The organism is Enterobacter cloacae complex sp. P14RS (assembly GCF_014895895.1).
Classification (GTDB): domain Bacteria; phylum Pseudomonadota; class Gammaproteobacteria; order Enterobacterales; family Enterobacteriaceae; genus Enterobacter; species Enterobacter bugandensis.
Genome location: NZ_JADBQM010000006.1, coordinates 174054 through 287387 on the forward strand (window position 1 = coordinate 174054; position 113334 = coordinate 287387).

Here is a 113334-nt window from a genome sequence, read left to right on the forward strand (position 1 = left end):
ACCAACTGAGCTAATCACCCCCGCTGTGTGGAGTCGCATTATAGGGAGAGTTGAAAATGAGTCAACGCATTTTCTAAAGTTTTTATTCGTTCGTCGTAAAATTAAACAAAACGATCGCAAAACGGGCGGTGGCGCATGATTTCTAAACAAAAACAGCAAACTCCGCCACGATAAAAGGATCGACATTGAGGAATCCCCCCACAGTGATAGAATATTGCCCATCGTTTTTTCCCCGGGATTTGCCGATCGCCGGCATCTTTATAACGTAAGGCCATTTCATGAAAATCAAAACTCGCTTCGCGCCGAGCCCGACAGGCTATCTGCACGTCGGTGGTGCTCGTACTGCTCTCTATTCCTGGCTTTTTGCACGCCACAACCAAGGTGAGTTCGTGCTGCGTATAGAAGATACCGATCTTGAGCGCTCCACGCCGGAAGCAATTGAAGCCATTATGGATGGTATGAACTGGCTGAACCTGCAGTGGGACGAAGGCCCGTATTTCCAGACCAAACGTTTTGACCGCTATAACGCTGTTATTGATGAGATGCTGGTCGCGGGCACGGCGTATAAGTGCTACTGCTCCAAAGAGCGTCTGGATGCGCTGCGTGAAGAGCAGATGGCGAACGGTGAAAAACCGCGCTATGACGGCCGCTGCCGCCACGACCACAGCGAGCATGCCGCTGATGAGCCATGCGTGGTGCGTTTTGCTAACCCGCAGGATGGCTCGGTGATTTTCGACGACCAGATCCGTGGCCCGATCGAATTCAGCAACCAGGAGCTGGACGATCTGATCATACGCCGTACCGACGGTTCCCCAACCTATAACTTCTGCGTCGTGGTTGATGACTGGGATATGGAAATTACCCACGTTATCCGTGGTGAAGACCATATCAACAATACCCCACGCCAGATCAACATCCTGAAAGCGCTGAATGCACCTGTTCCGGTCTATGCGCACGTCTCCATGATCAACGGCGACGACGGTAAAAAGCTGTCTAAACGTCACGGTGCGGTCAGCGTCATGCAGTATCGCGACGACGGCTATCTGCCGGAAGCGCTGCTGAACTATCTGGTGCGTCTGGGCTGGGCTCACGGCGACCAGGAGATCTTCAGCCGCGAAGAGATGATTGAACTGTTCTCTCTGAGCTCAGTGAGCAAATCTGCCAGCGCATTCAACACCGACAAGCTGCTGTGGCTCAACCATCACTACATCAATACCATGCCGCCGGAATATGTGGCGACTTACCTGCAGTGGCACATTGAGCAGGCAAACATTGATACCCGCACTGGCCCTGAGCTGGCGGACCTGGTAAAACTGCTCGGCGAGCGCTGCAAAACGCTGAAAGAAATTGCCGAAAGCTGCCGCTACTTCTATGAAGAGTTTGATGAGTTCGACGCTGACGCCGCGAAGAAGCACCTCCGCGCGGTTGCGCGTCAGCCGCTGGAAGTGGTGCGCGACAAGCTGGCTGCGCTCACCGAGTGGACCGCTGAGAATGTGCATCACGCCATTCAGGCGACCGCAGACGAACTGGAAGTGGGCATGGGCAAAGTCGGTATGCCGCTGCGCGTTGCGGTGACCGGCGCGGGTCAGTCTCCGGCGCTGGACGTGACTGTCCATGCCATCGGCAAGTCACGCAGCGTGGCACGCATCAACAAGGCGCTGGATTTTATTGCAGAACGTGAAAATCAGCAGTAATTAAGCCATCTATAAGAAAAACGGCAGGGTATCCTGCCGTTTTTTTTGCCTTTTATTCGGCAATATCCAGACGAGCAAGAAAACCGCGTATGCCTTCGCGCTTCAGTAAGGTATCCAGACGCTGCTGTTCAAGCTCAGTCATACTCTCCAGCGTTTCGATAATGCCCGGACGCAGACGTGAAGGCTGTTCATTGTAGGATGAGGCCACCTCAGCCAGATGATAAACCGCCTGGCGGTTACGGATAGCCGGGAGGCTCATAATATGCTCCTTCACGCGTGCATCAACGTGAATGAGCCGCGCCCGACCGCCTTTTACGCCATTGAGTCCTTCGGTTTTCCACCCCTGCTGCCGTATCCAGCGATTTACCGTTTGTCTGGCAACACCCAAATTCTCCGCCAGCTCTTCCGTGGTCATTTTGCTACGTAGTCTTTTCATATTAATTCTGGTCGCGAATCCCTAAACGTTGCAACAAACCGGTAATCCCTTCCCGCAATAGCAGCGATGTCATCTGCTTCTGCTCTTCCGGCGTCATTTCATTGGCCAGCGTCAGGAGTAGGGTATGCAGCGAACCGTCAGTGCTAATGCCCTCAGGCATAGCGGATGTTTCCGTTGCCCGGCGTGCGCTGCGGATAAAGTCACGCACCTTTTCGTTCACATGCACCAGGCGCGCTTTACCCCCCTGGACACCGGGCTTAGGCGACGTTATCCAACCCTCTTTGCGTACCCATTTATTGATGGTCTGTCGGCTATAGCCAGTGAGCAGGGCTAACTCTTCCGGCGTCATTCGTTCCTTGATCATGCAATTTCCTGAATATTCGTGGGGTTAATTAACGGCTCATTTTATAGCACCGTTTTACGTGAAAACGTGACAGGCTTAACTCATGACTGCGAGCAGGCTCGCAAAGTGATTCATTTGCATGATTTTTCGGCGATTGAACCACGGCTATTGATTTTGCCGTTGACACTCCGCGGCGGAATTCATATTATGCCGCCCGTCAACATGACAGCTTTACGATGGGGCTATAGCTCAGCTGGGAGAGCGCCTGCATGGCATGCAGGAGGTCAGCGGTTCGATCCCGCTTAGCTCCACCAAACTCTGAACCCAACAGAGTGTGGTTAGTAAAGTTACATGTGGGGCTATAGCTCAGCTGGGAGAGCGCTTGCATGGCATGCAAGAGGTCAGCGGTTCGATCCCGCTTAGCTCCACCAAAATTTGTAAACCCTCGTCGAAAGACGAGGGTTTTTTTTATCTGTTTGTAACGCCCGCCACCGGTTTTTGTTATCAAAAAGAAGGTGTTCCCATACCTCACCTCAATCGGCATCAATAAACCAGTCTATAAATAGACTTGAACTTGATTCGTGCAATTAATAAACCTATTATCCATCCGGTCAATGATTCAGACGGATAATATACTCATCAACTTAATGAATAGAAAAACGTACAATAATGTAAAGATATTTATAATTGCCCTGACACTTTGTCTGATTGCGGTACCTGTCTCCCGTTATCTCTCTCCACGCGCAATTGTTAATGGTCATGACGTTTATTTAGCATGGTTGCCGCTCAGCGTGATGCTGGCGGTAATTCTGCTATTTGGGCGCAGGGCTATTCTTCCCATTTTGTTAGGTTTTACTGTCACTAATTTATTTTATGTTGATTTAGCACCGCTACAATATTCAGTTTTACTGTTCTGTCAGACCTTTGCATTGTTCGCGGCGTGCGGCCTGCTACGCCTCATGCTGGGCAAGCGCTGGCGCCACAGCATCCCTAACAAGCACATCGGGTTACGTATATTCTGGCTCGGCTTTATTGTGCCAATTGGTATTAAGCTGTCGATGTATTTGGCAGGCTATTTCTTTGATTTTCCGGTGACTATTTCAACCTTTTTCGGCGAAGGAACGGTAATTTATAACGTTGTGGATATTCAAAGCCTGATATGCGCGGGGCTGATTTTTACCATGATGTTCTATTACCCGTTAAGAATGATAATTAATCCTCGTTATGCCGTCACCTTCTGGCGGCGAAGCGTAAAGCCCGTGTTTTCTCACAAGAATCCATTATATATTTTTGTCTGGCTAATGCTTTTAGGCTTCATTCTCGTCATTTTATGTGGTCCTTTTGAATCACCGGTTATTGCGGGCTATTTAATGCCGCTGATTTTTATTCTCTTTACCTTAGCGATCAGCCGCCTGACCTATGCGTTGATTTCTCTGCTGTGGGCCACCTCAGCGCTCCTGCTGCTGACCTACAACTATAACTTCCTTAACGGAGTGGAATCGGGCCATTCGCTCTCCTTTATCCTCTCCGTGCTGATCTCTTTCGCTATCTGCCTGCTTTATATGTCGCGAATTTACCAGCGCAGCGAGTGGCTGAAGCGGGGCTGGCAGGGCAGGGCGCTGACCGATCCCCTTACCGGTTTACCCAATATTCGTGCGCTGGAGGAGTACCTTGAGATTCATCCGGATGCCAAAGTGTGCATTCTGCGCATGGATAATCTCGAGTTTTTGAGCCGCCACTATGGGATTATCATGCGGGTCCACTGCAAGAGGACGATCGCCGCGTCGCTTCAGCCGCTCCTGCAAAAAGATGAGATGCTCTTCCAGTTGCCCGGAAGCGAGCTGGTGCTGGTATTGCTCGGCCCTGAAATTGCTGAACGTCTCCAGCATATGGTCGATCGGCTCAACAGCAATAAGATTTTCTGGAATAACACCGGGCTGGATATTGAGTTTGGCGCGTCCTGGGGAATGGTCGAAAACGGTGAAAAGCTGCATCACACGCTGGGGCAGCTGAGCTGGCTGGCAGAGCAGGCCTGCGGAGAGCAAAACGTTCTCGCGCTCACGAATAGCCTTGAGGTGGCATCTGGACAAACGACAGACCGTGTTCTGATGCTGGCGCGGATTAAGCACGCCCTGGAGGCGGGGCAGTTCCATTTGTATGCGCAGCCGATCCAGAAGGCGGACGGTAGCGGGTACTACGAAATTCTGGCGCGTATGGAGAGCGAGGGCGAGATCATCACCCCTGACCGCTTTATTCCCCTGATTGCCCAGTTCAACCTCAGCCACCGGTTTGATATGTGCGTCATGGAAAAATTACTGCTGTGGCTGCGCGATCACCCAGCCACGCAGGCTGGCGCCCGTTTCTCTGTCAATCTGATGCCGCTTACGCTGATGCAAAATGAGGTGGCGACTGAGATTTGTGCGCTCTTTGAACGGTACGGCGTTGCGCCTCAGGCTGTCGTGATTGAGATCACCGAAGAGCAGGCCTTCTCCAATTCCGGCTGCAGCATCCACAATATTCAGCAGCTGCGGGATTACGGTTTCAGGATTGCCATCGATGATTTTGGTACCGGCTACGCCAACTACGAGCGTCTGAGACGCCTGCAGGCAGACATCATTAAAATTGACGGCTGCTTCGTGAAAGATATTTGTACTGATGATATGGACGCAATGATCGTCCAGTCGATATGTAATCTGGCGAAGACGAAATCACTGTGCGTGGTGGCAGAATATGTTGAGACACCAGCGCAGCGGGAGATGCTGCTACGCTTCGGCGTGGACTACCTGCAGGGCTACCTGATAGGCAAACCCAAACCGCTGGAAGAATTGCGGGCATAAAAAAACCGGGAGCAAGTCTCCCGGTTTTTTTTTACGGTAAACGTTACAGAACCAGCGCAGCGATAGAAGCAGACAGGACGCTCACCAGGGTGGAGCCGTAAACCAGTTTCAGGCCAAAGCGAGAAACCACGTTACCCTGTTCTTCGTTCAGGCCTTTAATCGCACCGGCGATAATACCGATGGACGAGAAGTTCGCGAAGGAGACCAGGAATACGGACAGAATGCCTTCCGCACGTGGAGAGAGCGTGCTGGCGATTTTCTGCAGATCCATCATCGCAACGAATTCGTTAGAAACCAGCTTGGTCGCCATGATACTGCCTACCTGCAGCGCTTCATGAGCCGGAACACCCATCACCCATGCGACAGGGTAGAAGATGTAGCCCAGGATGCCCTGGAAGGAGATGCCCAGCACAGCGGCGAACAGGGCGTTCAGTGCGGAGATCAGAGCGATAAAGCCGATCAGCATCGCGGCAACGATAATCGCCACTTTGAAACCGGCCAGAATGTACTCACCCAGCATTTCGAAGAAGCTCTGACCTTCGTGCAGGTTAGACATCTGGATGTTCTCTTCGCTGGCGTCAACGCGATACGGGTTGATCAGCGACAGAACGATAAAGGTGCTGAACATATTCAGAACCAGCGCTGCAACCACATATTTTGGCTCCAGCATGGTCATGTACGCGCCCACGATAGACATGGAAACGGTAGACATTGCGGTTGCCGCCATGGTGTACATGCGGTTACGGGACATTTTGCCGAGGATATCTTTATACGCGATGAAGTTCTCAGACTGACCGAGGATCAGGGAACTTACGGCGTTGAAAGATTCCAGCTTGCCCATGCCGTTTACTTTGGATAAAAGGAAACCAATGCCACGAATAACGAACGGCAGAACGCGGATGTGCTGCAGAATACCGATCAGCGCGGAGATGAAGACGATTGGGCATAGTACCTTCAGGAAGAAGAATGCCAGACCTTCGTCGTTCATTTTACCGAAGACAAAGTTTGTCCCTTCGTTGGCGAATCCGAGCAGTTTTTCGAACATTTCGGAGAAGCCTTTCACGAAGCCGAGGCCTACGTTGGAGTTCAGGAAGAACCACGCAAGTAAAACTTCAATGACCAGCAGCTGGACAACATAACGAATACGAATTTTTTTGCGGTCTGTGCTGACCAGCAATGCGAGTGCAGTAACGACAACAAGTGCCAGGACAAAATGAAGGACGCGGTCCATATTTGCTCCAAATATGAGGCAGGTTTAATTTTCGTGCACATTCTATGTAACAACCGAAAAGAAAACGAGATCAGGGACACACTATAGTTACATCCTGTGACGAGTCTCAAAATTAGTGATCCACAATACATTTTTGTTATGTTAGGTAAATGAGTGAAAAGTTAAGTTTGTGTGCTACGCTTCACAAATAACCGCGCATTTTCACATTCTGTGATGTCGCGCCCCCTGCCCATCTATTGTTCTTAGCTATCAGAGAAATCATTTTAAACTCTCTAGATGATCTTGATAATCATTCTCATTTTGATAGCATTAAACATAGCAAAGGCTATATTTCCAGAGGCAGATAATGACAAACAGTCGCGTAGAGGGTAGCAGTGGTAGAGCCGCGCGCAAGTTGCGGTTCGCATTAATGGGACCTGCTTTTATTGCTGCCATCGGCTATATCGATCCGGGTAATTTTGCGACCAATATTCAGGCCGGGGCCAGTTTCGGCTATAAGCTGCTGTGGGTGGTCGTCTGGGCAAACCTGATGGCGATGCTGATTCAGATGCTCTCTGCAAAACTGGGGATTGCCACGGGTAAAAACCTGGCGGAGCAAATTCGCGACCATTATCCTCGTCCGGCGGTGTGGCTCTACTGGGTTCAGGCGGAAATTATCGCCATGGCAACCGATCTCGCTGAATTTATCGGGGCAGCGATCGGCTTTAAGCTGATTCTGGGCGTGTCGCTGTTACAGGGAGCGGTGCTGACCGGGATTGCCACATTCCTGATCCTGATGTTACAGCGTCGGGGGCAAAAACCGCTGGAGAAGGTCATTGGTGGCCTGCTGCTGTTTGTTGCTGCGGCGTACATCGTCGAGCTGATTTTCTCACAGCCGAATCTGGCGCAGCTCGCAAAAGGCATGGTGATCCCAAGCCTGCCAACCTCGGAAGCGGTTTTCCTGGCCGCCGGGGTACTTGGGGCGACCATTATGCCGCATGTCATTTATTTGCACTCCTCGTTAACCCAGCATCTGCACGGCGGGACGCGTAAAGAACGCTACTCGGCAACCAAATGGGATGTGGCAATCGCCATGACCATCGCGGGTTTTGTGAATCTGGCGATGATGGCCACCGCAGCCGCCGCTTTCCACTTTAACGGTCATACTGGCGTCGCCGATCTCGACCAGGCTTACCTCACGCTGGAGCCGTTACTGAGCCATGCTGCTGCCACGATATTTGGTCTGAGCCTGGTCGCAGCCGGCCTCTCTTCCACGGTAGTAGGGACGCTGGCAGGGCAGGTGGTGATGCAGGGATTTGTTCGCTTCCATATTCCATTGTGGGTGCGTCGTTTTATCACCATGCTTCCGTCGTTTATCGTGATTCTGATGGGGCTCGATCCAACGCGAATTCTGGTGATGAGCCAGGTGCTGCTGAGCTTTGGTATCGCCCTGGCGCTGGTGCCGCTGCTGATCTTTACCAGCAACAAAACCCTGATGGGGGAACTGGTCAACTCGACGCTGGTGAAACGGACCGGGTGGGCCATCGTGCTGGTCGTCGTGGCGCTGAACTTGTGGTTGTTGGTGGGAACCGCGCTGGGTCTTTAACAAAAAAGGAGCCGTAGGGGCTCCTTTTGGATTAGTGATGATGGCCGTGACCATGACCTTTGCCGCGACCCCAGCCGCGACGGTCGTCACGATCCCGCCAGCCTTCACGGTAACCGCGCTCATAGGCGTTGTCTTTATACCAGCCGCGGTGTCTGCCGTTGTCATGTTTCCACCAGCGATCGCCGCGCCACTCATAGTGACGATGCCAGTAATCACGGTCGCGCCAGTAGCCACCGTCCCAGTATCTGCCGTAGTCGTCACGATCGCCAATTTGTAATTTTACTGATGGCAACAGGGTGATTTCGCCCGCATTGGCGACCAGCGGGGCTGAAGCCAGTAATACCGCTGCAAGAATCAGTGACCTGAACATACTCTTTCTCCTTCACGATCGGGGCCTTCGTGGGGCCTGTTAACGCAATATTACGAGTTGGTAAAGGCTCGTTTCATCGCCTCAACTCCGAATTCCCGAGGGAGAGCACTTTTTGCTAAAAGTGGTTTTATTTTGAACTGCTCAGGATCTGGTCAATTAGAGAAAGTTCTTCTGCGGTAAACTGGCGGTTTTCCAGCATCCCCACGGCATCATCAATCTGAGCCGTTTTGCTGGCCCCAATCAGCACCGACGTGACCTCCTCATGGCGTAACACCCAGGCAAGCGCCATCTGCGAGAGTTTCTGGCCGCGGCTTTCTGCCAGGGCGTTTAGCTGGCGCACCTTCTCAAGCTTCTCTTCGGTGATCTGTTCAGGGTTAAGGAATTGACTGCCGCTTGCCGCACGGGAATCGGCGGGAATACCGTTAAGATACCGGTTGGTCAACTGTCCCCCTGCCAGCGGCGAGAAGGGAATACAGCCGACCCCTTTTTCCTGCAGAACATCCAGCAAACCCTCTTCCGGCGCACGTTCGAACATCGAGTATTTCGGCTGGTGGATCAGGCAGGGCGTGCCCAGGTCATTAAGGATATCAATCGCTTTTCGCGCCAGCTCGGCAGGATAGTTGGATAACCCGACATACAGGGCTTTGCCCTGGCGCACCAGATGGTCAAGCGCTTTCATGGTTTCCTGCAGCGGCGTTTCCGGGTCAGGACGGTGATGATAGAAGATATCGACATATTCCAGCCCCATGCGCTTCAGGCTTTGATCGAGGCTTGCCAGCAGATATTTACGCGATCCCCAGTCGCCGTAAGGGCCGTCCCACATGGTATATCCCGCTTTCGTGGAGACGATCAGTTCGTCGCGCCAGGGCAGGAAATCCTCCTGCAAAATACGGCCGAAATTACGCTCGGCGGACCCCGGCGGGGGACCATAGTTATTGGCAAGGTCGAAATGCGTAATACCCAGATCGAACGCGCGCTGTAAAAGTTGACGGCTATTTTCGATAAGCGTAGCGTCACCAAAGTTATGCCACAGCCCCAGCGAGACCGCGGGCAACCTGAGTCCGCTTCGCCCACAGCGGCGATACTCCATTGTCTGATAACGATTTTTGTCCGGCTGATAACCCATTCGTATGACCTCTCGTGCTGAAGAGAAAAATCAGTGTATACGTTTACATTAACGTGAAAAAAAGCAGCATAACCCAGCATTTTTTGTAAAGCATTCTTTCCATAGCCTTCTTATCGCCAATTCTGGACAGCCATCACGCTTATTTAATACTCAAAGTGAGGTCAACGTCAGAAGGATACCTGTTTATGCGTACCCCGTACTGCGTCGCCGATTACCTGCTGGACCGTCTTACAGATTGTGGAGCCGATCATCTGTTTGGCGTGCCGGGCGACTATAACCTGCAGTTTCTCGACCACGTAATAGACAGCCCGGACATCTGCTGGGTGGGCTGTGCCAACGAGTTAAACGCCTCTTATGCCGCTGACGGATATGCCCGCTGTAAGGGCTTCGCCGCGCTGCTGACGACGTTTGGCGTCGGCGAATTAAGTGCCATGAACGGCATTGCGGGCAGCTATGCCGAGCACGTTCCGGTGCTGCATATTGTTGGCGCGCCGGGGATGGCGTCTCAGCAAAGAGGGGAACTGCTGCACCATACGCTGGGCGATGGTGAGTTCCGTCATTTTTACCATATGAGCGAGCCGATCACCGTTGCACAGGCGATCCTGACCGAACAAAACGCCTGTTATGAAATCGACCGGGTACTGACGACGATGCTCCGGGAACGTCGCCCCGGCTATTTGATGTTACCTGCCGATGTGGCAAAAAAAGCCGCTACGCCGCCTGTAAACGCTCTCACGCTTCGGCATGCCCATGCCGATAGCGCCTGCCTGAAAGCGTTCCGGGATGCTGCGGAGCGTCAACTGGCAGCGAGTAAGCGTACCGCGCTGTTAGCGGATTTTCTTGTCCTGCGCCATGGGCTGAAGCACGCGCTGCAGAAGTGGGTGAAGGATGTGCCGATGGCGCATGCCACGATGCTGATGGGCAAAGGCATATTCGACGAACGTAACGCCGGTTTTTACGGCACCTACAGCGGTTCGGCCAGTGCCGGTCCGGTAAAAGAGGCGATAGAGGGGGCGGATACGGTGCTGTGCATCGGCACGCGTTTTACCGATACTCTGACGGCCGGGTTTACCCATCAGTTAACGCCTGCACAGACGATAGAAGTGCAGCCTCATGCCGCCCGCGTCGGCGATATCTGGTTTACCGGCATCCCGATGGCCCAGGCCATTGAAGCGCTGCTGGAGCTGTGCAAACAGCATATTCACGATAAGCCTGTTCCGGCATCGCACAGCGCGATGAATTTCCCTCAGCCGGACGGCTCACTTACGCAGGAGAATTTCTGGCAAACGCTGCAAACGTTTATTCGCCCGGGAGACATCATCCTGGCCGATCAGGGCACCTCGGCCTTCGGCGCGATTGATCTGCGTTTGCCTGCCGACGTGAATTTTATCGTCCAGCCGCTGTGGGGCTCGATCGGCTACACCCTGGCCGCGGCGTTCGGGGCGCAAACGGCATGCCCGAACCGGCGCGTGATTGTGCTGACGGGGGATGGCGCGGCACAGCTGACCATTCAGGAGCTCGGGTCAATGTTGCGTGATAAACAACATCCCATCATTCTGGTGCTCAACAACGAAGGATACACGGTTGAAAGGGCAATTCACGGGCCGGAACAGCGTTACAATGACATTGCGCTATGGAACTGGACGCAAATCCCGCAGGCCCTGAGCCTCGATCCTCAGGCCCAGTGCTGGCAAGTCAGTGAAGCGGAGCAGCTGGCGGACGTGCTGGAAAAAGTGGCGCATCACGAGTGGCTCTCGCTAATTGAGGTGATGCTGCCAAAAGCGGATATTCCGCCGCTGCTGGGGGCGATTACCAAAGCGCTGGAAGCGCGCAATAGCGCCTGATTATTTGTCGTTTCGCCAGGCCATCATCATCGGTTTGCCCGCCAGCAGGAGCCAGGCGGGCAACATCACGATGCAGAGCAGCGGGAACAGCGTCGAATCCGGCACCACCACCGCCGCCATAAACAGGCTCAGCCATGCATCGCGCGTCACCACCAGTACCAGCCCCAGAATAGAGCAGGATACGGTAATCGCCGCCGGAACCGCGTCGACATGCTCGTGCAGCATCAGCCCCAGCGCCACGCCGACAAACACCGCCGGGAAGATACGCCCGCCGCGGAAACCGCACGCTGCAGCAACGACAAGCGCCGCCAGCTTGATGACGGCAAACAACAGGTAATCGGACACGCTAAACACCTGGCTGAAGGCCAGCTGCTGCATTTCGTCCAGACCTTTGAACAGGGTCACCGTTCCGCCAATTGCCCCTAAAACACCGAGGATTAGCCCCCCTGTTCCCAGAATCAATACCGGATGTTTGAGTTTATGCACCAGCCGGTGCAGGCGCGGAAGACACCATACCGCCACCATGCCCAGCGCGATGGCGATCGCGACGACGATGGCGCCGCTGAATATATCTGCAATCCGCATCTCTCCGTAGTGCGGCAGAGAGAGGGAAAAATGGGGATGGAAAAACAGGCTTGTCGTCAGCGCGCCGGCAGCCGCGGCCATCAGTGGAGCGAACAGCTTATCCCAGAGCGGGACGTCGTTATCACTGGCCAACGTCTGAGAAAAGATCAGGGCAGCAGCGACAGGCGTGCCAAAAAGCGCCCCGATGGTGCCTGCGGAGGCGAGGATGGTCCAGTCCAGCGCGCCGACGCGAGGCAGAATGCGTGCGCCGAGGAACACCGCCAGGCCAATATTCACCGCCATAATCGGATGCTCGGGACCCAGGCTGACGCCGCCCGCCAGGCCCACGATCAACGCGACGATCAGCCCCGGCAGTGCAGAGGGGGGAACCGGAGCGCCAATCAGGGGTTCCAGCGCCGGGTCCGGTCCGGCGTGGCCGGGACTGAAACGGATCGCCAGACCCACCGCAATACCGGTTAACGTCAGCATCAGGATGATCCACGCCGAAGAATCCGCGGTGACCCCCAGTTTTGCCGGAAGCGCTGTCCATAAGAGAGTTTGCAGCACCGACGCGATTTTCATCACGACGATAAGGACCAGGCTTGAGGCCACGCCAATGATCAGCGCCGGAATTGCCAGCAACAGCATGGTTCTGGCTCGCGGGTGGAGCATGATGATTTCCTTGTACAAAATGCAATGACGTTACTTTGCATATTAAGCCTTATGGCAATAGTGCAAAAGGTGCTGAAACGGTAAAGTTATTCTGTGACGAAGATCGATAATCCACGGGCATTCACCTTCCGGTCGTTGTTGTTATCACGCCTTGAATTTACAGTGTCCCAAAGATTTATTCTGACTTTAGCGGAGCAGTAGAAGAATGACAAAGTATGCTTTGGTAGGCGATGTGGGCGGCACGAACGCGCGTCTCGCATTATGCGATGTAAGTAGCGGTGAAATTTCCCGGGCGAAAACCTACTCAGGGCTGGATTATCCAAGCCTTGAGGCCGTTGTTCGCGTCTATCTGGAAGAGCATCAGGTGAGCGTCGAAGACGGCTGCATCGCCATTGCCTGCCCGATAACCGGCGACTGGGTCGCAATGACCAACCATACCTGGGCATTCTCCATCGCAGAGATGAAAAAGAATCTCGGTTTTGCGCATCTGGAAATCATCAACGACTTCACCGCGGTGTCCATGGCGATCCCGATGCTGAAGCCGGAGCACCTGATTCAGTTTGGCGGCGCTGAACCGGTCGAGGGCAAGCCGATTGCGGTTTACGGGGCCGGTACCGGCCTGGGCGTGTCGCACCTGGTGCATGTTGCTCAGCGCTGGGTGAGCCTGCCGGGTGAAGGCGGCCATGTGGACTTTGCGCCAAACAGCGAAGAAGAGGGCATTATCCTCGAAGAGTTACGCGCGGAAATCGGCCACGTTTCCGCCGAGCGCGTCCTGTCAGGGCCGGGGCTGGTAAACCTGTATCGTGCGATTGTGAAATCGGACGGTCGTCTGCCGGAAAACCTGCAGCCGAAAGACGTCACTGAACGCGCGCTGGCGGACAGCTGCATCGACTGCCGTCGCGCTCTTTCGCTGTTCTGCGTCATTATGGGACGGTTCGGCGGCAACCTGGCGCTGGCGCTGGGCACCTTTGGCGGGGTCTATATTGCGGGCGGGATCGTGCCGCGCTTCCTCGACTTCTTTAAAGCCTCCGGTTTCCGCGGCGGGTTTGAAGATAAAGGGCGTTTCAGAAGCTACGTACAGGACATTCCCGTTTATCTCATCGTGCATGATAACCCAGGCCTGCTGGGTTCGGGTGCCCATCTGCGTCAGGTTCTCGGTCAAATCCTCTGATGCATCATTACCCTCTCCCGAGGGAGAGGGCTCTTTCGTTACAGGTGCATCAGCTGGCGGAACTCTTTCACTTTGCTGCGGCTCACCGGCACCTGAAAATCCAAATCCTTCAGGCGCAAAATATAGGTGTTGTTAAACCACGGCTCGATCTCGCGGATCTTATTTAAATTGACGCAAAACGAACGGTGGCAGCGGAAAAAGTGGGCTGCCGGAAGCTTGCTGCAGAATTCGGTAATGTTCATCGCCATGACATACGATTCCCGCCGCGTATAGACAAACGTCATCTTTTCGTGCGCTTCGGCGTAGTAGATATCGTTGACCGGGGTCACGATGATGCGCTCATCTTTGACCAGATTAATGGTGTCGTTTTCCCGTATCGTCGGGCTGGCGGTAGCCGGAGCGCTTTGTTGCTGCCATGCGGCCTCCAGCTTTTGCAGCATGCTGACAATTCGCGACTCCTGGTAAGGCTTCAGAATATAGTCAAATGCCTCCAGCTCGAAGGCTTCTACGGCATGCTCTTTCCATGCGGTAACGAACACAATAAACGGCTTATGGGCAAACTGATTGATATTTTGCGCCAGCAGCACGCCGTCCAGCGAGGGAATATTGATATCCAGAAAAATCGCGTCAACCCGGTTATGCTGCAGAAACTTCAGCACGTCCAGACCATCATCAAACGTACCCACAATCTCCATCTGGCTGTGGGTTTTGATAAGCCAGGTTAGTTCCTGTTGGGCCAGGAATTCATCTTCAACGATGATGACTTTCATATTACTCACCCTGAGGTAATAAAGATGTCGCCGCATGAACAGGGGAGCGCTCATTCGGGACGTAAAAAGCGATTTCAGTGCCTGGTTCAAGACGATGAATATGCAGCCCGTCGCCGTAGAGAAGCTTGACTCTGTGGTGCACGTTCAGCAGCCCGATTTTATTCCCGGGCATCTCGTTAGACTCCACGCGCTCAATGACTTTTGGGTCAATCCCGTGGCCGGTATCGCGTACCGCAATTCGTACCCGGTTGCCGCTTTCGGTGATGCTGATGGTGACCACACCTTTGCCTTTACAGGGCTGAATACCGTGAACAATCGCGTTTTCAACCAGCGGCTGGATCAGCAGGCTCGGGATCACGCAGTTGACCTCTTCATCAATATCGTAAATCACCGTGAGCTTGTCGCCAAAGCGCGCCTGCTCAATCGCGATATAGTCTTTGATCTGATAAAGCTCTTTTTTAATATCGATCTGCTCGTCATCTTTCAGTTCGATGTTGTAGCGCAGATAGCGCGACAGGTTAAAAATCAGCTGGCGCGCGGTGTCCGGATTCAAACGAATGGAAGAGGAGATAGCGTTCAGCGCGTTAAACAGGAAATGGGGATTAATTTTGCTCTGCAGCGCGCGCAGCTCTGCCTTATTTGCCATCTCACGCAGCTGTTCTGCCCGGGAGACCTCAAGCTGAGTAGAGATAATCTGCGACAGGCCAATGGCCATCTCCTGCAGCGTGGAGGTGATCTGATGCGCGTGGCAGTAATAAATTTTCAGCGTGCCCGTCACAACGCCTTTTTCCCATAGCGGGATCACCAGCATCGAGTGAATTTCCGGCGTTCGGTGAGCTTCATCATTGTTTTTAATGATGATTTTTCCGTAGTTAATCGCCTGTCTGGTGGTCGGACTAATGGTGTCATCACTGTCGCGATAGTTGTGTTCTCCAACGCCTACGTAGGCCAGCACGTGGTCGATATTGGTGATGGCGACGGCGTCAGCGTGAATGTCGTGGCGGATAATCTCGCAGACCTGGCGCAGCGACTCCGCGTTAACGTGGCGAAAGAGCGGCAGCGTTTTGTTGGCAATATCCAGCGCCAGCTTGGCCTGACGGGCGGCGCTGGCCTCTTTTTCCCCTTCAACGCTCTGCACCAGCAGCACGATAAAACCGATGCAGACGCTGCCCAGGATCATAGGAATACCGATTTTCGAGACGATATCCAGCCCCAGCGCGGTGGTGGGGGCCCAGACGACGACCAGGATCATGGTCAGCGTTTCGCACACCATGCCCGCAGCAATCCCGGCGCGCCAGCGCTGTTTTTTGGGGATTTTGCGGCCGATCCAGCCGGAAAGCACCCCGGCGATAATGCTGGTGATAAAGCATGGCACTGCCGTTACGCCACCGATATCAATCAGGTAGCGATGGGTCCCGGCAATCACGCCGGTGATGACACCCACCCACGGGCCAAACAAAATTCCGCCGGACATGACGGCGATAATGCGCACGTTAACCAGCGAACCCTCTACCGGCACCCCGGACCAGGTGCTAAACAGTGCGAACAGAGAAAAGATGGCGGTAACGGCCAGCAGCTCTTTCGGCGAGTGTGCGGATTTATGCAAAAGCTCGCGAAACAGGCGAATGCGAATCAGGAAGAACAGGCAAATCAGCATTAATGCCGCACGGTCAAAAACCGCCAGCAGCATAGTGAATATCTCGTGCACGGAGCAGACCTGGGCAAACGGGAAAGAACCATGATAAAAAACCTGGGGCGTATTGACCAGCTATCCGTCGGGTTTATCAAATGAGGAAAAACCATATTTTACAAAGGGGATTGTCAGGTGAGGATTGATGCTACCCGATTTTTTCTCAGCGCCAAATCACCAGGTAACTGTTTTGATATCATTGTGTTAAATAACTGCTAACGGAAAGCCAATATCAGAACCCTGCTTCCACTTTCAGGCATTGCAGTATTCCGGTTTTCACGCGGGCGCTTTTTTTTCATTTCCCTCTCGACAGGGTGATTTTTTTCAGGTTATTTTCTAAGCACGCCACATCGGTGGCAGCGTCGCTCGGACGGTCCGGGCGCTAACGTTAATCTGAGGAATCTATGGCTGAATTCAGTCCTGAACGCCGTTTTACGCGTATCGATCGTCTCCCCCCTTATGTTTTCAATATCACTGCTGAACTGAAGATGGCTGCGCGTCGGCGCGGCGAAGATATTATCGATTTCAGCATGGGTAACCCTGACGGCCCAACGCCACCGCATATCGTTGAAAAGCTCTGCACGGTTGCCCAGCGCCCGGATACGCACGGCTACTCAACCTCGCGCGGTATTCCCAGGTTACGTCGCGCGATCTCGCGCTGGTATCAGGATCGTTATCAGGTTGATATCGATCCTGAAAGTGAGGCGATTGTCACCATCGGCTCGAAAGAAGGGCTGGCACATCTGATGCTGGCCACGCTGGATCACGGTGATACGGTGCTGGTACCCAATCCAAGTTACCCAATCCATATCTACGGCGCGGTGATTGCCGGGGCGCAGGTGCGCTCTGTTCCGCTGGTGGAAGGCGTCGATTTCTTTAACGAACTGGAACGTGCCATTCGCGAAAGCTACCCGAAACCCAAGATGATGATCCTCGGTTTCCCGTCGAACCCAACGGCCCAGTGCGTGGAGCTTGATTTCTTCGAGAAAGTTGTCGCTCTGGCCAAGCGTTATGACGTGCTGGTGGTTCATGATTTAGCCTACGCCGATATCGTCTATGACGGCTGGAAAGCCCCGTCGATAATGCAGGTTCCGGGCGCGCGTGACGTGGCGGTGGAGTTCTTTACCCTTTCGAAAAGCTACAACATGGCGGGCTGGCGTATTGGCTTTATGGTGGGTAACAAAACGCTGGTAAGTGCACTGGCGCGCATCAAGAGTTATCACGATTACGGTACCTTCACGCCGCTGCAGGTTGCCGCTATTGCCGCTCTGGAGGGCGATCAGCAGTGCGTTCACGACATTGCGGCTCAGTATAAACGCCGCCGCGACGTACTCGTAAAAGGGTTACATGAGGCTGGCTGGATGGTGGAGATGCCGAAAGCGTCCATGTACGTCTGGGCGAAAATTCCGGAACCGTACGCAGCGATGGGTTCGCTGGAGTTCGCTAAAAAGCTGCTGCAGGACGCGAAGGTGTGTGTGTCCCCGGGCATCGGCTTTGGTGATTATGGCGACACCCACGTGCGCTTTGCTTTAATCGAAAACAGCGACCGTATTCGTCAGGCGGTGAGGGGCATCAAGAGTATGTTCCGGGCCGATGGCCTGCTCTCGGCAAAGAGCGTTGCTGAAAACCCCGTGTCCTCATGACAAAAAAACAGGAGCCAAATGGCTCCTGTTTTTTTGACTGCATGTTCTCACTAGATCATCAGGGCAAAGGTTCCGGCCCAGACTAAAACGATCACCGAAATGCCCATAAAGAAATATTTCACGTTTCATCGCTCCGCGTATCTTGTGGTACGCATTTAAAAACAGAGTCCAACTGATTATAGAGAACTGAAATCCCGGCTAAACAGAAATGAGAATTTTCCCGTTACGCCGATGACTCCCGCTCAGAATTCTGTGCTTTCCTGGTGCCAGACGGCGCTAATGTACGCTTAAAAATGAGGGGTGACAAGAGGGATTTTTTTAAATAATTTCCGCCACTTACGAGTGTCGTGGAACGGCGACAGTTTGATTTCACAGCGCAATAAATTCACTTTGGGCGACGCCATCAAAGACGGTTTTGCAGTGAGATGACAGGTGATTGAAAAGGTTAGTTTCTTAGCGAAACTAACCTTCATGCAGGGCTTAAATATAGAGGGAGGCTTCGCCAAGAGGACGCGTTTTGAAACGGCGATGCATCCAGAGATATTGCTCCGGTGCGCGCATGATTTCAGTTTCGATGACCTTATTGATAAACGCTGCCGCTTCACACTCGTTTTCCGGATAGTTAGCCATTTCCGGAGAGATGTGCAGACGGTAGCCCGACTTATCCGCTTTTCTCACCATCGTCACGGTCAGCATGGAGGCACCTGACAAACGCGAGATGACGAAAGTCCCGTTGGTCGTCGCTACATCCTTCACGGCAAAGAAGGGGGCAAAGCTGCTGCCTTTACGTCCGTAATCCTGGTCAGGAGCGAACCAGACGGCCTCACCTTTCTTCAGGGCGCCAACCATACCGCGCAGGTTGTTACGGTTGATCATCGCTTTATTGGAGCGCATGCGGCCTCGCGTCTGAACCCACTCCATCAGTGCACTGTTGTGCGGTCTGTAGGTTGCCATCATTGGCTGACAAAGGCCCATCACGCGCCCGCCAAGCTCCAGGGACATAAAGTGCACGCCAACAACCATCACGCCGCGTTTTTGCAGCTGAGCGCGTTTAAGGTTGTCCAGTCCTTCTACATCAAACCATTTGCGGACGCGTTCATCCGGCCAGAACCAGGCCATGCCGGTTTCAAGCAGCGCCATGCCGATGGATTTAAAGTTTTCAGAGATCAGTTTTTCGCGCTCTTCAGCATTGTACTGAGGAAAGCAAAGCTCGATGTTTTTACGCGCGATAGATTCGCGACGCTTCAGGAAATAGCGGGATGCGCTGCCCAGTTTCGACCCCAGCATACGCAGCACAGGGTAGGGGAGCTGTACCAGCAGCCAGAGAACGCCAAGACCAAACCATGTAAACCAGTAACGCGGGTGTAAAAACGCGCGTTGAAATTTGGATTGAGACAAAATAGAGAAACCTATGTAGAGCCGGTGAAAGTAACGCTTAGTGCGATACCACGTGCCTATTAGACCGTAGTACAAGGTCATGGTTGCAGGCTTTACCGATCTTTACGGCGTTACCTGGCCATAGCTGACGTTGGGTGGGCGGTATAATGTAACACCGTTATACGATATGTGCTATTACTCGTTTTTGATTAAAAAAGCGACGATCCAGGAGGTGTTTGATTTTACAGATTTTATAAACAGCCGCATTGAGAGCATCCCTCCTTCTTGCGCGACGAGCAGAAGCCTCTGTGCAAGGATAAAGTCAATTCACGAGCAAGCACGGTATTAATGATTGACGACTCGTTAAGTATCCGGAAATGAATTTTTTACTACATATAATAAATAAGAATTTTCATAAGGAAAAATCTTATATATTATTCATGCCATCAATAAAATATTCACTTTTCATACTTCTTTCGTCTCTTCTTTTTTGCGTCCCTCAATAGCTTCTTTCAGTTAATTCATGCTTTTTTGACAAAGTGTCGTGATGCAAATCAAAATAAGTTGTTTTTATTAGTATCTCACTGGTTGCGATCCTTTTAACGATATAAATATTTGGTTTGCGCGAAAAGAGTAGTTCCTTTTTCTGCCTTGGCAGGGCATTACACAATAATAGTTTAGCAGAAAATTCTTAAGAAATTTCTCACTGCGTGTTAATGATCTGCGTATTTGATTTTGTGTCGATCATTATTCTATGATTGCGCATCAACGCGATACCGTGAAGTTGGCATAGCAAAACCAAAGAGGGATGATGAGATGGCTGACAGTTTTCAGAATGAAGTGCCTAAGGCACGTATTAACCTAAAGCTTGACCTGCATACTGGCGGAGCAAGCAAGAAAATGGAATTACCATTGAAATTGCTTGTTGCGGGTGATTTTAGTAATGGGCAGGACACGGCGCCAATATTTGAGCGCGAAAAGGTTAATATCACGAAGAACAATTTTGATAGCGTTCTTTCCGAATATTCCCCAAAAGTTAATCTGACCGTTAAAAATACGCTGGCTGATGATGGCGGTGAGGACAACATTCAGCTGACTTTCCAGAGCATGAAAGATTTCACGCCAGAGCAGGTGGCAGCTCAGATACCGCAACTGAAGGCGATGCTGGCGATGCGCAACTTGCTCCGTGATTTGAAAGCCAACCTTTTGGACAACCAGACTTTCCGAAAAGAGCTGGAAAAAATCGTTCTTGACCAGTCGCTTAGCGCTGAGTTGCGAAATGAATTATCCGCACTGGCGTCAAAAAAATCGTAACCATCAGGCTGTTTTAACGGATTAATCAAGGAATGCTCATGTCTGTACAAAATAATATTACTGGCGGTGAAAGCGTGGTGCTGGAGCGCCCAGCAGCGGGTGGGGTTTACGCTTCCCTGTTTGAGAAAATCAATCTGAGCCCGGTCTCTGAGCTGAGCGCGCTGGATATCTGGCAAGATGCGCAGGCGATGTCGGATGCCACCGCCGATGAACGTCTGACTGCAGGTATGCAGGTCTTTCTGGAGTGTCTGACCAAAGCAGGCTCGAAAGTCGAAAAACTGGATAAAAGCCTGATTGATCACCATATCGCTGAGCTTGATTTTCAGATCAGCCGCCAGCTGGACGCTGTAATGCACCATGATGAATTTCAGGCGGTTGAGAGCCTGTGGCGCGGTGTGAAGTCGCTGGTGGATAAAACCGATTTTCGCCAGAATGTGAAAATTGAGCTTCTGAGTATGTCTAAAGAAGACCTGCGCCAGGACTTTGAAGACTGTCCGGAGGTGATCCAGAGTGGTCTGTATAAACACACCTACATCGACGAATATGATACCCCGGGCGGCGAGCCGATTGCGGCGCTGATTTCCGCTTACGAGTTCGACGCTTCAGCGCAGGATGTCGCTCTGCTGCGCAATATCTCTAAAGTCTCTGCTGCGGCACATATGCCGTTTATCGGCTCGGCAGGCCCGAAATTCTTCCTCAAGGAGTCAATGGAAGACGTTGCGGCGATTAAAGATATTGGTAACTATTTTGACCGCGCCGAGTACATCAAGTGGAAATCGTTCCGCGATACGGACGACGCGCGCTACATCGGTCTGGTGATGCCCCGCGTACTGGGTCGTTTGCCGTATGGTCCGGATACCGTTCCGGTTCGCAGCTTCAATTATGTCGAAGAAGTCAAAGGTCCGGATCACGACAAATACCTGTGGACCAACGCATCGTTTGCTTTTGCGTCCAACATGGTGCGCAGCTTTATCAATAATGGCTGGTGTGTACAGATCCGTGGGCCACAGGCTGGTGGTGCGGTTCAGGACCTGCCTATCCATCTGTACGATCTCGGTACTGGCAATCAGGTAAAAATCCCGAGCGAAGTGATGATTCCTGAAACCCGTGAATTCGAATTCGCGAATCTGGGCTTCATTCCTTTGTCCTACTACAAAAACCGCGACTACGCCTGCTTCTTCTCGGCTAACTCCACGCAGAAACCGGCGCTGTATGACACCGCAGATGCAACGGCGAACAGCCGCATCAATGCGCGTCTTCCGTACATCTTCCTGCTGTCGCGTATCGCCCACTACCTGAAGCTGATTCAGCGCGAAAACATCGGAACCACTAAGGATCGCCGACTGCTTGAGCTGGAGCTGAACACCTGGGTCCGCAGTCTGGTGACCGAAATGACCGACCCGGGCGACGAGCTGCAGGCATCTCACCCACTGCGTGACGCGAAGGTAGTGGTGGAAGACATTGAGGACAACCCGGGCTTCTTCCGCGTGAAATTGTACGCTATCCCGCACTTCCAGGTGGAAGGGATGGACGTCAATTTGTCGCTTGTTTCACAGATGCCGAAAGCGAAAGCGTAAAAACAGGCAGGAAGCCGATGAAAACGGAACAACCGTTATGGGGTAGGGGCATTATGGTTTCTCCCCAGCATTTTCAGCAACAGGTCGCGTATGCGGCCTGGTCTGCCGAATGTATTGCCCGGCTGGGACTCATCTCCCCCTGGGGGGTCATTGACGCCACTTTCGAACCGGAATCTCTCAAGCTTGGACGTCTCCAGGCCCGTCATCTGCATGTCCGTTTTCAGGACGGAACGCTGATTGATACAGACAATGCAGATTCTCTGCCGCCTGTGTTGTCGCTTGAAAGTGAATCGCAGGAGGTGACGGTGATGCTGGCGCTTCCGCTACTGCGGGCGAATGGCGGTAACTGCCTTAAACCCGATGAAGTGGCCGAGCGCCCGGTGCGTTATCGCCAGCGCTGGCGGGATGTGCGCAATGCGTATGGAGAAGACACCCGTCAGATTGCGGTAATGCAGCCGGAACTGACCCTGCGTTTTGCGCATCAGAACAACAGCGATTATCTGACTTGTCCGGTCGCCCGGCTGGAGCAAGATTCGCAGGGTGCATGGCAATTAGATGAGACGTTTCTTCCTCCGCTGTTGACCATTCAAGGCAGCCGCTGGCTGGTGACGCAACTGGAACAGTTGATGACCCAGCTGCGGGCTCGTCTCTGTCGTTTGATGGCAATGCGGCGCGAAAGCAATGAGCGTATGGCTGACTTTGCCGTGGCTGATGTCTCTCTGTTCTGGCTGCTCAACGCGCTGAATAGCGCTGAGCCCGTACTGGGTCAGTTCCAGCGTAATCTGCAAAACCCGCCGGAACGTCTGTATCCGGAGCTTTCTCGCCTGGCGGGGAGCTTGCTGACATTTTCTCTGGAGCACCAGGTGAACGCCATTCCGGTCTGGCATCATGAGCAACTCAACGCGGTATTTCCGCCGTTGTTTGATTTACTTGGCGATCTGCTTGAAGCCAGTCTGCCGTCCCGCGTGGTGGCTCTGACGCTCGACTATGACCCACGACTGCACTTCTGGCAGGCTCGCCTGCATGACCCGCGTCTGCGCGAAGGAGCGGATTACTATCTTTCTGTACGGTCGCCGATACCGGTGGCGCAGTTGCAGGAACAGTTCCCGCGCCAGTGTAAGGTCGGCAGTCCTGACCATGTGCGTGGGATCGTCAACTCATCCCGCGTGGGTGTACCGCTGATGCCGCTGCGTCATGTGCCAGCCGCCATTCCGCTGCGCCTGGAAAATCAGTATTTCAGTCTCGACCTCTCGCATCCTTTGGCAGCCGAAATGCTCCAGAGCGGGACATGCATGTTTTACGTCCCGGGCATGCTTGGTGAGCCTGAACTTGAACTCTTTGCGGTACTGAGAACATGAGTGAGCGTAAACGCGGCATTGCCGTGCCTGTTGATATTGACGCACTGCTGCAGGATACCTGGCTTCAGGTCATCAGCCTTCGCCATGGCCCGCTGTTTCAGGAAGGTGAAGGTCGGGTCTTATGGGAACGCTGTATCGCTGATGTAGAGCGCGTTCAGCGTGAACTAAAAGCGAGTGAACTCGATGAAGCCAGCTGTAGGCATATCCTCACTGCACAATGTGCATTGCTTGATGAAGCGGTAAAAGGCCGCGGTGTAGAGGATGATGCCTGTGTGCAGTGGTATGACATTCCTTTGCAGGGACACTTCCTCGGCACGATGGACGCCGGTGACACCTTGTGTGACAGGATGCGCGATGTGCTGCGTGAACCTGCACCAGACAATGCCGTACTGACCTGCTTTCAGCGGGTAATGATGCTCGGTTTTCTGGGTAGTTACCGCTCGCTAAGCGATCCTGAGCGTCAGAAGCTGGTCAGCGCCCTCAATGAACGTGTTACGCCGTTCAGCTATCCGCAGACTCACCCTGTTCTGGCAGAGAATCGCACCGGACGGGGGACGGGAGGCTGGCTGGCGTCATGGCCCGCTCGTATCGGCCTGAGCGTGATTGTTCTTGCCGCGCTCTGGTGGGGACTGGATCAATGGCTCGATCAGATGCTGCTGACCCTGTTGCCGGGAGTCATAAAATGAGTCCTGTACAACAGCGCGGGCTTGCGCTGTGGGCCGCCCTGCTGAGTGCTGTGGTATGCCTGGCTTTTTTGCCGTTATCCCGGCTGGCTTCAGTGCTCGTTCTGCTGGCGATGATCGGGGTTATCGTCGCGTTCTGGTATATCGCCAGACCTCGTGCGGAGCATGACGCCAGCCTGCGTCTGGATGACCTTCCTGAAACCACTTACCGTCAACCTGTGGTGCTGGTTTGTGGTGATATGCCTCTGACCTGGCCGCAACAGTCACCGGTACTGACCGTCACGCAGGGATGCTGGATCCGCGTTGAGGATCATCAGGATCTGGAGCAGGTTGCCCGTCAGGTACTGTTGCAGCGCCCGGACTGGGGGCGTCAGCTGTCGGTGATGGTCAGTGTCTGTCCGCAGAAACACGTCGACAGCGAAGCCCTGACAAGTCGTCTGTTGGCTTTGCGCTGGCAAATTAGTCAGTTGCGTAAAGAAACGGGACATTCTGTGCCATTGATTCTAAATGGTCAGATTGGCAGTGCGATGACGGATGACATGCTCTGGCAGGCCGCTATTCCGGGTGAAGGGTGGACTGTCTGGCGTGAGTCGAATGCGCCTTGTTCAATTGCCGCATGGGTCACCACCGGCGGTGCGCCTGTGATGCAGCAGCAGGTGCTGATGAATAGCCTGATGAGTTGGTTCCATCAGCATGTCCAGGCGGTATTCATCGATGATAATCCTGATGTTCCGGCCATTGCACCTGCAGCAATGCTGTGGGGAATGGGGCCGATTCTTGCCGGAAGCCTTGCGTCATCGGCCTGGACGGCGTGGTTGTCGCGTCATACCGCCATGCAGCAGGTGTCTGGCTGGCACCCGGTGGGAACGGACAGTACGGTGATCTCCCCACTTCCGGATTTCATCCTGCCACAGCTACCGGAAGGGGGGGGACTCACTCCCCGTGCCCGGACCTGGCGCTGCGTCCTTGGCATTTTCACCCTGGCTGCTATCACCGCGCTGCTTTGTAGTGGCTGGAATAATCGCCAGCTATTGCATCGCGTGAGCTTCGATATTGTCCGTTACGATCGCATTTCTATGGATGACTACGGTCCGAAAGCCGACGCCGTTGCCGTCCTGCACAAGGATGCGGCATTGCTGGATGACCAGGCGCGTAACGGCGTACCGGCCCGATTAGGCCTGGGGCTTTATCAGGGGGAGCGACTCCGGATGCCGGTGCTGGAGGCCATCCGTTCGTATGTTCCTCCGCCCCCCAAACCTCAGCCGCAGCCCAAACCAGTACCGAAAATTGTGCGCCTCGACAGCATGTCGCTGTTCGATACCGGCAGATACGACCTTAAACCCGGTTCGACGAAGCTGCTGGTCAATTCCCTGGTCGGTATCAAAGCAAAACCGGGCTGGCTGATTGTTGTGTCAGGGCATACCGATAACACCGGCAATCCACTACTGAACCAGACGCTGTCCCTTAAACGTGCCGAAGCGGTACGCAACTGGATGCGTGACACCGGCGACGTGCCGGAAAGCTGTTTTGCGGTACAGGGCTATGGCGAAAGCCGTCCTGCCGCAACCAACGACACTCCGGAAGGGCGGGCGCTCAACCGTCGTGTCGAAATCAGTCTGGTACCGCAGGCCAATGCCTGTCAGATACCCGGCAAACACCCGGCGTCATCGCAGGATGATGGCGTCTCAGAAAATAAAACGGAGTAATTAACATGGCAATTCCTGTTTATCTTTGGCTGAAGGACGACGGCGGCGCGGACATTAAAGGGTCTGTGGACGTTCAGGATCGTGAAGGCAGCATCGAAGTGGTGGCACAGCAGCACAACCTGTACATCCCGACCGATAACAACACCGGCAAGCTGACCGGGACCCGTATCCACACGCCGTTCCTGTTCACTAAGGAAATCGACTCCTCCAGCCCGTACCTGTACAAGGCGGTGACCACGGGTCAGACCCTGAAATCCGCTGAGTTCAAGTGGTACAAAATCAACGATGCGGGCCAGGAAGTGGAGTACTTCAACACCAAACTTGAAAACGTCAAGGTGGTGAAAGTGAACCCGGTAATGCACGACATCAAGGATCCTTCTTTCGAGAAGCATAACCACCTTGAGCAGATCGAGCTGCGTTACGAAAAAATCACCTGGACCTACAAAGACGGCAACATCATTCATTCCGATTCCTGGAACGAACGCGCCACCGCGTAATCCTGATGCGGGCAGGTTTTTCCTGCCCGCAGTTTTTTGCTGAGCGCCTGCGACGCGGGCGCTCAGCAAAGAAAACACAACCTGCCTGCCTGACCTTATGCGCTTTGGTGAACAGCGAGGGGCGGTAGCGTGTCCAGGAACCGACAAAGAGAGAATCTCATGGAAAATCCAGCCATCCTGTTACGTCGTCTGAACCCTTACTGCGCCCGCGCGATGGAAGGGGCGGCATCGCTCTGCCAGACCCGTGCCCATGCCGAAATTCTGCCGGAGCACTGGCTGCTGAAGCTGCTGGAGCAAGGCGAGGGGGATCTCACTGTGCTGGCACGCCGCTACGAGTGGGATATGGATGGCATCTGGCAGGATCTGCTCGGCTGGCTGGATAAACAACCTCGCTCCGTGCGCCATCGGCCCCAGCTCTCAGAAGACATCCAGACTCTGATGCAGCAAGCCTGGCTACTGGCCTCACTCAATGGTGAAGAGCACATTCGCAGCGTCCATCTGCTGATGGCGCTGGTGGAAAAACCAAAACTGGCTCGATGTGACGGCCTCTGGCCGTTGTTAACGCTTGGCCAGAGCCAGCTGGAGCGCCTGAGACCGTTGCTGGATGCGCAATCGGATGAACGTCCGGAAATGCAGCATGAAGCTGAACTGGCACAGAGCCACGGTGGTGAGGTGGAGTTTGTCGGGCGTCCGGCTGGTGAGGAAATGGAAGAGGGGGAACTGAGTCCTGCGCTGCAGAACGCGCTGGATAAATTCACCCTCGATGTCACCGCCAAAGCGAAGGAAGGGAAGATCGATCCTGTATTTGGCCGTGACACAGAAATACGGCAGATGGTAGACATCCTTTCTCGTCGCCGCAAAAACAACCCGATTCTGGTCGGCGAGCCGGGCGTGGGGAAAACCGCACTGGTTGAAGGTCTGGCATTGCGTATTGCCGAGGGTAATGTGCCTGAATCCCTGAAAACGGTCACTCTGCGTACCCTCGACCTGGGCCTGCTACAGGCCGGCGCGGGCGTGAAAGGTGAGTTCGAACAGCGGCTGAAAAACGTCATCGACGCGGTGCAGCAATCCCCGTCCCCGGTCCTGCTGTTTATTGATGAAGCGCATACCATCATCGGCGCAGGCAACCAGGCAGGCGGCGCCGATGCAGCGAACCTGCTGAAACCAGCGCTGGCGCGTGGTGAACTGCGTACCATTGCGGCCACCACCTGGAGTGAGTACAAGCAGTACTTTGAACGCGATGCCGCACTGGAGCGCCGCTTCCAGATGGTCAAAGTGGACGAGCCGGATGACGACACCGCCTGTCTGATGCTCCGTGGTCTGAAATCCCGCTACGCCGAGCACCATAACGTGCACATTACCGACGATGCGGTGCGCGCGGCAGTTACGCTTTCTCGTCGCTATCTGACGGGCCGCCAGCTGCCGGACAAGGCGGTTGACCTGCTCGACACCGCCGCAGCGCGCGTCCGCATGAGCCTCGACACCGTGCCGGAGCAGCTGACCTGCATTCGCTCGCAGATCACCTCTCTTGAAATGGAGAAGCAGGCACTGCTGGAAGATATTGCTGTAGGCAATCAGAGCCATGGTGAACGCCTGACCGTCATTGAGCAGGAAGAGAACGATCTTATCGTTGCTCTCGACGAGCTTGAAACTCAATACGGGCAGGAACTGAAACTCACCGAACAACTGCTGGAAAGCCGCCAGGACATCTCCCGTCAAAGCGAGACGCACGCGCTGCAGCAGGAACTGCACGGCATGCAGCACAGCAACCCGCTGCTCTCGCTAGATGTGGATGTACGCACCGTTGCCAATGTGATTGCTGACTGGACAGGCGTTCCGCTGTCATCGCTGATGAAAGATGAGCAGACCGAACTGCTTACCCTGGAAGATGAAATTGGCAAACGTGTGGTCGGGCAGGATGTGGCGCTCGCGGCCATCGCGCAGCGCCTGCGTGCGGCAAAAACGGGTCTTACATCTGAGAATGGCCCTCAGGGCGTATTTCTGCTGGTGGGCCCGAGTGGGGTGGGGAAAACCGAAACCGCCCTGGCTCTGGCGGACGTGATGTATGGCGGTGAAAAATCACTGATTACCATCAACTTGTCCGAGTACCAGGAGCCTCATACTGTTTCCCAGCTGAAGGGCTCCCCTCCGGGCTACGTTGGCTACGGTCAGGGCGGCATTCTCACCGAAGCCGTGCGTAAGCGACCGTACAGCGTGGTGCTGCTCGATGAAGTCGAAAAAGCGCACCGCGACGTGATGAACCTGTTCTACCAGGTGTTCGACCGTGGCTTTATGCGCGACGGTGAAGGTCGTGAAGTCGACTTCCGCAACACCGTTATTCTGATGACCTCCAACCTCGGCAGCGACCACCTGATGCAGCTGCTGGACGAACAACCTGAATCCACCGAAGGCGATCTGCACGAACTGCTGCGCCCGATACTGCGTGACCACTTCCAGCCGGCGTTGCTGGCCCGCTTCCAGACCGTGATTTACCGCCCGCTGGCGGAAGCGGCCATGCGTACCATCGTGGAAATGAAGCTGTTACAGGTTAGCAAGCGCTTGTATCGCCACTACGGCCTGATCACGCAGATTAATGAGAGCCTGTATGACGCGCTGACCGCCGCCTGCCTGCTGCCGGATACCGGGGCGCGCAATATCGACAGCCTGCTGAATCAACAAATTCTGCCGGTGCTGAGCCAGCTGTTGCTGACCCGTATGGCCGACAGACAAAAACCACGGTCGTTACACCTGAGCTGGAGCGAAGAAGAGGGCATTGGCCTGGAATTTGACGTTCAGGAGGGAGTGGACGCATGAGTAATAATCCTCCGTTAAATTTCAGCCATAACCACCACCTGCTGGCGGTGAAAGGCTGTGAGTCCGCGCTCGACGTGCTGGCGTTTGAAGGCGATGAAGCCCTGAGCACACCGTTCCGCTACCGTATTGAATTCACCAGCGGTAACCACGCCATCAGCAAAGAGATGATGCTGATGAAAGGGGCTTCCCTGACGCTGCAGGCCCCGGTAGACCAGGGTTACGGCATCAGAGTGCAGCAGGCCGTGCGCACCCTTCAGGGGGTGGTGACCGGCTTTGAACGCCTCAGCACATCAAAAGACGAAACCCGTTATGCCCTGACGCTCCGGCCACGCCTGGCGCTGCTCGACCGCTCGCACCAGAACGCCATTTACCAGGACATGTCGGTCCCGCAAATCGTGGAAAAAATCTTGCGCGAACGTCACGGTATGCGCGGCCAGGATTTTCTGTTCTCGCTCACTAAAGAGTATCCGCGCCGTGAGCAGGTGATGCAGTACGGCGAGAATGACCTGCACTTCATCACCCGCCTGCTGGGTGAGGTCGGTATCTGGTTCCGCTTCACCACCGACACGCGCCTGAACATCGACGTGGTGGAGTTTTACGACAGCCAGCAGGGGTACGAGAAAGGCCTGACCCTGCCGTCGGTGCCGCCGTCAGGCCAGCACTCGCATGGCGTGGATTCGGTGTGGGGGATGGAGAGCCATCACAACGTGGTGCAGAAGCAGGTCAGCACCCGGGACTACAACTACCGTCAGGCTACAGAGGATATGAATACGCTGGTTGACGTCACCCGGGGGGACGCGACCACGTACGGAGAAGCGTATCACTATGCCGACAATTATCTGACGCCGGGTAGCGCGTATGAGCGTAATCCGGCACCCGAGTCCGGGGCGTTTTATGCCCGCATCCGGCACGAGCGCTACCTGAACGGCCAGACGCGGACCCGGGCCATCACCAGCAGTCCGGCGCTCTCTCCGGGGATGCTGCTCAAAGTCACCGGCGGGTATGAAGTGGCGGAGGTGTTTGCGCAGGGCGTGGTCATCACGGCGATGCAGACCCACGCGCGGCGGGATGAAGACTTCAGCCTTCGTTTTGACGGTATTCCGGACAGCCCGGATTTCAGCTTCCGCCCCGAGCCGGGAGAACGTCCGGTGATGGCCGGTACGCTGCCGGCCCGCGTCACCAGTACCACTGAAAATGACACATACGGCCATATCGATAAGGACGGGCGCTACCGCGTCAACATGCTGTTTGATCGTGACAGCTGGGAGACGGGATTCGAAAGCCTGTGGGTGCGCCAGTCACGCCCGTATGCCGGGGACACTTACGGCCTGCACCTGCCGCTGCTGGCGGGCACCGAGGTAGCGGTCGGCTTTGAGGACGGCAATCCGGACCGGCCGTACATTGCCGGCGTGCTGCATGACTCGGCGCACGGCGACCACGTCACTATCCAGAATTACAAACGCAACGTCCTGCGCACCCCGGCGAACAACAAAATCCGCCTCGATGATGAGCGCGGAAAAGAGCATATCAAGGTCAGCACGGAGTACGGTGGCAAGAGCCAGCTGAATCTGGGTCACCTGGTCGACAGCGAAAAACAGCAGCGCGGTGAGGGGTTTGAGCTCCGGACGGACAGCTGGGGTGCCATCCGTGCGCAGAAAGGGATATTCATTTCGGCGGACGGTCAGACGAAGGCGCAGGGCCAGGTGCTGGATATGGCAGCGGTTAAGCGCCAGCTATCCGACGCCCTGTCTTTGGCTGAATCACTCTCCAGTCTCCTGGAAACTGCAAATATCGATTCACTGGATAATGACACACAACAAAGTTTCTTACAGCAAAGTGTGGATACCCTGCAACAGCCTGTGATTGTGGCGGGTGCACCAGCGGGAATTGCACTTTCCACGCCTCAGCATATTCAGTTCAGTGCTAACCAGAATCAGATATTAACTGCAGGTGGGAATACGGAAATATCAGCGCTAGAACGTATTGCCTTAGTTGCTAAAAAAGCAGTGGTGGTGTTTGCACATGAGATGGGAATGAAACTGATTGCGGCGGCAGGGAAAATCGAAATGCAGGCCCAAACTGACGGGGTTGAAATTACAGCAGCGAAAGGATTAACCATTACCAGTACAGAAGATGAAATCCTTATCACGGCGAAAAAGAAAATTACCGTGCAGTGCGGTGGTTCTTATCTGACGATTGAACCGGCCAAAATTGAACACGGCACCAATGGTTGCTTTAAAGTAAAAAGTGCTGATTTTGACTATGCGGGACCAGCGAAACTGGATGTTCCCTATCCGAAATTTACCGCCTGCGAATCCATGGCTTCAGAAGCTTCAGGCAAGGGTGATGCGACCATACCGTTGAGCTAAGGACGACTGATGATTAATTACCTGGAGCAGCCTTTGCAACTGGCGGACCATCAATATGCAGTGATTGACCGTATGCGGGTGCCAGAACTGCCGGAAAGCTGGCCGCTTATCGAACTGGTTTCGCCGATGCTGGCACCACAAGCCCATCTTTACCCGTGGCTGATACCGTTGCATGAGCTTCCATCTGTTGAGTGGAAGACGTTGATGGCTGACCTTTCGCGATGCGCAGATCCAACTTCACCGCCGACGAGTGTCCTTTTACTGTCCAGCCCACGCCCAACAAATATTGTACGTAATCTGCTGGTGAATGCGCTGTTTTTAAAGGATACAAACCAACAGGGACATATCCTGCGTTATTACGATCCACGAGTGTTGTTTCATCTGCACTGGATGTTGAGCCCATGGCAATTGTTTAACCATCTACCCGCCCAGGAAATACCGTACTGGACATTCTGGCTGGAGGGAGAGTGGCACACACTGGCTTTCCCGGCTCGAGTTTCTTGCCAGCCCGGAGACCAAACAGAAATTCCGCTGGCGCAATTACAGCGTTGTGGGCAGATAAACCTTGCCCTGGAAAAATTGCCACCCAATCTCGATATGGCGCAGCGCCAGCAAAGTTGTCGAAAAATAGATGCATTGCTTGTGCAGGCAATGACATGTGGACTGCCCACTCAGGAAGATCGTATTGCATTTGCGCTGCATGGATTAGTGCAGCCAGAAGGTTTCTGGATGGCTCCGAAGATGGCTGCATTCCTGGCACTGTCCCAACAGGCTCCTGACTATTATCGTGATGTAACCAGTAACTGGGATGAAAATCTCTGGCAGGAGATGACCCAAATGCAGCCCTATAATAATGCATGGAACAATTAATATGAGTACACAAAAAGGCTGTAAATTCTGTATTCGCTATGGGTTGCCAATTTTACCCGTTCGCCCGGCGGTTGTGGCAAAGGATGATGCATTACCTCTTTTGCCAGGTAGCGTCACCCTACCTGCAGTAGCAAAGGGCGAAACTGCATGGACGGGACGCTTGCTGCGTGAGGGCTATTTATACATCTGGTCTGAGTCAGGTAACCGCTGGATAAATTATTTTGTCACTTGCGAAGGATATTATTACCCTCTGCCTGAAAATGGAGATGTGCCTCCTGATATTGCAAATGGCAAGTCTAAGCCATGCGTTACTCAGCCAGAAGAACTGGCGAGTGCATCACTGATAACGCTACCGGTAAAGCCCTTAGGTATGAAAAACGGCGTGTTCTGGTTCTGCTGGTCCGAAGTGGAATGGACACCTGCGGTTCGCACAAAGCATGAAGATGTGTCATATCGCATCCAGTATATGCAACGTTTTGACATGGATGCCTGGATTAATAGCGGCAAGGCTGACCAGACTATTGCAATGTCAGCGCTGACAGAAACAGTGGCGGAATACAGTAAATCAGGAGAAAGCTGCAGTGCCAGAATATGGTCCCGCGCCCCCTGGAAAGCGGCCACGACATTTGAAGCCCGTTTAATCAAAAAATCGGCGGACAAGCTTTACCCAAATAAAGGCGCAATGATAGTGCTGCAGGATCCACCTGCAGTGTTGCAGGATCTCTCCGCCCTTATAGACTATGAGCTGCAAAAAAATATCTATAAAAATGCGAAATATCAACGGGAGCTTGCTCTGGCTTCTGCAATTACTGGTTTGAAAGAATCGATGAATCGCCAGTTTGAGCGGGACTCTATAGAGAAGAGTGAGAGCGAAGAGCGTGTGGCGCTTTATGGTCCCTTTGGCTACGCCGGGAATAGCGATGTTCCGGATAATATGTACACTTCGATCGGCGACAAAAAAATGAAGTCTGAAGCAGCCAGGAAGTGGGCGAAGTATGAACAATACTATGAACCATCAAAAGTAGCTGACTTTCAGAAGAAATTTAATAAAATTTTACTGCAGTACAACGACAGTGTCGTAAGTCCACGCACCGAAATGTATCTTGAGTGGATAAAGGGCAGCGTATTGCTCGAATATTTTAAGCATAATTTTGATACCCAGGAATTGAAAAGCGGTATTGAATATGTCCAGACGCTGAATTACTGCATTGCCGGGATGCAGGACAAAGTGGGGGTCATTCGTCATTTTAATGATTTGTTGTCAGGGACACCTACAGATATAACAAATATTCTGGCTCGTGCTTTAACATTAAATCAGGATGTTCTGGCTGAAAAGTTAGCTAAAGCTACTGAAGGATTTTCGGACTGGTTTGCCATTCCCTGGAATGGGATCGCCGATGTCTTTAAAGATGGTATCGAAAAAATGCGTGATAATGCTGCCGGTGTGGCAGGAATATTCATTGGGTTACTTTCAGGTATATTAACAAAACAGATCGCACAGGCATTAGAATCAAACAAAGTCTACGGCTGTTTAGTTGCGATGGGTGCAATAACAAATAAAGCACTGGTTCCTTTAGAAAAAACAGGGAAATATAAAGAGTTTGTTTCTGAAGTGGTCATGCAACTGGCTAAGGAAAGCGGACTGGACAGCAGAGCAAATAAAGACAGCTTACGACATTATGTTAGACGGGAGTTGAGACGACTCAGAATCGACGGGTTGCCAATGGAAGTTGAGGAAACAAAAAAATTTCTGGTCATGGTTGATATTGACAAAGTACACGAGATGGCATCGCTGCCACCCAAAGAGCGTGCTATTGCATTGAGTAAATTACTTCGAACCTCGGCAGATGTTGAAGCTCAGCAATTTAGCCGCTGGCAGGGGGCTGTCCAGCGTGGAGTCACAAAAGCCGGACAGGCTATGCCATTTACATTGGGGGTATGTTCCGGGATTCTTCAGGTTGCAGCACTTTTTATTTCTGCTGATATTCACAATAAAAAAACGCTCACTGCCGATCAGGAAGAAGCGCATTCCCGATTTTGGGCGGGCGTATTAGGTCTTGGAAGCACGACATTAGGCATTATCGAGACCGGTATTAAACAATTTCGGTTATTTGCAAATGCTGCGTCGAGATTACGAGTTTTCAACTCTGAAACCTTTCGTAGATGGGTGTTTGGCTACCTGGGGAAAGCGTTAGGCGTGGTGGCAGGAGTGATTGCTGTGGGATATGACTTATACCATGCCCTTAACGAATTTAATAAGGGACATACAGGCCTGGCTATTGCTTACGGTCTTTCCGCAGCGGCTGGTGTCTGGTTAGCTGTGGCAGTAGTTGCCGCTATACCTGTCGTAGGAACGTTTATTGCAGTTGTGTTTTTAATTGGTACAGCAATTTATCTGGCATTTCAGAATCGCGATAACATTCAAAAATGGCTGGTGCAATGCTTATGGCGAAGAATACCTGTTGATATAGATGATCCGAAGGTGGAACAAGAAAAATATAAGATGATAGAGGCTGCCGAACTGCCTATATGGCCAACCATGAAAATGGAAATGGATGAGCTTAAGTTAGCCCTGGGAGTGGAGGGGTAAATGGATTATTACGGTCTTTTTCCTAAGTTTAAATTAAACCGATCTCTTAATGATGAAGAGAGAGAGCATCAGCTAAAACAACACCAGACAACTGAACTGGATGGGCAATCTTTAGTTCCTGATATGAAAGTGATAACACTAAATTCTCACTATCTGGAGTTGATTGACAAATATTACTCAGCAAAAGGATTTCTTAGTTTAATCGCTGCATTTGCTTTTATGGGATTTTCATTGCTCTATATTACCGTGATAATTAAGAGTGTTCCCTATATTGATTGGAAATTCTCGACGAGTGAAAAAATGTTTCTGTCGATGAGTTTGATTTGTATTCCAACCATAATAATGACATTCAAAGTCCTTAAAACTGAATGGTTTGCCTGGACACATTACCCCATTCGCTTTGACAGAAAGAACAGACTGGTGCACGTATTCCGGTTAAATGGTTCAGCCTACAGCGTTCCCTGGGATAGCGTTTTTTTCACCACAGGACTGAGCCACAGAAAAGATGCGAACAAAGACTACTACATCAGCGGTCATGTGCTGGCGGATGATAATGAAACCGTGATTGACACCTTCTGTCTGCCGGCCACGCATTCGGACAGGAAACAGCTTGAAAGGCACTGGGAGTTTGTCAGGCGTTACATGGAGGAAGGGCCTGAGTCCGTCGTTGGGGTTGTTGACTTTTGCCTGCCCATCACAAAAAAACGCGAAGGCTATCGCTTTGGTCTGCTCTATCTTTTATCCGGCTTTAACGGCGCACCGTTATTTCTGTTTCCGCTCCTTTTTGTGCTGGCCTTTATTTTCAGCGTTCCGCGCTATCTGGCGATGGTGACAAGCAGGGTGCCTGTCTGGCCGGAGAGTATTGAGTCACTGTGCCGGTTTGATAAAGATGACCCTTATCTTGTCGATGCTTCTGGTAATCCTGAGCATCCGTGGCGGAATCTTTTCAGGAAACCATCAGCAAATAACAGGGAATAAAAATGAAAGGTATCATTCGTATCGGTGATAAAACTACCGGGGGCGGTCAGGTTATGGATGGCTCAAAGAAAATGAAATTTGCCGGTATTGGTGTGGCGCGTAAAGGCGATCCTGTCAGTTGCCCGATATTAGGCCACAGCCCTTCTTTTATCGCTGAAGGGCATCCAACTATGAAAGATAATGGCGTACCAGTTGCGTTTCACGGATATAAATGTACCTGTGGATGCACACTGATTACTTCTTTAAGTAATGCGACTACGAGTAAATAATGCCCGTTGATCTTACCTGTATTCCAGCCCGTGCAAAACGACAATCTGCACCTTCTTTTAAGCGCTGGGTGATACTCCTGTTTGTACTTATTGTTGCCGGAGCGGGGATCACAGCCTATTTCTGGCCTACCAGTTCGCCCACTAATACGGCTATGTTCTGGTTTTGTTTTTTTGGAATCCCCTCGACCATCGGTGGGGTTGCATTTGCGTTTCGCTGGCTGATTTATCTTGCCGGAGAATGGTTGGCAGATGGCTGGGATGCGGCCAGGGAGTGGGATCTTGCTCAGGATATTCGGTGCGGTCAGCGTAATCTCGGTATGTTAGGTTACGTAGTTCATCTGCCGCATGTCATTTCGTCTGCATCCATTTCTCAACAGATGCAGATACCTGAAGGTATTACATTGCCTACAAAGGTGGACGAGACTGGCGAGTTGCTTATTCACCACGCCAGTTTTAGCGATATGGGATTGCCTGTACTGGTGAGAGTAAAAGCACGGATAAACTCCTTGCTAAGGGAGACTGCGCTACAAAATGCGTTTCAACGTATACCCCAAAATTCTCCCCTTGCTGTATTATTTCAGTTCAGCCCGGATATATCTTTTTCACGCGAAGAGCTCGCCGCGATACAGCAATTAGTGCAAAACAGCATTGGTTTCCCTTTCAATATTACTTTTATCAGCGGGGAAGGATTACAGACGATTGATGTGTGGCTTGATAGACCAGATGTGATGCAGACGCTGCTTGTTATTACTCTGAATCTTACGGAAAAAATCATAGATGGTACCGGGGAAGCGGCGGCAGCACTTTTGATGAGTTCACCTGAAAGACCCGAGGTAAACCGGAACGTTGTGGCTCAGGTCCATAGACCTGAAAAGATGAAGACTACGCAGGATATGAGTAGCGCGCTTATGCAGTCATTACACTGGGGAGAGTCTGCTCCAGAAGAGATAAAACACATCTGGTTAACGGGCACGGGTGTCAGCAATAAAGCAACAGCCTTGCTCTCAACCTCTGGTGTTCGATTTCCTGTTGCCGGACAACCATGTGATATTGATTTAAAAACAGGACTGACGAGGAATGTTTCACCCTGGCTTGCGATAGCTGTTGCCGCTGACCAGGCTGGACAGTCTGAATCATCACAGCTTGTTATGTACGTTCCGGACGAAAGTAAATATCCCTGGTTTATGATTGTTTGCCCTGTAGCGAAATAACTCACCAGCATTATCCATTGTCTGTGAACCGATGAGTTTACTTTCGGTTCCAGTTTTCCCACGACTGATAAAACTGCCATCAGCTTTTTGATCGGAGTGCACTGAAGTGACGCGTCTTTTGGCAATATTTAAAAATACAACGTTCCAGCTATGGCTGATTCTTTTGTTTCTTTTTGTAGTGGGAACGACAGTTTTCTGGTTACTTGAATTCTCTCCCGAAACGCTGGGAGTGACGGACGGCTCTGTACAGCAAGGATATTGGCTTTTTACTTGTGCGTTGCTGACTGGCGGTTTGGTGTTATTTATTATTCTATTTTTTATTGTCACTCGCCTGTTCGGTGAGAAAAACTATAAAGCTATTAAGGCTGCTTCAACCGGAAAAGAAGTAATGGCTCAGGTTGAAAAGAAAAAGGATAATACATACTGGAATGAGTATTTAACTCTCAGAACCTCCCTCCGCCGTAGATATACCTTCTTCTGGCACCATAAAATCCGTCTCTTGCTAATCTCTGGTGATGATGCCGCGATCGAACAGCTTATTCCAGGCCTGCAACAGCAGCAGTGGCTTGAAGGCAACCGTACCGTGCTGATTTACGGCGGAAGTCTGACCTCTGAGCCTGACCGAGAGAAATACACCGCGCTACGTAAACTGCGCCGCGGACGCCCGCTGGACGGTATTGTACGCGTATTGCCCCAGTCGCTTAATCTGACTCCACAAATCAGCGATAACGATTTACGCGGGCTTGAAAAAATCAGCGAACTGCTGCGCTATTCCGCGCCGGTTTGGTTATGGCAACTGTGCGACAGTAAATGGTCGCAGGCTAAACGCACTGAACAGCCGGTCGGGGCCAGTTTCCCGATCCGTGCCAGAGCCGACGACATTACCCGACAGCTTGAAATGATGCTGCCCGAACTACGGGCGCAGGGCGTGAACCAGATACTGGAGAATAACAACCACGATTTCCTGCTGCGTCTTGGCCAGCATTTCAAAGACGGCGGTATCCCCCGCTGGGCTCAGCAACTGCTGCCATGGCTCTCCGACGCTCAGCAGCGCGTTCCGCTGCGCGGCCTGATGTTCAGCCTGCCGGAGAATAAATCTGCTGATACGTCAGGGGGAAAAGCCGACGCTGAGAAATATGTTCCAGAGTCACAACGCCATGCCCTGACTCTGCCGGTGACATGGCAGGGGATCGTTGACGACTGCACCCGTATCCGCGGCCGCCGGGTCGGTATGGCATGGGAACAGACGCTCGCCTGGACGCTGGCGGCCATCATTGGTCTCTGGGGGGCGGGGCTGTTGGTCTCGTTTATGCTGAACTATGGACAAATTACCTCAGTAGCAGGAAAAGCCCGCAATCTGGTTGAACATCCTTCGGTATCCGACTATCAGCTGACGGCGCTGCATGCACTGCGAAACGACGCCGGGCGCATGTTGCACAATATTCAGGAAGGCACGCCCTGGTATCAGCGCTTCGGTCTTGACCATAATCAGCAACTGCTAAACGCGATGCTGCCCTGGTACGGCGTGGCGAACAACCGCCTTATACGCGAACCGGCGAACGCCGCCCTAGTGCAAAAGCTCACAGCGCTGGTCAGTTCAGCGCCAAACAGCGACCAGCGGGCGCAGCTGGCGAAACCGGGTTATGACCAGCTGAAAGCCTGGCTGATGATGGTTCGTCCGGATAAAGCCGACGGTGCATTTTACGCGCAAGCGATGAAAACCGTGCAGCCGACGCGTATGGGCATCTCAACCGGGCTATGGCAGAGTCTGTCGCCGGATTTATGGGCTTTCTACATTAACGAATTGCCAAAGCAGCCACAGTGGAAAATCACCCCGGACGCGCAGCTGGTCAGCCAGAGCCGTCAGGTGCTGTTGCAGCAAATTGGCCACCGCAATGCAGAAAGTACCCTGTATGAGAACATGCTCAAATCCGTACGCCGTAATTTCGCCGATGTGTCTCTGGAGGACATGACCAGCGGTACCGATGCCCGTCGGCTGTTCACCACCGAAGAAGTGGTGCCGGGTATGTTTACCCGACAGGCCTGGGAAGGCGGTATCCAGCAGGCCATTGAGAAGGCGGCAACCTCGCGCAAGGATGAAATTGACTGGGTATTGAGCGATTCCCGCAAAGCCGTATCGGCGGATCTCTCCCCGGAAGCGCTCAAAGCGCGCCTGACAGAGCGTTACTTTACTGACTTTGCCGGCAGCTGGCTGAACTTCCTCAACAGCCTGCGATTAAATCCAACAAACAATATTGCCGATGTCACCGACCAACTGACGCTGATGAGCGATGTCCGCCAGTCGCCGCTGATTGCCCTGATGAATACCGTCGCCTGGCAGGGGCAGACCGGCCAGAAAAGCGAAGGCCTCTCAGACTCAATCATCAAATCGGCTAAAGACCTCGTAGGCGGGAAAGACAAACCTGCGATTGACCAGTCAGCGTCAGGCCCACAGGGACCTCTGGATGAAACCTTCGGCCCGCTGCTTCAGCTTCTGGGTAAAAACAACGGCAGTAACGTCATGTCGGCTGACAACTCTCTGAGCCTGCAGACCTATCTGACCCGTATCACCCGCGTGCGCCTGCGCCTGCAGCAGGTGGCCAGCGCCTCAGACCCGCAGGAGATGATGCAGACCCTGGCGCAAACCGTATTCCAGGGCAAAAGTGTGGATCTGACCGACACCCAGCAGTACGGCAGCCTCATTTCGGCAAGCCTTGGCGAAGAGTGGAGCGGTTTTGGCAGCACGATGTTTGTGCAGCCTTTGACCCAGGCCTGGGAGACCGTGCTTCAGCCGTCGGCAGCAAGTCTGAATGACAAATGGAGTCGCTCAGTTGTGGCTAACTGGCATACGGCATTTGACGGGCGCTTCCCGTTCGCCGCGAGCAAGAGCGATGCCTCTTTGCCCATGCTGGCCGAATTTATACGTAAGGACAGCGGGCGTATTGAACGCTTCCTGACGACGGAACTCAGCGGTGTGCTGCATAAAGAGGGCAGTCAGTGGGTACCGGATAAGGTTAACAGCCAGGGGCTGAACTTTAACCCAACGTTCCTGCGGGCGATTAATCAACTGAGCGAGCTGTCAGACATTCTGTTTACCGATGGCAGTCAGGGCATTAGCTTCGAGCTGCAGGCGCGCCCGGCACCGCAGGTAGTGGAAACTCAGTTGACCATTGATGGTCAAAAGCTGCACTACTTTAACCAGATGGCCGACTGGCAGTCCTTCCGCTGGCCGGGAGACACATACAAACCAGGAACAATGCTGACCTGGACCTCGGTCAACGCCGGAGCTCGTCTGTTTGGGGATTACAGCGGGACCTGGGGCTTTATTCGCTGGCTGGATCAGGGCAAGCGGCAGCAGCTTGACCGCAGCCAGTGGATGGTAAGTTTCACCGCCCCGGATGGTCGTACTCTGCAATGGGTACTGCGTTCACAGCTGGGCAGCGGGCCGCTGGCATTACTGGCACTGCACGGCTTCACGCTGCCGGATCAGATCTTCAGCGTTGACAGCGCGGCCACGGCTCAGGCGCTGATGGCCAACACGGAAAATAGTGACATGGATGGAATCGAATAATGAGCACTCTTCAGAATCTGGTTGCCGCCTGTCAGGCGGACGAAATTGAACTACGACAGCAGGCGCAGGTACGAACAGAAAGCTGGCGGCCCTGGCTTGTCCCTGTCAGCGACACCAATCCTACAGGGGAAGATCCGGGTTATGACGATGATTTCCAGCGTATCAGAGAGGAGGTGAATAAACTCTCCGGCATCGATACCGGGCTGATTTGTACGCTTGCCGAAAAATTGTTGACCACCACCGCCAAAGATATCCGGATTGCCACCTATTACTGCTGGGCGCGTCTGCACCAGGACGGGGAAATCGGCTTTGCCGAAGGGCTTGAACTGCTGGCAGGATTGCTGCAGCGCTACGGAGTGCAGCTTCATCCGCAGCGGGAGCGAAGCCGTAAACCGGCGCTGGAGTGGCTCGCAGGCTCTCGTCTGCTCGACAGCCTCTCCCTCTGGCCGGAAGTAGTGCGCAGCGATGCTCAGCGCACTGCCGGTGCGCTGTTGCTCATCCGCGACAGTCTGGAGACAGAGCCGGAAACGTCACGGCCAGAACTGAATGCGCTGTTCAGCGCGCTGGAATCCCGCCTGATGAAGGCTGGTGGCGTAGATGCTTTGGTTCCTCAGAACGCCAGTGACTCGTCTCAGCCACAGATCTTATCGCACGTGACAGAATATGATGCGCCCGTCCTGAGCCGCATTTCGTCCGGTCAGGATTTACTGGCCCAGGCCCGGACCCTGACGGGTTATCTGCGTGAGCAGCCCGATGGATGGCTTGCCGCACACCGGCTGATGAAAAGCCTACGTCATGACACGCTGAGCGCTATCCCGGCTCCTGATGCAGAAGGGAAAACGCGCATCGAACCACCGCGGGCTGACCAGCGGGCCATGCTCAAACGTCTGTACCTGCAGCAGAGCTGGCTGGAGATACTGGAGCACGCGGACAGCACTTTCTCCCGTGGCGCCAACCACCTCTGGCTGGATTTGCAGTGGTATATCCACCAGGCCCTGATGAAATTGGGGCAGGATGTACTGGCTGATATCATCGCCGCTGACCTGAAAGGATTGCTACGCCGCCTCACTGGGCTTGAAACGCTGGCCTTTAATGACGGTACGCCGTTTGCTGATGAGGTCACGCTGAACTGGATAAATCAGAGCGTGCTGGACGATATGTCCGGCTGGCGTGATGAGCGAGTCAGTACTGCCGGTGAGACGGACAACGATATTCTGACCCTCGAGCAGGAAGCGCTTGAGAAGGCGGACACGGATGGCCTGGATGCCACACTTCACTGGCTGCAGACTCTCCCGGGCAACGACTCCACGAAAGACAAATGGCTGCTGCGCCTGCTAATGGCCCGCGTGGCGGAACAAAAGGGTAAGAACGAACTGGCTCTGCATCTGCTGGGGGAACTCGATGGCGCTGCACAGTCCATCACCCTCACGCAGTGGACCCCAGCGCTGCTATTTGAAGTCAAATCGCGCCGTCTCAGACTGCTGCGCATGAAAGCCACCCGCAGCGAAACCGATAAATCTCGGCTTCAGCCCGAGATGGATCAGCTTCTGGCCGGTCTGATTGCGCTTGACCCGGCAGGCAGTGCGGTGCTTTGCGGGTAACCAGGACTGAATTCAGCGAAAAGGAAAAACGTATGCCAACAAAAGGCTTTTAACTGGTGCAGGGTGACAAAACAACCTGCGGCGGGAGAATTATCACGGGCGCAGAAGATCACACTCTGTTTGGTAAACCTGTTGCCCGGGAACAGGACGGCGTAACCTGCGGTAAATTTGTAGGAATTTACAAGGTAGCCGGTGACATCGATAACGATATCATTCACGGCAGACGAATGGCCGGGACTCTCGACAGCTACAGTTCATGCCCCTGTAAGGCAAAGTTTATTCCGTCGATGATGAATGATACGTACGAGAAGAGTTCGGCTGGTACAATTTCAACTGCAGGAGGAGCTGGAAAGACATCGTTTCTGGCTGGCTCACGGGCTGATACGATATTTGCTCCTGGCATTGATAGTAGCCAGTCTGGTCAAAATGACCTTGCGGGAGTGTGTATTGCAGAACCGAATGAACTGAGTGATGGCGTTTTCCTCTGGACAGAAACCCAAGGTGCAGGCAGCGGTAATGAAACTGCCGGGGCAATAGGCAAAGGAAGTGGGCTCACAGGAAAAAGGCTCGAGCGGTTATGCCCCCACAACATTCAGCCAATCCCAGGGAATTGAGAATGATTAAGCGTCTACTGCTAGCTTTTGTGCCTGTAGTTTTGTTTTTACTGGTCAGTACAACAATTCTTTCCCTTTCACTCATGGATATCAAATACACTTTTGAAACCGTGTTAATTGGAACAAGTCTGGATTATTTGGTTGACGAAACCTACTCCATGGTTTGGCTGTTTTATGGTTCTTCGAATATTGCTTTTGTTGTTATTTATATTATCTCTCTTATGGTGTTTAAGCGAGTAAGCAAGAAATATTAGTCGATATTATATCAATAAGTTGCAGGCTGTCATGGCTTCCCTTTATTCCTAACACTGTTAAACATTCAATCATATTGGTTATCTATGGACGACTTAACCCTGCGTTACTACGACGCTGAAATGCGCTACTTGCTGGAAGCCGGCGAAGAATTTGCCCGCGCTCACCCCGAGCAGGCAGCAATGCTCAACCTCGATAAAGCTGGCGCGCGCGACCCGTACGTGGAACGCCTTTTTGAGGGCTTTGCCTTCCTGATGGGGCGATTGCGTGAAAAGCTTGATGACGACCTGCCTGAACTGACAGAAGGGCTGGTCAGCCTGCTCTGGCCGCATTACCTGCGCACCATACCGTCGATGTCGGTGGTGGAGTTCACCCCTGACTGGCGTGAGATGAAAGAGCAGATGCGCATCGTCAAAGGCTTTGAAGTGAACTCAAGGCCGATCGGTGAGAAAGGTACGCGCTGTCGGTATACCACAACCAAAGAGATTACTCTCCAGCCGTTGTCGCTTGAGCACGTCCGCCTGTCGACTGACCCTGACGGGCGTTCGGTTATTAGCCTGCGGTTTAACTGCAGCCATCTCGCCGACTGGAGCCGTATCGATCTCAGCCAGCTCCCGTTCTACTTCAACGCAGACGCACCACTAGCCTGCGCAATGCATGAAGCCTTTACCATGAATACGGCGCGCCTGTGGTTGCGGATGCCGGGTGATATAGACAGAAGACCGCTTGACGGCTATTTCGCCGTGCTGGGATTTGACGATGATGACGACCTTTGGCCGAAGGGGAGCAGTAGTTTTAGCGGCTATCAGCTGCTGCTGGAGTACTTCACCTTCCGTGAGAAATTCATGTTTACCGGCCTGCGTGGGCTGGAGACCGTAGTCTTTCCGGCTGAACTCCCCTGGTTTGAAATCGACGTGGTGCTGGCAGAACGCTGGGAGCATGATTTCAGCTTTACCGAAAAGCATCTGCGCCTGAACTGTGTGCCGGTGATCAACCTGTTCCCGCTGGAATCTGACCCGCTGACGCTCAACTCACTGCAGACCGAATACATGCTGCGACCGATGCGGGTGCAGGACGGCCATACTGAGATTTACTCTGTGGACTCGGTAATGTCATCCAGCCAGCATACCTACGTGCCATTCTCGAGCTTCCGTCACAAAGGCGGCATGATGCGTCATGAAGCCCCGGAATATTATTATCACACTCGTGTGCGGCGCGGCCCGTCAGGCCTGTACAACACCTGGCTTATTCTGGGCGGTGAAGCATTCGATAACCACACGGTACCAGAAGATGAAAGCCTGTCCCTGACGCTCACGGGCACAAACGGCCAGCTCCCGCGGCGAGCGCTCCAGAGCACCGTGCTCGATACGGTGATGAAAACGACTTCAGCCAGTATTGCCGTCCGTAACCTGTGTGCGCCGACGCTGCCCTGTTATCCCCCGGCGCAGGATCGCTTTCACTGGCGTGTGCTGAGTCATCTTGGCAGCGGCTTCCTGTCGATGATGGACAATGCCGACGTGCTGCGCGGCACGCTGGCGCTGTACGAGTGGACTGACAGCGAGATGAACCGCCGTCGTCTGGAGGCGATTATCGACGTGAAGCACAGTGAAACGGAACGCTTTGAGCAGGGGTACCTGGTGCGCGGGGTGCAGATTGAGGTGACGCTGGACAGCTACGGCTTTGCCGGGCGTGGCGACATCTGTCTCTTCGGCGAGATGCTAAGCCGCTTCTTCGCGCTCTACACCGATATCTATCTGTTTAACCGCCTGATTATCATTCTGCAACCGACCGGAGAACGCCTGGAATGGCAAGAGAAGCACAACCGCCGTATTCCCGGCTGAGCCCACGGCTGGAGGCGGATCTTCACCGCATTAACTTTTACCGTTTCTGTCAACTGCTGGAGAAGCGCAATCCAGGTAAGCCGTTGATGGGCTCGACCAGTCATCCCGCAGATGACCCGGTACGTTTTGCACCGCACTCGGGGATGGGATTCCCATCCAGTGAGCTAAAGGCTGTCGAGTATGCCGAGGATGATGACAGCAGACCACCGCTCATCCGCACAACCTTTATGGGGATGTACGGTGTCGACTCACCTCTGCCGACGGCCTATCTCGATGATATCACTCAGCGTCGTGAAGGGTATGAAGCGCTGCAGGGTTTTCTGGATATCTTCAGCCATCGCATCCTGACGCAGTTTTACCGCATCTGGCGCAAATACTCCTATCCCGCAACGTTTGAGCCGGGGGGAACGGACAGCATTTCACAGTCGCTGCTGGGGCTGGTAGGACTGGGCATACCGGGAACCGCAAACCACATTGCCACCCCGGTGTCCCGCTTTCTGGCGTTACTCGGGGTTCTGCAGCAGCCGGGCAAAACCCAGGAGGGGATGCAGGCCCTGGTGACACTGCTGGCCCCGGATACTCTCGTGAAGGTCAGTCCATACTGCCTTCGACCGGTGGAGGTCAGTCAGCAACTGGGCTTCTACGGTGATGACGATTTTCAACTGGACGGCAATACCCCGCTGGGTGACGAAGCAATGGATGCCAGCAGCCAGTTGCTGGTTGCGCTCGCGACGGAAAACGAACAGGAGGCGCAGGGCTGGAAGCCGGACGGCCAGCTGTATCAGGATTTCCTGGTCATGCTCCGGGTGTACCTGGGCTGGCGGTTCAAGGCCAGAATTACATTGACCACTTCAGTCCGGCTGCTGGCCGTTCCGCCGCTGGGCGAAAGCCCTTTCTGGCTGGGAATGAACGGTGTGCTGGGAGTAGAGGGTGATACTCTTTCGGATGAAATACCCGAGACCTTTACGACAGAACTGGGTGATTACCGCGGGCTGGAACCTGCGAAACCGCAACAAGGAAATCGACGTGTTACCTACAAGTTTAATTAAGACCATGCGCTGGCTTATACCTTTTATGGCGATTAGCCTGACAGGCTGCGGCGTGGCGCAGAGCGTCACCGACGGGACCAAATCGGCGTTTAATTCTGTGTTCTATAAAAAGATTAAAATACTGCATCTGGATTTCACTGCACGTGAGGCGCTGAACATTGATGCCCGAGAAAGTAATCCGCTTTCTGAACCAGTCGTGGTGCGGGTTTACCAGCTTAAAGATCGAAAAATCTTTGATAAGACGGTTTATATGCAACTGCTTCAGGATGATAGCAGCATTCTGAAAGACGATATGCTAGCGAGCCGTGATGTCGTGGTAAAACCAGGCGGTGATGCAAGCCTTGATATGCCGATGGAAGAAGCTGCGCAGTTTGTGGCTGTGGTGGGGCTGTTCCGCCATCCGGATGAGGTCAACAGCACCTGGAAGCAGGTTATTAAACGCAGCGACCTGGATCCGGATAAACCGCGTACTCTGGAAGCTGGCGAGAATCATCTGACGCTGCAACCGCTTAAGGACAACTGATGCCCCACGGACATAACACGCCTTCACTGTATGAAATGCTAACCGGAAATTTTTCCGGTGGCCTCAACCTCAACCAGGTGAGTGAAGAAAATCAGGTCATCCTCTCAGTGTTGGATAATATGCAGCGCGTTCTCAACTGTCGCGCCGGCACGCTCGCGCATCTCCCTGACTTTGGCTTGCCCGATATGACGAAAATCCTTCAGGGTATGCCAGGGACGGCCCATGAACTTATGAGCACGCTGTCGACTGTCTTGCTCAAATATGAACCTCGACTGAAGAAGATAGATGTTGTTCTGCTGGACCAAAAAGTTCCAGGCGAACTGCGCTATGCCATTGACGCTGAACTCAAGGGGATTGGCCTGGTGCGTTATGGCACTGAGTTTATGCCCGAAGGACGGGTTCTGTTGAGGCACCTCAGGCAACAGCAGTACCTCGATACCACAGCCCGTATTTAAGGCCAGGAAACACTATGTCAGTAAAATCACAATTCATAAAAAAACTGCAGGCCAGTCAACCTTCACCCGTTCCTCCAGTCAGTAAAACTCAGGCAGATATTGCAGCGTTTCGCCTGCGAATGGAGCAACTTCAGCAGCAGATGGATGAGTGGCTCACAGGTACCGGACTGAATGTGAGCACTGTCTCTGCTTCCGTTTCGGACCTGCTGGTGGAGGGAGGGGCTTTTGAGATTTCCGGTATTGTTCTTCGTTATGACAGTCGGGCGGTAAAGTTTATGCCGATCTTTCTGTATGGACAGGGCGTCGCCGGTTGTGTCGAGGTGACTTTCTGTTCCGGAGAAAATGTTATTTCTCAAGGGCGGCTCTTTATGCGGGTAGGGGGGGGAAGTGACTGGATCTTCACTCCCCCTGATACACCATCCCGGTCAGGACAATTATTTGATGAAGGTATTTTTTTCGGTCTGATTTTAGCGCTGTTGCCATAGCGATAACATTATTTCATCAACTGACGAAATCAACTGACACGAATATGCAGGCCCTCCAGAATGACTATAGATATAACGTTAAAAACCGGCGGCGACCCGCGCACGCTTCCGGATTATGCCGCCCTTCGCGATGAAATGAGTAAATTAAGCCATCCCGCTCGACCGGACGTGAACTGGGTATACGTTGAAAAACGCTGCCTTTCATTATTCGAGCGAAACGGTGTTGAGTTGCAGACTGCAGCCTGGTACACCCTCGCCCGTACGCAGCAGTCTGGAGTCGCTGGCCTGAATGAGGGGCTGGCGATCTTGGAGGCTCTGATTAGCCACCAGTGGGAGGTTTTCTGGCCGCATTCGCAACACGTGCGAATGGAAATCCTTAGCAGCCTGAGCCAGCGCCTGCAGCAACTCATGCGTATGCTCACTTTGGATGACAGCAATCTGAGTGAGCTATACAACGCTGAAGCGTTGCTTTCCAGGCTGGGGGCGGTGCTCCAGACCCTTGAGCTTAAACACCTTAGCCAGTTCGAGACATTACGAACGGTGATACATTCTAATGCGGCAAGACTGGAAAAAAATCATGGAATAACAGATTCGCATGAGATGAAGCCCGACAGGGAAGCGCCTTTGGAAAAGGATGAACCGATCCAGGCGGTGAAAAGGGTATATGTTGTCCAGCAGAAAAATGAGCCGAACGGTGAGGAACCTGTAATGCCCTCCCGGATTGCCGGGCAGTGGAAGCCCTTTGTCGCCGGGATGTGTTCTATGCTGGTGGTCTGCGTCGCCGTAGCGTGGGGTGGGGGCTTTCTCTCCAGACCCGATCCCTTAACGACTCAGGCCATTGCCTCGCTGGCGCCGTTACCTGAAGTGCTTACACCTGTTCAGCAAGACGCGTTAACGCAGCGAGGAACGTTACCGTCTACGTTTATCTCAGATACGCAGCAGCAGCTTGCACGGCTGGATAAACTGTCTCCTGACTGGAATATTTCCTACAGCCTACAGCTGTTAAAGCAGCTCCAGACATTACGGCCCGAAGAGGCTAAAGCGCTGATAGTACAGTGGCAAAAAAAGTTTAACGCGACGGCGTTGCCTGTAGACGCAATGAACAGCTGGTATCAGGGGATGATGACGCTTCAGCAACTGAGTGATCGGCTGAGTAGTCTGGATGAGCAAAAAGGAAAATATATAACCGTGAGTGAGCTTAAATCCGTGGTTTTTTCGACTATGCAGTCATTTAACCATGCGATACCCGCTGAAGAGCAGCTCAGGCGCCTGTCGCAGTATCCTGCAGGAAGTGCGCTCCCTGAAGCAGAAAAGACCCAACTTGAGCTTCACCTAAAGCAACTGGCAACGCGTTATGCTCAAATAAAGCAGGATGCTTTTGTTCAATGAGTTTTTGCAGCGAACAGACTAATTTGGGTTAAAAACAGAGGAAGATAAAAGTGTCCCCTGCAGACATCACATAAAGCGTCTAAGTGCAGGGGATTTAAGAGGAAATGCAGAATAGGAAAATATTATGCCCGCAATTATGCCCACAAAGCGTGGTCATGATGCTTTTTTGAGGTCGGGAATGAAGCTGAGCTTCCAGGCTTGATAATCACCATAAAGCCATTTTGATGCGCGGCCATATTTGATAGGAGGTGGGAAGTCGCCTTTCTGGATGTGCTTGTAGAAGTAGCGATCTGAAAATCCAGAATCCTCCATTATGAATTTCATGTCAATTAGTGAGTCGTCTCGTAATTCTCTCATTCGTCTCTCTCCGCTTTCAGTGCCTCGAAATCATAGTCAACGTTTAGCTTTCTAATCGTATCGACTGCATCTTTTAGGCTTACCTTTGGTGGCTGAAGATTCCTTTCATATTTGATGCCATGTATTGCGAGGGCTGCCATCACTTTTTCGAGCTGAACAACTACCCCATGCTCACTGTAAAATTCTGTAGGAAGTCTAACGACAACATCTTCTTTCATGTGTCCACCATGTTTGAGCTAATGTTATATCTTAAGAAATGCACAGGCCTCATCGAGTGTGAGGCTGTGTGATTCCATATTTACTCCCATAACTTGAATCGCTTATGGAATTCTTTCCTTGTTACGCAATATTCAAGATAACTTTCGTTGAATTTAATCATCGGAAAGTCAGCAAACAGGACGCGGGAGAGTCCAACCCCTGTAACGATGAACTTTGAATTATCGCCATCAATATTCTGTGACTCGTAAATGCAGCCGCCTTCGATTTTGATTTCTTCGCTGTCTGACATTATTTATCTCCAATAAAAAACCGCCATTGCGGCGGTCTAGTCTATGCGGATGCCAGCTACTTCACCGGCTGCAATCTTGTCGTAAAGCTCATACCAGGCATAGCCAATGAGCCGTCCATCACTCATTTTCTCTCCATATTCAAATCTGCCAACAGTTGGGTCTGCACGAGCAAGTGAAAGAACGCCGATTTCTCTCTTCTTGTCTGCTTCGGATCTAATAGGAGTGATTGACCAATGCTTTGTCATGAGTACGCTTTCGACTGGAACATGATGTTGCTCGTTGGTCTTATAGGTATGAAGGATTGTGTACTCACCAGAATAAAGAATTTTACCTAGCAACTTCTCTTGTCCTTCACTTGGGAATTGTTTGCAGATGCATTGCACGTCTGCTCCAACAGGAGGCACACCTTCTCCATCCCAGTCTGGCTTGCTGGCTGCAAGTGCTGCTTCGTATTGATCGCGGGTGACGAAGCAGTCGAGGTTTTCATCTTTTCCTTGCTTCCTGTGGTTCTCGGCTATTTCACTTATCCGAGCAAAACTATTAGCTTTTCCATAGCCACATCCACGCCAACACCAAACCTCCCCGTCATAGTCTTGGGACATTTTGATTACACCATCAGGCCAACCGCCAAGCTTAGGTAGATCCAGCACCAAAATATCAATCAGTTTCACATCCATCTCCTTAAGCTAATTTCTTATACACGCGAGGCTCATCAACAGTAGCCGCGCGCAGTTCGTGTTCTGCGTGAGAACTGTAATCACCGGAGTCCCACTCGATGCGATACCATGTCGGCCTGTTCTCCTGCTCCGTAACGCCATCAACCACTCCTTTGATATCGCCTGACTTGTGCTTCACGATTGCACCCACAGCAAATTTAGCCATATTTGCGCCTCTGACATGTGAATGAGTGAAGAGATTGCCGCCCATGCAATAAGAGCCATGATGACGGCTGCCACTGGATTGAGTTGCATACGGACTCCGGATAAAGAAAAACCCGCTAGGTGCGGGTTTGTTATGCGTCGAATGGGTTAGGCATTACTGCTTATCCCTTTTCATTTTGGCGATCGGATTGTTCCACGCGTCAATATCCTCCTGGATAAGTTTTACTTTCCCTTTGCATAGTTCGCATTTTGTCAGCAACCCAAAGCACTCAGGGCACTTAACAAATGGTCCATACTCTCTCTTCCATGAAAGCACGCGAGCATTGATGATTATCTTGTTTAGGCTCTCCATCACTCCTCCTGCTGCGGTGCTGCTGGATATGGACGTCGCACCCCGCACTTATAGCACTCTTCATACTCTGGCTTTAATCGTGAACACGGAACATGGTGAACCCATTCATGCTGACACCCACCTGGCATAACAACCGTATAAGGTCTTTCTTCGTCAGGTTTGTTCTGGCGAAGTAGCTTATCTCGCTCAACCCACTTAGACACTTCAGGGTCGCACTTAGGGCAGTACGTTGAGGACCGAGGAGGATAGGTCAAGAGTTGCTTATACGGATGTGTAAGTCTCCTGGTATCCGGGTGCCTCTGGCAGAACCCATGCTCGCCACCATCCGGAATCACCGGAGAGTTGCCAGCCTCAGCCAATCCTGCCTTCTTGCCAGCCTGATAACACTCACGCTGCGTCAGTGCATACCCTGGATAATCCGGCATTACTGCAGTCTCACCCTGGTCCAACGGAGCAGGGGGTGCTGCTTCAAGTTCAGCAATGTGATTCCTTTGCCAGTCGACGAAATCAGCCAGTGATTCGACGTTGTACTTTCCACAGAGTGCGTCGTGAATTGCGGCTTTGCGCTGAAATTCGTTGTCGGAACCCTGAAGCATGGCAGCGCGGCAGGCTTCCCACGCAGCCCATTGCTCCCTGGCCGGTAGGTGTGCGTACAGGTCAGGATGCCACTTGTTGCGTTCAATATTCGCCATGCAGTTTTTTTCAAATAGCTCGCGTGATTGTGCTTCATCCATCACAGATACCGTCGCTGGCGGGGCGGTGTAGACAGGCATATCACAACCCGGCGCATCAGTGAGCTCACCTTCAACGTGACCTCGTTCAAACGACGCTGAATACAGCCACGCTACAGCCTCCGCTTCGAGCGATGCCAGCGCGATACGCGCCAGCTCCAGTTCTTCTTCAAGCTCTGAGCGCGAATCAGCGAAAGCTGTTTGTGTTACTGCAAACTCCAGACTCTTAACCTTTTCGCGCGCACGTTCGCGTAACTGCTCTCTGGTGATTTCCATTACTCATCTCCCATCAGTTCGGCGTAATTGATAAATTCACCGAAGCACTGCAGTTCTGCACCAGCCATGAAATATCCCAACGCCGCGCTGCGCTCAGTATCGCTTTTGAATTCTGCCAGCGGATAGCGTTCGTAGAATTTGTTTATGAGGTGCGCCATTTTCAATTCAGGCGCTGGCGCCTCCAGCTCAGCAATCCGCTTCTCTGCTGCCTCAGCGCGTTTCTCTGCTGCGATTCGATGCTCCAAACCTTGCCCCTGGCAGATATCAATCAGGCGCTGTTTCTCCATAAGTTCTGCGTTGAGCGTGTCTTTGGCTTCCAGCTCATCCTGCAGCGCCAGATAATCAGAGTGTTTGACGTAACCACCATCAACCCACTCCATCATATCCACGCCATAGTTAGCGAAGCGCTGTACCTGGCGGCCCTGTTTGTCGATGTTGCTCATTTCTTCGCCCTCTGGTTTAACCACGCTGTCAGGAATCGATTGGTATTCATGCGGCCACCTCAAGACTTGATGAGCTTGGAGAATGCTGCTGCTGCCACACGAGGAACCTGTCCATTGCCAAGGGCTTTAATTCTGTCCACCCGATGGGCCAACCCATGAACCACTCGACCCATTCCGGGTTCAGCTGTCCATCCTGGGGTGGCATCGTTCCATCTGGTAATGGCCTCATCTTGATAACAGATACCAGGTCTGGCGCGTGGCGTAACCTCTCGCTCTGGCAATCGCTTCTGATTGTTGATTTCACTGTGGGCCACAATCCACATGCGGTCTCTGGTATGGGGCGCGCTGCAGTTGGATGCTGATAAACGGAACCATTCACAGTCATACCCCAATGCGGCAAGGTCACTGACGACCAAGGCAAGACCTTTTCCTCTGAGTCTTGGAGAATTTTCCACGCAGACGAACTGAGGTCGTACTTCACCGACAATTCGCGCCATCTCTGACCATAAACCTGATCGCTTTCCATCAATGCCGGCACCAGTTCCATTTGCGCTGATGTCCTGGCACGGAAATCCTCCAGAAACGACGTCAACAATTCCTCGCCATGGCTTTCCGTCAAAACTGCACACGTCAGACCAAATCGGGAAAGGTCGGAGAATTCCATCATTTTGTCGTTGCGCGAGAACTTGTGCGGCGTAGGCATCACGTTCAACTGCGCATATTGTTTTCCATCCGAGCAGGTGGCCGCCGAGTATTCCTCCGCCAGCGCCTGCGAAAAGAGCCAGCTCATTCATGATTCCCTCTTATTTGTTTCAGCCACGCTGTCAGGAATTTGTTATCGTTCACGCTCGGGAATGAGTTCTTCTTCAGCATTTCTTCTCGTGGGATATCGTTAATTGGTTTGAAGCGGTGTCCGGCGATAAGCTCATTGGGAGTGATGAATGGGTCGTAGTAATTTCCGATCATGATGAATTCCTCAGTCCATGCGTACATGACCAAATCGGCCGTAGTAAACACGGTCACGGTCATTGCATCTTGATGGTTGTTTAGGTCCGACTGTTTCCCAGCCAGGAGAGAAGGAGGCCATGAAGTTGTCATGCCAGAGCTTTGCTTCGTACTTCCTTGTTAGCTTCTCTATCCAGTAATCGTCCTGCGCATCCTGAATCTGCTCTGGCGTTCGTTCATCCTTTGGTAGAGTTCCGTTCTCTTTCTGTTCGAAATAAAGAGCTAATCCGGCACATACCCGGGCAATAACTTCGTCCTTCGATTCCAGTTTTTTAGGTGCACGGAAGTAACCCTTTTCATCAGGTGACATGGCTTAATCCTTAAACTGGAGGCGAAGTTATGCCGCCTCCGTGAGGTGAAATAGAATGTTCAGGTGTTGGTTAAATCAGGTCAGAAGGGAATATCGTCGTCGAAGTCCATAGGAGGTTCGCTAGCCTGCTTAGGCTGTTGCGGCTGGCTATTTTGCTGCTTTGGCTGACTATCCGCTTCGCGCTTGCCACCAAGCATTTGCAGTGTTCCGCCAACTCCAACCAGCACCTCTGTGGTGTACTTCTCTGAGCCTGACTGATCTGTCCATTTTCGAGTGCGAAGCTTCCCTTCCAGATACACCTCAGAACCTTTACGCAGATATTCACCAGCAATCTCGGCCAACTTTCCGCTCAGCACCACACGATGCCATTCTGTTTGCTCTTTCTGCTCACCGGTCTGCTTGTCTCGCCATTGTTCCGATGTTGCTACGGTCATGTTGGCAAATACAGCGCCAGAAGGCGCATAGCGCACTTCCGGATCCTGACCCAACCTACCTACAATGATTACCTTGTTGACGCCTCTGCTAGCCATTTATGCCGCCTTATCTGCTGGTTCGAAATCTGATTTACGAGCGTCGTAAACCTCTTTTGCTTTTGACTGGTATTCAGTGCCGCGAAGCGTTCTCCATGCTTCTTCAAACAATGGCTTAAGTTCATCCATGCTTTGTGCATTGCCAGCCATATCAACGAATGATTTAAGCGTTTCTTCGTTAGGGTTAACGCCTGACTCCAGCCAGTTAAGAAGCTGCTTGCCGGTTTCCTCGCTGAGGATTACAGGGTCTGAGTTAGAGAAGAGTTTTGTACGGTCCTTGCTGGCGATTGCATGATGTGTTTCGTGTGCGATATCCAATACGGTAGTGAACTCGTATTCAACGCCGTCACGCTGCTCTGACTTCATACCAAGCTTGGCGACCTTCTTGCGACCGTTCTCTTCTACCTGGGCTGTCTCAGTCTTGCTGCGCATGGTTGCGATGATATGCATAGGCGAACGCAAAATTGCGTCGAGGAAAAGGCGGTGACGCGGGTTTATCTCGCTCCATGCTGACCAGCTGTTGCCGCGATATTTTGCTTTTGCAATTGTGTCTACCAGCTCAAGGCAGCCACCGACGCCACCCCATTCGTGTGTGATGCTGTCGATAACCAGAGATTCATATCCAGCATCCTCAGCTGACTTAATCGCCTCGATGAAGCGCTCAGGAGAGAATGGCGGATCCAATTCCAGCACATCGAATTCAGCCACATCAGAATAAAGTGATGCACTTCCTTTCTCAGTGTCGATGAAAGCAATCTTGCCACCAATTCCTTTGGCAATCAGTAATGCACTGTATGTTTTACCTGATCCACTTGGCCCGGTAAGTGCCAGCCGTAGCTTGGCTTTCTTTCTCATGGCTTTTTCGAATTTCATGGTATTCACCTTTTAGAACGGGCACCCGCCCAGAAAATAACGTTGATTAAGCACCTCTAAACGAGATAGGTTGAGATACATACGCATGCGCTCTCTGTCACCCCTGTAACGCCACAGCAGAGCCTGCATCGTCGTCACGCGGCGTACTCTCTGACTCTCTTCGACTGTTGTTGTCGGCTGCATGGAAACCTCCTTCGCTGCCAATTAAATCTTTCATCAAGTGGTAAAACTGCTCGTCTGACATGTCTCTGATGCTCATGATTTTCGGTACCACGGCATGTTGATTGCAGTCTTCATGGCTTCATGAGCCTCTTGCCACATGCGACCATCACCTAGATATCGAGCGATAACCGCTTTGCTCTGCGCTGCTTTGAGCAGGTTGTGATTTATAACTGGTGACATAAACCCTCCAGGTGCTTACGGGCAGCACGGATAAGACGGCGAACACGTTTGGATAATTCGGATTCGGTTGGATGATAGGCGGACACGACGGCACCGCCCGCGATAGCAAATGTCATCGTGGGATTCCTTATGTTGTGTGTGATTGCATAGCGACTGAACACTTGAAAAAAATGTTCACTCAGATGCAGGCATGAAAAAGCCGCACAGTGGCGGCTATTTAGAAATTTTGTGCATGTCTTTAACTCGGTACTTCCTAACCTCTGTTTCATCAACACCACAGCAAATACAAAGACAAACATCCTCCATTTCGTCATGAATAGTATTGGTAGCAGGAGTCTGGACTGGTACGTCAACCCAGGAGTTTGATTTCATCTGCCGGATAACTTTATATCGGTACATTTCGTTATGTGCATAGTGACGTTTTTGTTCAATATTGGCGTAATCACCAAACTCAAAGTTCATATTTCCTCCAGGCAAAAAGAAGCCCCGACTAGCGGGGCAAATCAGACAACAAGGGATTTTTCCATCTAACAGAGCACTATCGAATCGTCTCCGATAGTACGGTGCGGTATTACACCCAATAGCTAACTCAGAGAATTAGCTATTAGTTGCTATTCGCCTGGTGGTTCAGGTAATGGCATCCAGTGAGTTACACCATAACCACCCTCCAGCGGGAAAATGTTTACTGTTGCTCCGCCTCGTCTGAATGTCGCTCCAGTAAATTCAGCATCGTGAATGCTTGGGGGAACATATTCGCTGTTGAAGTTGATGAAGATAAGCACCTTGTCGTTCTTTTTAGGCATCCCCTCACTACACTTAATCCACTCCATCACTCCTCCCCCAGAGCCTTGCTGATGGTTGCGCGAGCCATCTCGACATCTTCATGGTGCAATTCACATTTACCGTCATCGTGATAGCTGATGATCAACTGAAGTGCTGCGAGCAAATCAGGAGCTGCTGCTATCAGCTTTGTATTTGCATCTCGAACTGCCCAGTCCTTGTCATTTGCAACCTGGTTGGTTATCGCCACCGAAACACGACCTAAAGAGTCAATATTCCAGCGAGCATCAACGCCATCCACATCTACCACCCACGGACCAGGCGTACCATTAAACTCTTTCATATTCACCTCTGTGGCTTGCTGCCAAAAGAAGGCCGACTATGCGGCCTTGCGACGATTGCTTTTCTTAACCAAGCGTCGGTAGTTGCGATGCGTTTTATTTTGCAGCTGTTGCCATGTGCTGGATGATTCAGCAATACCGTAACTGCTGAAATTGTTTCCCTTATCGTTCATAACTACCTCGCTGTTACGTTATTAGACTTACGATGGCCAGCTGCGAAAAGCGCCACTTCTGGCAGGCACACAGCGCCACCTTCAACTTCCTTCTGACGCGTTCCGGCAAGCGAAATGGCCTTCGAAACTCGTGTACTGCATGTGCTATTTGCTACCCGGCGCGCAAGAGAAGCGTCCTGCATTGCCTTTTCACGTTGAGCTTGTCTGCGTGCTCTGCGGCGATTTCTGGCGTTATCATCAGCCAGGTAAGTAACGATTATCATGTTGACCTCCGATGATTGGCTTTGGTTGGGAAGGCCCTCTGTGGGCGACCTCCACGCCTTTTGCGTGGCGCTCTAAGCTTGACTTGCTTGAAATTTTTCATCGTGCGCACTCAGAAAAGCTGCTTGCAAGCTCTTGCAACCGTCACCACCATCGCGAATGGTCGACTACCGGTTAACACTGAGCCACCTCCCACCAAAGCCAACTACTCTTTGGTTCCCGCATTTCGGCGGGACAATCCCATCAATGTTAAAGAGCGATTCACCGTCCTGGCGAGTAGTGCGTCCTGCTGATGGAGTAAAATTAGCACCATGCTAAATTGATAGCAAGTGCTAGATGCTAAAAAATTAGCGTGAATTGCTAAAGAGATGTTTTTGAAGGGAAAATAATTTAGCGTAAAGCTGATGTGATATTTACATTGGGCAACAAAAAACCCGCACTAGGCGGGTTGGATGTATTGCTGTGGAGGTATTAGTAGGTTACGGATGACCAGAAGACGCGGCCAATCACTCGAATATCAGATGATGGTCTTATTTCTTCAGGGTGCTCTTCGCTGTTGTAACTCCTGATCCGAATCATTCCACCAGGCATTGCATACAACAGTTTTACACGTAGTAAATCGCCGTAGTCGATAGCATACATCTTGCCGTCTTTAACTTCCTTGCAGCCAGTATCAACTCCGACCGTAGAACCGTTAGGCAGCACCGGTTCCATACTATTACCGATAACCTCAACACATACAGCGTTAGTGAACTGTATGTTCAGTTTTCGAAGTGTAGATTTTGCGAATCTCAACTTATATCCATTATGGTCTTCACGAAAGGTGCTTCCAGCTCCTGCGGCTAACTGCACTTCCTTCAGGAACGGGATCTCAACTTCATCATCATCCAGTGATGTCTGGTTATCCCAAGGTTCAATCCCGCCGATTATCTTAGCCTCACCTCGATTCTCGGCTTCCTCTAACTCTGGATGTAATTGATCTAACCAGCCATGTGGAAGGTTTAGGTTTAGTTCAATTTTGCGAGCAAGGTCATCACCTAAATTTCGTACTGCTTTTTCACCCAGTATCTGGCTGAGGGTAGAGGGTGACGTACCGACCTTTTCTGCAAAGTCAGCTTTCGTGATTCCACTGCGGATAGCAAGGTTCTGCTGATAGCGGAGGTTGGTCCGCCTGATGTCTTTTATGTCCATGCTCAAATCATCCCATCTTTTAGCACGGCGATAAATATGCATAAAGCTAAACTCTCTCTTGATTTAAATTTAGCATGGCGCTAATATTTGTATTGTGCATTAGCAGATGGAGCACCTATGGAAACCAACGTTAAGCAGTTTGAACAGATGAATGATCTGCTTCGCTGGAGAAAACAGGCCTCCAAGGAAGATTGGGAAAAGCTGGCGAAGCTTGCCAATACAACTCCTGGGAACCTGGACCAGCTGGCTTATGGATATCGCGGAGCATCCGCACAGAAGGCAAGTGACATTGCAAACGCATCCTTGAACTTCCGTTTCCCTAAGCCTGTAACCAAAGAAGCAATCGCCTTTCCTCCAGTACGGAAAGTGACAAGCAGTAAAGCAGCTTAAGCAGTACCGCTCTTTAACAGCTCTGGCCTCATTCCCGCCGAAATGCGGGGATAAACCAACGCATCAACCGATGCGTAAACACTTATTAACTAAAGGAAGTATTACAAATGGAACACGCAAGTTACAGCAAGCCAACCCAGCGAGACATTGATCGTGCTGAGACAGATTTACTCATCAACCTCTCTACAGTCACTCAGCGTGGCTTAGCGAAGATGGTGGGATGTCATGAGTCGAAGATAAGCCGAACTGACTGGCGCTTCATAGCGGCGGTTCTGTGCGCTTTTGGGATGGATTCAGATATCAGTCCGATCAGTCGTGCATTCAGACATGCACTGGAAGGATTAACCAAAGAAAAGGCCCCGATGAGCGGTAACTCATTCGAGGCCTGAGAACACTGTGTTACGTCAACACTATTCACAGGAGATATTTTAATGCGAAAGCGTAAAAAGTACCAGGAAAAAGAAGAGATTCGACACCCTGATTCACCTGAAGGATTAGTGAATGCAGCTGCCAATAACCGAGCGTTCGCAGAGCGTCTTATTGGCGTTTACAGACTAGCCAAAGCAGGAGTTAAGAATGGGCGTCGTTAAGTTTTCAGACTACCAACCTCAACGCGAGGTAGTGGAGCGCAAAGTGGCGAGTCTTGATGATGGTTACATGCGTGTAGCTACCAGCATCGGGAAGCTTAAGCCAAAACTGAAACTTGCAGGTCGTGAACATCAGGTTCTGGACGCCGTTATCTACTGCACCTTTGGCTGGAATAAGTCGGAGGACAAGGTAACGAATACATACCTGGCTGAAGTGACAGATCTGGATGATTCAGATGTAGCGGCAGCCCTGAATGTTCTGGCAGAACGCAAGATTATAAACCTCAGGAAAGTGGGTGGATTCAAGCTGGTCAGTGTGAACGTCAGCATTGATAAATGGGTTCTCGAAAAGACCCCGAAAACACCGCCCAAAAAGTTGGGCGAAACCACCCAAAATGTTGGGCGAAAAAAGGTTTCAAGTTGGGCGAAACCACCCGACACCAAAGACAGTCTTACCAAAGACAATAAAACCCCCCTTAATCCCCCAGAGGGGATTGAAGCGCTCGCTCTGGATTGTCTTGATTATTACAACGGTCTTGCAGGGGCAAGATGTTCATCACCTGACGCGTTTGTGAAAGCCCTTAGCACTGTGAAAGCCAAAGGGGTTTGTTACTCGGTTGATGAGCTTAAGCTGGTAATCAAATGGGCTGTAACATGCTGGACTAAGCGCAAGACACCGCCAAAGCCAAACAACATCTGCACTATGACTCGCTTCGATGGCTATCTGTCAGATGCTCTGGTTTGGGCTGATGGGCAGGGAAGCAATCCTGCAACCTGTCCTCATGCAGAAATCATTGCTCTGTGGAACGATAAATTCCCGGCCAAGGCTGTATCACCTCACGAATGGAATCGCCGCCGTCCTGCGCATCGCGATCTGGAAGCGGTGTGGAACGGCAAAACGTCACAAGGTAACTGGCGCGAGCTCAAGCACATGGGAATGGCCTTCGACCTGATAGGCAAATCATCCCTGTTCACGACAAAAGGCGATCAGCCTTGGTTAACACTGGACTGGATACTTAACCCTAAGAATTGGGGTTCTGTGTACGAGCAGGCCATCAACGAGCACAAGCAGCGTAAAGGAGTCACTGCATGAGCAGGTTTGTAGATTCATACATCGAGCGCAACGTTCTTGGCTCAATCATGCTTGGAAGGGATGAATTCGCCGATGCAGCTCAAGATGCCATCGAGGGACTGAGCGAAAGCGATTTCACTGTGTATGCGCACAAGGTCGTATTAAGCACGCTGAAGAAGCTCAACTCAATCGGCTCCCCAGTTGACCTACTGACGGTCACCTCAGACATTGAGGCTCGCGGAGAGCTCGACAAGGTTGGTGGATTCGCATATCTGGCGGAAACAACGAAAGACATCCCGTCGCTTCGTAACCTTCCTGCGTACGTTCAGAAGCTAAAAGAGTTCACATCCGGTCGCATGATGATTCAGATGCTGCAGGAAGGGATTCAGAAGCTTTCTGAGCCTACTACTGACAGCGTGCAGGACATCATCGGCAATATCCAGACCAGCATCGGAGCGATTGAGGCATTCAGCGAGTCAGGAACGCGCCACATACTTGATGGAATTGAGATCGCAATTGACGAGGTTGAGTCAATCATCAATGGCGACATCTGGAAGCACCGGACTGAGCTTGGGCTAACGGACATCGACAAGGCGTTTGGTGGTTTCAATAACACGGATTTCATCGTTGTAGGCGGTCGCCCCGGCACTGGCAAAACAATGTTCAGCACCACGGTTACTGAGACTGTGGCACTGAAAAGCAAGAAGCCTGTGATGTTCTTCAGCCTTGAAATGCCTATCGAGCAGATTTCTCAGCGCATCGCGTTCCACCGCGCCGGGGTCAGCAAAGAGGGCCTGCTTGGCACGAATGGAAAGAATCAGGATACCGAATGGGCAAAGGTTGGAAAGTGCCTGGAAGAATTCGGCACCGCGCCGATACACATCAACGACAAAACATCCCTGAGCATTCACCATCTACGTGCTGAAGCTCGCAGGATGCACAAGAAGCTTGGCGGACTTGGAGTTATCGTCGTCGATTATCTGCAGAAGATGAAGATGACCAATCCGGAAAACATGAACCAATCAGTTGGTGAAATTGCTACCGGCCTGAAGAACCTTGCAAAGGAATTGCGCTGCCCGGTTATCGCATTGTCCCAGCTGAGTCGTAAGTGTGAGGAACGCGCCAACAAGCGCCCGCTTAACTCTGACTTGCGAGAGTCTGGTGTTATCGAGCAGGAGGCCGACGTAATTTTCATGGTTTACCGCGATGAGAAATACAACCCGCAAACAGAGCTTAAAGGCGTAACCGAAATCATCTGCACCAAATCACGACACGCCCCCGGCGCAGAGAAAACCTACTACTTCAGCAACAAACACTCAGGTCTTGACCCGTACGCATTCGTTCAGAACGAGCTACGCAGCTATCAGGACGAATACGAGTGTTAGGAGATAATTCATGAACACACGAGAAAAAATACTCAACCATCTCGAAAACAACAAACCAACATCTGCAAGAGAGTTTCACCAGCTTACCGGCGCACCAAAATCCCGCATTACCCAATTACTCCGCGAACTCACAGAATCAGGCCAGCTTGAAATCCACAGCGTCCATAACGGCATCAAGCGTTATCGACTGACTGAGCTTCATGCTAACCGTCGCCAGGCGATTCTGGACTGGCTGGATAGCGGTAGCGAAGGAACTTCAGGAGCTATCTCAGCAGCAACCGGAGTAGACCTGCAAATGACAGCACAGATTCTGGCATCTCTAAGCAAGCAGGGTGAGGTTTATCGTGAGTGGTTAGGCCGCGAGAAGGTCTGGCTGTATCGCAAGAATGCACCGTTTACCTTCGGTTGCGCCAATCAGATGACTGCATTTATCAACCAGAGATTAAGAGAGGTGCGAAGTGTTTAAGAAAGGTCAGCTTGTGAAGCGCGTTAACTCTCCACTGCTTTGGGTGGTTAGAGATCGTCAGTTCGACGGCAACTGCATAATCACATCAACAACAAAGAGCCGATATGACTTTATCGATGAGCGTTTTTTGACTCTTATCGGCAACAACTACCAGCCTAAATCCAACACCCCAGCACGCTGATGGAGAGGAATGATGAGTAACGAAAATGAATTAGCTAAATGGTTGCAAAGCGGTGGATACCTTCCTGAATTTCTTCGCGACTTCCACGACCAGAGAGACGTATTTAAGGCTATGCACGATACCATTGGGAATGCCAACGAAAACGGTAATGCCAGAGATGGACATATCTATGTTATCGATACCTTTCTTTGGTTCATGGGTCGATGCGGGTATACCTTGCAGAAATCAAGGAAAAACGTCGAATTTAAAAACATGCAGGATGACATTGAGCGCAGTAAACAATATCGCCGTGATGCATTTGCTCATGCCATTTCAGAACAACACAATGGCGAGTGATGGAGAGGAATATGGACGAATCAAGAAAGCAGTTTGAGCAATACGCAGCAGGTAGGTTAGGCCTCCCGCTTGAAATGATATCTGATGCTAGAAATGGCGATAGGTACATGCATGCCTTTGACAGCATGAGCGTCATGCAGCCAATAAATGGATGGTGGACATTATGGCAGGAGTCTCGCTCAGCTATCGAGATTGAGCTGCTTGCTGATAAACGAAGGATGGACTGGCTAGTATCTAAAGCGGTTAATGTCCGCGACCCAATGGTTTACGGAAGCCATAGCATGTTCTGGTCTCAGGCCATCACGGATGAAGAAGACGATTATTACGAAACTAAATTACGTGAACAAATCGACGCCGCCATGGAGACTGAAGAGCCATCCGCGCAGCTGGAATCAAAGTGAAGGAGTGAGTATGAGCTTGTTTACATGCGAATGTGAATTCTGTGGAAAGCGGCGATTAAAGCTATTCAGCAAAGCCTATCCATCAATATGGTCGATGTGGAAAGTCTATCGATTCTGCAACAGAGAGTGCGCGAAGAAATTCATCGAGCGAAGCAGGGAAACTGAGCTAAAGCTATGGAGAATGCTTTGCGATACCGTTCAAAGTAAATACTGGGAGTGATTATGCCAATAGTAAAATGGTTTCTATGGCGACGATGGTTATTCAGTAAATGGACAAAAAATTACAAAGAGCAGCCTGTTATGGGGAATCTTCTTAAGACGAACTTCGCCTCCTGCAGGTCATATCCAATAATTTACCGTGACATGGTGAGAATCATTCGAGGACATCATGAGGAAACTAACGTTTGAACTAAGAAGCCCCATTCATCAACAGAACGCCATTCAAGCCATACAGCAAGTTTTACCCTCCTACGACAAGCCAATCATTGTAACAATCTCAGAAAGAACTCGCTCAGCAGTCCAGAACAAACGTTTGTGGGCCACTTTGCGCGATATCTCTTTGCAGGTCGAATGGCACGGAAGATGGCTGGATGCTGAAAGCTGGAAGTGCATCTTCACCGCAGCGTTAAAACAGCAGGACGTTGTGCCTAACCTCGCCGGCAATGGATTCGTGGTGATAGGACAGTCAACCAGCAAGATGCGCGTCAGTGAATTCGGAGAGCTTCTTGAGCTTATCCAGGCATTCGGTGCAGAGAAGAATGTTAAGTGGTCTGATGAGGCTAGATTAGCGCTTGAGTGGAAAGCCAGATTCGGAGATGCGGCATGATATGAAAATGACATGGTTTCACCATCACGACCTCACAAACGAAGAAGCAACTCAGTTAATCACGGCCTACCAATCCCGCAACGTAAAAACTCAACGAACGCTAAGCGCAGACCCTCGGTTATGGGTGGTTTCCGCATTGCTTCCAGAGTACGCCAGCGAGCCAAAGGGTAGGAGTCAGTATCAATCCAGAATGTGGAGTTAGCTATGAGCGCATAAGAAGACTATATCGAGCGTTTCTCTGACCTCATGGAAGATGCAGAAAGCGAAGGAGTCGACGGCATAAACATCATGATGAATTACCTGATGGCTTATGTGGAGGCAATGACTGAGGACGAAGAAGAGCAGGGAATTATCTGGCAGTTAGGCGACAAAGACCTGGTCATTTCCATTGAGCCAGCAGAACACGAAGCGAGGTTGCATTGATATGGACTATTCACAGTTATCAGATTTTGAAATTAACAAGCGCGTTGGCATTGCATTAGGCAAGGAGCTTATGCCTGATGACTGCCAGGATTTTGGATTATCTGGCTTTCCTGAGGTAATGCTCAGAAATGGGGATTTCAAAGATTATTGCAATGACCCGAATGACGCATGGCCGATTATTGAGAGCAAGTTAATCTGTCTTGCTGCTGATGTATTTGCAGATCCTCATGATGGAGGTAAGTGGGTCGCACAACCTGCCTATGGATGGGAAAAAGAAAGGGTCAGAAGTGATAACCCTCTCCGAGCCGCTATGATTGTCTTCCTCATGATGCAGGACGAAAAACATGCTTAGCCAATCAGAGGCCCAATCCTACGAGCAGCAGAGTATACGTCGAACGTTGTGCGCAGGCTGCACGAAAGAGCTATCAGATGGCGAGGTTCACTGCTGTGAAGAATGTGCCTCACTGGCAATAGCGTATCGCGACCCTAACGGATTTATGACGGAGGAAGAAAGGGATGCTTGAGTTGATTAACTGGATACTAATTGAAAGATGGAAAATTAAATATGCAGTCAGGGACTGGATGAAAGCAGATGCCCATAAGCACCGAGAGCGGTGTGAATATTATTGGAGTCTTCTTGAGTCTGATTATTGCGGGATTAGGCATTGCAAGATATCAAGGCACGACCTCCAAAGAATCCTTCAGTTGCGAGGATATGTTGATGACTAGGAAGCCACGCAGGCGATGTAAAAACGAAGAGTGCAGAGAATGGTTTCACCCTCAACACTCGAACATATGGTGGTGCTCTCCGGAATGCGGAACGAAGATAGCACTTGAGCGACGAAGCAAGGAGAGAGAAAAAGCAGAGAAAGCAGCAGACAAGAAACGACGACGAGAATATCAGCAGCAGAAAGACAAGTTAAAGATTCGAAAGCTCGCCCTAAAGCCCCGCAGTTACTGGATTAAACAAGCCCAACAAGCAGTAAACACCTTCATCAGAGAAAGAGACCGCGACTTACCATGTATCTCGTGCGGAACGTTCACGTCTGCTCAGTGGGATGCCGGGCATTACCGGACTACTGCTGCGGCACCTCAACTCCGATTTGATGAGCGCAATATCCATAAGCAATGCGTCGTGTGCAATCAGCACAAGAGCGGGAATCTGGTTCCTTATCGCGTGATGCTTATCGATCGCATAGGGCATGCAGCGGTAGACGAAATCGAATCTGACCATAAGCGCCATCGCTGGACTACTGAAGAGTGCAAAGCGATTAAGGCGGAGTATCAGCAGAAGCTCAAAGACCTGCGTGAAAGCAGAAGTGAGGCAGCATGACACCCTCTATCAAAACCATTCCTGACATTCTCGTAGAAGTACGCGGTAATCAGTCAGAAGCAGCAAGGCAATTAGCCTGCAGCAGAAATACCATCCTCAGGTATTCACGAGACACCAAAGCTCAATTTCACGCCATCGTTAACGGCGTTCTCATGGTTCATCAAGGCGGCCGAGGTAAAACATGTGCAGCGTAACTAACATCCAGCAAGTCAAATGGCAGCGTCACGCAGATGAGCAGGAGCTTAAATTACTCGATGCGAAAATTGCCGATGCGGAGAAGGCAATGGTGATTCTGCTTCATCATCGTCGTGAGCTGGTTAATCGCTTAGGTCTGAATAAGCCAGATGGTCCGGAGGCTGCGTAGATGGATATCAAAGACTCTCTCGCAAGACTCAAGAAGGTTAACGAGGAAAATAAAACCCCAATCACCGTTAACAGAGGGCTGCTTAAGTCCGCACTGATGGAAATTGAACTTCAGAGCAAATGCCATGGAGAATCATTCGCTACAAGAATGGTTGTGGCTCGACTCAAAGATGCGCTGGAGATAAAGCCATGAAACACACACCGATATTCGGCATGGTCAACTTCATCGACGATGCTCATTTCCGCCGCGTATGGAAGCACCCAAAGAAAACCATTAACTCACGGCAGAAAGCATGGGTTCACTACATGCTGCAGGTATGGGGAAAGGTTAATGCCGGTGATGATTCTCCAGGAGGTGCAATCAACGTTATCGGTCGCCTGATGATTCGTAGTCAGTGGAGTGATGACAAGGCTAAGCAGATTGAGTCTGTTGTCATGCGCCTTTACGAAGAAGATGGACTGCGTGGAGATGCGCTCTATCAGAAAGCTCGCGAGCTGGTCATCCCTCTATCATCGTTCAGCAACATCATCGCTCTCGCCAAAGAATCCGATGATGCTGCTTTCGTTGAACGTGTGATGGTCAAGACGTTTCACCGTGAAAGCCCCGTCCGCGATGTAGCTATTAAGCGATATTGCAATCGCAATTGCACGCAAGATATCGCCAGGCTGATGAATGCAGTAACAGGAATGGATATCCAGTCATGCAGACGCAGGGTTGTATGGTGTGAAAACGTGCTCGATTCAGAAATCTTTTATGCGATGAAACGCGAAATTGAGAAGGAATTTCCACAAGCAGCATAATATTTAGGCAAATTGTCCTAAATAACTTGCGAACGCGAAATGGAAGTAGTACATTTTGAGTATGCTCGGAGCAAAAGCGAACAGAGCAGCCAAACAAACAAGCCCTGAGGTTCACGCCTTGGGGCTTTTTGCGTTCATACCGATAGCAAAACACATCGTCATCGTGGCGGCGTTATCTTGCATGAGGCGGAAGAGTAGCGCTCCTTCCCGGCAATGCCCACGAAACGGGCTACTAACAGAGCCATAGCCTCTGTTCATCTCATCTGATGATGCATCACGCTATGGCCTTCTAAGCACGACCTTTCTGAAAGCGTCCTATCACCAATCACCAGAACACATCCAGATACCCTTGCACATTCGTGGCGACGGGGTAGGACGTTTTACACAAATGAAAAACCCAGCGCATGGCTGGGCTTCGTGAAGATGGGTGGCAAGAGACTGCGTCAACAGCCTCTTGCCTGATTTGCTCATGCCTTTAGTCACGAACAAACCACGTTACCGCAAAATGTATCCTGGATTTGTTCTCAAATACATCAACCTTTTCTTAATAATGAACAAATCCCCCGCAATGAGGGGTAGAGCATGTTCCGCATGAATACAAGCAACGGATTCTGGTCCTACTTTTGGTCAGGTCTAACGGGATTTTTCGCCATGCTAACTCTTCAGGATGTCCTCTTCGCCCTGGGATTTGCCATCACGGCGACATTCACCTGGCTGACATACAGGTCTAACGACCGAAAGAACAAAGCAGCGATTGAAGAAGATCGCAAACGAACAGACATCCTCAAGGCTGCCTATGCCAGAGGTGATGTTGCGAACATTACCGAAGCAGCTGCAATTGTGAAGAGCATAGATGCAGAGCTTCAGCCTCAGGATTCAACTAATGGCAATTCCAGCAAAATTACGTAATGCACTGGTAGCTGCATCAGTTGCCGGTTCTATATCTATTGCAGGCGTACTGATACAAGACCAGGAAGGCGTGGTTTATAAGCCATATCTTGATCCGATAGGAATTCCAACCGTATGCGCTGGTGTGACTGGCGCAGATGTGAAGATGGGAAAGACCTACACAAAGGTTGAGTGTGATGCACTTCTGTACAAACATATGCAGCCAGCCATTAAGTCGGTTGATGGTTCAGTTAAAGTGAAGCTGAATGATTACCAGAAGGCTGCCCTCTACTCATTCACCTACAACGTAGGAACTGGTGCTTTTCAGTACTCCACGCTGCTGAAGAAACTTAACCGCAACGATATTCCTGGTGCGTGTGATGAATTGCGTCGCTGGACATATGCCGGTGGTAAGCAGTGGAAAGGTCTAATCAATCGCCGAGAAGTGGAGCGCCAGTTATGCTATGGAAAACCGTAGTAGCTCACTGGAAGGTGATTGTATTTGCTCTGATGTTCGTATGGGTGGTTATTGCAGGCAAGGTAGCTAACACCTACCACGATAAGTACCTGCAGGCTGATAAAGACCTGAAGTTAGCCGCGCAGACAATCAGCGACATGCAGACCCGCCAGCGCGACGTTGCCACTCTCGATGCCAAATACACACAGGAACTTGCCGATGCGAAAGAAACCATTGAGCGTCTGCATAGCGACGTCATTGCTGGTCGTAAGCGGCTGCAGCTCAACGCAACATGCAAGGGTAACTCCTCCGGAACCTCCGGCATGGATGATGCTACCAGCCCCCGACTTACTGACTCCGCTGAACGGGATTATTTCACCCTCAGACAGCGAATCGAAACAGTCACCAAGCAACTAACCGGATTGCAGGAATACGTAAGAGCGCAATGCCTGAGGTAGCCAATGCGAAAACGAGAGCGTGAAATAACGCTGCTCTACGGAATGTCACTCATACGCGATGACGTTCTTAACCACCCGCTACCAAAGCATTCAGCAAAAGACAGATTGATTATCTTCGTGCATTACGCGTTTGCATTCGCTTCTGTCATCACACTGGCGGCTGCATCAATCATCCTGATTCTTTCGTTCATCCCCACCACGGGATAACAACTAAAGGTGTTTCAGTGGAAATCAAAATAAATAACCTTCCAGGCTTCGCAATCATGCGGTCTGAACATTCCATTTCTATGGAGATGGTTGAGGTGAAGGTACCTGTTGCACTTAAGATTGAAAAATTCATTGCCGATTGGTGGTTTCCATTATTAGCGCCGCCAGTCTGGTTCGCATTTATCGTGTGGATTTATCAATACCTATAACGGAGCCAACAATGGCAGACATTACCCAAATGACAGATGCACAGAAACTGAAGCTCGAAGTCTACCGCCTGGTGATGAATGACTCAGCAGCTACCGAAAAGGCCATTGAGTTTATTGCTGGTAGTGAACTTAACTTTGAGCTTTTCAAAGATGCATATGCCAAGACAGCAAATGAGCCGACTGCGCTAGCTAAAACTGAAAAGGCCATTCGTGAGGCCAAAGAAGTCCTCGACCTGTTCACTACTGGAGTCTGACATGCCACTGAAGAAAGGTAAGTCGAAGAAGGTTGTCGGCGAGAACATCGCTACCGAGATGAAAGCCGGCAAACCAAAAGACCAGGCTATCGCTATTGCCATGAACAAGGCTGGCAAAAAGAAACCCAAGAAAGGAGCTAAGTAATGGCTATCACTGCAATTCAGACAGCAACGGCTGGTTCAATCGCTAACCTCGTTCCGGTGGTTAAATCGCATATCGCCGCATCACGCTATCCGCAAGGAGGGCTGGTAGGGGTAAAAGCTACTTCCACCAAGACAGAATACTTCCAGGTGGTGGCGACAGGAGGTACAGCAGCAACTGACTACGACATCGTGGTAAGCACAGATCGCGCTGACTTCACTGTTAAATGCAACGCAAAGATTACTGATGGGTTCCTGCCATTAGGCGACATGAGTGTTATCCAGTTAACACCAGGGCGCACAGTAGAGTACGCACAAGCATTCACTAAGGCGTAATGGGATATGGCGACTGATAACAAACCTGGTCGCCCCTCTGACTATATGCCGGAGGTGGCTGACGACATATGCGCGCTGCTTGCTTCTGGCGAAAGCTTACTGAAAGTCTGTAAGCGGCAGGGAATGCCCGATAAGTCTACGGTGTTTCGCTGGCTAGCCGCACATGAAGAATTTCGCGACAAGTACGCAAAAGCGACGGAGGCCAGGGCTGACGCAATATTCGAAGAGATGTTCGATATCGCAGATGATGCGTTACCTGACTCTGCTGAGGTGGCAAAGGCAAGGCTTCGCGTTGACACCCGTAAATGGGCGCTGGCCAGAATGAATCCCCGCAAGTATGGCGATAAGGTAACTAACGAACTTGTCGGTAAGGACGGCGGAGCTATCCAGATTGAAACCTCACCAATGAGTACGCTATTCGGAAAATGACAACGATTAACCCTATCTTCCAACCGTTCATCGAGGCGCATCGCTACAAAGTCGCCAAGGGCGGTCGAGGTAGCGGTAAGTCATGGGCAATAGCAAGATTACTTATAGAGGCAGCAAGGCGTCAGGCGGTTCGAATTCTGTGTGCTCGTGAATTGCAGAACAGCATCAGTGACTCAGTAATCAGGTTGCTTGAGGACACAATAGAGCGCGAAGGTTATGCGGCTGAGTTCGAAATACAGCGATCTATGATTCGACATCTTGGCACTAACGCCGAGTTCATGTTCTACGGCATCAAGAACAACCCGACTAAGATTAAATCCCTTGAAGGTATCGACATCTGTTGGGTGGAAGAGGCTGAGGCTGTAACGAAGGAATCATGGGATATCCTCATTCCAACAATCCGTAAGCCGCACTCTGAAATATGGGTGAGTTTCAACCCGAAGAACATCCTTGACGACACCTATCAGCGATTCGTTGTCGATCATCCAGACGACATCTGCCTGCTGACGGTTAACTACACCGATAACCCACACTTCCCTGAAGTTCTTCGCCTGGAGATGGAGGAGTGCAAGCGACGCAATCCAACTCTCTATCGTCACATCTGGCTAGGTGAGCCAGTAAGCGCAAGTGATATGGCAATCATCAGTCGTGAATGGCTGGAAGCAGCTACAGATGCGCATAAGAAGCTTGGATGGAAAGCCAGAGGCGCAGTTATCGCAGCTCACGACCCATCAGACACAGGTCCGGATGCCAAAGGCTATGCAATGCGTCACGGCTCAGTGGTTAAGCGGATAGCCGAAGGCACCTTGATGGATGTCAATGAAGGTGCTGACTGGGCTGCTGATTTGGCAATCGGAGATAATGCAGATCACTTCCTGTTTGACGGTGACGGTCTGGGTGCTGGCCTGCGCAGGCAGATAACCGATTCGTTCAGTGGTAAGAAAGTTACCGTAACGATGTTCAAGGGTAGCGAATCACCATTCGATGAAGATGCGCCGTATCAGGCTGGAGCATGGGCTGATGAAGTGGTGCAGGGTGACAACATTCGCACTATCGGTGATGTATTCCGCAATAAGCGAGCGCAGTTCTATTACACGCTGGCTGACAGGCTATATCTGACATACCGCGCAGTTGAGCATGGTGAATATGCTGACCCTGACGAAATGCTGAGCTTCGACAAGGAAGCTATCGGCGAGAAGATGCTTGAGAAGCTATTCGCAGAACTCACGCAGATACAACGCAAATTCAACGGTAACGGCAAGCTTGAGCTCATGACCAAAGTAGACATGAAGCAGAAGCTTGGCATTCCATCTCCAAACCTGGCAGACGCACTGATGATGTGCATGCACTGCCCGGCATTAGCTCCAGAAGAAACGGACATCTACGTTCCCTCATCCTCCGGTTGGTAAAAATGGCAGAGACATTAGAGAAAAAACATGAGCGCGTCATGCTCAGGTTTGACCGCGCCTATACGCCGCAGCAAGACGTGCGCGAAAAGTGCATTGAGGCTACGCGATTCGCTCGTGTCCCTGGCGGTCAATGGGAAGGAGCTACAGCAGCGGGAACCAAGCTTGATGACCAGTTCGAGAAGTACCCGAAGTTTGAAATTAACAAGGTAGCTACAGAGCTTAACCGCATCATCGCTGAGTATCGTAACAATCGCATCACCGTTAAGTTTCGCCCTGGTGACAAAGAAGCCAGCGAAGAGTTGTCGAATAAGCTGAATGGCCTGTTCCGCGCTGACTATGAAGAGACTGACGGCGGCGAGGCCTGCGATAACGCATTCGACGACGCGGCAACAGGTGGATTTGGCTGCTTCCGCTTAACCTCGATGCTGGTCAACGAATACGACCCGATGGACGAGCGGCAACGTATCGCTATCGAGCCAATCTACGACCCGTCACGCTCTGTCTGGTTCGACCCTGACGCGAAGAAGTACGACAAGTCAGATGCTATGTGGGCGTTCTGCATGTACTCACTCTCTCCTGAGAAGTACGAGGCTGAGTATGGCAAGACACCGCCTGCATCACTCGATGTGACGACGATGACAAGCTGGGAGTATGACTGGTTCGAGCCTGAAGTTGTGTACATCGCGAAATACTACGAGGTGCGCAAGGAGTCGGTAGATGTAATCAGCTATCGTCAGCCGATAACTGGTGAGATTGCCACCTACGACAGCGACCAGATTGAAGATATTCATGATGAACTGGCTATCGCAGGCTTCGAAGAGGTTGCGCGTCGTTCTGTTAAACGTCGCCGCGTCTATGTCTCAGTGGTTGACGGGCAGAGCTTCCTTGAGAAGCCACGGCGCATTCCTGGTGAGCATATCCCTCTCATCCCTGTGTATGGCAAGCGCTGGTTCATTGACGACATAGAGCGTGTTGAGGGGCACATTGCTAAAGCGATGGACCCACAGCGCCTCTACAACCTTCAGGTTTCGATGCTGGCTGATACAGCAGCGCAAGACCCTGGGCAGATTCCTACATTGGACCCTGAGCAGGTGAAGGGATATGAGGATCATTGGGCTAACAGGAACAGGAAGCGGCCTGCTTATCTTCCAATAAGACCTCCAAGGGATAAGGCAGGTAACCCAACTGGACCAGCAGCGCCTGCATCATACACCCCTCAGGCTCAAATAAGCCCTGCAATTGCAACAATGCTGCAGCTAACCAGCGCAGATATTCAGGAAGTAACAGGTGGCAGCCAGGCAATGCAACAGATGCCTAGCAACGTTGCACAGGCAACGGTTAATGACCTGATGAACCGCTCTGACATGGCATCTTTCATTTACCTGGACAATATGGCTAAGAGCCTGAAGCGTGCCGGTGAAGTCTGGTTGTCTATGGCTCGTGAGGTATATGGTTCAGACCGCGAGGTTCGCGTCGTCAACGAGGATGGTACTGACGATATCGCACTGATGAATGCTCAGGTTGTAGACCGGCAAACAGGGCAAGTTGTTGCACTGAATGACCTTTCAACTGGTCGCTACGATGTAACTGTTGATGTGGGTCCAAGCTACACAGCACGGCGTGATGCAACAGTTGCTGCCCTTACAAACGTCCTCAATACCATGCTCCCACAAGACCCTGAAGCTGGAATTATTCGCGGCCTGATAATGGACAACATGGATGGAGAAGGGCTGGATGATTACAAAGAATACAACCGCAACAAATTACTTACTGCAGGCGTAGTTAAACCTCGCAATGCCAAAGAGCAGCAGATTGTTCAGCAGGCTCAAATGGCAGCTCAGAGTCAGCAAGACCCTAACGCCCTCATTGCCCAGGCTCAAATCATCGCAGCCCAGGCAGAGCAGCAGAAAGCGCAGAACGAAACAGCGCAGACTCAAATCAAGGCATTCACTGCACAACAGGATGCGATGGAGAGTCAGGCGAACACAGTCTACAAACTGGCTCAGGCCAGAAACATCAATGATAAGGCAGTCATGGAGGCCATCAGGCTTCTCAGTGACGTAGCTGAATCACAACGGCAGCAAATCCCTACATCACCACAGTCACCGGCAGACTCAATGCCGAGCTAAGCAGGAGTAATCAATGGAAAGCGAACTGATCATCGACGGTCAGGTTATTGACCTGTCTGAAAAACAGGAATCAGCCGAAGAAGTAACCACTGAGCAACCAAAACCTGAGGAGAAAGTCCAGGAATCGGAAGCGAAAGCGGATACCGAGAGTGAACAGGCCGAAGAGCAGCCGGAAGAATACTCCCTGCGCGTCGGTGATGAAGAAATCCCACTGACGGAAGAGGATGACGATCACGTTGATGGTCAACCTGCTCCTCAGTGGGTGAAAGATTTACGCAAGAACAACCGCGAAAAAGATAAAGAGTTACGGGAACTGCGCCGCCAGCTTGAGCAGATTCAATCCAGGCCAGCAGAGCAGCAACCACAGCAGCAAGCAGACGTTATTCCTCCAAAGCCGACTCTTGAGTCGTGCGAATACGACGAGGCAGCGTTTGAGAAGGCAATGACTGACTGGCATGAGAAAAAGAGCCATGCCGAACAGCAGAAGCAGCAGAAAGAACGTCAGCAGCAAGAATATCAGCAGCGTTTCCAGCAGCGAGTAGAGGCCCACAAACAACGTGCAGCCAAGCTCCCGGTAAAAGATTACCAGGAGATGGAAAGCATCGTTCTTAGTGAGCTTAAGCCAATTCAGCAGGAAATCATTATTCATGCAGCAGACGAGGGTTCAGAGCTGATCGCCTATGCACTCGGTAAGAATCCACAACTACGCCAGCGTGTAGCCGCTGAGACAGACCCAATTCGCGCAGCATTCCTCTTAGGCCAGATTAGCAAGCAGGTAAGCCTTGCACCGAAGCCAAAGAAAGCCATCAAACCAGAGCCGGAAGTTCGTGGTGGCGGCGCTGATGCGAAACAAGACGACTTCAACAAACTCTGCCCCGGCGCAAAAATCGAATAAAGGAAACTGCTAAATGGCTACTAACAATCTCGACAGTAACGTCAGTCAAATCGTTCTGAAAAAATTCCTGCCTGGCTTCATGTCAGACCTGGTTCTTGCTAAAACCGTCGACCGCCAGTTACTGGCAGGTGAAATCAACTCCAGCACCGGGGACAGCGTAAGCTTCAAGCGCCCGCATCAGTTCGCCTCACTGCGCACCGCGACCGGTGATATCTCCGGTCAGGCCAAGAACAACCTGATTTCAGGCAAAGCTACTGGTAAAGTCGGAAACTACATCACCGTTGCTGTGGAGTACGGCCAACTGGAAGAGGCTATCAAGCTTAACCAGCTCGACGAAATTCTGGCACCTGTGCGTCAGCGTATCGTCACCGACCTGGAAACTGAGCTTGCCAAGTTCATGATGAACAACGGCGCTCTGTCGCTGGGGAGTCCAAATACCCCAATCAACAAATGGTCCGATGTTGCGCAAACTGCATCCTTCCTGAAAGACCTGGGCGTTGAAGAGGGCGAAAACTACGCGGTAATGGACCCATGGTCTGCACAGCGCCTGGCTGATGCTCAGTCTGGTCTGCATGCATCTGACCAACTGGTGCGCACTGCGTGGGAGCAGGCTCAGATTGCTTCTAACTTCGGCGGCATCCGTGCGCTGATGTCTAACGGTCTGGCATCACGTACTCAGGGCGCATTTGGCGGCACGCTGACTGTCTCTGCTACACCTACCGTTACCTACAATGCAGTGAAGGATACCTATCAGTTCACCGTAACTCTGGCTGGCGCAACTGCATCAATCACTGGCTTCCTCAAAGCTGGCGATCAGATTAAGTTCACCAACACCTACTGGCTGCAGCAGCAGAGTAAGCAGGCGCTGTATAACGGCTCTACGCCTATCAGCTTCACCGCAACCGTGCTGGCTGACGCTAACTCCACTGCGGGTGGCCTGGTGACTGTAACGCTTTCTGGTGTACCTATTTACGACACCACCAACCCACAGTACAACGCAGTCAGCCGCGCTGTGACTGCAGGTGATGCCGTTACCGTGATTGGTACCGCAAGCCAGACCATGAAGCCGAATCTGTTCTACAACAAATTCTTCTGCGGTCTCGGCACTATTCCTCTGCCAAAACTGAACAGCATCGACTCAGCAGTCGCTACCTACGAAGGCTTCTCTATCCGCGTTCACAAATACGCAGATGGTGATGCCAACGTGCAGAAAATGCGTTTCGACCTGCTGCCAGCCTACGTGTGCTTTAACCCGCACATGGGTGGTCAGTTCTTCGGCAACCCATAACATCAAGGGGCTTCTGCCCCTTTCTTTTTGAGGAGACGATATGGAGCGCATGAGCGTATTCCTTACCGCTGATAACGAAGCCGGCCATGTTCAGGCCGTTATCGTAGAGAAAGACTTCCCGATTTACGAAAAGCTCGGCTTTGTCGCGTCCATTGACGACCTGAAGCCAGCAACCAAGCGCGGACGTAAGGCGGCAGATAATGGCGACGACTCTAACAAAGGGTGACATCGTACTCTTTGCACTACGTAAGCCAGCGATTGCATCAAATGCCACCCTGACTGATGTAGAACCTCAGTCTGTCGAGGATGCCATTCAGGACCTCGAAAATATGATGTACGAGTGGCAGATCAATCCTGGTGAGATTGGATACCTGTTCGCGGCGGATGGTGAGGAACCGTTGCCGGACGATGACTCCGGACTGCCGCGCAAATATATGCAGGCTGTTGGCTATCAGCTAATGCTGCGCATCCTCTCAGACTACAACCTTGAGCCATCATCAAGCGTCTTGACAAACGCACAGCGCTCTTATGACGCACTCCTGACAGATACCCTTGTCGTTCCATCAATGCGCCGTCGTGGTGACTTCCCTGTTGGTCAGGGTAACAAGTATGACGTGTTCACATCAGACCGTTATTACCCTGGCGACCTGCCACCTATTGACGGTGATGTGCCAAATCCATAGGTGAGTAAATGCCGATTCAGCAATTGCCGTTAATGAAAGGAGTCGGCAAGGACTTCAGGAACGCCGACTATATCGATTATCTGCCGGTTAACATGCTGGCAGTGCCAAAAGAAGTCCTGAATTCCAATGGCTATCTCCGCTCATTCCCGGGAATCGTAAAGACCGCTGATGTTGATGGAGCATCAATGGGAGCGATTTACAACGCAAATCAGGGCGCTGTGTATCGCGTAATGGGAAGGAAGTTATACCGTGGTGACGCAGTGGTTTCCGAGCTATCGGTAACGGGGCGCGTAAGCATGGCATACAGCTACAATAGTCATGCTGTAGGCACGAACGGGACCTATACCCTGTTCAGATATAGCGGAGAAGTTAAAGCCCTCAGTAACTGGCCTGTTGATTCTGGTTACGTTCAGTATGACCTTGGCTATCTGCGCGACATGTGTCGGAACAGATCGCGTTACATCTGGGCGAAAGAAGGTACTGATTCATTCTTCATCAGCGACCTTGAGGATGAGTCAAAGCCTGACAGATACAGCGCAGAGTACAGGGCCGAAAGCCAGCCTGATGGAATTATTGGCATCGATAACTGGCGCGATTATGTCGTTTGCTTCGGCACGTCGACCATTGAGTATTTCGACCTGACCGGAAACTCATCTGCACCAGGCGTGGCTCTTTACCAGACTCAGCCATCGATGATGGTTCAGAAGGGTATCGCGGGGACATACTGCAAAACAAAATTCGCAGACACCCATGCGTTTATCAGTAACCCGGCAACCGGCGCTCCTTCTGTCTACATCATCAACTCCGGCGCTGCAGTGAAGATAGCAACCTCTACCGTTGAGAAGATTCTTCAGTCACATACCAGTGATGAGCTAGCGCAGGGTGTTATGGAGGTTATCAGGTTTGAAGGTCACGAACTGTTGCTCGTTCACCTCAACAGATGCGTTCTTGTCTACGATGCTGCAGTAACCACTGCAGGGCGGCAATGGTCGATTCTGAAAAGTGGTCTTGATGATGATGTGTATAGCGCGATTGACCTTGTGTACGAAGGAAACAGAATCACCTGCGGCGACAAAACAAGACCATTTAAAGGTCAGCTAAACACTGCTATTTCCAGTCAATATGGAGAGCACCAGGAGCATCTTCTCTTTACCCCTCTTTTTAAAGCTGATAACGCGCGCGTATTCGACTTTGAGCTTGAATCCAGTACCGGGGTAGAGCAGATCGCCGAGCGCATGTTTATCTCAGCTACGACAGACGGAATCATGTATGGAAGAGAGCAGATGATCCAGTGGAACGCGCCGTTCAGGTATGACAAGAGAGCGATCTGGAAGCGTATAGGTCGTATTCGTAAAAACCTTGGCTTTAAAATCCGCATCGTTACTTCATCTCCTGTAACGCTAAGCGGTTGTCAGGTGAGGATAGAATAATGGCAGAACCACAGAAAGTTACTGTCATCCCTAACAGGCTTGACTCCTCTGCGTTACCTGAAGGGCTGACAAACGCATATTACCTCTACCTTATGCGTCAGTCTTCAAACATCCAGAACATCGCAAACGCCTCTAATAACGCCAATGACCTGGCTTATCAGGCAACCATAAAGAATGGCGAGCAGGACGTCACCCTTGCTCAGCAAGCTTCAGACATTAATCAGCTAACCATTGAAGTTCAAGATCACGAATTAAGGATAACAGCTAACTCCTCCGCCATTTCCTCTCTTACGTTAAGAGTGACAAATGCTGAGGGGCAAATATCTACAATTCAGATGAACCTGACCAACCTGACGACCAGGGTTACTAACGCAGAATCTGCAATAACATCCCTCCAGGCTGACTATGTTTCAAAGACAACCACTTCACCTCAATCTCTCGCATCAACTTTAAACGTAGACACTTCATATTCTGTCAATGGAACAAAGGTCGTTGGAGCCCGCGTAACTGGATGGACAACATCTACAGGAAGCCCAAGAAAGACAGGGTTCTTTGCAGACCAGACCTATACGGTAAGCGCAACCTATAGCCAGGCGGAAGTATCTAACATCGCAACCGGCCTGACTGAGGTGAGACAGGTAGCGAAAGCACTTGAAGATGCTATGCGAAGTCACGGATTAATAAACTAATGCAAATAAAGCTCATCGATAACCCGGTGAAGCTTGCAGAATTCCTTAACGACCCAGAAAACACAGGAAACATCGTAGATAGCGGAGACACATACTTCATCAAGCCTGATGCAGTTTATGTCGGCATCTACGAAGGCGTCCTGCTCGCTGGCGTGCATGAGGTCAGAAACTTCTGGCATAGCGTAGTGGAATGCCACGTTATCTATTCTCCTGGATTCCGTGGTGAATACGCACTGCAAGGTCATCGCTTATTCTGCAAATGGCTTCTCGAAAATTCCCCATTCCTTAACAGCATCACGATGGTACCCGATACCACAAAATATGGTCGCTCATTCATCGTCCTGCTTGGTGCAACCAGAATAGGACACATGGATGACGCTTATATAAGCAATGGAAAGCCTATTGGGGTAACCCTCTATCAATTACCGCGCAATAAATATGAGGAGCTAGTAAATGCAAATTCATCAGATTGCCCATAAGCATCTCAGCAAAGCTGTATATCAGAAGGGTGGTGATGGAGGCGCTGGCGCTCAGGCTGATGCAACGAAGAAGGGTGTGGAATTACAGCGCGAGATGTGGCAAACGAACATGCAGAACCTTGCACCGTTCACTCCACTTGCACAGCAGTATGTTTCTCAGCTGCAAAATCTGTCATCACTGCAAGGTCAGGGGCAGGCACTGAACGATTACTACAACTCTCAGCAGTACAAAGACCTGGCTAACCAGGCTAGATATCAGTCCCTCACTGCGGCAGAGGCAACAGGTGGACTTGGTTCAACAGCAACAAGCAACCAATTAGCAACTATCGCCCCAACATTAGGACAAAGCTGGCTGTCAGGGCAGATGAATAACTATCAGAACCTGGCAAATATTGGTCTTGGTGCGCTAACCGGACAGGCAACCGCAGGGCAGAACTATGCCAACAACGTGGGTCAGCTTTATCAGCAACAAGCAAACGCCGCAGCCGCAGGTGCAAACAGGCCTTCAGGTACGCAGCAATTTATTTCTGGTGCGGCAACAGGTGCGGCAACAGGTGCGGCAATTGGTAGTGTCGTTCCGGTGATCGGGACAGGCATCGGTGCGCTAGCAGGCGGCATTATTGGCGGCGCTTCAACAATGTTCTGAGGTGAAAGATGGCAACGTGGCAACAGGGTAATGCAGGCGGATTACTTGCTGGTCTTGGTTCTGCAAATGTTAACGCGCCTCAGGCTAATGATGCGAATGCTGCTCTTGCCTATATCAGGCAGAACAACGAGGACATACGTTCCGGGCGTGACAATATTGGGCTTCAGGCTCTTCAGGGTGCCAGCTCTGTTTTGGATATCTACAACAAACAGGCACAGGCTCAGCGCCAGCAGGAATTCCAGAAAGCATATGGGCAAGCATATGCATCAGGTGACCGTAATGCCATGCGCCAACTAGCTGCGCAATATCCTGACCAGGTTGACGCAGTTCGCAATGGAATGAAGTTTGTCGATGAAGACCAGCGCAACACCGTTGGAAATCTTGCTGCAGCCGCTCGTCTCGCCGCTACCTCGCCAGAAGCTATGGGAGCGTGGCTGCAGAATAACGCTGCAGACCTGCAGAGAGTAGGGCTTGATCCGCGTGAAGTAGCGCAGACATACCAGCAGAATCCGCAGCAATTCGGTGAGTTTGTCGACCATCTTGGGATGGCTGCACTTGGTCCCGTTGATTACTTTAACGCTCAGGACAAGATTGTCGGACAGGCTCTTGACCGAGATAAACTCAACGAAACCATCCGCAGTAATCAGGCCGGTGAATCATTACAGCGCCGTGGGCAGGATATCACCGCACGCGGCCAGGACATCTCAGCCGCTACTGCTCGACGTGGACAAGATATGGCCAACCAGCGAGCTAATGCATCTGGAAATGCAGGTTCAGATGGTCGCACAGTTCAGCTATCAGACGGGCGCACTGTCCAGATTGTTGGAAAACTTCACGGTGCCGGTCAGAATGCATTCTATGAGGGCGTAGACAACGCAGGTAACACAGTTCGCGTACCAGCAAGCTCTATTGCAGCACCTGCTACATCTGCTGCCAGTGCGCAGAATTACGCTATGGCTAAAGACCTGAACGCAATCCTTAATGCACCTACAGACAAGCTTGATTTCATGACTGGCGTAACAGGAGGCAATGGCTCTCCATCATGGGATGCCGAAGTGCGTAGCCGTTTAGGTGGCGGCGAACAACGACAGTTATTCAATGCCACTAAGCGCATTCAGGGCAAGATGCAGAATCAGGGCATAGCTGCAGCAAGGGATATGGGTGCATCAGGCATCAACACCGTTGCAGAAGCGAAGATGTATTTCCAGGGGATGCCGCAGGTAGACTACTCAAGCCCGGAAGCAATGCAGCAGTCACTGCGAGATATTCAGCAGTACACCGACAACTACAACCAGCAGTACAGCGTAGATGTTGGTAATCGCAGTGCGCAGTCACAGACCTCACGATTAGCACAACAATCTCAACCAGCACAGCAACCACAGCAAAGCACCGGCTTCTCTTCACTATGGGGTGACTAATGGCTAAGGCATGGAAAGACGTTATTGCCTCTAAGCAGTATCAGGCATTATCACCATCAGAAAAAGCACAGGCACAGGCGCAATATTTCGATGAAGTGGTTGCGCCACAGGTTGGAGATAAATGGGCTGATGCTCGCGATCAGTTCTATGCTGCATATCCACCACCACAGCAGGAACAGCAGCCGCAGGATACGCAGCAAGCTCAACAGCAGCAGGTTGATTCACAGCAACAAGGCGGATTCCTGTCAGACCTTGGCAGTGCTGCAGCAGAAACAGGTCGTGGTTTGCTTCAGGCTGGCGTCAACCTGGCAAACATCCCTGCATCCATGGCTGATGCCGTAGTTAGTGCTGGGGCATGGGCTGGCAATAAGCTTGGTTTAGGTGACGGAACATATCAACCAGCTCCACGAGTCACTACGGAAGGTCTTGCCCAGGATTTAGGCCTGCAGCAAGGAGCATTAACTCCGCAGACAACTGAAGGGAAAATCTTCGCTGAAGCGCTTCCTTACCTAACGCCTGTCGGTGCGGAGCGCATAGCAACACAGGCTCCAACTATTGCCGGAAGAGTAGCGCAGGGGGCATCACGCTTACTGGCAGAAAACGCCGTGGGTTCAATGGCTGCGAATAGTGAGCAGAATGACCCCTCTGCACTGGCTACAGACCTTGGCACTGGTGTTGTATTGGGTGGTGCAATTAATCAGCTCGGTCACGCAGCAGGAGCTGCATATCGCGGTGTTAAAGGCGCAATCTCTCCTGAAGCGCAGCAGGCTATTAGATTCGCTAACTCTGCAGACGTTCCGCTTCATACAACTGACGTTCTGCAGCCTAACTCACGCGTCGGCCGCATGGCGCAGACTACTGCTGAGAACATTCCATTCGTCGGAACTAGCTCAATGCGTGCAGGCCAACAGGAAGCTCGCAGCCAACTAGTGAATGAGTATGCATCTCGCTTTGGTGAGTATGACCCATCCATCGTAATTGGCAGCCTCAAATCAAAAACGGCTGGAATAAAACAGGCGGCAGGAAATCGGCTTGAGCAGGTACAAAATTCAATGGCTGGAGTAAATATCCAGCCTACGAGAGCACTGCAGCAAATTGACGACGAGATAGCCAACCTTCAGAAACTGGGCAAGGTCGCTGATACAGGCACTATCAGCAAACTTCAGGCGTACAGGGATGAGCTTGCAGGAGGGAATGTAGACCTGCAGCAGTTAAGCAATCTCCGCAGCCAGTTCAGGCAGGATGTAAAAGGTGAGCGAGTTGTAATGCCCAATCGCTCTGATGCTGCCATTCAGCGCGTGTACCGAGCTATGACAGGTGACATTGATAGCTCCATCGGCCAGAACCTAGGGAATGACACTCTACGCAGATATAAGCAAGCCAATGCGGTTTACGCAGATGAGGCCAGCAAGCTACAGAATACGCGATTGAAGAACGTTCTGATGAAAGGCGACCTGACACCAGAAGTTGTCAACAACATGCTTTTTAGTAAGAACAAATCTGAGGTGCAGAATCTATATAACTCTGTAGGCCAGATTGGTCGAGCTCAGATGCGTAATGGCATTATCGGTAAGGCTATGGAGAAATCAGGTGGCTCACCTGACCAGTTCCTTCGACAAGTTAACCTGATGTCCAACCAAACTGGAATTGCGTTCAAAGGCCGTGATGCTGCGTACCTGAAGGGGCTGAAGAACTATCTTGAGTCAACAAAGAGAGCAGGCCAGGCAGGCGTTACAACTCCTACAGGTCAGCAAACTATTCCATTCATCATGGGAATAGGAACTGTTACAAACCCTGCGTTATTGGGTGTCGGTGGTGGCTATGGTTTGCTTGCGCGGATGTATGAGAGTGAACCTGCGCGTAATGCAATGCTTCGCCTGGCTAACACTCCACGCGGTTCTACAGCCTTCGAGAAAGCGTTATCTGACGTTGAGCGCATTGTTAACTCATTCGCTCAGGGTGCAAAATCAGAAGCTTTAAGCGAATAAAAGCTTACCCACCACAAGGCCGAAGATTAAGAAGGCAAAGTTCAGTAAGTCACGTTCCATAAATCCTCCAATATTTTAACGATTATAACCACCCATAACGCAAAGTCGCGCAAGTTAACCCTTGCGCTGCTTTTACACGTCCGGAGTACATGAATGGCTGACGATATTCAGAATATTTTAGTAGGTATGCCAGTAACACCGTATACGTTAGCCAGTTCATTTAAGGCTATTGCTAACGGCACGGTATACATAGGAGCAAAGGACACAGACCCTACAGTACCTTCAAATCAGATTCAGGTTTATGTTGAAACCGAATCAGGAACAGTTATCCCTGTTTCCCAGCCACTGATCATCAATAGTGGGGGGTATCTTGTTTACAGCGGTCAGATCGCAAAGTTCGTTGTGTCCGACGAGTATTCCATGGCTGTGTACGATGCCGTTGGTGTTCAGCAGCACTATTTTGCTGACGTACTGAAATACAATCCAAACACCCTGCGTGATGAACTGGCGCAGGACGATGGCATGAAGTTAATCGGGCAGAAGGTAAATTATGGAATACCTGTAGGCTCATCACTTACTCAGGGGGTGATGTGGTTATTTGACAAGATAAAAGGATATCTGCGAGTTGGCGGCTCCGACCTTGAGCCTCTTGATGATGAGAAGAACTACTGGCGAGGGCTGCCATCAAGAAACTCGTGGGGTGACCCCGCCATGATTGGCGATTATTCTGTGTCATTTAACAGAAACGGAGCGTCATTCGCTGTATACACCACAACATTCGGGCATGACTGCGTTACGTATGGCGTGGCATCTCTTGCAGGTGGTGCTGGCAGTGCGACAGGTAATCCTGATGATATTACCTCACCAAACGCTGAAGGGTACTGTTCATTTGCGTTCGGTAAAAATGTTATTGCTCTGGGTGCCAAGTCCGCAGCTCTTTGTGAAGAAGTAGAGGCGAATTCGCGTGCTGCATTTGCAGCAGGGTACTTTACCCAGGCCAGAGCGGGCTTCACTACAGACCCAGGAGGCGTGGCAAGCGATGGAATTGGCGCAACAGCGCTGGGTTATTCAACGAGAGCAGCGGGTGATGGTGCGTTTGCCGTTGGTCGTTATGCTCAGGCATACGGCGGTGCTATTGTCATCGGGTCTGGCATTAACTCCGGCAACCAGGCTGTAAACTCAAGCGCTAAATCAGTGGCAATCTTTGCCAATTCTGTCGTGCCTGCAATAACGGCAAAGGCGGCAGGAGGCGGTGTTACTGATATGCCGTTCGTTGGCGTTCATACGTTAGACCCAAAGGAGCCATTGGATGTTGCGATGCCCAACGGCACTAACGCCGCTTTCAGAATCACAGGAAGTGGCGGCGCAAAAATAAAGCTTCAGGGAACATCTAACTCAGATACAGGGCTCGACATAGCCTCTCTTGAATGGACCAGCACTAATGGAGGGAGCGCGGTAGGAACCTTGAAAATCAATATGAACAATGGTGCGCCGAGCATTGAGCTTTCTACTGATGGAATGGTGGCTCTGAAAAATGTTAAAACACTGCCTGAAATATCCGGTGCCCCTGCGGGCACCATCTATAAAGATGCTTCAAACTTCCTGAAAATTGTTGTTTAAGAGAAGTCATCGCCAAGGAAGGCTGTGAGCAATGCCTCTGCGATCACCCTGTGACCCATATCTGCAGGGTGGTTTGCACCATTACCAGTAATCGCATAGATGTTTTTTCGCTTAAGCATCTGAGACCAGACATTTGTTATGTCGACAAATGTCACATGATTATATTTGAGAGATAATTTTTTCAACTCTTCGCTGTATAGCGGGAAATACTCTTTCTTCGGAAGTACCCATTCAGGATTAGGAAGGGTAGAAGAAAGCAGTACGATTCGCGCATGCTTATTTTTGCTTTTGATATTTTTTATCAGAGCATCGATACTGAAGAAATACTCTTTCGGCGGCAAATCATTCGAGTCGTTCATGCCAAATGAAATGATATAAACATCAGAATTAAGCTTCGTGAGTCTTCCGTCAGTGCTGTAGTAGGCGTTATTGGAAGTCCAACCCGGCACTGAAGGATTGTAGTAATGATATTTACCACCCTTCACCATAGACATGTAAGCAGATACCAGACCAACGTATGGAGGTTGATGCGGCTCTGAGTATATGTCGCTGGCATTCGCACCGAAAGTAATGCTATCCCCGTAATACGTCACCTTCATTTCCTGCAGGCTTTTAACGTAATTACGTAAGTCTGTAACCCCGCCGCTCATTTTCAGGTAAAGGCGATCTGCCTTCTTGTAAGACGCCGAAATCTGATATTTCTGGTATTCAGTCGTAACGTTGATGTTAAAGTTTTTATCTTCTTTAAGCGGCTTTTTAAATCCTGATTTAGCTACCGGGATAGCAGAGCCATCAGGGATTGCTATTTTGTCGGCTGATACCCTGAAATCGGTACCGTTATGATAGAGCTCACCGGTAGTCTGATTGAACATCATGACCGGGCCTGTAGGCCTGAACAGCAGTCTTTCGCGTTTAAAATCCTCAGATGCGTAAATAGTATCCGAATAAACGAATTTCCCACCAAAGAAAGAAGGGTGAATATTAAACTTATTCACAATGTAGTTGCTGCACTTTACATCCGTGCACGTCGTGTAGTCATCAGGTGCAGCTGGTATTTCAGCTGCGGCACAAAATGACACAGACAATAGTGAAGCAATAATTAATTTTTTCATTTAGCTTTTCCGTATGCTTTTTTCTTTATCCAGCCATTAACAGGCTTTTCAATAAACTTATAGCAGGCAAGGGCGATAACCTGACAGTAGATGTAATAGACGATTACATAAGGAACTATGCTAACAGTCTTATCGAGGCCAAACTGCGTCCAGATAAACAGGAATACCGGCGCTGAAATACCATGAGACAGATACAGGCTGTATGATGAATCACCGAGCAGCAGAAAGGCACGGTTATGAGGAATGACTCCCTCAAGGCTCAGAGCCGACCAGACAATCACGAACGCTGGGATGCCCCATGTGAGCAGCCGTGAATAATCGTTATAAGCGAAAACACCCGAGTTAGCGAATGCAAAAAGCGGAAAGAAAGAAGCGATACCCACCCACGCCAGCCACTTCGGCAGGACGCATCCTGCTGAGTACATGCGGTAAAGATACATGCCGAGGATGAATTCGATAAACATCTGGCTGGACAGCGTTACCAGAACCTTACTTTCGCCGTGAGCCAGTGCGTTACCTGCACCGAAAACCACCAGAGCGCAGACTGAATAAAACTCGAGTGAGTTGGCTTTTTTGATGCCAATCGCAAGCAGGCCGGCAAGCAGGAAATAGAACAGGAATTCAAACTGCAAAGTCCAGCCTATGCCAAGAATTGGCGGCTTATCAAAGTTCATGAACGTCATCGTTTTGATGATCCACATGAGGTCTAACCGCGATCCGTTGAAGATATATGCGAAATCTGCAGTAGGCTGGGATATAGCACCAGAATCAACCAGCCATGACATGAACACCACTACCAGTGTTGCGACAAGGTACAAAGGCCATATGCGAGTTATGCGGCGCTTTATGAACCCAATAGGCGTTAATTTTGGCGTCATGCCATCCTTATAGAGGCCGCCGTAAATGATGTAAGGCATGATAAAACCGCTGATGATGAAAAATATGTCAACACCAACACCACCAAGGTTTGTTATCTGTGGGGTAATGCCATAAACGGCAAGATTTGCGTGAGCATAAATCACGAGGAAGGCGGCCAGGAACCGCAGATACTGGATGTTGGCAATCATCATCAACTTTCTTGTCTGTTAAAAGGCGAGTGATTTTAACAGCTAAGAGGAATCTGATCATTCTGTTTGCAAAAGCGGCTTGATCGGCGTCACCGATCGATAATACTGTATGCATATACAGTAACTATCGGAGGTGAATTATGGGATTCCCGAGTCCAGCACAAGATTATGTTGAGCAACGCATATCGCTTGACCAGCGCATCATATCGAGACCAGCGGCTACGTACTTCATGCGAGCCGGTGCAACGCATTATCGTGAAGGCATTATCAATGGGGCGCTACTCGTCGTTGACGCATCGCTGAGGCCTTGTGATGGCTCATTGCTGGTTTGCAGAATGGAGGGTGATCTGAGGATAAAGCGATACCGCACTCACCCAAAGCCTCATCTCGAAGATTTGCAGACGGGAAGGCGCGAAGAGATACCGGCTTACGATGACGGGACGAGCCCGGATGCAATATTTGGTGTGATCACATACATCATCAACGATGCTCGCTCTGGTGAGTTTGATGATTGTCCGGTGATGTAGGTGGCGCTACGCCACCTTCTCATCTAACCAATCCGCCCAGTATTGCATCATTTCACGACGCGTATCGAGATATTCAGCGTGATTGTATACAGAGCGCGTGCCGCCGCTAACGTGCGCCAGCTGCATCTCTATCGCGTCTTTGTTCCAGTGCTTCTCGTTCAGGACTGTGCTGAACTGATGACGCATGCCGTGTCCGCTCGTCTGGCCTTCGTAGCCAATGCTGCGTATCACGCCAAGGACAGCGTTCTCACTGATTGGCTTCTTCCTGTCAGTTCTGCCAGGGAAGCATAGCTCGTACTGACCAGTGATTTGTTGCAGGAATTTGAATAATTCTATAACCTGGTCAGACATAGGAACGACATGCAGCTTTCTTCCTTTCATGATTTCAGGGTCAACACTGATTAACCTGGTTTCGTAATCAATTCCCGTCCATACCAGCGAACGCAATTCCACAGTACGCATAGCTGTATAGTGAAGAATCTGCGCCGCTATCTTAGAGACAATCCAACCGCCATATGCGTTTAAAGCATGCTGGAATTCGTGTATGCGGTGCATAGGAAGGAAAGGGTAGTTCTGCTTTCTGTATCCCTTCATTGCCCCAGCAAGGTCTCTGGAAGGATTGTATTTAGCCCTGCCAGTTATGATCGCATAACTGAACACTTCCCCACACCTTCTCCTCGCCTTATCAGCGCGTTCCATTGCGCCCCTGTCCTCGAATAGCCTGATAACCTTCAGCAGCGTCATTGGCTCAACATCATCCATGCGTAAGTGACCGATGACCGGCAGAATGTCGTCAGTGAACATACTCATCATCTCGTCAGAATATCCTTTCGACCACACCTTTGATTTATGCGCGTGCCACTCACGGAAGATATCGCCGAATGAATCAGCCACTTCCTCTTTCTCTTTCTTCTTTAATGCCTGCTTCTGCTCGGCCGGGTCTACCCCGGTAAGCAATTTCATTTTTGCTTCAGACTGTTTAGCCCTGGCTTCGGTGAGAGAGATTTCCGGATAGGGACCAATGACCAGCGTCTTTTCTTTACCGTCAAACCGGTAACGCATGCGCCACACCTTTTTCCCTGATGGCGGAACGAACAGGAAAAGCCCTCCAGCATCTGCGAGGCGATATGATTTTTCCGCTGGTTTGGCTGCGTCGATTTGCTTTACCGTAAGCATGTGGGCATAAATCCGTGGTCATTTTGCAGTATGCCCACAATATGCCCGCAAAAGTTTGCTGTAGTCAATTCGCTTTGGTTCGCTTCGGTTGAGTATGAATGTCTAATTATAAAGGTGTGATGGGCATTTGGTTCTGAAGAGAAGAGGTTGGTTCTGTTAGAGATGGTGTCCCCTGCAGGAATCGAACCTGCAACTAGCCCTTAGGAGGGGCTCGTTATATCCATTTAACTAAGGGGACGAGGCGGCACGAGTATAGCGTTATTTACACTTTGCGTTAAGCGCGTTGCCGCCTGACTGCTCAAAGAGTCACCATTCAGGTTGATTTTTTTGCTGCTTTATCCTTTTCTGCCTGCGCCTTAAGCTCGGCTTTGCGTTTATTCGACATGTCGTTACGGATTTGGGCATGGCTTAACAGCGCGAAGATAAACGTTCCACCGCAGATATTCCCCGCCAGCGTCGGAATGGCGAACGGCCAGAAAAAATCGCTCCAGTGAAGCGTGCCATTAAAGACCAGGTAGAGTATCTCAACGGTACCGACCACGATATGCGTGGTATCCGCCAGCGCAATTAGCCAGGTCATGAGTATGATCACCACGATTTTAGCGCTACCGGCAGAAGGGAACATCCACACCATTGTGGCGATAATCCACCCAGAGATGATGGCATTAGAAAACATTTCGACCGGCGTGTTTTTCATCACATCCATACCGATCTTCACAAACGCGTCCCGGGTGGGTTCATCAAATATCGGCATATATTCAAATGCCCAGGCCGCGATGCCCGTGCCGATGATATTTCCCAGCAGAACCACGCTCCAGAGCCTCATCAATAAACCAAAATTGCCGAGGGTGGGGTTTTGCATCACCGGCAGTACGGCGGTCACCGTGTTCTCCGTAAACAGCTGCTGGCGGGCCATGATGACGATAATAAAGCCGAAGGTGTAGCCGAGGTTCTCCAGTAAAAATCCGCCGGGCACGCCCTCCAGCTGCACATGAAATATCCCTTTAGCAAGCAGCGAGGCGCCCATTGACAGTCCAGCCGCGATAGCTGACCAGAAGAGGGCCATGGCATCGCGCTCCATCTCCTTTTCGCCGTCCTGGCGTATATGTTCGTGGATTGCCATCGCGCGGGAGGGGAGGCGATCCTCATCAATCTCTATCTCCTCACCGCGCGCTTTCTCCTCGCTTTCAATTTCATGTTCCTCATTACTTTCGCCAATTTTGTCTTCACCCACTTCTTTCATATCTGCTCCTGGAGGTTGATCTTTCTTTTAAGCGTAGCGGCTTTTATCGGGATGCCTGTGGGGATGCTCTTAAATTGGCGGGAATGACAACAAAGGTGATACATCTTGTTCAAAGACATTATAAAATTGCCAGCGAAACGAATTCCAAAAGTCAGGCTATGCTGAGATCAGAGTCACGGTGATTACTGCCCGTAACTGTACTCATAGACATCGGTAAACGTGCTGTTACAATCACTTGCACGTTTTCAGACGGAGCGCCAGATGCTCCGTTACGGATGGCAATCAACGATAGCCATACTGAACAGGGAGATATTTATGAAACTTCGGCTGTCGGCGCTTGCGCTGGGCGCGACGATGCTTGTGGGCTGCGCCAGCTCCGGGGAGCAAACGGGACGCTCCGATCCTCTCGAAGGATTTAACCGCTCTATGTATAGCTTCAACTACAACGTGCTGGACCCGTATGTGGTTCGCCCGGTGGCAGTAGCATGGCGTGATTACGTTCCACAGCCCGCGCGTAACGGGTTAAGCAATTTTACCAGCAACCTCGAAGAGCCTGCGGTGATGGTGAACTATTTCCTGCAGGGCGATCCTTATCAGGGGATGGTGCACTTTACCCGCTTCTTCCTGAACTCCATTCTGGGGATGGGTGGTTTTATTGATGTTGCAGGTATGGCAAACCCGAAACTGCAGCGTGAACAGCCGCACCGTTTCGGCAGTACGCTGGGGCATTATGGTGTCGGTTACGGCCCTTACGTCCATCTGCCGTTCTATGGCAGCTTCACCGTGCGTGATGATGGCGGCGATATGGTCGATACGCTGTATCCGGTTCTGTCGTGGCTGACCTGGCCGCTGTCGGTGGGTAAATGGACGGTGGAAGGGATTGAAACCCGTGCGCAACTGCTCGATTCAGACGGTCTGCTGCGCCAGTCGTCCGATCCGTACATTATGGTGCGTGAAGCGTACTTCCAGAATCATGACTTTATCGCCAACGGCGGCAAGCTGAAGCCGGAAGATAATCCAAACGCGAAGGCTATTGAAAACGAACTCAAAGATATTGATTCGGAATAAATAAAAAAGGTGAGCAACGCTCACCTTTTTTTATCCCTGCGCGATTAGAACGCGTAGTTGAAGTTAGTACCGAACAGCCAGGCTTTACCTTCAGAGGTAAATTCGTACGGGCCTTCCTTGAAGGTCACTTTCTGGCCATGCATATAAGATACGCCCGCATCGACAGAAGCATTCTCGTTGAACGCGTAGGTTGCACCAGCACTCACCCAGAAGCGGTCCTGATCCGGAATGGAGATGGAGCGCTTATCAGCCGGTACCGGGCTGTCATCGAATGCGATACCGGTACGGAATGTCCAGTTATCATCCATATAATAGGTGGTACCCAACGCAATGCGATAGGCGTCGTGGAAGCTCTCGTCCTTATAGAACAGCGTTTGACCGTTGGTGCCGGTCGCTTTCAGCTCCTGGAACTGGCTCCAGCTGGTATAGGCCAGGCTATAGTGAATAGCCCACTGTGGCGCTACGCGGTTGTAACCGGAGACTTCCCACATTTCTGGCAGATGCAGTGACAGTGAGCCAGGGACAGTTTGACCGGAAGTCCCCCACGGGATAGTGGTACCCGCACCAGGGACCAGGCTGTTGACCGGCGTCAGGATGCCGCTCTTGTAATCGCCGTCGAAGTCAATTTTTACTTCGGAACGATAGGTCAGGCCCCAGCGGTTGTTTTTGTCCAGCTCGTACAGAATACCGGCGTTCCAGCCATAGCCCCACTCATCGCCCTTCAGGCTGGCAATTTTGTTGCTGTTTTTCGGCAGGCGAGCCGTTTGTTCACCGGCGTAACGCTCAATTTTTGCATCGGCGTAGACGGCATCAAAGCCCAGACCGAAGCTCCAGCTGTCGTTCAGACGATAAGCACCGCTCAGGTTCAGGTTTAGCGTTGTCAGGTCTGTTTTACCGCCGTATTCGCCTGCCGGGTAGATGTTGTTGAACTCGGTAGCAAGGCCATAGTTAGACGTGACGGATGCGCCCCAGCCAAATTGTTCGTTGATTGGTGCAACGAAGTGCAGGTTAGGTACCCACGCCGTTGGCGCAATGTTATCTGCTTTCAGGCTCGCACCAGAAGGTGACGTGCCGGAAATGTTGACATCAGGATCGATATACACCGCACCAGCAGAGAAGGTCGGGCGATCGAACATCATGATTAATGCAGGGTTACGGCTTGCGTTACCAGCATCATCAGCGATTGCACCTTCCCCTGAATACGCACGTCCAAGGCCAGAGGAAGAAAATTCGTTTAGCTGAAAGCCCGCTGACCAGGCGGAAGTAGAGACGATTGCCACTGCGACTGCCAGCGCAGTCTTGTTGAACAGGGTTTTCTGGCTCATGACCATAACCTCATTGAGTTATTTTTATTCAATAATTGTTACATACCGTAACAGGAGCGCGAAGTGTAGGGTCTGAGGTATGACAGACAAATCAGACCAGTGGCCAGAGTATAGGTCCGACCAGCCTGAATGTTGCAAGTTTGTTTATTAATATTTTCAAACATGTTTCTTGAAACGAGATCTGGTTGGCAAAATTGTGACCATCGCGGCTCACCCAAAAGGGTGGTTTTTGTTTTAGATCATTTTTTAGTGTGATATCGGTCACTTATCCGATTTTGCGCCATTAACGGCTGGAGAGAGCCAGCGCTGGGGCGTAAAATATCAGCATCGTGTTTATCTCGCGCGCTGCGCGAATACAGAGGAAATTGAGCTATGAGTAAATGCAGTGCTGATGAAACCCCGGTTTGCTGCTGTATGGATGTTGGCACCATCATGGACAACACCGATTGCACCGCGTCTTACAGCCGTGTGTTCACCAACCGCGCCGAAGCTGAAGAAACGCTGGCCGCGCTGAGCAAGCGCGCGCGTGATGTGGAGTCCGATCCGTGTGAAATCAAATCTACCTTCACGGAAGTGGACGGCGGCGTGAAGCTGGATATCGATTTTGTGTTTGCCTGCGAAGCTGAAACGCTGATTTTCCAGCTCGGTCTGCGTTAATCCTTTTTGCCCGGTGGCGCTTCGCTTGCACGGGCCTACGATCGTGTAGGCCGGGTAAGGCACCGTCACCACCCGGCAGCAAACCGCACAATTGCCTCTGCCATGCAGGGGCATTTTCTTTTTCTTCTCTGTGTTTTACCTCGCATTTTTAAGCTTCCCCGATTGGCTGAATGTAAAAAAATGGTTAAGACTGTTATCAGGTCAGACCACTTTATAGTCATGTAAAATTTTTCACAGGGGAAGGTTATGAGTCAGGCATTACCGCTAATCACCCGACAAGGTGACCGCATTGCCATTGTCAGCGGTCTGCGTACGCCGTTTGCACGTCAGGCGACGGCGTTTCACGGTATACCGGCTGTCGATCTGGGGAAAATGGTAGTGGGGGAGATGCTGGCTCGCAGCGAAATTCCGCCTGAGGTCATCGAACAGCTGGTCTTCGGCCAGGTGGTACAGATGCCTGAAGCCCCTAACATTGCGCGGGAGATTGTTCTCGGTACCGGCATGAACGTTCATACCGATGCCTACAGCGTCAGCCGCGCGTGCGCGACCAGCTTCCAGGCGGTAGCAAACGTGGCGGAAAGTCTGATGGCGGGCACCATTCGCGCCGGGATCGCAGGTGGCGCCGATTCTTCCTCCGTACTGCCGATTGGCGTCAGTAAAAAGCTGGCCCGCATTCTGGTGGATGCTAATAAAGCCCGCACCACCGGTGCGAAGCTCAAACTCTTCTCGCGTTTACGCCTGCGCGATCTCATGCCCGTGCCACCTGCCGTCGCGGAATACTCGACTGGCCTGCGAATGGGCGATACCGCCGAGCAGATGGCCAAAACCTACGGCATCACCCGCGAGCAGCAGGATGCGCTGGCGCATCGCTCGCATCAGCTGGCAGCGAAAGCCTGGTCGGAGGGCAAACTCACCGACGAGGTCATGACCGCCTACACGCCTCCCTATCGAGAGCCTCTTACTGAAGACAACAATATTCGTGGCACCTCGACGCTGGCGGATTACGCCAAACTGCGCCCGGCGTTTGACCGCAAGCACGGCACCGTGACGGCGGCCAACAGTACGCCGCTGACCGATGGTGCTGCTGCGGTGATCCTGATGACGGAGTCGCGTGCAAAAGAGCTGGGCATCACGCCGCTGGGCTATTTGCGCAGCTATGCCTTTACCGCCATTGATGTCTGGCAGGACATGCTGTTAGGTCCGGCGTGGTCCACGCCGCTGGCGCTGGATCGTGCGGGGCTAACGCTGGCGGATTTAACCCTGATTGATATGCACGAAGCCTTTGCCGCGCAAACCCTGGCAAACGTGCAGCTGCTGGCAAGCGAGCGTTTTGCACGCGACGTGCTGGGCCGCGCCCATGCCACCGGCGAAGTGGATCAGAGCAAGTTCAACGTGCTGGGTGGGTCGATCGCCTACGGCCATCCGTTTGCGGCCACGGGCGCGCGAATGATCACCCAGACACTACACGAACTCCGTCGCCGCGGCGGCGGGTTTGGTCTCGTCACCGCCTGCGCGGCGGGCGGCCTTGGTGCAGCAATGGTTCTGGAGGCTGAATAATGGATATGCCATCTGCATTTAATCTGACGGTTCGCCTCGATAACGTCGCGGTTATCACTATTGATGTGCCTGATGAAAAGATGAATACCCTGAAGGCTGAATTCGGCACTCAGGTTCGCGCCATGCTCAAGCAGATCCGCGAAAATAAAGCGATTCGTGGTCTGGTCTTTATCTCGGCTAAGCCGGATAACTTTATTGCCGGGGCTGATATCAACATGATCGCCCGAGCGAAAAGCGCGCAGGAAGCTGAATATCTGGCGCGTCAGGGACAGCAGGTGATGGCTGAAATCAACGCTCTGCCGATTCCGGTTATTGCCGCGATCCACGGTGCCTGCCTGGGCGGCGGGCTGGAGCTGGCGCTGGCCTGTCACAGCCGTATCTGCACTGACGATCCGAAAACCGTTTTAGGGTTGCCAGAAGTGCAGTTAGGCCTGCTGCCGGGATCGGGTGGAACACAGCGTCTGCCGCGTCTGGTTGGGGTTAGCACCGCCCTGGAGATGATCTTAACCGGCAAGCAGCTACGCCCCCGTCAGGCACTGAAAGTGGGGTTGGTTGACGACGTCGTTCCGCACACCATTCTACTGGACGCTGCCGTTGAGCTGGCGCTGAAGGGACGTCAGACAAAACGTCCTCTCCCCGTACGCGAGCGCGTGCTGGCAGGGCCACTGGGGCGCGCGCTCCTGTTCAACATGGTAGGCAAAAAAACCGAGCAAAAAACCAAAGGCAACTACCCGGCGGCAAAGCGCATTCTGGAAGTGATGGAAACCGGGTTGTCGCAGGGCAGCAGCAGCGGCTATGCCGCTGAGGCCAAAGCCTTTGGCGAACTGGCGATGACGCCGCAGTCGCAGGCGCTGCGCAGCATCTTCTTCGCCAGTACTGAGGTGAAAAAAGATCCGGGCAGCGAGGCAGAGCCTGCGCCGCTGCGCGCCGTTGGCGTGCTGGGTGGTGGGCTCATGGGCGGCGGAATTGCGTTTGTTACCGCCAGCAAAGGCAAATTGCCCGTGCGCATCAAAGACATCAGCGCAAAGGGCATCAACCACGCGCTGCAGTACAGCTGGCAGAACCTTGATCGGAAGGTCAAACGCCGCCATATCAAGGCAAGCGAGCGTGATAAAACCCTGGCGACGATCTCCGGCACGACGGATTACAGCGGTTTTGCGCACCGGGACCTGGTGATTGAAGCCGTATTTGAAGACCTGGCGCTTAAGCAGCAGATGGTGGCCGACGTAGAGCAGCACTGCGCGCCGCACACTATTTTTGCCTCAAACACCTCGTCTTTACCGATTGGCGATATCGCGGCGAAAGCTGCTCGTCCGGAGCAGGTCATTGGTCTGCACTTTTTCAGTCCGGTCGAAAAAATGCCGCTGGTGGAGGTGATCCCGCACGCCACGACCAGCCCGCAGACCATCGCCACCGTGGTGAAGCTGGCGAAAAAACAGGGTAAAACCCCGATTGTGGTCGCGGACAAGGCTGGCTTCTACGTCAACCGTATTCTGGCACCCTATATCAACGAAGCGATGCGGCTGCTGACGGAAGGGGAGAAAATCGAGCACGTCGACGAGGCGCTCGTAAAGTTTGGCTTCCCCGTCGGTCCAATCCAACTTTTGGATGAGGTGGGAATAGACACCGGCACTAAAATTATACCTGTGCTGGAAGCGGCTTATGGCGATCGTTTTACCCCGCCTGCAAACATTGTTTCTGCAATTTTGAAGGACGATCGCAAAGGCAGAAAAAATGAACGCGGTTTCTATCTTTACGGCGCGAAAGGGCGTAAAAGCAAGAAACAGGTCGACCCTTCGGTTTATGGGCTTATTTCGGCCACCGGTCAGGGAAGACTGTCTGCCGTTCAGTGCGCAGAACGTTGCGTCATGATGATGCTCAATGAAGCGGCGCGCTGCTTTGGTGAACAGGTGATCAAGAGCGCACGCGATGGCGACATCGGCGCGGTATTTGGTATTGGTTTCCCGCCGTTCCTTGGCGGCCCGTTCCGTTACATGGATATGCTCGGTGCGGGTGAAGTGGTTGTCATTTTGCAACGTCTGGCCTCGCAATACGGTCCGCGGTTTACACCGTGTGACGAATTATTGCAGATGGCGGAGCGGGGCCAGACATTCTGGCCTGCAAGGGAAACTGATTTCGTAAAATGAAGTCAAAGAAGGGTAAATCCTGAGGTGAATGAACCTGTTCTGGCGATTTTGTAAACAGAGATTGACTATACTTACGCCATTGAGGTAAAAAACAGCGTTTCATTCACCGAATGGATCAGGCACAATGCCCGGCCATCGGGTTTTCTACCTCAGAGCATTAATCGCGGGTAGTTAACGCCGGTGATTCTGGTTAACAAAAGCGGTGCAATATGCAAGTTTTTATTATGCGTCACGGCGACGCGGCACTCGATGCCGCCAGTGACTCAGTACGTCCTTTAACCGTCTGTGGCTGTGACGAATCCCGTCAAATGGCGACGTGGCTTAAAGGTCAAAAAGTGGACATTGAACGCGTTCTGGTGAGTCCGTTCCTGCGTGCAGAACAGACGCTGGACGTGGTAGGGGAGTGTATGAACCTGCCATCCAGCGTGGACGTTCTCCCTGAGCTGACGCCATGCGGTGATGTCGGTCTTGTCAGCGCTTACCTTCAGGCGCTGTGCAATGAAGGTGTCGCTTCCGCACTGGTCATTTCCCACCTGCCGCTGGTCGGCTATCTGGTATCTGAGCTGTGCCCGGGCGAAACGCCGCCAATGTTCACCACCTCCGCCATTGCCAACGTCACTCTCGACGAAACCGGCAAAGGGGTCTTCAACTGGCAAATGAGCCCGTGCAACCTGAAGATGGCAAAAGCCATCTGACGTGACGTGTGACAGGGCGGGGGTACTACGTGTTTCCCGCCCTTCTGTCAGGGCAACTCTGGCGGCTGCCACTCCTCAACTTCAATCAACACCAGCAATGCGGCATCGCCGCCGTACTCTTTGGGTGCCTGATGAAACGCCATCACGTGCGGATGCTGAGCCAGCCACAGCGGCGTCTGTTGCTTGAGGATATGCTTACCGTGCCCGTGCATCACGCAGGCGCAAAAAACATGCTCGCGACGACAGGCGGCGATTAATGCCCCCAGCTCCTGTTTGGCCTGCATCTGCGTCAAACCGTGCAGATCGAGAAACAGCTCCGGCGAATAATCTCCGCGACGTAACTTTTTCAGCTCAAAATGGCTGACGTCTTCGCGTACGTACTTCACCGCCCCCTGCGTATTGAGCAGCGGCTGAAATTCATCTGAAAAATAGTGGCTGTTATCCGCCTGCTCCTGGAGCAGCCGTTTGACCGGAACTTCGCTGATTTTTTTACGCTGCGGACGGTGGACAATCGTGTCCTGCGCGATTTTACGCGTCCCGGTCATCAGTTGGCGGAAGAGAGCCTGATCCTCCTCGCTGAGCGATGTTTTCTTTTTCATTCGTCATTCTCATCTCGTATTTCCGATAGTGTACCCGACTAAACGCATTTTTTAACCTCAAGCGGTACGCGTCATTGCTGATTTATCGCCGTCTTCATGGCAAACTAGCCGCCGAAAATTATGCGAGCATGCCCTGGAGGAAAGAGTGGATAAAATATTTGTCGATGAAGCAGTAAACGAGCTGCATACCATACAGGACATGTTGCGCTGGTCGGTTAGCCGCTTCAGCGCCGCCAATATCTGGTACGGTCACGGTACCGATAACCCGTGGGACGAGGCCGTTCAGCTGGTGCTGCCGTCTCTTTACCTGCCGCTGGACATTCCGGAAGACATGCGCACCGCGCGCCTGACCTCCAGCGAAAAACACCGCATCGTTGAGCGCGTGATCCGTCGCGTAAACGAGCGCATTCCGGTGGCTTACCTGACCAACAAAGCCTGGTTCTGCGGCCACGAGTTTTACGTCGATGAACGCGTGCTGGTACCGCGCTCGCCGATTGGTGAGCTGATCAACAACCACTTTGAAGGCCTGATTAACCATCAGCCGCAGCACATTCTCGATATGTGCACCGGCAGCGGCTGCATCGCCATTGCCTGCGCCTACGCTTTCCCTGAAGCGGAAGTGGACGCCGTCGATATCTCCACCGACGCGCTGGCCGTGACCGAACACAACATCGAAGAGCACGGCCTGATCCATCACGTCACGCCAATCCGCTCTGACCTGTTCCGCGACCTGCCGACGCTGCAATACGATCTGATCGTCACTAACCCGCCGTACGTCGATGCAGAAGACATGTCCGATCTGCCAAACGAATATCGTCACGAGCCGGAGCTGGGCCTGGCGTCAGGCTCTGACGGCCTGAAGCTGACCCGCCGCATTCTGGCCTGCGCGCCGGATTACCTGACCGATGACGGCGTTCTGATTTGTGAAGTGGGCAACAGCATGGTACATCTGATAAAGCAGTACCCGGATGTGCCGTTCACCTGGCTTGAGTTCGACAACGGCGGTGACGGCGTCTTTATGCTGACCAAAGCGCAGTTGCTCGACGCGCGCGAACACTTCAGCATCTATAAAGATTAATCCAGCGGGCTTCGGCCCGTTTCACAACGCTCAAACACAAACAACAACATCGGAGCCGTGATGGCAGGAAACAGTATTGGACAGTTATTCCGCGTGACCACCTTTGGCGAGTCGCACGGGCTGGCGCTGGGCTGTATCGTTGATGGCGTACCGCCAGGCATCGAACTGACCGAAGCAGATTTACAGCACGACCTTGACCGCCGTCGTCCGGGCACCTCTCGCTACACCACGCAGCGTCGCGAGCCGGACCAGGTCAAAATTCTCTCCGGCGTTTTTGAAGGCCGCACCACCGGCACCAGCATTGGTCTGCTGATTGAAAACACCGATCAGCGCTCTCAGGACTACGGTGCTATCAAGGACGTGTTCCGCCCGGGCCATGCCGACTACACCTACGAGCAAAAGTACGGCTTTCGCGACTATCGCGGCGGCGGACGCTCTTCCGCGCGTGAAACCGCGATGCGCGTGGCCGCTGGCGCGATTGCTAAAAAGTATTTGCAGCAGAAATTTGGCATCGTCATTCGCGGCTGTCTGACCCAGATGGGCGACATTCCGCTGGCGATCAAGGACTGGGATCAGGTCGAGCAAAACCCGTTCTTCTGCGCCGATGCGGATAAGCTTGACGCGCTGGACGAACTGATGCGCGGCCTGAAAAAAGAGGGCGACTCCATTGGCGCGAAAGTCACCGTGGTGGCAGATGGCGTCCCGGCTGGCTGGGGCGAGCCGGTATTTGACCGTCTCGACGCCGATATCGCCCACGCGCTGATGAGCATCAACGCGGTGAAGGGCGTCGAGATTGGCGACGGCTTCGACGTGGTGGCGCTTCGCGGCAGCCAGAACCGCGACGAAATCACGAAAGCGGGCTTCCAGAGCAACCATGCGGGCGGCATTCTCGGCGGTATCAGCAGTGGACAGCAGATTATTGCCAACATCGCGCTGAAGCCGACCTCAAGCATCACCGTGCCGGGCCACACGATTAACCGCTCAGGCGAAGAAGTTGAGATGATCACCAAAGGTCGTCACGATCCGTGCGTGGGGATCCGCGCGGTGCCGATCGCGGAAGCGATGCTGGCGATCGTGCTGATGGATCACTTCCTGCGCCAGCGCGCGCAGAACGCGGACGTGACGACCACCATTCCACGCTGGTAAACATGAAAAAAACCGCAATTGCTCTGCTGGCGCTGCTGGCCAGTGGAGCCAGTCTGGCCGCCACGCCGTGGCAAAAAATCACCCATCCGGTGGCGGGAAGCGCGCAGTCCATCGGCGCCTTCTCTAACGGCTGTATCGTGGGCGCGCAGGAGCTGCCGCTGCAATCAGATACCTATCAGGTGATGCGTACCGACCAGCGTCGTTACTTCGGCCACCCTGATCTGGTGCTGTTCATTCAGCGACTGGGGAACCAGGTGCATAACCTGGGGCTGGGGACAATGCTGATTGGCGATATGGGGATGCCTGCCGGTGGCCGCTTTAACGGCGGGCACGCCAGCCACCAGACCGGACTGGATGTCGACATCTTCCTGCAGCTGCCGAAAACGCGCTGGACGTCTGCGCAGCTGCTGAAGCCGCAGGCGCTGGATCTGGTGTCGCGCGACGGCAAAAGCGTGGTGCCCTCGCTGTGGACGCGGGAGGTTTCCAGTATGATCAAGCTGGCGGCGGAAGATAACGACGTCACGCGGATTTTCGTCAACCCGGCGATCAAGCAGCAGCTTTGCCTGGATGCGGGGACGGATCGCGACTGGCTGCGCAAAGTGCGCCCGTGGTTCCAGCACCGGGCGCATATGCACGTGCGTCTGCGCTGCCCGGCGAACAGCCTGGAATGTGAAGATCAGCCGCTACCGCCGCCAGGCGATGGCTGTGGTTACGAACTGCAAAGCTGGTTTGAGCCGGCAAAACCTGGAACCTCTAAGCCTGAGAAGAAGACACCGCCTCCGTTGCCGCCTTCCTGCCAGGCGCTACTGGATGAGCATGTACTTTAATGGATAATTTCGTCGATCTGTTTATGGTGTCACCGCTGCTGCTGGTGGTGCTGTTCTTCGTGGCCATGCTGGCCGGTTTTATCGATGCCCTTGCGGGCGGCGGCGGGCTGTTAACCGTGCCCGCGCTGCTGGCGGCAGGCATGAGCCCGGCGCAGGCGCTTGCCACCAATAAGCTGCAGGCCTGCGGCGGCTCGCTTTCGGCGTCGCTCTATTTTATCCGCCGCAAGGTGGTGAATCTCGCCGACCAGAAGCTCAATATCCTGATGACCTTTATCGGCTCAACGTCGGGCGCGCTGCTGGTGCAGCACGTGCAGTCGGATATTTTGCGCCAGATCCTGCCGGTTCTGGTTATCTGCATCGGTCTCTATTTCCTGCTGATGCCTAAGCTCGGTGAGGAAGACCGGGCGCGGCGGCTGCACGGCCTGCCGTTTGCGCTGATTGCCGGTGGCTGCGTCGGCTTTTACGACGGCTTCTTTGGCCCGGGGGCAGGCTCGTTTTACGCGCTGGCGTTCGTGACGCTGGCCGGCTTTAACCTCGCCAAATCCACCGCCCACGCCAAGGTGCTGAATGCGACCTCGAACGTCGGCGGCCTGCTGCTGTTTATCATTGGCGGCAAGGTTATCTGGGCAACCGGGTTTGTGATGATGGCAGGGCAGTTTTTGGGCGCGCGCGCAGGCTCGCGTCTGGTATTAAGCAAAGGGCAAAAACTGATCCGCCCGATGATTGTTGTCGTCTCGGCGGTGATGAGCGCCAAACTTCTTTATGACAGCCATGGACAGGAGATCCTCACCTGGTTGGGGATGAACTAATGAACAGTACGCATAAATACGAACAGCTGATTGAGATCTTCGATAGCTGTTTTGCTGATGATTTTAATACCCGTCTGATTAAAGGCGACGACGAACCGATCTATCTTCCTGCTGATGCAGAGGTTCCGTACAACCGCATCGTCTTTGCCCACGGCTTTTACGCCAGCGGTTTGCACGAGATCTCGCACTGGTGCATCGCGGGGAAAGCGCGTCGCGAGCTGGTGGACTTCGGTTACTGGTACTGTCCGGACGGGCGCGACGCCGCCACCCAGGGCCAGTTTGAAGACGTGGAAGTGAAGCCGCAGGCGCTGGAATGGCTGTTCTGCGTGGCGGCGGGTTTCCCGTTCAACGTGAGCTGTGACAACCTTGAAGGTGACTTTGAGCCAGACCGTATCGTCTTCCAGCGCCGCGTGCATGCGCAGGTGATGGAGTATCTTGAGAAAGGCATCCCGGAACGTCCGGCGCGCCTGATCGAGGCTTTACAGAATTATTACCACACGCCGGAGATCACGGCGGAATGCTTCCCTTGGCCGGAAGATCTTTAACAGAGGAAAGAAGATGATCGCAGAATTTGAATCACGCATTCTGGCGTTAATTGATGACATGGTGGAACACGCCAGTGATGATGAGCTGTTCGCCAGCGGTTATCTGCGTGGTCACCTGACGCTGGCGGTAGCCGAGCTGGAAGCAGGTGACGATCACTCTGCCGACGCCGTTCACGCTGAAGTCACGCGCAGCCTGGAAAAAGCCATTCTGGCCGGGGAGCTCTCTCCGCGCGACCAGTCTCTGGTGCTGGGGATGTGGGACAATTTATTCCAGCAGGCTAAACGCTAAGCCGCTGCCCTCTCTTCCCTCTCCCCTTTGGGGAGAGGGGATTCGACCGCACCCTACTTAACCATTTTCCCCTTCAGCAGTTTCCGTACCCACAGTCGATTCGGGTTCAGCCCCGCAAGCGTGGTTCTGTCCAGCGGAACAGGCTCATTACTCATTTGCGCGGCTAACGTTTCAGCCAGCAGCGGCGCGGAGCACAATCCTCGCGATCCTAATCCGCCCAGCATGAACAGTTCCGGATAAACCGGGGCACTTACCGCCGTTTCCTTGTTTTCTGCCAGATCCTGATAGAGTTCAAGCGTGGCTTCATAGTCCGGCACGTTTCCCGCCATCGGCAGGTGATCGCGGGTCGCGCAGCGCACGCCGCAGCGCGCTTCGCCCTCGCTCACGTCAACCTCTTTCGCCCACGCCGCGTCCGGGAAGCAGTCAATCAGGCGCTGGCGGTTTTGCTGCTGATCCGCTTCGCTGTAGCGCATATCCGCTTCGCCACGATGATAGCTGGCGCCGATGCAGTGATGTCCGTTAGACGGATTTTGTGGCGTCAGATAGCCGTCATAGCACAGCACCTGGCGCAGCTTGCTCAGTTCGGGCGCGGTCGGGATATGGCTTACCTGGCCGCCGACCGGATAAACCGGCAACGTCTCGGTCTGGATAAACTGGCTGATGTTATGTCCGTTTGCCAGCACAACGCTGGCATGGTGTGCCGCTTTGCCATCAGCAAAATGCAGAGTCCACCGTTCTGACCGGCTAAGCGATTCAACCTTATGAGCATAATGCACCCTCAGCCCGCGTGACTGCGCCAGGCTAATCGCCGCCGCGGTTAGTTCAGCCGGGCACAGCCAGCCGCCGAGCGGATATTGAATGCCGCCACAGCCGGTTTCCACGCCCGCCATGTCTGCCACCTCTTGCGCACTGACCGCGCGGGCAATCTCCTCCGGCAGACCCAGCGACAGCATCTGGGCGATTTTTTGCTGGCTCTTTTCATCCCAGCCGAGCTGCGTCACGCCGCACCAGTCATGGTCGAATGCCACCGGAATGGAATCATACAGGCGGCGAGCGAAGGTAAAGGCCGCGGGGAAAAACTGGAACAGGGCCGGATCGTGCGCGCTTAAAAGCGGGTAAAGCGCGCCCTGGCGGTTGCCGGACGCGCCGCTGGCTGGTGCCTCGTCAGCACAGTAGAGCGTCACCTGCCAGCCCCGGTGCAGCAGCGCGAGAGAGAGCAGGGCGCTGGCGATCCCTCCGCCAACGATCGCCACTTCGCGCGATGCACTGGCGCTGCGCGCAAACCAGGGAGCCCGAGCGGGAACGTCCAGCGTCCGTTCCATCGTGCCGACCAGCATGTCGCGCTTGCGGCCAAAGCCTTTGGTCTTCTGCATGGTAAAGCCCGCGTCCTGCAGGCCGCGGCGAACAAAGCCGGCCGAGGTAAAGGTGGCGAGCGTTGCGCCGGGACGCGCCAGCCGGGCCATCGCGCTAAACAGATGCTGGCTCCACATGTCCGGGTTCTTGGCGGGCGCAAAGCCGTCAAGGAACCACGCGTCCACCGTCTGGTTCATCGCGTCGTCGAGCGTATCGGTCAGGTCGTTAATGTCGCCCAGCCATAAATCCAGCGTCACCCGTCCGCCGTCCAGAATCAGACGGTGGCAGCCGCCGATATGCGGCGGCCACTGCGCCTGAAGCTGCTCCGCCCAAGCTGCAAGCTCCGGCCAGCGCTGGTGGGCGAGCCGCAGATCGTGCGCGGTAAGCGGAAATTTTTCAAAACTGATGAAATGTAATCTTTGTAGCGTAGCCTCGGGGTGCGCAGCGTGAAACTGGTCAAACGCCTGCCAGAGGGTTAAAAAATTGAGCCCGGTGCCGAATCCGCTTTCAGCAACAACGAACAGGCTGCGCGGGTGCGCAGGGAAGCGGGCGCTGAGCTGGTTTCCCTCGAGGAAAACATAGCGGGTTTCTTCGAGTCCGTTATCATTAGAAAAGTAGACGTCATCAAAATCTCGGGAAACAGGTGTACCCTCAGCGTTGAATTCGAGGTTGGCGGGTTGTATAGCGTTTTGTTTCACGTAAGTTACTCGTCTGACAGGCAGTGGCACGATCTTAACGATGTGAGTCCATCGGTGCAAATTTCCGCAGAAAATGTCTGATCGGACTTGTTCGGCGTACAAGTGTACGCTATTGTGCGACTCGAAACTTTTTATAGTGCGACTTACAGAGGTATTGAATGAAACGTGCAGTGATTACTGGCCTGGGCATTGTTTCCAGCATCGGTAATAACCAGCAGGAAGTCCTGGCATCTCTGCGTGAAGGACGCTCCGGGATCACTTTCTCTGAAGAGTTTAAAGATTCAGGTATGCGTAGCCACGTATGGGGTAACGTCAAACTGGACACCACCGGTTTGATTGACCGCAAAGTGGTTCGTTTCATGAACGATGCCTCTATTTATGCTTATCTCTCCATGCAGGAAGCGATCAAAGATTCTGGCCTGAGTGAAGAGGTTTATCAGAACAACCCGCGCGTGGGCCTGATTGCCGGTTCCGGCGGTTCCTCTAAAGCGCAGGTATTCGGTGCTGACGCCATGCGCAGCCCGCGTGGTCTGAAAGCGGTAGGTCCGTACGTGGTCACGAAAGCTATGGGTTCTGCGGTTTCCGCGTGCCTGGCGACCCCGTTCAAAATTCACGGTGTGAACTACTCCATCAGCTCCGCGTGTGCGACTTCCGCACACTGTATCGGCAACGCGGTTGAGCAGATCCAGCTGGGCAAACAGGACATCGTATTTGCTGGCGGCGGCGAAGAGCTGGGCTGGGAAATGGCCTGTGAGTTCGACGCGATGGGCGCACTGTCCACCAAGTACAACGAAACCCCAGACAAAGCCTCCCGTACTTATGACGCGCACCGTGACGGTTTCGTTATCGCGGGCGGCGGCGGTATGGTTGTGGTTGAAGAGCTGGAGCACGCGCTGGCGCGCGGCGCGCACATCTACGCTGAGATCGTGGGCTACGGCGCAACGTCCGACGGCGCCGACATGGTTGCTCCGTCCGGCGAAGGCGCGGTGCGCTGCATGAAGATGGCGATGCACGGTGTTGATACCCCAATCGACTACCTGAACTCCCACGGTACCTCTACTCCGGTAGGTGACGTTAAAGAACTGGGTGCGATCCGCGAAGTGTTCGGCGACAACAGCCCGGCTATCTCTGCCACCAAAGCCATGACCGGTCACTCTCTGGGTGCGGCGGGCGTGCAGGAAGCGATCTACTCTCTGCTGATGCTGGAAAACGGCTTTATCGCCCCAAGCATCAACATCGACGAGATGGACGAGCAGGCGGCTGGCCTGAACATCGTGACCAAACCAACGGAAGCGACGCTGACCACCGTCATGTCCAACAGCTTCGGCTTCGGCGGCACCAACGCCACACTGGTTATGCGCAAGCTGAAAGCATAAGCGTTTGAATGTATAATAGAAGGGAGCCGGAAGGCTCCCTTTTTTTATGCCTGAACACGGAGTTATGCATGAAGGCTGTTACCCCCGAGAAGGGCACTCCTTCCGGGAACCTTTCTCTTTTCCGCATCGCCTTTGCGGTATTCCTGACCTACATGACCGTTGGCCTGCCGCTGCCGGTGATCCCGCTGTTCGTTCATCAGGAACTCGGCTATGGCAACACTATGGTCGGCATTGCTGTGGGCATTCAGTTTTTAGCCACGGTATTAACCCGCGGCTACGCAGGACGGCTGGCCGATCAGCACGGTGCAAAACGCTCGGCGCTGCAGGGCATGTTTGCCTGCGGTCTGGCGGGGGGCGCGTGGCTGCTGGCCGCTCTCCTGCCGGTCGACGCCGCGTATAAATTTGCGCTGCTGGTGGTGGGCCGTTTAATCCTTGGCTTCGGTGAAAGCCAGCTGCTGACCGGTACCCTGACCTGGGGGATGGGGCTGGTGGGGCCTGCGCGCTCCGGCAAAGTGATGTCATGGAACGGGATGGCGATTTATGGCGCACTGGCTGCAGGCGCGCCGCTGGGTTTGCTGATCCACAGCCAGTTTGGTTTTGCGGTACTGGCAGCAACCACCATGGTATTACCGCTGCTGGCGTGGGCTTTTAACGGTTCGGTACGCAAGGTGCCCGCCCATAAAGGCGAACGTCCTTCGCTGTGGAGTGTGGTGGGGCAAATCTGGCAGCCAGGGCTGGGCCTGGCGCTTCAGGGAGTAGGCTTCGCGGTGATTGGTACCTTCGTCTCCCTCTATTTCATGAGCCGCGGCTGGGCAATGGCGGGCTTTACGCTGACGGCCTTTGGCGGCGCGTTTGTCCTGATGCGTGTCCTGTTCGGCTGGATGCCGGATCGCTTTGGCGGCGTGAAGGTGGCGGTGGCATCGCTGGTGATTGAAACCGTTGGGCTGGTGTTGCTCTGGCAGGCGCCGGTCGCCTCCGTTGCGCTGCTTGGTGCGGCGTTAACCGGCTGCGGCTGCTCGCTGATCTTCCCGGCGCTGGGCGTTGAGGTGGTGAAGCGCGTGGCGCCGCAGGTCCGCGGTACGGCGCTGGGCGGCTATGCGGCGTTTCAGGATATCTCATACGGCGTAACCGGGCCGCTGGCGGGTCTGTTAGCCACTTCGTTTGGCTACCCGTCCGTCTTCCTGGCGGGCGCGGTTTCTGCGGTGGTGGGGATCGTGGTGACGCTGGTGGCGTTTCGCAGAAATTAACTGTTGTCGCCGGGTGGCGGCTGCGCCTTACCCGGCCTACGGTTCGAGCCGTTGTAGGCCCGGTAAGCGTAGCGCCACCGGGCAAATCCTCAGGCAACCAGCCAGAAAATCGCCAGCGCAATCAATAATGCAATCAACATTAATCCCGGGCGGGCAGAGAGCGTTCTGAACGTCTCCACAACGGGCGCAAACAGCGGGCTGTAGATCGGCTGAACGTTTCTTACCTCCGGCACGCCGCCTTCCCGCTCGGCGCGGCGAACAAAGATCTGATTCAGCACATCCTGCACCTGCGCGGTGGTCAGTACCGTTTGCGGCGTGGCCTGCCAGTTCTGCTGGGCGTAATCCCGAATCACCTCGAACTCGTGCGGTTCCAGCGGCTGTTTAAGCGCCGCCTGAACGGTATGCAGGGTAGGGGCGCTCTGGGTGCTGAGCGTCTGGCGCGCCTGGAGCCAGGTCAGCAGATGGGTAAACTGTTTGGCCGGAATCAGCTCGCCCGCCTTCACGCCGGACAGTTCCAGCATGGATTGCCAGATAAGCTTCGTCGACTCGCCGGTGGCGGCGGCCAGTTTGGTCACCATCTGGTTCAGCGTGTTGTGCTCGGCAGGCTGCAGCGGGCGCTCGGTTGAGGGGCGCACCTGAGGCTGCGGAATAGACAACTGATTGTTCTGCAACAGCGTCAGCACGGTTTTAAGCTGGTCTGGCGTCAGCTGGCTCAGGGCGGTCTGGCCATACTGCTGACGGATAAAGTCACTGACAGCCTGACGGTTATTTCCCTGGCCCAGCAGCTCAGTCAACTGCGTGACAATCTGACGCGTGGTGTGGTTCTGCTGCGCGGTCGTAATACGCTGGTTGAGATTTTGCTCGGCGGCAGGGAAATGGCGCGACTGCAGCGGTGCGTCGTTCCTCACGCCTAAATCATGCTTTACCCCGGCCCAGACTTCCGCGTTTTGCTGCGAAGTCAGCGCTATCAGGCGCGTGATCAGTCGCTCCAGCACGGTGCGCTGTTGCGTGGATAGTGGCTGTTCACCGGCAACGTTTGGCGTGACAGGGCCTTCACCCGGAGGGCGTGGCGGCGTACCTGAAATGGGCTGCATCGTCAAAAATCCTTAAAGTCAAAACTCAGCGTAAACCAGGCATACGTATATGCCTGGCGGCCAGATTATGGCACACTTGGCAGGTTTTCTTCCTCTCAAACAGGTACTCAGACGTGAAAATCCTCGTTGATGAAAATATGCCTTACGCCCGCGAGCTGTTTAGCCGCCTCGGCGACGTTAAGGCTGTCCCTGGTCGCCCGATCCCGGTTAACGAACTGGATGACGCAGACGCGCTGATGGTGCGCTCGGTGACCAAAGTAAATGAGGCGTTGCTTGCCGGTAAAGCGATTAAGTTTGTCGGAACCGCAACGGCAGGGACCGATCATGTGGATGATCAGTGGCTGAAGCAGGCCGGAATCGGTTTTTCCGCCGCGCCGGGCTGTAACGCCATTGCCGTCGTGGAATACGTTTTCTCCTCGCTGCTGATGCTGGCCGAGCGCGATGGTTTTGCGCTGAAAGACCGCACCGTGGGGATTGTCGGCGTGGGTAACGTCGGCGGGCGTCTGCAAAAGCGCCTTGAAGCGTTAGGTATCCGCACGCTGCTGTGCGATCCGCCGCGTAAAGACAACGGTGACGACGAGGATTTCCGCGCGCTGGATGAGCTGGTTGAACAATGCGATGTGCTGACGTTCCACACGCCGCTGTTTAAAGAGGGGCCGTATAAGTCCCTGCATCTGGCGGACGAGGCGCTGATTCGCCGTCTGAAGGCTGGCACTATTCTGATTAATGCCTGCCGTGGCCCGGTGGTGGATAATGCCGCGCTGCTGAAATGTCTGAATGAAGGACACGATCTCAGCGTGGTGCTGGACGTCTGGGAGCCGGAGCCGGATCTCAACGTTGAGCTGCTGAACAAGGTTGACGTTGCCACCGCGCATATTGCGGGCTATACGCTTGAAGGCAAAGCGCGCGGCACGACGCAGGTGTTTGAAGCCTACAGCGCCTTTATCGGCCATCCGCAGCAGGTGGCGCTTGATACTTTACTCCCCGCGCCTGAATTTGGCCGCATTACCCTGCATGGCCCGCTCGATCAGGCAACGCTGAAAAGGCTTGTGCATTTGGTGTATGATGTGCGCCGCGATGATGCGCTGCTGCGTAAGGTGGCGGGGATCCCGGGTGAATTTGATAAGCTGCGCAAGAACTACGTTGAGCGCCGCGAGTGGTCTTCCCTGTATGTGATGTGCGACGACGCAGCGGCTGCGACGTTGCTCAAGAAACTGGGTTTTAACGCCGTTCATCACCCGGCGCATTAATGTCTTCTTAATGCTCCCTGTCGGATACGACGACAGGGACGCTTTTTTATTTCTGGAGTAAACCACCATGTCTGAAGGCTGGAACATTGCCATTTTAGGTGCCACGGGTGCCGTGGGCGAAGCCCTGCTCGAAACTCTTGCCGAGCGTCAGTTCCCGGTGGGAGATATCTATGCGCTGGCGCGCACCGACAGCGCGGGCGAACATCTGCGTTTTGGCGGTAAATCCGTGATGGTTCAGGATGCGGCCACGTTTGACTGGACCCAGGCGCAGTTGGCGTTTTTTGCCGCAGGTGCTGAAGCCACGGCGTCTTATATTGAAGAGGCGACCAATTCGGGCTGTCTGGTGATCGACCTGAGCGGTCTGTTCTCCCTGGAGCCGGACGTGCCGCTGGTGGTCCCGGACGTCAATCCGTTTGTGCTGGCTGACTACCGCAACCGTAACGTTATCGCGGTACCGAACAGCCTGACCAGCCAGCTGCTGACCGCGCTGAAGCCGCTGATTGACGACGGCGGCCTGTCGCGCATTACCGTCACCAGCCTGCTGTCCGCGTCGGCGAACGGTAAAAAGGCCGTTGACGCGCTGGCCGGGCAGAGTGCGAAGCTGCTGAACGGCATCCCGATCGACGAAGATGATTTCTTTGGCCGCCAGCTGGCGTTCAACATGCTACCGCTGCTGCCGGATCGTGAAGGTTCCGTGCGCGAAGAGCGTCGTCTCGTCGACGAAGCGCGCAAGATTCTGCAGGACGAGGGGCTGATGATTTCCGCCAGCGTCGTACAGTCCCCGGTCTTCTACGGCCACGCGCAGATGGTCGGTTTTGAAGCCCTGCGCCCGCTGGCGGCAGAGGAAGCGCGCGACGCGTTTGGCCGCGGTGAAGATATCGTCCTTTCCGAAGAGAGCGAGTTCCCGACCCAGGTGGGCGACGCCACCGGCAGCGCGCATCTTTCCGTTGGCTGCGTGCGTAACGACTACGGTATGCCGGAGCAGGTCCAGTTCTGGTCCGTTGCCGATAACGTTCGCTTTGGCGGCGCGCTGATGGCGGTCAAGATCGCCGAGAAGCTGGTGCAGGAGTATCTGTACTGATGTCCGAAGTGGATCAAAAGCCGGTTCATAAAATTGCCCTCGGTATTGAGTACGATGGCAGTAAATATTATGGCTGGCAGCGTCAGAATGAGGTGCGCAGCGTCCAGGAAAAGCTGGAGAAAGCGCTCTCTCAGGTGGCAAACGAGCCGATTAACGTCCTGTGCGCGGGGCGTACGGACGCGGGTGTTCATGGCACGGGGCAGGTGGTTCACTTTGAAACCACCGCCGTGCGTAAGGATGCCGCCTGGACGCTGGGTGTAAATGCGAATTTACCTGGTGACATCGCGGTGCGTTGGGTGAAAGCTGTGCCGGATGATTTTCACGCGCGCTTCAGCGCAACGGCGCGTCGCTATCGCTATGTCATCTACAACCAGCGTCTGCGCCCGGCGGTGTTAAGCCAGGGTGTGACGCATTTTTATGAACCGCTCGATGCAGAACGTATGCATCGCGCGGCGCAGTATCTGATTGGTGAAAATGACTTTACGTCGTTTCGTGCGGTGCAGTGTCAGTCCCGTACGCCGTGGCGTAACGTCATGCACATTAACGTCAGTCGTTTTGGCGCGTATGTGGTGGTGGATATCAAAGCCAATGCCTTTGTACATCATATGGTGCGGAATATTGTGGGCAGCCTGATGGAAGTGGGCGCCGGACACCAGCCGGAGAGCTGGATTGCAGAACTGCTGGCAGCGAAGGACAGAACGCTTGCGGCAGCAACGGCGAAAGCGGAAGGGCTTTATCTGGTCTCGGTAGACTATCCGGATCGGTTTGACCTGCCAAAACCGCCAATGGGCCCGCTGTTTTTAGCGGACTAAACAAAGGTGCAATTAAGGCTTAGACAATATGGACGTAATACGTTTTCTGATTGATTTCATTCTGCATATTGATGTTCACCTGGCGGAGCTGGTCGCGCAGTACGGCGTCTGGGTTTACGCCATTCTGTTCCTGATTCTGTTCTGTGAAACCGGTCTGGTCGTTACCCCGTTCCTGCCGGGAGACTCGCTGCTGTTTGTGGCCGGTGCGTTGTCGGCGCTGCCCACCAATGATTTGAACGTGCATCTGATGGTGGTGTTGATGGTGATTGCCGCGATTGTCGGGGATGCGGTCAACTATACGATTGGCCGGGTGTTCGGTGAGCGGTTGTTCAGTAATCCGGACTCGAAAATTTTCCGCCGCAGCTATTTAGACAAGACCCATGCCTTCTATGAACGTCATGGTGGAAAAACCATTATCCTTGCGCGTTTTGTGCCTATTGTGCGCACATTTGCGCCGTTTGTGGCGGGAATGGGCCATATGTCCTATCGTCATTTTGCAATGTATAACGTGGTGGGCGCACTGCTTTGGGTGTTGCTCTTTACCTATGCTGGCTACCTGTTTGGCGACTTGCCAGTGGTTCAGGAAAACCTTAAGTTACTGATTGTAGCGATTATTGTGCTTTCCGTTCTGCCGGGTGTTATCGAAATCATTCGTCACAAACGCGCGGCAGCAAAGCAAGCGAAGTAAATGCACGCTGGCGGTTCGACCACTTTTTTATCCAAAGTTTCGGGCTGTTATGTTTTAATGTGCAACATTCATGGTCTGTTGGAGGCAAAAATGGCATTATTCGCCTCTTATAGCAAAACTGGCATACGACCAGGTTCAGGCAGAAAGGTTATCAATGAGCTGGATTGAACGAATTAAAAGCAACATTACCCCGACGCGCAAAGCGAGCATTCCTGAAGGGGTATGGACGAAGTGTGATAGCTGCGGCCAGGTTCTGTATCGCGCAGAGCTGGAACGCAATCTCGAGGTGTGTCCGAAGTGTGACCACCACATGCGTATGTCGGCGCGCAATCGCCTGCATAGCTTGCTGGACGAAGGTTCTCTGGTAGAACTGGGCAGCGAGCTTGAGCCAAAAGACGTGCTCAAGTTCCGCGACTCCAAAAAATACAAAGATCGTCTGGCCTCTGCACAGAAAGAGACCGGCGAGA

Annotated in this window: 121 protein-coding genes, 3 tRNA genes and 2 pseudogenes (1 of these 126 cut by a window edge); 87 read left to right on the plus strand and 39 right to left on the minus strand. The window is 52.5% G+C overall.

The window, feature by feature from the left end:
- Positions 1-278 precede the first annotated feature (278 nt).
- Positions 279-1694 (plus strand): glutamate--tRNA ligase, encoded by a 1416-nt coding sequence (gene gltX, locus IM295_RS04825; protein ID WP_193066300.1) that lies wholly within the window; start codon positions 279-281, stop codon positions 1692-1694.
- A gap of 52 nt (positions 1695-1746) precedes the next feature.
- On the opposite strand, the gene IM295_RS04830 is transcribed toward gltX, so the two are convergent.
- Both IM295_RS04830 and IM295_RS04835 read right to left on the minus strand, forming a co-directional pair.
- Entirely contained in the window at positions 1747-2130 is a 384-nt protein-coding gene (locus tag IM295_RS04830) for a YfeC-like transcriptional regulator (RefSeq protein ID WP_193066301.1), read from the minus strand.
- Between the two features lies 1 nt (position 2131).
- Positions 2132-2494 (minus strand): YfeC-like transcriptional regulator, encoded by a 363-nt coding sequence (locus IM295_RS04835; protein WP_088204738.1) that lies wholly within the window; start codon positions 2492-2494, stop codon positions 2132-2134.
- 217 nt (positions 2495-2711) lie between these two features.
- Between IM295_RS04835 and IM295_RS04840 the strand changes: the two genes are divergently transcribed.
- The 3 genes from IM295_RS04840 to IM295_RS04850 all read left to right on the plus strand — a co-directional run bounded on the left by IM295_RS04840 (position 2712) and on the right by IM295_RS04850 (position 5310).
- Positions 2712-2787: transfer RNA gene (locus IM295_RS04840), tRNA-Ala, on the plus strand.
- Between the two features lie 41 nt (positions 2788-2828).
- A tRNA-Ala gene (locus IM295_RS04845) sits at positions 2829-2904 on the plus strand.
- 216 nt (positions 2905-3120) lie between these two features.
- Positions 3121-5310 carry an EAL domain-containing protein gene (locus IM295_RS04850; protein ID WP_059358544.1) on the plus strand — a complete coding sequence of 730 codons (2190 nt, stop codon included), beginning with the start codon at positions 3121-3123 and terminating at the stop codon, positions 5308-5310.
- 43 nt (positions 5311-5353) lie between these two features.
- Here IM295_RS04850 and IM295_RS04855 read toward each other — a convergent pair whose 3' ends face one another.
- Positions 5354-6541 carry a NupC/NupG family nucleoside CNT transporter gene (locus IM295_RS04855; RefSeq protein ID WP_008501591.1) on the minus strand — a complete coding sequence of 396 codons (1188 nt, stop codon included), beginning with the start codon at positions 6539-6541 and terminating at the stop codon, positions 5354-5356.
- 346 nt (positions 6542-6887) lie between these two features.
- On the opposite strand from IM295_RS04855, the gene IM295_RS04860 reads away from it, so the two are divergent.
- Positions 6888-8126, plus strand: coding sequence for an Nramp family divalent metal transporter (locus IM295_RS04860; RefSeq protein ID WP_155026493.1), 1239 nt, complete (start codon positions 6888-6890; stop codon positions 8124-8126).
- A gap of 31 nt (positions 8127-8157) precedes the next feature.
- On the opposite strand, the gene IM295_RS04865 is transcribed toward IM295_RS04860, so the two are convergent.
- Complete coding sequence (locus IM295_RS04865; protein ID WP_059358542.1) at positions 8158-8496, minus strand: DUF2502 domain-containing protein; 339 nt, start codon at positions 8494-8496, stop codon at positions 8158-8160.
- Positions 8497-8623: 127 nt separating this feature from the next.
- Entirely contained in the window at positions 8624-9622 is a 999-nt protein-coding gene (gene mgrA / locus IM295_RS04870; RefSeq protein ID WP_088204740.1) for an L-glyceraldehyde 3-phosphate reductase, read from the minus strand.
- Positions 9623-9807: 185 nt separating this feature from the next.
- Between mgrA and ipdC the strand changes: the two genes are divergently transcribed.
- Positions 9808-11466 (plus strand): indolepyruvate decarboxylase, encoded by a 1659-nt coding sequence (ipdC, locus tag IM295_RS04875; protein WP_193066302.1) that lies wholly within the window; start codon positions 9808-9810, stop codon positions 11464-11466.
- Here the strand turns inward: ipdC and IM295_RS04880 are convergent, their stop codons facing one another.
- The gene (locus tag IM295_RS04880) at positions 11467-12702 is read right to left on the minus strand and encodes an ion channel protein (protein ID WP_041908826.1); all 1236 of its coding nucleotides are present in this window, start codon (positions 12700-12702) and stop codon (positions 11467-11469) included.
- Positions 12703-12907: 205 nt separating this feature from the next.
- Here IM295_RS04880 and glk point away from each other — a divergent pair, with 205 nt between their 5' ends.
- Positions 12908-13873 carry a glucokinase gene (gene glk, locus IM295_RS04885; protein WP_193066303.1) on the plus strand — a complete coding sequence of 322 codons (966 nt, stop codon included), beginning with the start codon at positions 12908-12910 and terminating at the stop codon, positions 13871-13873.
- A gap of 38 nt (positions 13874-13911) precedes the next feature.
- On the opposite strand, the gene IM295_RS04890 is transcribed toward glk, so the two are convergent.
- Entirely contained in the window at positions 13912-14643 is a 732-nt protein-coding gene (locus tag IM295_RS04890; protein WP_028013980.1) for a LytTR family DNA-binding domain-containing protein, read from the minus strand.
- Between the two features lies 1 nt (position 14644).
- The gene (locus IM295_RS04895) at positions 14645-16351 is read right to left on the minus strand and encodes a sensor histidine kinase (RefSeq protein ID WP_041908832.1); all 1707 of its coding nucleotides are present in this window, start codon (positions 16349-16351) and stop codon (positions 14645-14647) included.
- Between the two features lie 386 nt (positions 16352-16737).
- On the opposite strand from IM295_RS04895, the gene alaC reads away from it, so the two are divergent.
- Complete coding sequence (alaC, locus tag IM295_RS04900) at positions 16738-17976, plus strand: alanine transaminase (RefSeq protein ID WP_028013978.1); 1239 nt, start codon at positions 16738-16740, stop codon at positions 17974-17976.
- 50 nt (positions 17977-18026) lie between these two features.
- On the opposite strand, the gene ypdK is transcribed toward alaC, so the two are convergent.
- Positions 18027-18098, minus strand: a complete 72-nt coding sequence (ypdK, locus tag IM295_RS23275) for a membrane protein YpdK (protein WP_099458937.1) — start codon at positions 18096-18098, stop codon at positions 18027-18029.
- Positions 18099-18456: 358 nt separating this feature from the next.
- On the minus strand, positions 18457-19377 hold the full coding sequence (lpxP, locus tag IM295_RS04910) for a kdo(2)-lipid IV(A) palmitoleoyltransferase (protein ID WP_100169914.1): 921 nt from the start codon (positions 19375-19377) through the stop codon (positions 18457-18459).
- 792 nt (positions 19378-20169) lie between these two features.
- Between lpxP and tssB the strand changes: the two genes are divergently transcribed.
- The 24 genes and pseudogenes from tssB (at position 20170) to IM295_RS05025 (ending at position 49369) form a co-directional block, all read left to right on the plus strand.
- Positions 20170-20667 (plus strand): type VI secretion system contractile sheath small subunit, encoded by a 498-nt coding sequence (gene tssB / locus IM295_RS04915; protein ID WP_041908834.1) that lies wholly within the window; start codon positions 20170-20172, stop codon positions 20665-20667.
- 32 nt (positions 20668-20699) lie between these two features.
- Positions 20700-22244 carry a type VI secretion system contractile sheath large subunit gene (gene tssC / locus IM295_RS04920; protein WP_047368046.1) on the plus strand — a complete coding sequence of 515 codons (1545 nt, stop codon included), beginning with the start codon at positions 20700-20702 and terminating at the stop codon, positions 22242-22244.
- A 17-nt stretch (positions 22245-22261) separates the two neighbouring features.
- Positions 22262-23602: a type VI secretion system baseplate subunit TssK gene (tssK, locus tag IM295_RS04925; protein WP_193066304.1), complete on the plus strand. Its 1341-nt coding sequence runs from the start codon at positions 22262-22264 to the stop codon at positions 23600-23602.
- Complete coding sequence (gene tssL / locus IM295_RS04930) at positions 23599-24288, plus strand: type VI secretion system protein TssL, short form (protein WP_193066305.1); 690 nt, start codon at positions 23599-23601, stop codon at positions 24286-24288. Before tssK ends, tssL begins: the two co-directional genes overlap by 4 nt.
- Positions 24285-25991: an OmpA family protein gene (locus IM295_RS04935; protein WP_193066306.1), complete on the plus strand. Its 1707-nt coding sequence runs from the start codon at positions 24285-24287 to the stop codon at positions 25989-25991. Before tssL ends, IM295_RS04935 begins: the two co-directional genes overlap by 4 nt.
- Before the next feature lie 5 nt (positions 25992-25996).
- Positions 25997-26488: a type VI secretion system effector Hcp gene (gene hcp, locus IM295_RS04940; protein WP_028019678.1), complete on the plus strand. Its 492-nt coding sequence runs from the start codon at positions 25997-25999 to the stop codon at positions 26486-26488.
- A gap of 159 nt (positions 26489-26647) precedes the next feature.
- On the plus strand, positions 26648-29302 hold the full coding sequence (gene tssH, locus IM295_RS04945) for a type VI secretion system ATPase TssH (RefSeq protein ID WP_193066307.1): 2655 nt from the start codon (positions 26648-26650) through the stop codon (positions 29300-29302).
- A pseudogene (vgrG, locus tag IM295_RS04950) lies at positions 29299-31018 on the plus strand (type VI secretion system tip protein VgrG); the annotation flags it as partial. The gene tssH and the pseudogene vgrG, both read left to right, overlap by 4 nt.
- A complete protein-coding gene (locus IM295_RS23280; RefSeq protein ID WP_370551798.1) occupies positions 31015-31671 on the plus strand; it encodes a DUF2345 domain-containing protein in 657 nt (218 codons plus the stop codon). The pseudogene vgrG and the gene IM295_RS23280, both read left to right, overlap by 4 nt.
- Before the next feature lie 9 nt (positions 31672-31680).
- The gene (locus IM295_RS04955) at positions 31681-32541 is read left to right on the plus strand and encodes a DUF4123 domain-containing protein (protein ID WP_193066309.1); all 861 of its coding nucleotides are present in this window, start codon (positions 31681-31683) and stop codon (positions 32539-32541) included.
- 1 nt (position 32542) lies between these two features.
- Positions 32543-35131 (plus strand): T6SS effector BTH_I2691 family protein, encoded by a 2589-nt coding sequence (locus IM295_RS04960; RefSeq protein ID WP_193066310.1) that lies wholly within the window; start codon positions 32543-32545, stop codon positions 35129-35131.
- Entirely contained in the window at positions 35132-36109 is a 978-nt protein-coding gene (locus IM295_RS04965; protein ID WP_193066311.1) for a DUF6708 domain-containing protein, read from the plus strand.
- Between the two features lie 2 nt (positions 36110-36111).
- Positions 36112-36378: a PAAR domain-containing protein gene (locus IM295_RS04970; protein WP_193066312.1), complete on the plus strand. Its 267-nt coding sequence runs from the start codon at positions 36112-36114 to the stop codon at positions 36376-36378.
- A complete protein-coding gene (locus IM295_RS04975; RefSeq protein ID WP_193066313.1) occupies positions 36378-37589 on the plus strand; it encodes a hypothetical protein in 1212 nt (403 codons plus the stop codon). Before IM295_RS04970 ends, IM295_RS04975 begins: the two co-directional genes overlap by 1 nt.
- Positions 37590-37977: 388 nt before the next feature.
- On the plus strand, positions 37978-41160 hold the full coding sequence (locus IM295_RS04980; RefSeq protein ID WP_370551796.1) for an ImcF-related family protein: 3183 nt from the start codon (positions 37978-37980) through the stop codon (positions 41158-41160).
- Positions 41160-42761 (plus strand): type VI secretion system protein TssA, encoded by a 1602-nt coding sequence (gene tssA, locus IM295_RS04985; protein WP_193066314.1) that lies wholly within the window; start codon positions 41160-41162, stop codon positions 42759-42761. Before IM295_RS04980 ends, tssA begins: the two co-directional genes overlap by 1 nt.
- 53 nt (positions 42762-42814) lie before the next feature.
- Positions 42815-43072, plus strand: a pseudogene (locus IM295_RS04990) (PAAR domain-containing protein); the annotation flags it as partial.
- A gap of 305 nt (positions 43073-43377) precedes the next feature.
- Positions 43378-43629 carry a hypothetical protein gene (locus tag IM295_RS04995; protein WP_100169918.1) on the plus strand — a complete coding sequence of 84 codons (252 nt, stop codon included), beginning with the start codon at positions 43378-43380 and terminating at the stop codon, positions 43627-43629.
- A gap of 84 nt (positions 43630-43713) precedes the next feature.
- Positions 43714-45468 carry a type VI secretion system baseplate subunit TssF gene (gene tssF, locus IM295_RS05000; RefSeq protein WP_063437050.1) on the plus strand — a complete coding sequence of 585 codons (1755 nt, stop codon included), beginning with the start codon at positions 43714-43716 and terminating at the stop codon, positions 45466-45468.
- Positions 45432-46517, plus strand: a complete 1086-nt coding sequence (tssG, locus tag IM295_RS05005) for a type VI secretion system baseplate subunit TssG (protein WP_063943378.1) — start codon at positions 45432-45434, stop codon at positions 46515-46517. Before tssF ends, tssG begins: the two co-directional genes overlap by 37 nt.
- A complete protein-coding gene (tssJ, locus tag IM295_RS05010; RefSeq protein ID WP_049137243.1) occupies positions 46495-47040 on the plus strand; it encodes a type VI secretion system lipoprotein TssJ in 546 nt (181 codons plus the stop codon). Before tssG ends, tssJ begins: the two co-directional genes overlap by 23 nt.
- Positions 47040-47495 (plus strand): type VI secretion system baseplate subunit TssE, encoded by a 456-nt coding sequence (gene tssE, locus IM295_RS05015; protein WP_041908863.1) that lies wholly within the window; start codon positions 47040-47042, stop codon positions 47493-47495. The genes tssJ and tssE overlap by 1 nt, the downstream gene beginning before the upstream one ends.
- A gap of 14 nt (positions 47496-47509) precedes the next feature.
- Complete coding sequence (locus tag IM295_RS05020) at positions 47510-47980, plus strand: hypothetical protein (protein ID WP_041908865.1); 471 nt, start codon at positions 47510-47512, stop codon at positions 47978-47980.
- Between the two features lie 60 nt (positions 47981-48040).
- The gene (locus IM295_RS05025) at positions 48041-49369 is read left to right on the plus strand and encodes a VasL domain-containing protein (RefSeq protein WP_193066315.1); all 1329 of its coding nucleotides are present in this window, start codon (positions 48041-48043) and stop codon (positions 49367-49369) included.
- Between the two features lie 153 nt (positions 49370-49522).
- Here the strand turns inward: IM295_RS05025 and IM295_RS05030 are convergent, their stop codons facing one another.
- The 20 genes from IM295_RS05030 to IM295_RS05120 all read right to left on the minus strand — a co-directional run bounded on the left by IM295_RS05030 (position 49523) and on the right by IM295_RS05120 (position 58826).
- Positions 49523-49681, minus strand: a complete 159-nt coding sequence (locus IM295_RS05030) for a helix-turn-helix transcriptional regulator (RefSeq protein WP_370551797.1) — start codon at positions 49679-49681, stop codon at positions 49523-49525.
- Between the two features lie 41 nt (positions 49682-49722).
- Complete coding sequence (locus IM295_RS05035; protein ID WP_193066317.1) at positions 49723-49944, minus strand: hypothetical protein; 222 nt, start codon at positions 49942-49944, stop codon at positions 49723-49725.
- A gap of 80 nt (positions 49945-50024) precedes the next feature.
- Positions 50025-50234 carry a hypothetical protein gene (locus IM295_RS05040; RefSeq protein ID WP_193066318.1) on the minus strand — a complete coding sequence of 70 codons (210 nt, stop codon included), beginning with the start codon at positions 50232-50234 and terminating at the stop codon, positions 50025-50027.
- A 36-nt stretch (positions 50235-50270) separates the two neighbouring features.
- Complete coding sequence (locus IM295_RS05045) at positions 50271-50906, minus strand: hypothetical protein (protein ID WP_193066319.1); 636 nt, start codon at positions 50904-50906, stop codon at positions 50271-50273.
- A gap of 10 nt (positions 50907-50916) precedes the next feature.
- A complete protein-coding gene (locus tag IM295_RS05050) occupies positions 50917-51117 on the minus strand; it encodes a hypothetical protein (RefSeq protein WP_059512069.1) in 201 nt (66 codons plus the stop codon).
- Between the two features lie 350 nt (positions 51118-51467).
- Positions 51468-52475, minus strand: coding sequence for a hypothetical protein (locus IM295_RS23015; RefSeq protein WP_226859421.1), 1008 nt, complete (start codon positions 52473-52475; stop codon positions 51468-51470).
- Entirely contained in the window at positions 52475-52918 is a 444-nt protein-coding gene (locus tag IM295_RS23020; RefSeq protein ID WP_226859422.1) for a hypothetical protein, read from the minus strand. Before IM295_RS23020 ends, IM295_RS23015 begins: the two co-directional genes overlap by 1 nt.
- Before the next feature lie 59 nt (positions 52919-52977).
- A complete protein-coding gene (locus IM295_RS05065) occupies positions 52978-53712 on the minus strand; it encodes a DNA cytosine methyltransferase (protein WP_193066320.1) in 735 nt (244 codons plus the stop codon).
- Positions 53705-53884 carry a DUF2737 family protein gene (locus IM295_RS05070; protein WP_193066321.1) on the minus strand — a complete coding sequence of 60 codons (180 nt, stop codon included), beginning with the start codon at positions 53882-53884 and terminating at the stop codon, positions 53705-53707. The genes IM295_RS05065 and IM295_RS05070 overlap by 8 nt, the downstream gene beginning before the upstream one ends.
- Before the next feature lie 10 nt (positions 53885-53894).
- Positions 53895-54233 carry a hypothetical protein gene (locus IM295_RS05075; RefSeq protein ID WP_193066322.1) on the minus strand — a complete coding sequence of 113 codons (339 nt, stop codon included), beginning with the start codon at positions 54231-54233 and terminating at the stop codon, positions 53895-53897.
- 80 nt (positions 54234-54313) lie between these two features.
- Positions 54314-54763, minus strand: a complete 450-nt coding sequence (ssb, locus tag IM295_RS05080) for a single-stranded DNA-binding protein (RefSeq protein WP_193066323.1) — start codon at positions 54761-54763, stop codon at positions 54314-54316.
- A complete protein-coding gene (locus tag IM295_RS05085; protein WP_193066324.1) occupies positions 54764-55636 on the minus strand; it encodes an ATP-binding protein in 873 nt (290 codons plus the stop codon).
- Between the two features lie 12 nt (positions 55637-55648).
- Positions 55649-55819: a hypothetical protein gene (locus tag IM295_RS05090; RefSeq protein ID WP_045347005.1), complete on the minus strand. Its 171-nt coding sequence runs from the start codon at positions 55817-55819 to the stop codon at positions 55649-55651.
- A gap of 72 nt (positions 55820-55891) precedes the next feature.
- The gene (locus IM295_RS05095; RefSeq protein WP_193066325.1) at positions 55892-56038 is read right to left on the minus strand and encodes a host cell division inhibitory peptide Kil; all 147 of its coding nucleotides are present in this window, start codon (positions 56036-56038) and stop codon (positions 55892-55894) included.
- Positions 56023-56154, minus strand: a complete 132-nt coding sequence (locus tag IM295_RS23285; RefSeq protein WP_193066326.1) for a hypothetical protein — start codon at positions 56152-56154, stop codon at positions 56023-56025. The genes IM295_RS05095 and IM295_RS23285 overlap by 16 nt, the downstream gene beginning before the upstream one ends.
- A 97-nt stretch (positions 56155-56251) precedes the next feature.
- The gene (locus IM295_RS05105) at positions 56252-56500 is read right to left on the minus strand and encodes a hypothetical protein (protein WP_193066327.1); all 249 of its coding nucleotides are present in this window, start codon (positions 56498-56500) and stop codon (positions 56252-56254) included.
- Between the two features lie 149 nt (positions 56501-56649).
- The gene (locus tag IM295_RS05110; RefSeq protein ID WP_193066328.1) at positions 56650-56868 is read right to left on the minus strand and encodes a DUF551 domain-containing protein; all 219 of its coding nucleotides are present in this window, start codon (positions 56866-56868) and stop codon (positions 56650-56652) included.
- Positions 56868-57161 (minus strand): hypothetical protein, encoded by a 294-nt coding sequence (locus IM295_RS05115; protein ID WP_193066329.1) that lies wholly within the window; start codon positions 57159-57161, stop codon positions 56868-56870. The genes IM295_RS05110 and IM295_RS05115 overlap by 1 nt, the downstream gene beginning before the upstream one ends.
- Positions 57162-57334: 173 nt before the next feature.
- A complete protein-coding gene (locus IM295_RS23025) occupies positions 57335-57595 on the minus strand; it encodes a hypothetical protein (protein ID WP_226859423.1) in 261 nt (86 codons plus the stop codon).
- Between the two features lie 469 nt (positions 57596-58064).
- Positions 58065-58826 carry a S24 family peptidase gene (locus IM295_RS05120; RefSeq protein WP_045259810.1) on the minus strand — a complete coding sequence of 254 codons (762 nt, stop codon included), beginning with the start codon at positions 58824-58826 and terminating at the stop codon, positions 58065-58067.
- Between the two features lie 75 nt (positions 58827-58901).
- Between IM295_RS05120 and IM295_RS05125 the strand changes: the two genes are divergently transcribed.
- From IM295_RS05125 to IM295_RS05305, 36 genes are all read left to right on the plus strand, one after another.
- Positions 58902-59174, plus strand: coding sequence for a transcriptional regulator (locus tag IM295_RS05125; RefSeq protein ID WP_226859424.1), 273 nt, complete (start codon positions 58902-58904; stop codon positions 59172-59174).
- 107 nt (positions 59175-59281) lie between these two features.
- A complete protein-coding gene (locus tag IM295_RS05130) occupies positions 59282-59563 on the plus strand; it encodes a CII family transcriptional regulator (protein ID WP_193066330.1) in 282 nt (93 codons plus the stop codon).
- 42 nt (positions 59564-59605) lie between these two features.
- Positions 59606-59764, plus strand: coding sequence for a hypothetical protein (locus IM295_RS05135; RefSeq protein ID WP_193066331.1), 159 nt, complete (start codon positions 59606-59608; stop codon positions 59762-59764).
- Complete coding sequence (locus tag IM295_RS05140) at positions 59751-60854, plus strand: replication protein (protein ID WP_193066332.1); 1104 nt, start codon at positions 59751-59753, stop codon at positions 60852-60854. The genes IM295_RS05135 and IM295_RS05140 overlap by 14 nt, the downstream gene beginning before the upstream one ends.
- On the plus strand, positions 60851-62218 hold the full coding sequence (locus IM295_RS05145; RefSeq protein WP_193066333.1) for a replicative DNA helicase: 1368 nt from the start codon (positions 60851-60853) through the stop codon (positions 62216-62218). The genes IM295_RS05140 and IM295_RS05145 overlap by 4 nt, the downstream gene beginning before the upstream one ends.
- Before the next feature lie 10 nt (positions 62219-62228).
- Positions 62229-62684 carry a transcriptional regulator gene (locus IM295_RS05150; protein WP_193066334.1) on the plus strand — a complete coding sequence of 152 codons (456 nt, stop codon included), beginning with the start codon at positions 62229-62231 and terminating at the stop codon, positions 62682-62684.
- A 190-nt stretch (positions 62685-62874) separates the two neighbouring features.
- A complete protein-coding gene (locus tag IM295_RS05155) occupies positions 62875-63201 on the plus strand; it encodes a hypothetical protein (protein WP_226859425.1) in 327 nt (108 codons plus the stop codon).
- Positions 63202-63212: 11 nt separating this feature from the next.
- Entirely contained in the window at positions 63213-63602 is a 390-nt protein-coding gene (locus IM295_RS23030; protein ID WP_226859426.1) for a hypothetical protein, read from the plus strand.
- 388 nt (positions 63603-63990) lie between these two features.
- Complete coding sequence (locus tag IM295_RS05165; RefSeq protein WP_193066335.1) at positions 63991-64428, plus strand: recombination protein NinB; 438 nt, start codon at positions 63991-63993, stop codon at positions 64426-64428.
- A 424-nt stretch (positions 64429-64852) separates the two neighbouring features.
- Positions 64853-65203: a phage protein NinX family protein gene (locus IM295_RS05175; RefSeq protein ID WP_193066336.1), complete on the plus strand. Its 351-nt coding sequence runs from the start codon at positions 64853-64855 to the stop codon at positions 65201-65203.
- Entirely contained in the window at positions 65196-65375 is a 180-nt protein-coding gene (locus IM295_RS05180) for a protein NinF (RefSeq protein WP_193066337.1), read from the plus strand. The genes IM295_RS05175 and IM295_RS05180 overlap by 8 nt, the downstream gene beginning before the upstream one ends.
- Positions 65376-65572: 197 nt before the next feature.
- Positions 65573-66184, plus strand: a complete 612-nt coding sequence (locus tag IM295_RS05185) for a recombination protein NinG (protein WP_193066424.1) — start codon at positions 65573-65575, stop codon at positions 66182-66184.
- A complete protein-coding gene (locus IM295_RS05190; protein WP_060568999.1) occupies positions 66181-66378 on the plus strand; it encodes a protein ninH in 198 nt (65 codons plus the stop codon). Before IM295_RS05185 ends, IM295_RS05190 begins: the two co-directional genes overlap by 4 nt.
- A complete protein-coding gene (locus tag IM295_RS05195; protein ID WP_193066338.1) occupies positions 66366-66548 on the plus strand; it encodes a hypothetical protein in 183 nt (60 codons plus the stop codon). The genes IM295_RS05190 and IM295_RS05195 overlap by 13 nt, the downstream gene beginning before the upstream one ends.
- Positions 66549-66740 (plus strand): hypothetical protein, encoded by a 192-nt coding sequence (locus IM295_RS05200; RefSeq protein WP_193066339.1) that lies wholly within the window; start codon positions 66549-66551, stop codon positions 66738-66740.
- Complete coding sequence (locus tag IM295_RS05205) at positions 66737-67348, plus strand: hypothetical protein (protein ID WP_193066340.1); 612 nt, start codon at positions 66737-66739, stop codon at positions 67346-67348. The genes IM295_RS05200 and IM295_RS05205 overlap by 4 nt, the downstream gene beginning before the upstream one ends.
- 582 nt (positions 67349-67930) lie before the next feature.
- A complete protein-coding gene (locus IM295_RS05210) occupies positions 67931-68257 on the plus strand; it encodes a hypothetical protein (RefSeq protein WP_226859427.1) in 327 nt (108 codons plus the stop codon).
- Positions 68232-68714: a lysozyme gene (locus IM295_RS05215; protein WP_226859428.1), complete on the plus strand. Its 483-nt coding sequence runs from the start codon at positions 68232-68234 to the stop codon at positions 68712-68714. Before IM295_RS05210 ends, IM295_RS05215 begins: the two co-directional genes overlap by 26 nt.
- Before the next feature lie 32 nt (positions 68715-68746).
- Complete coding sequence (locus IM295_RS23225; protein ID WP_370551799.1) at positions 68747-69151, plus strand: lysis protein; 405 nt, start codon at positions 68747-68749, stop codon at positions 69149-69151.
- A gap of 427 nt (positions 69152-69578) precedes the next feature.
- On the plus strand, positions 69579-69821 hold the full coding sequence (locus IM295_RS05225; protein ID WP_193066342.1) for a DUF2560 family protein: 243 nt from the start codon (positions 69579-69581) through the stop codon (positions 69819-69821).
- 1 nt (position 69822) lies between these two features.
- Positions 69823-69966, plus strand: coding sequence for a hypothetical protein (locus IM295_RS05230; protein WP_193066343.1), 144 nt, complete (start codon positions 69823-69825; stop codon positions 69964-69966).
- Entirely contained in the window at positions 69966-70298 is a 333-nt protein-coding gene (locus tag IM295_RS05235) for a DUF1737 domain-containing protein (protein WP_193066344.1), read from the plus strand. The genes IM295_RS05230 and IM295_RS05235 overlap by 1 nt, the downstream gene beginning before the upstream one ends.
- 6 nt (positions 70299-70304) lie before the next feature.
- On the plus strand, positions 70305-70727 hold the full coding sequence (locus IM295_RS05240; RefSeq protein ID WP_193066345.1) for a ubiquitin carboxyl-hydrolase: 423 nt from the start codon (positions 70305-70307) through the stop codon (positions 70725-70727).
- Entirely contained in the window at positions 70724-72136 is a 1413-nt protein-coding gene (locus tag IM295_RS05245; RefSeq protein WP_193066346.1) for a PBSX family phage terminase large subunit, read from the plus strand. The genes IM295_RS05240 and IM295_RS05245 overlap by 4 nt, the downstream gene beginning before the upstream one ends.
- Positions 72137-72138: 2 nt before the next feature.
- Positions 72139-74265: a portal protein gene (locus IM295_RS05250; protein ID WP_193066347.1), complete on the plus strand. Its 2127-nt coding sequence runs from the start codon at positions 72139-72141 to the stop codon at positions 74263-74265.
- A 13-nt stretch (positions 74266-74278) separates the two neighbouring features.
- A complete protein-coding gene (locus IM295_RS05255) occupies positions 74279-75160 on the plus strand; it encodes a phage capsid protein (RefSeq protein ID WP_193066348.1) in 882 nt (293 codons plus the stop codon).
- A gap of 13 nt (positions 75161-75173) precedes the next feature.
- Positions 75174-76448, plus strand: a complete 1275-nt coding sequence (locus IM295_RS05260) for a P22 phage major capsid protein family protein (RefSeq protein ID WP_193066349.1) — start codon at positions 75174-75176, stop codon at positions 76446-76448.
- A 40-nt stretch (positions 76449-76488) separates the two neighbouring features.
- The gene (locus IM295_RS05265; RefSeq protein WP_193066350.1) at positions 76489-76674 is read left to right on the plus strand and encodes a hypothetical protein; all 186 of its coding nucleotides are present in this window, start codon (positions 76489-76491) and stop codon (positions 76672-76674) included.
- Positions 76649-77131 (plus strand): packaged DNA stabilization gp4 family protein, encoded by a 483-nt coding sequence (locus IM295_RS05270; RefSeq protein ID WP_193066351.1) that lies wholly within the window; start codon positions 76649-76651, stop codon positions 77129-77131. Before IM295_RS05265 ends, IM295_RS05270 begins: the two co-directional genes overlap by 26 nt.
- 8 nt (positions 77132-77139) lie before the next feature.
- Entirely contained in the window at positions 77140-78561 is a 1422-nt protein-coding gene (locus IM295_RS05275) for a packaged DNA stabilization protein (RefSeq protein WP_193066352.1), read from the plus strand.
- Complete coding sequence (locus IM295_RS05280; protein WP_193066353.1) at positions 78561-79250, plus strand: phage tail protein; 690 nt, start codon at positions 78561-78563, stop codon at positions 79248-79250. The genes IM295_RS05275 and IM295_RS05280 overlap by 1 nt, the downstream gene beginning before the upstream one ends.
- Positions 79250-79729, plus strand: coding sequence for a DUF2824 family protein (locus IM295_RS05285; RefSeq protein ID WP_193066354.1), 480 nt, complete (start codon positions 79250-79252; stop codon positions 79727-79729). The genes IM295_RS05280 and IM295_RS05285 overlap by 1 nt, the downstream gene beginning before the upstream one ends.
- Positions 79704-80375, plus strand: a complete 672-nt coding sequence (locus tag IM295_RS05290; RefSeq protein WP_193066355.1) for a DNA transfer protein — start codon at positions 79704-79706, stop codon at positions 80373-80375. Before IM295_RS05285 ends, IM295_RS05290 begins: the two co-directional genes overlap by 26 nt.
- 8 nt (positions 80376-80383) lie before the next feature.
- On the plus strand, positions 80384-81793 hold the full coding sequence (locus tag IM295_RS05295) for a phage DNA ejection protein (protein WP_193066356.1): 1410 nt from the start codon (positions 80384-80386) through the stop codon (positions 81791-81793).
- A complete protein-coding gene (locus IM295_RS05300) occupies positions 81793-83781 on the plus strand; it encodes a lytic transglycosylase domain-containing protein (RefSeq protein ID WP_193066357.1) in 1989 nt (662 codons plus the stop codon). The genes IM295_RS05295 and IM295_RS05300 overlap by 1 nt, the downstream gene beginning before the upstream one ends.
- A gap of 153 nt (positions 83782-83934) precedes the next feature.
- The gene (locus IM295_RS05305; RefSeq protein WP_193066358.1) at positions 83935-85401 is read left to right on the plus strand and encodes a phage tailspike protein; all 1467 of its coding nucleotides are present in this window, start codon (positions 83935-83937) and stop codon (positions 85399-85401) included.
- Here the strand turns inward: IM295_RS05305 and IM295_RS05310 are convergent.
- Together IM295_RS05310 and IM295_RS05315 are read right to left on the minus strand one after the other, a co-directional pair.
- Positions 85398-86513: an SGNH/GDSL hydrolase family protein gene (locus tag IM295_RS05310; RefSeq protein WP_193066359.1), complete on the minus strand. Its 1116-nt coding sequence runs from the start codon at positions 86511-86513 to the stop codon at positions 85398-85400. The two genes, IM295_RS05305 and IM295_RS05310, sit on opposite strands and share 4 nt — an antisense overlap.
- Positions 86510-87583, minus strand: a complete 1074-nt coding sequence (locus IM295_RS05315; RefSeq protein ID WP_193066360.1) for an acyltransferase — start codon at positions 87581-87583, stop codon at positions 86510-86512. The genes IM295_RS05310 and IM295_RS05315 overlap by 4 nt, the downstream gene beginning before the upstream one ends.
- Positions 87584-87720: 137 nt before the next feature.
- Between IM295_RS05315 and IM295_RS23050 the strand changes: the two genes are divergently transcribed.
- A complete protein-coding gene (locus tag IM295_RS23050; RefSeq protein ID WP_226859430.1) occupies positions 87721-88107 on the plus strand; it encodes a S24 family peptidase in 387 nt (128 codons plus the stop codon).
- A 6-nt stretch (positions 88108-88113) separates the two neighbouring features.
- On the opposite strand, the gene IM295_RS05320 is transcribed toward IM295_RS23050, so the two are convergent.
- The 3 genes from IM295_RS05320 to IM295_RS05330 all read right to left on the minus strand — a co-directional run bounded on the left by IM295_RS05320 (position 88114) and on the right by IM295_RS05330 (position 90526).
- Positions 88114-89283, minus strand: coding sequence for a tyrosine-type recombinase/integrase (locus IM295_RS05320; RefSeq protein WP_193066361.1), 1170 nt, complete (start codon positions 89281-89283; stop codon positions 88114-88116).
- Between the two features lie 163 nt (positions 89284-89446).
- A tRNA-Arg gene (locus IM295_RS05325) sits at positions 89447-89521 on the minus strand.
- A 75-nt stretch (positions 89522-89596) separates the two neighbouring features.
- Positions 89597-90526: a formate/nitrite transporter family protein gene (locus IM295_RS05330; protein ID WP_041908869.1), complete on the minus strand. Its 930-nt coding sequence runs from the start codon at positions 90524-90526 to the stop codon at positions 89597-89599.
- A 315-nt stretch (positions 90527-90841) separates the two neighbouring features.
- Between IM295_RS05330 and mlaA the strand changes: the two genes are divergently transcribed.
- Positions 90842-91594, plus strand: a complete 753-nt coding sequence (mlaA, locus tag IM295_RS05335) for a phospholipid-binding lipoprotein MlaA (protein ID WP_028013975.1) — start codon at positions 90842-90844, stop codon at positions 91592-91594.
- A gap of 44 nt (positions 91595-91638) precedes the next feature.
- On the opposite strand, the gene fadL is transcribed toward mlaA, so the two are convergent.
- Positions 91639-92919, minus strand: coding sequence for a long-chain fatty acid transporter FadL (gene fadL / locus IM295_RS05340; RefSeq protein WP_193066362.1), 1281 nt, complete (start codon positions 92917-92919; stop codon positions 91639-91641).
- Positions 92920-93291: 372 nt separating this feature from the next.
- Here fadL and IM295_RS05345 point away from each other — a divergent pair, with 372 nt between their 5' ends.
- The 4 genes from IM295_RS05345 to sixA all read left to right on the plus strand — a co-directional run bounded on the left by IM295_RS05345 (position 93292) and on the right by sixA (position 97975).
- Positions 93292-93576: a YfcZ/YiiS family protein gene (locus IM295_RS05345; protein ID WP_028013973.1), complete on the plus strand. Its 285-nt coding sequence runs from the start codon at positions 93292-93294 to the stop codon at positions 93574-93576.
- A 246-nt stretch (positions 93577-93822) separates the two neighbouring features.
- Entirely contained in the window at positions 93823-95133 is a 1311-nt protein-coding gene (gene fadI, locus IM295_RS05350) for an acetyl-CoA C-acyltransferase FadI (protein WP_041908875.1), read from the plus strand.
- The gene (fadJ, locus tag IM295_RS05355; protein ID WP_193066363.1) at positions 95133-97280 is read left to right on the plus strand and encodes a fatty acid oxidation complex subunit alpha FadJ; all 2148 of its coding nucleotides are present in this window, start codon (positions 95133-95135) and stop codon (positions 97278-97280) included. The genes fadI and fadJ overlap by 1 nt, the downstream gene beginning before the upstream one ends.
- Positions 97281-97489: 209 nt before the next feature.
- Positions 97490-97975: a phosphohistidine phosphatase SixA gene (gene sixA / locus IM295_RS05360; protein WP_003861375.1), complete on the plus strand. Its 486-nt coding sequence runs from the start codon at positions 97490-97492 to the stop codon at positions 97973-97975.
- Between the two features lie 47 nt (positions 97976-98022).
- Here sixA and smrB read toward each other — a convergent pair whose 3' ends face one another.
- A complete protein-coding gene (gene smrB / locus IM295_RS05365) occupies positions 98023-98574 on the minus strand; it encodes an endonuclease SmrB (RefSeq protein WP_008502613.1) in 552 nt (183 codons plus the stop codon).
- Between the two features lie 145 nt (positions 98575-98719).
- On the opposite strand from smrB, the gene prmB reads away from it, so the two are divergent.
- The 6 genes from prmB to IM295_RS05395 are packed head-to-tail and all read left to right on the plus strand — an operon-like array spanning position 98720 to position 103268.
- Positions 98720-99652: a 50S ribosomal protein L3 N(5)-glutamine methyltransferase gene (gene prmB, locus IM295_RS05370; protein WP_193066364.1), complete on the plus strand. Its 933-nt coding sequence runs from the start codon at positions 98720-98722 to the stop codon at positions 99650-99652.
- Between the two features lie 60 nt (positions 99653-99712).
- Positions 99713-100798, plus strand: a complete 1086-nt coding sequence (gene aroC / locus IM295_RS05375; RefSeq protein WP_028013970.1) for a chorismate synthase — start codon at positions 99713-99715, stop codon at positions 100796-100798.
- A gap of 2 nt (positions 100799-100800) precedes the next feature.
- Positions 100801-101625, plus strand: a complete 825-nt coding sequence (gene mepA, locus IM295_RS05380; protein WP_060571938.1) for a penicillin-insensitive murein endopeptidase — start codon at positions 100801-100803, stop codon at positions 101623-101625.
- Positions 101625-102434, plus strand: a complete 810-nt coding sequence (locus tag IM295_RS05385; RefSeq protein ID WP_028013968.1) for a sulfite exporter TauE/SafE family protein — start codon at positions 101625-101627, stop codon at positions 102432-102434. Before mepA ends, IM295_RS05385 begins: the two co-directional genes overlap by 1 nt.
- The gene (locus IM295_RS05390) at positions 102434-102979 is read left to right on the plus strand and encodes an elongation factor P hydroxylase (RefSeq protein ID WP_045259677.1); all 546 of its coding nucleotides are present in this window, start codon (positions 102434-102436) and stop codon (positions 102977-102979) included. The genes IM295_RS05385 and IM295_RS05390 overlap by 1 nt, the downstream gene beginning before the upstream one ends.
- A gap of 13 nt (positions 102980-102992) precedes the next feature.
- Positions 102993-103268, plus strand: coding sequence for a YfcL family protein (locus IM295_RS05395; protein ID WP_028013966.1), 276 nt, complete (start codon positions 102993-102995; stop codon positions 103266-103268).
- A 53-nt stretch (positions 103269-103321) separates the two neighbouring features.
- Here the strand turns inward: IM295_RS05395 and mnmC are convergent, their stop codons facing one another.
- Positions 103322-105319 carry a bifunctional tRNA (5-methylaminomethyl-2-thiouridine)(34)-methyltransferase MnmD/FAD-dependent 5-carboxymethylaminomethyl-2-thiouridine(34) oxidoreductase MnmC gene (gene mnmC, locus IM295_RS05400; protein WP_193066365.1) on the minus strand — a complete coding sequence of 666 codons (1998 nt, stop codon included), beginning with the start codon at positions 105317-105319 and terminating at the stop codon, positions 103322-103324.
- A 158-nt stretch (positions 105320-105477) separates the two neighbouring features.
- Here mnmC and fabB point away from each other — a divergent pair, with 158 nt between their 5' ends.
- Together fabB and IM295_RS05410 are read left to right on the plus strand one after the other, a co-directional pair.
- Complete coding sequence (gene fabB, locus IM295_RS05405; protein ID WP_023336433.1) at positions 105478-106695, plus strand: beta-ketoacyl-ACP synthase I; 1218 nt, start codon at positions 105478-105480, stop codon at positions 106693-106695.
- Positions 106696-106763: 68 nt separating this feature from the next.
- Complete coding sequence (locus tag IM295_RS05410) at positions 106764-107942, plus strand: MFS transporter (RefSeq protein ID WP_045259679.1); 1179 nt, start codon at positions 106764-106766, stop codon at positions 107940-107942.
- A gap of 89 nt (positions 107943-108031) precedes the next feature.
- Here IM295_RS05410 and flk read toward each other — a convergent pair whose 3' ends face one another.
- Positions 108032-109036 (minus strand): flagella biosynthesis regulator Flk, encoded by a 1005-nt coding sequence (flk, locus tag IM295_RS05415; protein WP_193066366.1) that lies wholly within the window; start codon positions 109034-109036, stop codon positions 108032-108034.
- Between the two features lie 113 nt (positions 109037-109149).
- On the opposite strand from flk, the gene pdxB reads away from it, so the two are divergent.
- The 5 genes from pdxB to accD form a co-directional block, all read left to right on the plus strand.
- Entirely contained in the window at positions 109150-110286 is a 1137-nt protein-coding gene (pdxB, locus tag IM295_RS05420) for a 4-phosphoerythronate dehydrogenase PdxB (protein ID WP_045631484.1), read from the plus strand.
- A 67-nt stretch (positions 110287-110353) separates the two neighbouring features.
- Positions 110354-111367 carry an aspartate-semialdehyde dehydrogenase gene (locus IM295_RS05425; protein WP_041908894.1) on the plus strand — a complete coding sequence of 338 codons (1014 nt, stop codon included), beginning with the start codon at positions 110354-110356 and terminating at the stop codon, positions 111365-111367.
- Positions 111367-112179 carry a tRNA pseudouridine(38-40) synthase TruA gene (gene truA / locus IM295_RS05430; RefSeq protein ID WP_193066367.1) on the plus strand — a complete coding sequence of 271 codons (813 nt, stop codon included), beginning with the start codon at positions 111367-111369 and terminating at the stop codon, positions 112177-112179. The genes IM295_RS05425 and truA overlap by 1 nt, the downstream gene beginning before the upstream one ends.
- 28 nt (positions 112180-112207) lie before the next feature.
- Positions 112208-112867 carry a DedA family protein gene (locus IM295_RS05435; RefSeq protein ID WP_008502599.1) on the plus strand — a complete coding sequence of 220 codons (660 nt, stop codon included), beginning with the start codon at positions 112208-112210 and terminating at the stop codon, positions 112865-112867.
- 154 nt (positions 112868-113021) lie between these two features.
- A protein-coding gene (gene accD / locus IM295_RS05440; protein ID WP_003861408.1) for an acetyl-CoA carboxylase, carboxyltransferase subunit beta crosses the window boundary here: on the plus strand, positions 113022-113334 show its start. The gene runs 593 nt beyond the window's last position; the window shows 313 of its 906 coding nt (coding positions 1-313); its start codon is at positions 113022-113024; its stop codon lies beyond the right edge, outside the window.

Excerpts from the sequence above, each read along its gene's own strand:
- gltX (WP_193066300.1), top strand. The coding sequence starts at position 279 with ATGAAAATCAAAACTCGCTTCGCGCCGAGCCCGACAGGCTATCTGCAC.
- IM295_RS04830 (WP_193066301.1), bottom strand. The coding sequence starts at position 2,130 with ATGAAAAGACTACGTAGCAAAATGACCACGGAAGAGCTGGCGGAGAAT.
- IM295_RS04835 (WP_088204738.1), bottom strand. The coding sequence starts at position 2,494 with ATGATCAAGGAACGAATGACGCCGGAAGAGTTAGCCCTGCTCACTGGC.
- IM295_RS04850 (WP_059358544.1), top strand. The coding sequence starts at position 3,121 with ATGAATAGAAAAACGTACAATAATGTAAAGATATTTATAATTGCCCTG.
- IM295_RS04855 (WP_008501591.1), bottom strand. The coding sequence starts at position 6,541 with ATGGACCGCGTCCTTCATTTTGTCCTGGCACTTGTTGTCGTTACTGCA.
- IM295_RS04860 (WP_155026493.1), top strand. The coding sequence starts at position 6,888 with ATGACAAACAGTCGCGTAGAGGGTAGCAGTGGTAGAGCCGCGCGCAAG.
- IM295_RS04865 (WP_059358542.1), bottom strand. The coding sequence starts at position 8,496 with ATGTTCAGGTCACTGATTCTTGCAGCGGTATTACTGGCTTCAGCCCCG.
- mgrA (WP_088204740.1), bottom strand. The coding sequence starts at position 9,622 with ATGGGTTATCAGCCGGACAAAAATCGTTATCAGACAATGGAGTATCGC.
- ipdC (WP_193066302.1), top strand. The coding sequence starts at position 9,808 with ATGCGTACCCCGTACTGCGTCGCCGATTACCTGCTGGACCGTCTTACA.
- IM295_RS04880 (WP_041908826.1), bottom strand. The coding sequence starts at position 12,702 with ATGCTCCACCCGCGAGCCAGAACCATGCTGTTGCTGGCAATTCCGGCG.
- glk (WP_193066303.1), top strand. The coding sequence starts at position 12,908 with ATGACAAAGTATGCTTTGGTAGGCGATGTGGGCGGCACGAACGCGCGT.
- IM295_RS04890 (WP_028013980.1), bottom strand. The coding sequence starts at position 14,643 with ATGAAAGTCATCATCGTTGAAGATGAATTCCTGGCCCAACAGGAACTA.
- alaC (WP_028013978.1), top strand. The coding sequence starts at position 16,738 with ATGGCTGAATTCAGTCCTGAACGCCGTTTTACGCGTATCGATCGTCTC.
- tssB (WP_041908834.1), top strand. The coding sequence starts at position 20,170 with ATGGCTGACAGTTTTCAGAATGAAGTGCCTAAGGCACGTATTAACCTA.
- tssC (WP_047368046.1), top strand. The coding sequence starts at position 20,700 with ATGCTCATGTCTGTACAAAATAATATTACTGGCGGTGAAAGCGTGGTG.
- tssK (WP_193066304.1), top strand. The coding sequence starts at position 22,262 with ATGAAAACGGAACAACCGTTATGGGGTAGGGGCATTATGGTTTCTCCC.
- tssL (WP_193066305.1), top strand. The coding sequence starts at position 23,599 with ATGAGTGAGCGTAAACGCGGCATTGCCGTGCCTGTTGATATTGACGCA.
- IM295_RS04935 (WP_193066306.1), top strand. The coding sequence starts at position 24,285 with ATGAGTCCTGTACAACAGCGCGGGCTTGCGCTGTGGGCCGCCCTGCTG.
- hcp (WP_028019678.1), top strand. The coding sequence starts at position 25,997 with ATGGCAATTCCTGTTTATCTTTGGCTGAAGGACGACGGCGGCGCGGAC.
- tssH (WP_193066307.1), top strand. The coding sequence starts at position 26,648 with ATGGAAAATCCAGCCATCCTGTTACGTCGTCTGAACCCTTACTGCGCC.
- IM295_RS23280 (WP_370551798.1), top strand. The coding sequence starts at position 31,015 with ATGGCAGCGGTTAAGCGCCAGCTATCCGACGCCCTGTCTTTGGCTGAA.
- IM295_RS04955 (WP_193066309.1), top strand. The coding sequence starts at position 31,681 with ATGATTAATTACCTGGAGCAGCCTTTGCAACTGGCGGACCATCAATAT.
- IM295_RS04960 (WP_193066310.1), top strand. The coding sequence starts at position 32,543 with ATGAGTACACAAAAAGGCTGTAAATTCTGTATTCGCTATGGGTTGCCA.
- IM295_RS04965 (WP_193066311.1), top strand. The coding sequence starts at position 35,132 with ATGGATTATTACGGTCTTTTTCCTAAGTTTAAATTAAACCGATCTCTT.
- IM295_RS04970 (WP_193066312.1), top strand. The coding sequence starts at position 36,112 with ATGAAAGGTATCATTCGTATCGGTGATAAAACTACCGGGGGCGGTCAG.
- IM295_RS04975 (WP_193066313.1), top strand. The coding sequence starts at position 36,378 with ATGCCCGTTGATCTTACCTGTATTCCAGCCCGTGCAAAACGACAATCT.
- IM295_RS04980 (WP_370551796.1), top strand. The coding sequence starts at position 37,978 with ATGGCTCAGGTTGAAAAGAAAAAGGATAATACATACTGGAATGAGTAT.
- tssA (WP_193066314.1), top strand. The coding sequence starts at position 41,160 with ATGAGCACTCTTCAGAATCTGGTTGCCGCCTGTCAGGCGGACGAAATT.
- IM295_RS04995 (WP_100169918.1), top strand. The coding sequence starts at position 43,378 with ATGATTAAGCGTCTACTGCTAGCTTTTGTGCCTGTAGTTTTGTTTTTA.
- tssF (WP_063437050.1), top strand. The coding sequence starts at position 43,714 with ATGGACGACTTAACCCTGCGTTACTACGACGCTGAAATGCGCTACTTG.
- tssG (WP_063943378.1), top strand. The coding sequence starts at position 45,432 with ATGGCAAGAGAAGCACAACCGCCGTATTCCCGGCTGAGCCCACGGCTG.
- tssE (WP_041908863.1), top strand. The coding sequence starts at position 47,040 with ATGCCCCACGGACATAACACGCCTTCACTGTATGAAATGCTAACCGGA.
- IM295_RS05020 (WP_041908865.1), top strand. The coding sequence starts at position 47,510 with ATGTCAGTAAAATCACAATTCATAAAAAAACTGCAGGCCAGTCAACCT.
- IM295_RS05025 (WP_193066315.1), top strand. The coding sequence starts at position 48,041 with ATGACTATAGATATAACGTTAAAAACCGGCGGCGACCCGCGCACGCTT.
- IM295_RS05030 (WP_370551797.1), bottom strand. The coding sequence starts at position 49,681 with ATGGAGGATTCTGGATTTTCAGATCGCTACTTCTACAAGCACATCCAG.
- IM295_RS05035 (WP_193066317.1), bottom strand. The coding sequence starts at position 49,944 with ATGAAAGAAGATGTTGTCGTTAGACTTCCTACAGAATTTTACAGTGAG.
- IM295_RS05040 (WP_193066318.1), bottom strand. The coding sequence starts at position 50,234 with ATGTCAGACAGCGAAGAAATCAAAATCGAAGGCGGCTGCATTTACGAG.
- IM295_RS05050 (WP_059512069.1), bottom strand. The coding sequence starts at position 51,117 with ATGGCTAAATTTGCTGTGGGTGCAATCGTGAAGCACAAGTCAGGCGAT.
- IM295_RS23015 (WP_226859421.1), bottom strand. The coding sequence starts at position 52,475 with ATGGAAATCACCAGAGAGCAGTTACGCGAACGTGCGCGCGAAAAGGTT.
- IM295_RS23020 (WP_226859422.1), bottom strand. The coding sequence starts at position 52,918 with ATGAGCAACATCGACAAACAGGGCCGCCAGGTACAGCGCTTCGCTAAC.
- IM295_RS05065 (WP_193066320.1), bottom strand. The coding sequence starts at position 53,712 with ATGAATGAGCTGGCTCTTTTCGCAGGCGCTGGCGGAGGAATACTCGGC.
- IM295_RS05070 (WP_193066321.1), bottom strand. The coding sequence starts at position 53,884 with ATGATCGGAAATTACTACGACCCATTCATCACTCCCAATGAGCTTATC.
- IM295_RS05075 (WP_193066322.1), bottom strand. The coding sequence starts at position 54,233 with ATGTCACCTGATGAAAAGGGTTACTTCCGTGCACCTAAAAAACTGGAA.
- ssb (WP_193066323.1), bottom strand. The coding sequence starts at position 54,763 with ATGGCTAGCAGAGGCGTCAACAAGGTAATCATTGTAGGTAGGTTGGGT.
- IM295_RS05085 (WP_193066324.1), bottom strand. The coding sequence starts at position 55,636 with ATGAAATTCGAAAAAGCCATGAGAAAGAAAGCCAAGCTACGGCTGGCA.
- IM295_RS05090 (WP_045347005.1), bottom strand. The coding sequence starts at position 55,819 with ATGCAGCCGACAACAACAGTCGAAGAGAGTCAGAGAGTACGCCGCGTG.
- IM295_RS05095 (WP_193066325.1), bottom strand. The coding sequence starts at position 56,038 with ATGTCACCAGTTATAAATCACAACCTGCTCAAAGCAGCGCAGAGCAAA.
- IM295_RS23285 (WP_193066326.1), bottom strand. The coding sequence starts at position 56,154 with ATGACATTTGCTATCGCGGGCGGTGCCGTCGTGTCCGCCTATCATCCA.
- IM295_RS05105 (WP_193066327.1), bottom strand. The coding sequence starts at position 56,500 with ATGAACTTTGAGTTTGGTGATTACGCCAATATTGAACAAAAACGTCAC.
- IM295_RS05110 (WP_193066328.1), bottom strand. The coding sequence starts at position 56,868 with ATGGAGTGGATTAAGTGTAGTGAGGGGATGCCTAAAAAGAACGACAAG.
- IM295_RS05115 (WP_193066329.1), bottom strand. The coding sequence starts at position 57,161 with ATGAAAGAGTTTAATGGTACGCCTGGTCCGTGGGTGGTAGATGTGGAT.
- IM295_RS23025 (WP_226859423.1), bottom strand. The coding sequence starts at position 57,595 with ATGATAATCGTTACTTACCTGGCTGATGATAACGCCAGAAATCGCCGC.
- IM295_RS05120 (WP_045259810.1), bottom strand. The coding sequence starts at position 58,826 with ATGCATATTTATCGCCGTGCTAAAAGATGGGATGATTTGAGCATGGAC.
- IM295_RS05125 (WP_226859424.1), top strand. The coding sequence starts at position 58,902 with ATGGAAACCAACGTTAAGCAGTTTGAACAGATGAATGATCTGCTTCGC.
- IM295_RS05130 (WP_193066330.1), top strand. The coding sequence starts at position 59,282 with ATGGAACACGCAAGTTACAGCAAGCCAACCCAGCGAGACATTGATCGT.
- IM295_RS05135 (WP_193066331.1), top strand. The coding sequence starts at position 59,606 with ATGCGAAAGCGTAAAAAGTACCAGGAAAAAGAAGAGATTCGACACCCT.
- IM295_RS05140 (WP_193066332.1), top strand. The coding sequence starts at position 59,751 with ATGGGCGTCGTTAAGTTTTCAGACTACCAACCTCAACGCGAGGTAGTG.
- IM295_RS05145 (WP_193066333.1), top strand. The coding sequence starts at position 60,851 with ATGAGCAGGTTTGTAGATTCATACATCGAGCGCAACGTTCTTGGCTCA.
- IM295_RS05150 (WP_193066334.1), top strand. The coding sequence starts at position 62,229 with ATGAACACACGAGAAAAAATACTCAACCATCTCGAAAACAACAAACCA.
- IM295_RS05155 (WP_226859425.1), top strand. The coding sequence starts at position 62,875 with ATGATGAGTAACGAAAATGAATTAGCTAAATGGTTGCAAAGCGGTGGA.
- IM295_RS23030 (WP_226859426.1), top strand. The coding sequence starts at position 63,213 with ATGGACGAATCAAGAAAGCAGTTTGAGCAATACGCAGCAGGTAGGTTA.
- IM295_RS05165 (WP_193066335.1), top strand. The coding sequence starts at position 63,991 with ATGAGGAAACTAACGTTTGAACTAAGAAGCCCCATTCATCAACAGAAC.
- IM295_RS05175 (WP_193066336.1), top strand. The coding sequence starts at position 64,853 with ATGGACTATTCACAGTTATCAGATTTTGAAATTAACAAGCGCGTTGGC.
- IM295_RS05180 (WP_193066337.1), top strand. The coding sequence starts at position 65,196 with ATGCTTAGCCAATCAGAGGCCCAATCCTACGAGCAGCAGAGTATACGT.
- IM295_RS05185 (WP_193066424.1), top strand. The coding sequence starts at position 65,573 with ATGACTAGGAAGCCACGCAGGCGATGTAAAAACGAAGAGTGCAGAGAA.
- IM295_RS05190 (WP_060568999.1), top strand. The coding sequence starts at position 66,181 with ATGACACCCTCTATCAAAACCATTCCTGACATTCTCGTAGAAGTACGC.
- IM295_RS05195 (WP_193066338.1), top strand. The coding sequence starts at position 66,366 with ATGTGCAGCGTAACTAACATCCAGCAAGTCAAATGGCAGCGTCACGCA.
- IM295_RS05200 (WP_193066339.1), top strand. The coding sequence starts at position 66,549 with ATGGATATCAAAGACTCTCTCGCAAGACTCAAGAAGGTTAACGAGGAA.
- IM295_RS05205 (WP_193066340.1), top strand. The coding sequence starts at position 66,737 with ATGAAACACACACCGATATTCGGCATGGTCAACTTCATCGACGATGCT.
- IM295_RS05210 (WP_226859427.1), top strand. The coding sequence starts at position 67,931 with ATGTTCCGCATGAATACAAGCAACGGATTCTGGTCCTACTTTTGGTCA.
- IM295_RS05215 (WP_226859428.1), top strand. The coding sequence starts at position 68,232 with ATGGCAATTCCAGCAAAATTACGTAATGCACTGGTAGCTGCATCAGTT.
- IM295_RS23225 (WP_370551799.1), top strand. The coding sequence starts at position 68,747 with ATGTTCGTATGGGTGGTTATTGCAGGCAAGGTAGCTAACACCTACCAC.
- IM295_RS05225 (WP_193066342.1), top strand. The coding sequence starts at position 69,579 with ATGGCAGACATTACCCAAATGACAGATGCACAGAAACTGAAGCTCGAA.
- IM295_RS05230 (WP_193066343.1), top strand. The coding sequence starts at position 69,823 with ATGCCACTGAAGAAAGGTAAGTCGAAGAAGGTTGTCGGCGAGAACATC.
- IM295_RS05235 (WP_193066344.1), top strand. The coding sequence starts at position 69,966 with ATGGCTATCACTGCAATTCAGACAGCAACGGCTGGTTCAATCGCTAAC.
- IM295_RS05240 (WP_193066345.1), top strand. The coding sequence starts at position 70,305 with ATGGCGACTGATAACAAACCTGGTCGCCCCTCTGACTATATGCCGGAG.
- IM295_RS05245 (WP_193066346.1), top strand. The coding sequence starts at position 70,724 with ATGACAACGATTAACCCTATCTTCCAACCGTTCATCGAGGCGCATCGC.
- IM295_RS05250 (WP_193066347.1), top strand. The coding sequence starts at position 72,139 with ATGGCAGAGACATTAGAGAAAAAACATGAGCGCGTCATGCTCAGGTTT.
- IM295_RS05255 (WP_193066348.1), top strand. The coding sequence starts at position 74,279 with ATGGAAAGCGAACTGATCATCGACGGTCAGGTTATTGACCTGTCTGAA.
- IM295_RS05260 (WP_193066349.1), top strand. The coding sequence starts at position 75,174 with ATGGCTACTAACAATCTCGACAGTAACGTCAGTCAAATCGTTCTGAAA.
- IM295_RS05265 (WP_193066350.1), top strand. The coding sequence starts at position 76,489 with ATGGAGCGCATGAGCGTATTCCTTACCGCTGATAACGAAGCCGGCCAT.
- IM295_RS05270 (WP_193066351.1), top strand. The coding sequence starts at position 76,649 with ATGGCGACGACTCTAACAAAGGGTGACATCGTACTCTTTGCACTACGT.
- IM295_RS05275 (WP_193066352.1), top strand. The coding sequence starts at position 77,140 with ATGCCGATTCAGCAATTGCCGTTAATGAAAGGAGTCGGCAAGGACTTC.
- IM295_RS05280 (WP_193066353.1), top strand. The coding sequence starts at position 78,561 with ATGGCAGAACCACAGAAAGTTACTGTCATCCCTAACAGGCTTGACTCC.
- IM295_RS05285 (WP_193066354.1), top strand. The coding sequence starts at position 79,250 with ATGCAAATAAAGCTCATCGATAACCCGGTGAAGCTTGCAGAATTCCTT.
- IM295_RS05290 (WP_193066355.1), top strand. The coding sequence starts at position 79,704 with ATGCAAATTCATCAGATTGCCCATAAGCATCTCAGCAAAGCTGTATAT.
- IM295_RS05295 (WP_193066356.1), top strand. The coding sequence starts at position 80,384 with ATGGCAACGTGGCAACAGGGTAATGCAGGCGGATTACTTGCTGGTCTT.
- IM295_RS05300 (WP_193066357.1), top strand. The coding sequence starts at position 81,793 with ATGGCTAAGGCATGGAAAGACGTTATTGCCTCTAAGCAGTATCAGGCA.
- IM295_RS05305 (WP_193066358.1), top strand. The coding sequence starts at position 83,935 with ATGGCTGACGATATTCAGAATATTTTAGTAGGTATGCCAGTAACACCG.
- IM295_RS05310 (WP_193066359.1), bottom strand. The coding sequence starts at position 86,513 with ATGAAAAAATTAATTATTGCTTCACTATTGTCTGTGTCATTTTGTGCC.
- IM295_RS05315 (WP_193066360.1), bottom strand. The coding sequence starts at position 87,583 with ATGATGATTGCCAACATCCAGTATCTGCGGTTCCTGGCCGCCTTCCTC.
- IM295_RS23050 (WP_226859430.1), top strand. The coding sequence starts at position 87,721 with ATGGGATTCCCGAGTCCAGCACAAGATTATGTTGAGCAACGCATATCG.
- IM295_RS05320 (WP_193066361.1), bottom strand. The coding sequence starts at position 89,283 with ATGCTTACGGTAAAGCAAATCGACGCAGCCAAACCAGCGGAAAAATCA.
- IM295_RS05330 (WP_041908869.1), bottom strand. The coding sequence starts at position 90,526 with ATGAAAGAAGTGGGTGAAGACAAAATTGGCGAAAGTAATGAGGAACAT.
- mlaA (WP_028013975.1), top strand. The coding sequence starts at position 90,842 with ATGAAACTTCGGCTGTCGGCGCTTGCGCTGGGCGCGACGATGCTTGTG.
- fadL (WP_193066362.1), bottom strand. The coding sequence starts at position 92,919 with ATGAGCCAGAAAACCCTGTTCAACAAGACTGCGCTGGCAGTCGCAGTG.
- IM295_RS05345 (WP_028013973.1), top strand. The coding sequence starts at position 93,292 with ATGAGTAAATGCAGTGCTGATGAAACCCCGGTTTGCTGCTGTATGGAT.
- fadI (WP_041908875.1), top strand. The coding sequence starts at position 93,823 with ATGAGTCAGGCATTACCGCTAATCACCCGACAAGGTGACCGCATTGCC.
- fadJ (WP_193066363.1), top strand. The coding sequence starts at position 95,133 with ATGGATATGCCATCTGCATTTAATCTGACGGTTCGCCTCGATAACGTC.
- sixA (WP_003861375.1), top strand. The coding sequence starts at position 97,490 with ATGCAAGTTTTTATTATGCGTCACGGCGACGCGGCACTCGATGCCGCC.
- smrB (WP_008502613.1), bottom strand. The coding sequence starts at position 98,574 with ATGAAAAAGAAAACATCGCTCAGCGAGGAGGATCAGGCTCTCTTCCGC.
- aroC (WP_028013970.1), top strand. The coding sequence starts at position 99,713 with ATGGCAGGAAACAGTATTGGACAGTTATTCCGCGTGACCACCTTTGGC.
- mepA (WP_060571938.1), top strand. The coding sequence starts at position 100,801 with ATGAAAAAAACCGCAATTGCTCTGCTGGCGCTGCTGGCCAGTGGAGCC.
- IM295_RS05385 (WP_028013968.1), top strand. The coding sequence starts at position 101,625 with ATGGATAATTTCGTCGATCTGTTTATGGTGTCACCGCTGCTGCTGGTG.
- IM295_RS05390 (WP_045259677.1), top strand. The coding sequence starts at position 102,434 with ATGAACAGTACGCATAAATACGAACAGCTGATTGAGATCTTCGATAGC.
- IM295_RS05395 (WP_028013966.1), top strand. The coding sequence starts at position 102,993 with ATGATCGCAGAATTTGAATCACGCATTCTGGCGTTAATTGATGACATG.
- fabB (WP_023336433.1), top strand. The coding sequence starts at position 105,478 with ATGAAACGTGCAGTGATTACTGGCCTGGGCATTGTTTCCAGCATCGGT.
- IM295_RS05410 (WP_045259679.1), top strand. The coding sequence starts at position 106,764 with ATGAAGGCTGTTACCCCCGAGAAGGGCACTCCTTCCGGGAACCTTTCT.
- flk (WP_193066366.1), bottom strand. The coding sequence starts at position 109,036 with ATGCAGCCCATTTCAGGTACGCCGCCACGCCCTCCGGGTGAAGGCCCT.
- IM295_RS05425 (WP_041908894.1), top strand. The coding sequence starts at position 110,354 with ATGTCTGAAGGCTGGAACATTGCCATTTTAGGTGCCACGGGTGCCGTG.
- truA (WP_193066367.1), top strand. The coding sequence starts at position 111,367 with ATGTCCGAAGTGGATCAAAAGCCGGTTCATAAAATTGCCCTCGGTATT.
- IM295_RS05435 (WP_008502599.1), top strand. The coding sequence starts at position 112,208 with ATGGACGTAATACGTTTTCTGATTGATTTCATTCTGCATATTGATGTT.